Source organism: Salinisphaera orenii subsp. orenii MK-B5 (assembly GCF_003788635.1).
Lineage (GTDB): Bacteria > Pseudomonadota > Gammaproteobacteria > Nevskiales > Salinisphaeraceae > Salinisphaera > Salinisphaera orenii.
The window spans coordinates 229,253-336,919 of record NZ_AYKH01000012.1 but is presented as its reverse complement, the minus strand read 5'-3'; the positions used below and the strand labels follow the sequence as shown (position 1 = coordinate 336,919).

The window sequence follows — 107,667 nt, the reverse complement described above, 5'->3', positions numbered from 1 at the left end:
GGGCACGCTGGCGGCGATCCGACGCGGCTGGCTCGCGGATGCGGCCATCGTCACCGAGCCGACCTGCCGCAACGGCTCGCCCGAGCTCATCGTGGCCCACGCCGGGGCGATGTCCTGCGTGCTCGAGATCACCGGCCTGTCGGCCCACGCCAGCAAGCGGTTGATGGGCGAGAACGCCCTCGATCACTACCTGGCCGTGCACGCGGTGCTGAGAGAGGGCGAGCGGCGGCTCAATGCCGAAGAGCGGCATCCACTGATGCAGGATCTGAGGCTGCCATATGCGACCAGTGTGGGCACCATTCACGGGGGGACGTGGTCCTCCAGCGTGATGGACCGGCTGGAGGTCGAGGTCCGTATCGGCGTGGCGCTGTCCGAGACCACCGCCGAGGCCAAGGCCCGCTTCGAGCGCACCCTGAGCGAGGGCCTGGCGAGCGATCCTTGGCTGAGCGCGCATCCGCCGCAGGTGCGCTGGCGGGCGGCGGGGTTCGGTTCCGCCGAGACTCGGGGCGATCACCCGCTGGTGGATGCCCTGTGCGCGGCCGGCGAAGCCGTGTTCGGCGCGCAGCCCGCGGTCTCGGCCGCACCCTACGGCTGCGACATGTCGGCCTGGGTGCGTATCGGCGGCGTGCCGACGGTGGTCTATGGCCCCGGCGACATCGAGCAGGCCCACGCGCCCAACGAGTGGGTGTCGCTGGCAACCACCGAAGGGGTCGCGCGCACGCTCGTCCAGGCGACCGCCAGCCTGCTCGCCATGGAGCCGGCCGCCCTGCGCCGTCTGTAACGCGTCGCGACCCGGTACGCCGCGCGCTACTCGGCGAGCGGCGCCAGTTCGAAGTCGAGGATCTCCACCGCCTGTTCGTAGCGGCGCTGCAGCTGGCGCGGCGAACTGGCGCCGATCCACAGCAGCGCCAGGGTGTAGCTGTAGCTGTCCTGATCCATCATCGCGGACAGTCGTTGGCCGGGTTCGGCCATGATCCGGACGACGGTATCGGGCATGAGCCGCTCGATCTCGGCCAGTTGCTCGGCCCCCGGCACGCCGGTGACGACGGCGTCCTGGTACGCTCGAATGAAGAACTTGCCGGCGCAGCTGTATTCGCCGTCGCGATGTGGCAGTCGCGGGCGGGCGCCCAGCGACAGATCGGTGGCGATCTCGTGGTGGGAGGCGCCGTCGACCTTGCGGAACAGCTCGGCGTGCGATTCCGAAATGCGCGGATTGACCTCGAGCAGCCAGATGCGATCGGTGTTGGCATCCCAGAAGAACTCGACGTTGAACGGCGCGTTGTCGTAGCCGATATGCGCCATGAAGGTCTCGATGATGCGCGTCATGCGCTTGCGCACCGCCGCGGGCAGCCGCGAGGGATACTGGTAGCTGGCGAACGAGGAGCCGTTGGGCTCGCGCAGTGAATCCACCGTGCCGTAGACGCGCAGCTTGCCCTTGTGGACATAGCCTTCCTGGGTACACATGCGGCCGCCGATGATCGATTCGGCGATACAGCTGCCCCCGCCGATGCCCGCGACCTCCGGCGGCATCTGCACGCGCGACAGCAGCCGGTCGAAGGGCGCTTCGAAACGGCCGATATGGGCCCGGATCTCGGCGATCGCCTCGGACCAGTCCCGCTCGTTGCGGATCATGAACCCCAGGTACGACGAGAACGACTTGATCGGCTTGACCCAGAACGGAAACTCGAGCCCGAGTGTCGACAGGGCGTCGTTGTCGAACGGATCGAAGGCCGCGAACTGCGGAATATGCTCGGCGATGCACTGCTGCTGCTCGATCCGGCTCCAGTACTTGTGCTCGCACTTGAGCACGGCCTCCAGCGAGGCGGACGGCAGGCCGTATTCGCTGCACAGGATCGGCACCGTGGTGCTCACCGGAAAGTCGATGTAATGGATCAGGCCGTCCACGCGGCCGGGGTAGCGTTCGAGTTCGGCCCGCGCCTTGGTGAGAATGGCGTCGATGTCGTAGTGATCCTGTTCGAGCACGTCCGACGCATCGAGCAGTTTGAGGAAATTGTAGTTCTCGGCGTTGCGGATCGAGCGCAGGCGTCCGAGATTGAAGTCGTTCAGGTTGACCACGAAGACGTTCTTCTTGCGCAGGGCGGGTCGCGCGTCGGCGGCCACCGGGAAGCCGCCCTGGTCGTCCAGCCGCTCGCCGCCGATCAGCGGCGGGGTCACCGTGCAGATCAGACGCAGGTCCGTATGCGCGTGCAGGCGGATCCGGTCGAGCGCCTCCAGGCCGTAGACGGTGCCGGGCGTGATCGGATGACGGCGCCCTTGAACCAGGTCCTCGAGTTCGCCTTCGCCCTCGATGCAGTAGGCCGATTCCAGATGATTCGGATAATCGATCAGCGTGTGGCTGCCGGCGCGCATCAGCGTGTCGTGAAGGGAATAATCGCGGCCGTCGCGGGCCAGCACCAGCCGTCGGCTGGCCCAGTCACCGGTGTCGACGGTGGCTTCCGATTGCGTTATCTCGTCGAGATGTCGAACGAACATCAGTCATCACTCCAGTCGAAACGCGCCTTGCGGCGAATGGGGTAGGGCGGGTACGAGCCCGCATCGGGGTCGCGCGGGACCGGGCTACAGCCGTCTTCCGCGCCGGGAACGCGCTGGCGAAGGACGATCGAGAGTCGGGGGCGCGCATCAGCACCGTATCGGTAGCCCGTGGCAGGACCTGGAGACCAAACGTTGCGGTCGGCCGAAACGGCAACGACGCCACCTTAGTCCTAAAATCACGGGCCGGGAAGTGGAGCCGCCGGCCGAGTGGGGCGAGCGGGCGGAACCGCCCGGTACCGGCACGATCGAGCCGGATGCGGCCGTCACAGGCCCGGATGCCCGGGCCGGGCCGCAATCGCGCGTGCGGCGGGCGGCCTGCTAAGATTCCGCGCCTGACGGCGCAGGCCCTGTCGGATACGGGTCGAGATCATCGCCGCGGTTTGCCACGGGCCTCGCGCCGGGCCGTGGTGCGGACACGTCGCCGCCGCGCCGCCTGCCGGAACACATACAACGCCAGAGCATCGAGTAGCTTCTTGTCCTCGGAATCCTCCAGTACGCCGCGTCGCGGCCAGCTCTACGTCATTTCGGCGCCCTCCGGTGCCGGCAAGACGAGCCTGACCCATGCGCTGATCGATCGACTGGCGCCGCGCGGGCGCACGGTGCGGTTCTCGGTGTCCTACACCACCCGGGCCGCGCGCGCCGGCGAGATCGACGGCGTGGATTATCACTTCGTCAGTATGGACGTCTTCCAGCGCATGATCGCGGCGGGGGCCTTCCTCGAGTACGCGCAGGTCTTCGACCGCTACTACGGCACCGGCGCCGCCGAGACCGAGCGCTGGCTGGCGGCGGGCCATGACGTGGTGCTGGACATCGACTGGCAGGGGGCGCGTCAGGTGCGTGAGCGCGCGCCCGAGGCGGTGACCATCTTCATCGAGCCGCCGTCCCGGGCCGAGCTCGAGCGCCGGCTGCGCGATCGGGCCTCCGACGACGACGCCGCGATCGCCCGCCGTCTGGCGGAGGCCGACGACGAGATGGCACGGGCGCACGAATACGACCATCGCGTAGTCAACGATCACTTCGATGCCGCGCTCGCGGCCCTGGAGCGGATCTTCGCCCCGGCGGCCTGACCCGCTGGGGTAGGCGCGGCGCGTCATAGGCGCTATACTGCACGGTTTACACCCGCGCGCGAGAACACTCATGGCCCGAGTCACCGTCGAAGATTGCCTGGAGCATGTGAACAACAAGTTCGAGCTCGCCAGCATCGCGTCCAAGCGCGCTCGCCAGCTTGCCCGCGGCGCGAACGCGTATCTGCCGTGGGAGGACGACAAGCCGACGGTCCTGGCGCTGCGCGAGATCGCGGCCGGCGAAATCACCATCGCCATTCTCGACGAGCCCGATCTGCCGCCGGTCTCGGCCAGCATGGAGACCCAGCAGCCGCCGGGTCCGAGCCCGGAAGAGCTCGAGGCCGAGGGCGAGACCCGGCTGCGCGCCGAGGAAGCGGCGGAAAGGGCCGATCGGGCCGACAAGGCCGAGGCCCAGGACAAGCCCGACGCCGAGGAATAGCGCCGCGGCCGAGGACGCTCCGGCGTCTCGCGATCGAAAGGGCCGCTGGGAACAGCGGCCCTTTTTCGTTGGCGGCTCGCCCGGCCGGTGCCGATGGTCGCCACGCCGGCGCAATCGCAGTAATCTGGAGGCATGGAGATCACCAGCGGCCTGACGCGCATACAGAGCAAGATCCGGACCTCGCGCATCTCGCGTGAGTTCGGCATCGATGCGCTCGCGGAATATCTCGAGCGCTACCTGTCGGAGCCCACCATCGCTAAGGTGCGGGCGGCCTACGAGTTCGGCGAGCGCCAGCACCGCGGCCAGTTCCGCAAGACCGGCGAGCCCTACATCTATCATCCGCTCGCGGTCGCGCGCATTCTCGCCGAGATGCGCATGGACGCGACCACGCTGATCGCCGCGATCCTGCACGACGTGATCGAGGACACCGACGCCGCGCGCGACGAGGTGTCGCAGCGTTTCGGCGCCGAGGTCGCGCATCTGGTCGACGGCGTGTCCAAGCTCGACCGGGCGCAGTTCCACAGCCGCGAGCAGGCTACCGCCGAGAGTTTCCGCAAGCTCATGCTGGCAATGACGCACGATCTGCGCGTCATCCTCGTCAAGCTGGCCGATCGGCTGCACAACATGCGCACGCTCGCCGGCATGGCGCCGCGCAAACGGGCTCAGATCGCGCGCGAGACGCTCGACATCTATGCGCCGATCGCGCGGCGGCTGGGGATCAACAGCATGCGCGAGGAGCTCGAGGAGCTGGGCTTCGCCAACCTCTATCCGCGCCGCTACGACGTGCTGCGGCGGGCCAGCCGATCGGTGACCGGCGACCGGCGCAGCCTCCTGCGCGAGATCGAGGAGACGCTGTCGCGGGCGCTGGCGGCCGAGGGCATCGGCGCCAACGTGAAGGGCCGGCGCAAGAATCTCTACAGCATCTATCGCAAGATGCGCGAGAAGCACCGGCGTTTCCTCGATGTGTTCGACCTGTATGGCGTGCGCGTGATCGTCGACGCGGTGGACGAGTGCTACCGGGCGCTGGGCATCATCCACCACCAGTACCGCCCGATCACCGAACAGTTCAACGACTTCATCGCCAACCCCAAGCTCAACGGCTATCAGTCGCTGCACACCACCGTGATGGCGCGGGGCGGAATCAAGTTCGAGGTCCAGATCCGCACCCGAGAGATGGACCAGATCGCCGAATCCGGCATCGCCGCGCACTGGCAGTACAAGCTCGGCGACCGGGCCGGCAAGCTGGGTACCCTCGACGCCGAGGAATGGCTCGGGCATCTGGCCGAGATGCACGCCGGCGAGCACGATTCGCTCACGTTCGTCGACAATCTGCGCATGGACCTGTTTCCCGACGAGGTCTATGTCTTCACCCCGCAGGGCCGCATCATCCGGCTGGCCAAGGGCGCGACCTGCGTCGACTTCGCCTATGCCGTGCACACCGAGCTGGGCGACCGCTGCGTGGCGGCCCGCGTCGACGGCAATCTCGCGCCGCTGAACAGCCAGCTCGAATCCGGACAGACGGTCGAGGTCATCACCGCCAAGCACGCCCGTCCGAACGCGGCCTGGCTGCATTTCCTCAAGACCGCCAAGGCGCGCAACGGGGTGCGCAACTTCCTCAAGAATCAGCGCGAGGACAAGGCCCAGCGCCTGGGCGAGCGGCTGCTGGACAAGGCGCTCGCCGATCTCGGCCTGTCCCTGCGCCGGTTATCGCGGTCCGACATCGACCGCGGGCTGGCGGAGATGGAAGAGCCCAGCCTGCCGGCGCTGTACACCGCGATCGGCCTCGGGCGCCGGCTGGCGCCGCTGGTCGCACGGCACTTTCTCGCCAGCGATGCGCCGATCGCGAAGAACCGGCGCGCCAAACCGCTGGCGGTCGAGGGCACCGAGGGGCTGGTGGTCGAGTTCGCCAAGTGCTGCCATCCGGTGCCCGGCGACGCCATCCATGGTCAGGCGAGCGTGGGCCGGGGCCTGGTGGTTCACCGCTTCGGCTGTGCCTACTCGGCTCGCAAGGGCGCCTCGGCGGATCGCGTCGAGCTGACCTGGGCGGACAACGTCAGCGGCGAGTACGACGTCGAACTGCGGGTGACCGCGAGCAACAAGCGCGGCCTGCTCGCCAACCTCACGGCCAAGTTCGCCGACGCCGACTGCAACATCGAACACATCGAGTTCCCCGAGTCCAGCGGCGCCCTCATCACCATCCGTTTTCTGATCGATGTGCGCGATCGACACCATCTGGCCGGCATCATCCGGCGGGTGCGTCGTATCCCGGCAGTGGAGAAGGTCGAGCGTTTCTAAGGCCTGTGAACACCCGATGCGAGCTCGTGCTTGTCCCTTCTGGTCGCACATGAACGATCGACCATGGGTCCGGCGGCGTTGCCCGTCCCGCCGCCCACGATGTCTGATCTCCAATGCGGCGCTCGCATGAAGCGTTAACAGGCCCTGGGCACGTTGCCCGCCCGCCGTGCCGGCTGCAGGGTGCCGGCCGGCGGCCGGCTGTGGGACAATCGAGTACCGCTTTTTTCGACGCCGACGCGATCATGATTCAGCCGATCACCCATCAGATCATCGACACCAAGAGCGCCCCGAGCGCGATCGGGCCGTATTCACAGGCCGTCAAGGCCGGCGATGCGGTCTATATTTCGGGCCAGATCCCGCTCGACCCGGCCAGCGGCGATCTGGTCGACGGCGACATCGACGCCCAGATCGAGCGTGTGTTCGACAATCTGGAGGCGGTGGCCGAGGCCGCGGGCGGATCGCTTGCCCACGTGGTCAAGTTCACGATCTATCTCACCGACATCGACGATTTCCCCCGGGTCAATGCGCTGATGGAGCGCAAGCTGCAAAAGCCCTATCCGGCGCGGGCCGCGGTCGGGGTGGCGGCCCTGCCCAAGGGGGCGCGCGTGGAGGCCGATGCCATCCTCGCGCTCGGCTGAGGCGCCGGCCTCGACCCGCCGTCGGGTAACGCGCGCCGACGACCCCTGCCGGCGCCTGGACGGCGTCGGCCCCAAGCTCGCCGAGCGGCTCGCGGCGCTCGGCATCGAGTGCGTCGGCGACGTGCTGCTGCATCGACCGCTGCGCTACGAGGACCGTAGCGTCGTCACGCCGGTCGCGGCGCTGGTCATGAATCGTGCCGCGCTGGCGGTCGTGCGCGTGGACGCCGCCGAGATCCGGCACGGGCGTCGGCGCAGCCTGCTGGTCAGCTGCAGCGACGGCGACGCGCGCCTGTGGCTGCGATTCTTCCATTTCGCGCCCGCCCAGCAGGCCCGCTTCGCGCCGGGCGTCTGGGTCCGGGTGTTCGGCGAGCCGCGCGCCGGGGTCTACGGCGTGGAGATGGTGCATCCCGAATATCAGATCGTGGCCGATGCGGCCGCGGGCCATGCCATCGAGCCCGAGCTGCGGCCCATCTACCCCACGGCCTCGGGCGTGTCCCAGAAGCGTCTGTTCGACATGACCGGGCAGGCGCTGGCGCTGCTGGATACGCCGGGTTTCTGGCCCGAGGCGCTGCCCGCGGATCTGGTCACGGGGTTCGATGTCCGCGAATCCGCCGCTGCGCTGCGTCGCATCCATCGTCCGGGGCCGGCGGATGATACCGCGGCGCTGGTCGCGGGCAGTCATCCGGCGGTAGCGCGCCTGGCCTTCGAGGAGCTGCTGGGCCATCAGCTGGGCCTGCGCTCGCGTCGGCGCCGGGTCAAGGCCGAGAACGCGCCGCCACTCGGTGACGCCGGCCGCGGGCTCGCGCCGTTGTTCGCCCAGCTCGGCTTCGAGCCCACCGCCGCCCAGCGCCGGGTGATCGGCGAGATGCTCGCCGACATGGCGCTGCGGCATCCGATGCTGCGGCTGATCCAGGGCGATGTCGGCTCGGGCAAGACCGTGGTCGCGGCGGCGGCGGTGCTGACCGCGGTGGAGAACGGCTGGCAGGCGGCGTTCATGGCGCCGACCGAGCTGCTGGCCGAGCAGCACGCGGCGAGTCTGGCGCGCTGGCTGGAGCCGCTCGGCGTCCCGGTCTGGCTGGTCACCGGCAAGCGACGGCGCGACGATGCTCTGGTGGCGACCATCGACGCCGGCACGCCCGGGGTGGCGGTCGGCACCCACGCGCTGTTTCAGGAGGCGCTGACCTTCGGCCGGCTGGGACTGTGCGTGGTCGACGAACAGCACCGCTTCGGGGTGAATCAGCGCCTGGCCCTGCGCAACAAGGCCGATCGCGGCGGGCTGACCGCGCATCAGCTGATCATGACCGCGACCCCCATTCCGCGCACGCTCGCCATGAGCGCCTATGCCGATCTGGACACCTCGGTGATCGACGAGCTGCCGCCCGGGCGCACGCCCGTGGTGACGGTCGCCGTGCCCAACACCCGCCGCGACGAAGTGATTGAGCGCATCGGCCGGGCCGTGGCGGCGGGGCGACAGGTCTACTGGGTGTGCACGCTCATCGAGACCAGCGAGAAGCTCGAGGCCCAGGCCGCCGAGGCCGCGGCGGAGGCGCTGTCGACGTCGCTCGACGGCGTCCGGGTCACGCTCGCCCACGGCCGCATGAAGGCCGAGGCCAAGGCCCGCGCGATGAGCGCCTTCAAGGAGGGCCGCATCGATGTGCTGGTCGCGACCACGGTGATCGAGGTCGGCGTGGACGTGCCCAACGCCTCGCTGATGATCATCGAGAACGCCGAGCGCCTGGGCCTGGCACAGCTGCACCAGCTGCGCGGCCGGGTGGGGCGCGGCTCGGTCGACAGCCACTGCGTGCTGCTCTACCAGCCGCCGCTGTCGGAAACCGCCCGCCGCCGGCTGTCGGCCCTGCGCGAGACCACCGACGGCTTCGCAATCGCGCGCGCCGACCTGGAACTGCGCGGCCCGGGCGAGGTGCTGGGCACGCGTCAGACCGGCGCCGCCGCATTCCGGGTGGCCGACCTCTTGCGCGATGCCGCACTGGCCGAGCGGGCGCTCGCGGTCGCCGACGACGTGCTCGTCTATCATCCGCGCGAGGCCGAGCGGCTGATCGAACGCTGGGCCGGTGCGCGCGACGGCTACGCGCGCGTCTGAACACCGTCACGGGAGCCGCCGCATGCGCCTGATCACGCGTCTGCGCCATCTGATCCAGTTCAAAATCGAGCAGTTCATCCTGCGCGGCGTGGTCTCCCGGCTCATGGTGATCGCGCTGGCCATGGCCCTGATCGCCCTCGGCGCCGGTCTGCTCGTCTACGGCGCCGGTCCGGATGCCGCCTACGACGATCCGGGGGCGGCGGTGTGGTGGGCCTTCCTGCGGCTGACCGATTCCGGCTATCTCGGCGACGACCAGAGCACGCTGCTGCGCAGCGTGTCCACGGTGCTGACGGTGCTGGGCGTGGTGCTGTTCGTGGGCGCGCTCATCGCGACCATGACCCAGTGGCTCAACGACACCATCGAGACGCTGGAGGCCGGTTACACGCCGATCGCCCAGAACAATCACCTGCTCATCCTCGGCTGGAACAACCGCACCGCGCGGATGGTCGAGCAGGTGCTCGCCTCGGAGGGTCGGGTGGCGCGCTTTCTCAGTCGGCACGGCGGCCGGCGCCTGCATATCGTGATTCTGGCCGAGCGCGTCTCCCAGGCCATGGTGCAGGAGCTCAAGGACCGGCTCGGCGCCCGCTACGATCCGCGTCGCATCACGCTGCGCTCGGGTACGCCCCTGCGCGCGGACCACCTCAAGCGGGTCGATTTCGGCCACGCGGCGGCCGTGCTGCTCCCGGGACGGGAGTTCGAGCGCGAGGGTGCGGCGCCCGACGAAGCCACCATCAAGACGCTGATGAGCGCGGCGACCGCCGATGCCGAGACGCTGCCGCTCATGGTCACGGAGATCCTGGACGCCAGCCATCTCGAGACGGCGGGACGAGCCTATCCGGGGCCCGCCGAGTTCATCGGTACCGCCCTGATCGTCAGCCGCCTGCTGGCGCAGAACGCCCGCCACCCCGGCCTGTCCTGGGTCTATAACGAGTTTCTCGACGGCGTCGGCAGCCAGATTTTCGTGCGCGAGTGTCCGAGCCTGGCCGGCGAGCGGCTGGTGGACGTCGCGGCCTGCTTCGAGCGGGCGGTGCTGCTGGGCGCGGCGCGCGACGGGCATCTGGTACCGCTGCACGCGCGTGACGACGATCGCGTGGAGGCCGACGACCGGCTGGCATTCATTGCCGCGAGTTTCGAGGACTGTCGGCCCACCGCGGCGGTGCAGGCGCTGGCGACGCCGGATCCGGTGGCGCGTTCGGCGCGCGCGGCGCGGCGCGCGGGCCACCGGCGGGTGCTGGTGCTGGGCTGGAACCGCAAGGTGCCGGCGCTGCTGGCCGAGTTCGACGCCTACCGGCGGGAGACGGTGGCCCTCGATGTCTTCTCGCAGCTGGCGATCGATGTCCGCAACCGCGAGCTCGAACGCGCGGGCGCGGTGTTCGCGCATGCGGCGGTGCGCCAGCTCGAGGGTGACCTGACGGCCTATCACGACATGGGCCGCCTGGCGCCGGCCGACTACGACACCATCATCCTCGTGGCCAGCGATTGGCTCGGCTCGGCCGAGGCCGCCGATGCGCGCGTGCTCATGGCGTATCTCGTGCTCTCGCGGCTGCTCGAAAGCGCCGACCGGCCGCCGCGGATCCTGGTCGAGACGCTGTCCGCCGACAATGCCGGTCTGTTCGACGCGCCCCACGTCGAATGCCTGATCTCGCCGGATCTGCAGTCGAGCATGCTCACCCAGATCGCGCTGCGTCGCGAGCTGCACTGGGTGATGGAGGAGGTGTTCGGCGCCGGCGGTGCGGAGATCGCCTTTCGCGACGCGCAGGCGCTGGGCGTGGCCGAACGCGGCGTCGGCTTCGCCGCGCTGCAGGCCCAGCGCGCGGCCGAGGACGAGATCCTGCTCGGGGTGATGCGCCGGGCGGGCGGCGCGCCGCGGCTGGAGCTCAACCCCGCCGACAAGCAGGCGGATCTCGAACTGGCGGCCGGCGACGAACTCGTCGTGCTGGCGGTGCCGTCCGCGCCCGCCGCCTGAAGGCCGGGCAATCGGTTGCGCCGGCAATGCGTCTCGCCTCGCACGCCGGTGGCACCCGGGCCGCCGCAGCGGCTCCGCTCAGGCGCGCGCCACGCAGTAGAGCGTGATCCGCTGCGCGCCCGCCCGCCGCAGCGCGTCGGCGAGCGCCGCGGCGGTCCGCGTGGTGGTGACCACATCGTCGACGATGGCCACGTGCGCGGCCGGCGACGGCCCGCGACAGGCGAAGGCGCCGCGCACGTTGGCGGCGCGGCTGCCGGCCGGCAGTTCACGCTGGGGCGGTGTGTCGCGAACGCGTGCCGCGGCGCGCGGGGTCACCGGTCGGTCGAGCGCCTGCGCCAGCCGTTCCGCGATCAGCGTGGCCTGGTTGAAGCCCCGACGGCGCAGACCGGCCGGGTGCAGTGGCACCGGCACGAGCGCGTCGGGCCGTTCGGATTCCGGCGTGGCCCCCGCAATCCGTGTGCCCAGCAGATCGCCGAGCACGCGCGCATGGGCGAGCGCGCCGTTGAATTTGAGCCGGGCGATCAGCCAGCGCGCCGGCTCGTCGTAGTGGAATGCGGCCACGGCGTGCTCGAAGCGGGGCGTCGGCCGACAGTGACGACAGTGCGTGGTCTGCGCATCGCCGGGCAGCGGCAGGGCGCAGCCGGCACAGGCGCGATCCAGCCAGGGCAGCTCGGCCCGACAGCCGCTGCAGATCGCGGGATCCAGCGGTGCCGGGGCGCGACAGAGTACGCAGCGCGGGCCGACGATCGCCGACTGGACGATTTTGCACCAGCGGTCAATTTTCATTTCTGTTCTGATTTGACAGCCGCTCGGCGCTCGCCAAAGCTGTACGGACATTTCACTGCCGATCCTGCCATGTCCGAGACCGCCGCCGCGCACGCGCCGCGCCACGACTGGAGCCACGAGGAAGTCGTCGCCCTGTTCGCGCTGCCCTTCACCGATCTCATCTTCCGCGCCCAGCAGGCGCACCGCGCGCATTTCGATGCCAACGCCGTGCAGCTGTCGACGCTGATGTCGATCAAGACCGGCGCCTGCCCCGAGGACTGCGCCTACTGCCCGCAGAGCGTGCGCTTCGATACCGGCCTGGAGCGCGAAGCGCTGCTGCCGCTGGAACAGGTGCGCGATGCGGCCCGGCGCGCGAAGGGCGCGGGCGCGACCCGTTTCTGCATGGGCGCGGCCTGGCGCAGCCCGAAGGATCGCGATCTGGCGAAGGTCATCGACATGGTGCAGGCGGTCAAGGACGAGGGTCTGGAGACCTGCGTGACCCTGGGCATGCTCAAGGCCCGCCAGGCCGAGCAGCTCAAGGAGGCCGGGCTGGACTACTACAACCACAACCTCGACACCTCGCCGGAATATTACGAGGACATCATCAGCACGCGCACCTACGCCGATCGTCTGGACACGCTCGAACACGTGCGCGAGGCCGGCCTGAAGGTCTGCTGCGGCGGCATCGTCGGCATGGGTGAGGCGCCGGCCGACCGCGCCGAACTGCTGCGCCAGCTGGCCAATCTGCCCGAGCATCCGCAGAGCGTGCCGATCAACAATCTGGTGCAGGTCGAGGGCACGCCGCTGCACGGCGTCGATCCGATCGACGAACTGGATTTCGTGCGCACGATCGCGGTCGCCAAGATCATGATGCCGGCGTCCTATGTACGCCTGTCTGCCGGCCGCGAGGAAATGTCGGAGGCGACCCAGACGCTATGCTTTCTGGCCGGCGCGAACTCGATCTTCTACGGCGATCAGCTGCTGACCACGAGCAACCCCGAGCATCTCAAGGATCTGGCGCTGCTCGACAAGCTCGGCATGGCGCCCGAAGCCTCGCCCAAGTACAGCGATATCGGCCCCACCGAGGCGCCGAGCGCCGACCACGCGCCACAGGCCGAGCGGGCCGCGGCGCGGGCGGCCGAAGCCGGCTGAACACGACGTGAGGCTGGCCGAGCATTGCCGCGAGCGCCTGGCCGAGATCCGCGCCGCCGACCGTTTTCGCCGGCGACGCGTGATCGAGGGTGCCCACGGCCCCGAGGTCGTGGCCGACGGGCGCCGCTGTATCAATTTCTGCAGCAACGACTATCTCGGCCTGGCCGCCGATCCGACGCTGTCGCGTCGGCTGGCCGCGGCCGCGGACGAACTCGGTACCGGCAGCGCGGCCTCGCAGCTGGTCACCGGCCACAACGCCGAGCACGCCGCGCTCGAAGCCGAGCTGGCCGACTGGGTCGGGCGCGAGCGCGCGCTCGTATTCGCCACGGGCTATGCCGCCAATGTCGGCGTGATCAGCGCGCTGATGGGCAAGCGCGATCACATCGTGGCCGATGCGCTCAATCACGCGTCGCTGATCGACGGCGCGCGGCTGTCGGGCGCGGCCAAGCAGGTTTACACCCATGCCAACGCCGGCGCGGCGGACACGGCCCTGCAGGCCTGCGAGGGCGGCCATAGGCTGCTGGTGACCGACAGCGTGTTCTCCATGGACGGCGATACCGCGCCCCTTGCCGCGCTCGCCGACAGCGCGCAGGCGCGCGACGCCTGGCTTGCGGTCGACGATGCGCACGGCCTCGGTGTCTTCGGCCCGGGCGGCGCCGGGCGCGTCGCCGAGGCGGGACTGGGCAGCGACCGCGTGCCGCTGCTGCTGGCCACGCTCGGCAAGTCGGTCGGCGCGGCCGGGGCCTTCGTGGCCGGCGACGACGACGTGATTGAGGCGATCCTGCAGAGCGCGCGTTCGCTGATATTCTCCACCGCGCCGCCGCCGGCCCTGGCCGCGGCGGCGCGCGCCGGTGTGGCGAGCGCGCGCGCCGGCGACGATCGCCGTCGGCATCTGCACGGGCTGATCGCGCGTTTTCGCCGCGGCGCGGCCGAGCTCGACCTGCCGCTTGAGACGTCGGACAGCCCCATTCAGCCGCTGGTGCTGGGCGCCGAGGCGCGAGCGCTGACGCTCAGCGATGCGCTGCTCGCCCGCGGTTATCTGGTCGGGGCGATTCGTCCGCCGACGGTCGCGCCGGGCACGTCGCGCTTGCGCGTCACGCTCACGGCCGGCCACAGTGCGGCCCAGGTGGACGGGCTGCTGGCGGCGCTGTCCGATGCGATTCACGACGGGGCGGCCCGCCGCCGCTGTCCCGCACGAGAGAGTGCATGACGCTGAACATCCGCAGTCAGGGGCACGGCCCCGATGTGGTCTTCCTGCACGGCTGGGGTCTGTCCGGGCGGATCTGGCAGCCGCTGGCCGACCGCCTGTCCGACGTGATGCGCTGCCATCTGGTCGATCTGCCCGGCCACGGCGACAGCCCCGGCGGTTACGCCGGGCTCAATAACTGGGCGGATGCCGTCGCCTCGGGAATCGAACGGCCGGCGGTGGTGGTGGGCTGGTCGCTCGGCGGCCTCGTGGCGCTGGCCATGGCGCGGCGTTGTCCCGATCGGGTGCGCGCGCTCGCGCCGGTAGCGTCGTTGCCGCGCATGGTGCGCGAGCCGGACTGGTCCTGGGGCATGAAGACGAGCGCGATCGAAGCCACTCGCCGCGGTCTGAGCGAGGACTTCTCCACAACGCTCAGCGAGTTTCTGATGCAGCAGGTGCTGGGCGAGCCCGGTGCGGCCCGCGCCGTGCGCAGCCTGCGCAACGATCTCATCGATCGGCCGCCGCAGCGCAGCGCGCTGGAGCGCGGACTCGATATTCTCTTCGAGGCGGATTTCCGCGAAACGCTGTCCGCCATCGATTGCCCGGCGTTGTGGATCGCCGGGGCGCGCGACCGTCTGGCGCATCCGGACGGCGTGGCCTGGGCGGCCGCGCAGATGCCCCGGGGCGAGTGCTGGCGAGTCGAGCGGGCCGCGCATGCACCGTTCGTCTCCCACGAGAAGCGCTTCGCCGAACGCCTGCTGGCGTTCGTCCGGGCCAGCGAGCCGGTGGCGTGAGCGCGCGGATGGCTCGGGGTCGAGACATTGACGCGTCCGGGCGGGGCGTTCGCCGCGCCGATCGCGCGCGGCTGCGCCATTCGCGTCGCGGCCCGCGCGCCGGGCCGGCGACATGACCGCGCGCACGCTGTTCGTCACCGGTACGGATACCGAGGTCGGCAAGACCCGTATCAGCACGGCGCTGCTTCGCGGACTGCGCGGCGCCGGGCAGAGTGCGGTCGGCTACAAGCCTGTCGCCAGCGGCTGCGTGGCCGGCGCCGAGGGGCTGCGCAACGAGGACGCCCTCGCGCTGCAGGCCGCGGGGACGCCGGGCTGGGGCTACGATGCGATCAATCCCTATGCCTTCGGGCCCGCGATCGCGCCCCACATCGCGGCCGCCGACGCCGGCACGACCGTGGACAGGGCGGTGCTCGACGCCGGCCACGACGCGCTGGCCGCCGCCAGCGACTGGGTGGTCGTGGAAGGCGCGGGCGGCTGGTACGTGCCGTTGTCGGATACTCTGGACTTCGCCGACTGGGTCGCCGCGCGCGGCTGGCCGGTGCTGCTGGTCGTCGGCATGCGGCTGGGCTGCGTCAATCACGCGCTGCTGTCCGCGCACGCGATCGCCGCCCGCACGGGCCTGGTTGGCTGGATCGCCAACACACTGCCGCCCGAGCAGCCGCGCCTGGCGGCCAATCTGGCCTGCCTCGAAGCGCGCATGCCGGCGCCTCTGGTGGCGCGGGTGGGCATGGATCCGGCGCCCGACTTCACGCTGAATCCGGCGCTCTGGTTTGCGCGTACATACCCGTAGGGGTATAAAACCCGAAGTTTGCCAGCGGTATAGCGCTTCGCATAAACTCTCGGCCGGAGGATACGGCGGGATGTCGACCGGACTGCACAGCGAACATTCCGTACGACGTCTGGTGATCGCACCGAACGGTTCGATGACCGTGGCTCAGGCGCAATGGTTCTTTCTGGGCATGTGCGTCGTGTCGTTCGGCGTGGCCGGCGTGATGACCGTCTGGGGGCTGTGGCTGATATGGCCGTTCGCCGGACTCGAGATGGCGGCGCTGGGCGCGGGGCTCTATGCGAGTCTGCGGGACAACGGGTATCGCGAAGTGATTTCGGTCTATCCGGATCGCATCGAGGTCGAGGCCGGACGGAACGAACCACAGCGGCGATGGGAGTTTCCGCGACTGCTCACGCAGGTGCGGCTTTCGCCCGGTGTGAATCGAAACAGCCCGAGCCGTCTGCTGCTCACGCGGCACGGCCACGGCTGTGAACTGGGGCGCTGCCTGACCGACGAGGAGCGCGCCGAGGTCGCCGAGCGGCTCAAGTCGTGGGTCACCGCGACCGAGCTGCCGTAGGCCGGACTGGGCGGATATACAGAGAGTGATTATGAAGAAGATCAGCATGCTGTCTCGTTGGGGTCTGGGGGCGCTCGGTGCGCTGGCCATGGCGCCGGCCCACGCCGAATGGACGCTCAACATGGGCCGCGGCGTGACCGATCTGACCGATGACGTCTTCGGTCTGCACATGTTGATCTTCTGGATCTGCGTGGTCATCGGCATCGGCGTTTTCGGCGCGATGCTGTATTCGGTGATCATGCACCGCAAGGCGCGCGGCTTCGAGGCTGCGCACTTCCACGAATCCACGGTCGTCGAGATCGCGTGGACGGTGGTGCCGTTCATCATCCTGATCGCGGTTGCCATTCCCGCTGCCGGCACGCTGCTGCAGATCGAGGACAGCAGCGATCCGGACATGACCATTCGCGTGACCGGCTACCAGTGGCTCTGGGAGTACGACTACGTCGATGAGGACGTGAGCTTCTTCAGCCGGATCGATCGCGAGAGCGATCGTGCACGCCAGCTCGGTTCCGGGATCGACCCGGCGAGCGTCGAGCATTATCTGCGCAACGTCGACAATCCGATGGTCGTGCCGGTCGATACCCGGGTCCGGCTGCTGCTGACGTCCGGCGACGTGATCCACTCCTGGTGGGTGCCCGAGCTCGGCGGCAAGAAGGACGCGATTCCGGGCTACATCAATGACATGTGGTTCAAGGCCAACGAGACCGGCACCTATCGCGGCCAGTGCGCGGAGCTCTGCGGACGCGGTCACGCGTTCATGCCGATCGTGGTGAAGGTGGTGTCCCAGTCCGAGTACGACGACTGGGTCGCGGAGCAGGGCGGCGACGCCGAATCGGAAGGCGAGCTCGCCACCGGCCAGCCCTCGTCGGGCGAGGTCAGCGCCGACGAGGCTACTTCGAGCGAGGAAAGTCCAACCGCCGGCAACGCCACCGAAGGCCGCACCGAGGACGGGCGCGAGGATCAGCCGGAAGAGGCCGAGGAGAGCATCGTCGGCTCGGGTGAAGAGGATGAAGGCAGCGAGCCGGCCACCGGCGACGAGCCGTCCTCGGAGGACACCGGTTCCGGCGACGGGTCGAGCGGCGCTTCGGGCGGCGGCTCGAGCGAGGTCTCGGAGGACGAACTGATGAGCGAAGGCGAGACGGTGTACGCCAATCTCTGTGCGGCCTGTCATCAGCCGGACGGCAGCGGCATGCCCTCGGCCGGCTTCCCGGCCCTCAAGGACGGCGCGATCACCACCGGCCCGGTCGAAGCGCACGTGGCGCAGGTTCTCAACGGCAAGGGCGCGATGCCGCCGTACAGGGGCTCGCTCAGCGATCGCGAGATCGCGGCAGTCGTGACATACGAGCGCAATTCGTTCGGCAACAGTACGGGCGACGTCATCCAGCCGTCCCAGGTTGCCGAGCAGCGATAGCACAGGCCCCGCACGCGGCGGCCCAGGAGATACGCGATGAGCACTGTCAATCCGACCGATACCCATCATCACGACGACCATCACCACGGTCCGGTCACGCTGGCCGACGGTGTGTGGCCGTGGATGAAGCGCTGGATCGGCACGACGAACCACAAGGATCTGGGTACGCTCTACCTGATCTTCTCGTTCACGATGCTGTTCATCGGCGGGCTGATGTCGCTGGTGATCCGAGCCGAGCTGTTCGCGCCGGGCATCCAGTTCGTCGATCCGGCCTTCTACAACGAGATGATCACCCTGCATGCGCTGGTGATGATCTTCGGCGGGGTGATGCCGGCGTTCGTCGGTCTGGCCAACTGGATGGTGCCGATGATGATCGGCTGCTCCGATCTGGCGCTGCCCCGTGTCAATAACTGGGGTTTCTGGATCCTGCCGTTCGCCTTCACTATGCTGCTGGGCACGCTGTTCCTGTCGGGCGGCGGGCCGGCTTCGGGCTGGACGATGTATCCGCCACTGGTCATGCAGACGGGTAACGCGCTGCCGCTGATGGTGTTTGCGCTCCATCTGGCCGGTATCTCGTCGATCACCGGCGCGATCAATATCGTGGTCACCATTCTGAACATGCGTGCGCCGGACATGCCGCTGCTCAAGATGCCGCTGTTCGTCTGGACGTGGTTGATCACCGCCTATCTGCTGATCGCGGTCATGCCGGTACTCGCCGGTGCGGTCACCATGATCCTGACCGACCACTTCTTCGGTACCACGTTCTTCGACGCGGCCGGTGGCGGTGACCCGGTGCTGTTCCAGCATATCTTCTGGTTCTTCGGGCATCCCGAGGTATACATCATGATTCTGCCGGCCTTCGGCATCGTCTCCACGATCATTCCGGCGTTCGCGCGCAAGCCGCTGTTCGGGCATGACTCGATGGTCTATGCCGTGGCCTCGATCGCGTTCCTGTCGTTCATCGTGTGGGCGCACCACATGTTCACGGTGGGCATGCCGGTGTCGGCGGAACTGTTCTTCATGTTCGCGACCATGCTGATCGCGGTGCCCACGGGCGTGAAGGTGTTCAACTGGGTGGCCACGATGTGGCGCGGCTCGATGACGTTCGAAACGCCGATGCTGTTCGCGCTCGGTTTCGTGGTGCTGTTCACGATTGGCGGTTTCTCGGGCCTGATGCTCGCGCTCACGCCGGTGGACTTCCAGTATCACGACTCCTACTTCGTGGTCGCGCATTTCCACTATGTGCTGGTGCCGGGCGCGATCTTCTCGATCATTGCTGCCATCTACTACTGGATTCCCAAGTGGACCGGCGTGATGTACAACGAAAAGCTCGGCCAGTTCCATTTCTGGTGGAGTGCGGTGTGGATCAACGTGCTGTTCTTCCCGCAGCATTTCCTGGGGCTGGCGGGCATGCCGCGCCGTATCCCGGACTACGCGGTCCAGTTCACGGACTTCAACATGGTCTCGTCGGTCGGGGCGTTCATGTTCTTCATCGGGCAGTTCGTGTTCATCTACAACATGATCATGTGCATGCGCGGTTCGGGCACGAAGGCCACGGGCCGGGTCTGGGAAGGCGCGCGCGGTCTCGAGTGGACGGTCGCCTCGCCGGCGCCGTATCACACCTTCGAGACGCCGCCGAAGATCGATCCGCGCGAGATGGCGTGACCGGCGCGACGGGGTTGTATGTCGCCTAAGCGGAAGAACGTGTGGCTGGCCATCGTGCTCGGTGGCATCGCAGTGGGCGTCTATGTCGCCTTCTTCTTCGAGATGGCGGCGCGATAGACAGCGGCGGGGGCGCTCGTCGGGCATGATGGCCTGACGTGGCGCCGGACGGCCGACAGGGATCGAATGGAACCGCCCGCGCGGCGGCTTCGAGGCAGCAGGACAAGCAAGGACAATGTGCTATGGCGACTGAGACCAGCGAACATCACAAGTACTACGTGCCGGAGCCGTCGCCGTGGCCGTTCATGCTCACGGTCTCGCTGTTCTTCATGCTCGGCTCGGGCGCGTTCTGGCTGAACGGCAGCACCACGGTGGCGCCGTACTTCGCCGCGCTCGGGCTCGCGATGACGCTGGTCATGGTCTTCATCTGGTTCCGCGATGTCGTCAACGAGAACCTCGGCGGCGTCTACGGCCATCAGGAAGACATGACGTATCGCTGGGCCATGGGCTGGTTCATCTTCTCCGAGGTGATGTTCTTCGGCGCCTTCTTCGGCGCGCTGTTCTACACCCGCATGATCGCGCTGCCGTGGCTCAACGGCGAGGGCGAAAAGTTCTTCACCAATCTCTATCTCTGGCCGGAGTTCGAAGGGGCCTGGCCGTCGAACGGCCCGGGTAACGTGGGCGGTGATTTCGAGACGGTCAACGCCTGGCATCTGCCCCTGCTGAACACCGTGCTGCTGCTGACCTCCTCGGTGACCGTGACCTGGGCGCACTGGGGTCTCAAGGAGGACAGCCGCTGGAAGCTGTGCACGGGGCTTGCGGCGACGGTGCTTCTGGGCGCGGTATTCCTGTATTACCAGGGTCTGGAGTACGTCGAGGCTTACCAGCATCTGGGGCTGACGCTGGGCTCGGGGATCTACGGCTCGACCTTTTTCCTGCTCACCGGCTTCCACGGCATGCACGTCACGCTCGGCACGCTGATGCTGTTCATCATCCTGCTGCGCTGTCTGAAGGGCCACTTCAGTTCCCACGACCACTTCGGATTCGAAGCGGTCGCGTGGTACTGGCACTTCGTGGACGTGGTCTGGCTCGGGCTGTTCATCTTCGTCTACATACTCTGACGCGGACCGAGCGTCGGCGCTCGGTCGTCGATCGGCCCGCCCGCCCGGTGGCGGGCCGGGCACTGATCACTGCCCGAGATTGTGCGGCTGGACGATGCCGGCGTAGTAGCCGAGCACGAGCAGTCCGATCAGCACGAACGACAGGATGATCCGCCAAGTCAATGCCTTGACCACGCGTCGCTCGTCGCCCGTGTCGCGTACAAGGAACACGAGCCCGGAGCCCAGGGCGATAACGATGGCGAGCATGAAGGCGACGACGATGATCTTGATCATATGCGAGTAGGGCGGTATCGGTTCGCACCCCCGTGGTGGGGTGTGCTGGTGCTGATCCTCGTCGCGGGTGCCCTGTGCGGTCTAGGTGTCTGGCAGATCGATCGCGGCGAGACGAAACAGGCGATGCTAGCGCAACGCGCTGCAGCGAGCCAATCGGCGCCGACGCCGCTGGCCCGCGAACTGGGTGACGACGCCTCGGCGCGCGCCGCCCATGGCCAACACTATACGTTGACGGGCCGCGTGGATGCGTCGCATCAGTTGCTGTTCGACAATCAGGTCTTCGAGGGGCGTGTGGGCTATCGTGTCTGGACCCCGGTGGTGCTGGAGGACGGGCGGCGGGTGCTGGTCGATCGCGGCTGGGTGCCGCTCGGGCCGGGCGGCCGGAGTCAGCCGCCGGATCCTGAGGCGCCAACCGGCACGGTCACCTTCAGCGGGCGCTGGCGCGACCTGCCCGAAGCGGGCATGCGGCTGGGCGACGGCGGCGCCTGTGAACAGCGCGGCTGGCCTCGTGTGCTCAATTACCCAACGATCGCGCAGGTGCGTTGTCAATATGACGGGCCGGTAGCCGCGGGTCTGCTGCTCATGGCCGAGGATGCGCCCGGCGGTTTCGCGCGCGACTGGGACAGTCAGCTCTCCCGCATGCCGCCGGTGCGTCACTACGGTTATGCGACCCAGTGGTTCGCCATGGCCCTGGCCGTTCTCGCGATCTTCGTGATCGTCAACCTCAAGCGAGTCCGATGAAGTCACAAAACATCGCACGCCTCAAACTCATCGGCGTGTTCATGATCTTCCTGCTGCCGCTGGCGACCGCCTATCTGCTCTACTACGGGTTGTCCTACGGCGGCCCCGGTACCAACGACGGCAACCTCATCGACCCGGCCGAGCCGCTGCCGGAGCTGACGCTGCACGCAGCGGACGGCGAGTCGATGCCGAGCCTGCGGCTGCTGGAGCAGGACTGGACGATCCTTCAGGTGGCACCGGACGGCTGCGGGGACGCCTGCCGCCGGAGCCTCGAAGAGACGCGTCAGATCCGGGCGCTCCTGCATCGCCGTTCGACGCGCGTGCAGCGCGTGCTGCTGGTCGGCGACTCGCCGATGCCCGAATTCGAGGAGCAGCCCGATCTGGAGGTCTACCGCAGCGAGGATGCCGGGGCGTGGATGCAGCTGTTTGAGGCGGCCGACGCGGGCGCTGCAGGAACGGTATACCTGGTCGATCCGCTCGGCAACTGGATGCTCTATTATCCGCCGGACGGTAACGGCGCGGCGCTGTTCGACGACATCAAGCACCTGCTCAAACTCTCCCATATCGGTTAGGTTGCTCGATGTCGCGTTTCCAGCTGAATCTGCTCACCCTGTGTCTAGCCTTCGTGGTCATCACGCTGGGCGCCTTCGTGCGGCTCTCGGACGCGGGCCTGGGCTGTCCGGACTGGCCCGGCTGCTACGGGCATCTGGACGTGCCCACTGAGGCCGCCGATGTCGCCGCCGCCAATGCGCGCTTTTCCGAGCGGCCCGTCGAGGCGCCCAAGGCCTGGAAGGAGATGATCCACCGTTATGCCGCCGGGGCGCTGGGCCTTCTGATCCTGCTCATGGCGCTGGCCGCACTCCGGCGCAGCGGTGATCCGCACCAGCAGCGCGTGCTGCCCTGGGTGCTGCTCGTGCTCGTGATATTCCAGGCCCTGCTTGGCATGTGGACGGTCACGCTGCTGCTCAAGCCGTTGATCGTGACCGCCCACCTGCTCGGCGGCATGGCCACGTTCGCGCTGCTGGGCTGGTGCCTGTTCCGCGCCGGCCCGCTGTTCGCCGGCTGGGCGGCGACGGCGCGACGCGGGCTGCGCGTGGCGGCCGCGGCGGCGCTGGTGCTGCTCGTCGGGCAGATATTCCTCGGCGCCTGGACGTCGACCAACTACGCCGCGCTCGCCTGTCCGGATTTTCCGACCTGTCAGACCTACTGGTGGCCGCCGACGGATTTCTCCACGGCGTTCACGCTCTGGCACGGGCTGGGTATCAACTACGAATACGGCATTCTGGAGAGCACGCCGCGGGCGACGATCCACTGGACGCATCGCCTCGGTGCGATCGTGATCGCGATCGTGATGCTCGCGCTCGCCGCCGGGCTCTGGCGGGCGGGCCGCGTGGACGGGCGCTGGCGCGGGCTCGCCGGCACGCTGGCGGCCGCACTCGCGCTCCAGGTCGCGCTCGGCATCTCGGTGGTCGAGTTCCACCTGCCGCTGTCGGTGGCGGTCGCCCACAACGGCGGGGCGGCCCTGTTACTATTGACGCTCGTGGCCATCAATCACGCCGTGTGGAGCGCGCGTCGTCATGTCTAGCTCGTGGAGCGCCGTTGCCGATCGCCAGACGCTGTCACAGCGGCTGACGGACTACTACGAGCTGTGCAAGCCGCGGGTGGTGCTGCTGATCGTGTTCACCGCGATGGTGGGCATGTTTCTCGCCACGCCGGGCATGGTGCCGCTGGACGCCTTCCTGTTCGGCACGCTCGGAATCGGCCTGATGGCGGCCTCCGCCGCGGCCGTCAATCAGATGCTGGACCGCAAGGCCGACGGCCGCATGGCCCGGACCCGAGGCCGGCCCCTGGTCACCGGCAACCTCGACATGGCGCAGTCGGCCCGCTTTGCCGCGGCCATCGGTGCCCTGGGCATGGCCACGCTTCTGTTTCTGGTCAACCCGTTGACGGCGTGGCTGACGCTGGTGACGCTGATCGGTTACGCCGGTATCTACACCGTCTACCTCAAGCGCGCCACCCCGCAGAACATCGTCATCGGCGGGGCTGCGGGGGCCGCGCCGCCGGTGCTGGGCTGGGCGGCGGTGACCGGCAGCGTGCATCCGCATGCGCTCATTCTGTTCCTGATCATCTTCATCTGGACGCCGCCGCATTTCTGGGCGTTGGCGATCGAGCGGCACCGGGAATACGCCGAGGTGGACATCCCGATGCTGCCGGTCACGCACGGGCTGGAATACACGCGAACGCAGGTGCTGCTCTATACCGTGCTGCTGTTCCTGGTGTCACTGTTGCCGTTCGCCACCGGCATGAGCGGGCCGCTGTATCTGCTCAGTGCCGTGCTGCTGTCCGGCTGGTTCCTGGTGTACGCCGTTCGGCTGAAATACGTGCCGAAACCGGGCCTGGCGATGCGCACCTTCGGCTATTCGATCCTCTATCTGATGGCGATCTTCACCGCGCTGCTGGTGGACCACTACGTGCCGGCGGTGTTCGGCATCTGAGGCGGCCCACCGGTCTCGATCAGGCGATCGAAGGCCTGCAGCTGGGCCACGATCGCCGGGGCGCCCGATACCTCCGCCAGGGCCTCACGGCCCATGACCGCGATACCGCTCGCGGCAGGGAGGGCGCGGTCGTTCTCGATGATCAGCCGCATTCGCGGCAGGAACACGAACTGGAGCCATTCGCTGAACATCAGCGTGTCGGCGCAGAAGGGGGTTCGGCTGGCCATGGCGGCCGGTGTCGGTGCCCGCTCGTGCCATAGGTCCGCCGCGCGCAGGGCATGTTCCAGTGCAAGGAGGATGTCGGCTGCCGCATGCAGCGGCCCGCGGTCGGCGTTCATCGCGTTCGTCCTGTAATCAGAACGGCCACCACCAGTGGCCGGGGTGTTCGAGTGCCTCGCGGCAGCCGTCGAGCTGGCTCGCGTAGCGCCCGGCGCGGGCATCGACGCGGCCGGCCGTACGTTGGAGCCAGGGTTTGGCCCTGTAGCTGCCGCGCCGGTAGCCGGCCTGGCCCTCGTGATAGGCCAGGTACTGATCGTAGGCGTCCCATTTCGAGATGCCGGCACGGGCATGGCTTTGATCGATGTACCAGCCGACGAAATCGGTCGCATCCGAGAAGTCGTCGCGGTCCGCCCAGCTGTTGCCGGTATCGCGCTTGTACCAGTCCCAGGTGCTGTCGAGCGCCTGGCTGTAGCCGTAGGCCGAGGAAATATGTGTCCACGGGATGAACCAGAACAGGCGTTTACGCGGCGGCCGGGCATCGCCGACAAAGCGCGATTCCTGATGGATGATCGCCATCTGTACGTGGATCGGCGCGCCCCAGCGGTCGAAGGCGTCGCGCGCGTCGTCGTACCAGCCGCTCTTTTCTTGGAAGATGTCGCAGACGTTGGCGGTCGCGCGCGGCGGGGCGGTCACGCAGCCGGCCATCGTCAGGACCAGCAGCAGGACGACGAGGGAGACGGACAGACGCTGCATGAGATTAGGGTAGCAGAGTGCGAATGCCGCGTATGCGGTTATAATATCGCCCGCTCGCCGCCGCGTCGTGCCGTTCATGTCTCGGCCATATATCGCGTGACGTTATAAGAAAAGAAAGAAATAGACGTTTTCACGCTGGTTGGCGGCCGATACCCTGCGCCTCTACCGTTCCTGGCGCCCGACCAGACCCGAGCCCGGATTGTCGATGAAATCTGCCCCCATACAAGAACATACGAGTCCGCTGAATGCGCAGCAGGCGCAGCAGCTCACGGAACTGATCGGCACGCTCACGCCGATGCAGGTGACGTGGATCAGCGGTTATCTCGCCGGCATCAACGCGCACAGCGCCACCGGCGAGGTCGCGCCGCCGGCCCAGAGTGCGGCCGCCCCCGCGGCGCAGGCCGAGGCCAGCGAACCGCTCACGATCCTGTATGGCTCGCAGACCGGCAACGCCGAGGACGTGGCCGAACAGCTGCGCGAGCGCGCCGAGGCGGCGGGGCTGAACGCCACCGTCCACGACATGCTCGACTACAAGCCCAAGGATCTGAAAAAAGAACAGAACCTGATTGTGTGCGTGTCCACGCACGGCGAGGGCGATCCGCCGGACAACGCCGAGGAGCTGCACGAATTCCTGTTCGGCAAGAAGGCGCCGAAACTCGACGGGCTGCGGTTTTCCGTGCTCGCCTTCGGCGATACCAGCTACGACAATTTCTGCCAGACGGGCAAGGACTTCGACGCGCAGCTGGAAAAGCTCGGCGGCAAGCGCATGGCCGAGCGTGTGGATCTGGACGTCGATTTCGACGACGCCGCCGAAGCCTGGATCGACGATATCGTCAAGACCTTCGGTGACGCGCTTGGCGGCACCGGCGGCGGCGAGCAGCCGCATCCGACCGTGACCGCCATGCCCGGCGCCGAGGCCGCGCCGAGTGCCGCGAACTATTCGCGCAAGAACCCGTATCCGGCCGAGGTGCTGGAGAACATCGTTCTCAACGGCCGCGGCTCGGACAAGGAAGTCCACCACATCGAGCTGGATACCGAGGACTCCGGGCTGGTCTGGGAGCCGGGCGATTCGCTGGGCATCATTCCGGAAAACGATCCGGCGGTGGTCGAAGAGCTGATCGCCGCGCTGAATCTCGCGCCTGAGGAGACGGTGACCGGGGTCGACGGCGAGGTCAGTCTCGAACATGCGCTCACGCATCAGTACGAGATCACGACGCTGACCCGTCCGTTCATCGAGAAATACGCCGAGCAGGCGCGCAGCGAAGCGCTGGACGCCCTGCTGGCCGAGGATCAGCGCGACGCGCTCGCCGAATACATGGACGGCCGATTCATCGTCGATCTGGTCGAGGACTATCCGATCGAGGGGCTGGCCGGCGCCGATTTCGTGCGTCTGCTGCGCAAGCTGCCGCCGCGGCTGTATTCGATCGCCTCCAGCTACGCCGCCAATCCGGACGAGCTGCATCTGACCGTGGCCGCGGTGCGCTACGAGGCGCACGGCCGCCCGCGCAGCGGCGTGGCCTCGATCCAGCTCGCCGATCGCAGCGAGGACATCAAGCTGCCGGTCTATATCGACAGCAACAAGAACTTCAAGCTGCCCGCGGACGACGCCGCGCCCATCATCATGATCGGACCCGGAACCGGCGTGGCGCCGTTCCGTGCGTTTCTCGAGGAGCGCGAGGAGCGCGGGGCCAGCGGCGACAACTGGCTGTTCTTCGGCGCCCAGCATTTTCTGACCGATTTCTACTACCAGACCGACTGGCTGCGCTGGCGCCGCGAGGGCCTGCTGACGCGCATGGACGTCGCGTTCTCGCGCGATCAGGCGGAAAAGACGTACGTGCAGGACAAGATCCGGGCGGCCGGCGAGCAGATGTTCGCCTGGATCGAACGCGGCGCCACCGTCTATGTCTGCGGTGATGCCAACGCCATGGCCAGCGACGTCCACGATGCGCTCATCGATCTGATCGGCGAGCACGGCGATCTGGACGCCGAGGGCGCGGCGGGCTATCTCAAGCAGTTGCAGAAGGAAAAGCGTTATCAGCGCGACGTCTATTGAAGCCGGCGCGTAGCAGGTCCATCTTGCAGACAGGCGCCCGCGCGACATCCGATTCGAGTATTCAGCCATGAGCGACGACAAGCAACTGTCCCCGGTCGAGCACATCAAGCTCGCCAGCAACTATCTGCGCGGCACGATCGCCGACGGACTGGCGGACGAGCTGACCGGCTCGATCGCCGAGGACGACACCCAGCTGACCAAGTTCCACGGCTTCTATCAGCAGGACGACCGCGACCTCAGATCGGAGCGCAAGACCTCCAAGCTGGAGCCGCACTACCAGTTCATGCTGCGTCTGCGGCTGCCGGCCGGCGTGGTCACCGGCGAACAGTGGTTGGCCATCGACGAGCTCGCCCACAAGTACGCCAACGGCACCCTGCGGCTGACCACCCGCCAGACCTTCCAGTACCACGGCGTGCTCAAGAAGCATCTGCGGCCTCTCCTGCAGGCGGCCTATCAGGTCGGTGTCGACGCCCGCGGGGCGTGCGGCGACGTCAATCGTAACGTCATGGCCGGGGCCCACCCCGAGCTGTCGGCGGTGCATCGCGAGGTGCACGACTGGTCGCAGCGCATCTCCGAGCATCTGGCCTGGAAATCGCGCGCCTACGAGGAGATCTTCCTGGAGCAGCCGGCGGCGGGCGAGGATCACGAGCCCATCTACGGCACCTCCTATCTGCCGCGCAAGTTCAAGATCGCGATCGCGGTGCCGCCGGAGAACGATGTCGACGTCTTCGCCAACGACATCGGCCTGATCGCCATCGTCGATAACGGCGAACTGGTGGGCTTCAACGTCGCCATCGGCGGCGGCATGGGCTCGACCCACGGCGAGCCGGCGACCTATCCGCGGTTGGGCAGCGTCATCGGCTTCGCCACGCCCGAGGCGACGCTCGCGGTGGTCGAGGAACTGGTCAAGATCCAGCGCGATCACGGCGACCGCGAGAACCGCAAGCACGCGCGCTTCAAGTACACCATCGATGACCACGGCATCGACTGGATCCACGAACAGCTCGATACCCGCGCCGGGATCCGGCTCGAACCGGCGCGCGAGTATCGTTTCGACCGCAACGGTGATCCGCTCGGCTGGCGCCGGTCCGACGACGGCCGCTGGCATCTGACGCTGTTCATCGAAAACGGTCGGATCGCCGACTTCGACGATGCCGGCTTCCATCGCGGCCAGTATCCCGGCCCGTCGGGCTACAAGCTGATGACCGGCCTGCGTGAACTGGCCAAGATCCACAAGGGCCACATTCGGCTGACCGGCAATCACAACGTGATCATTGCCGACGTCGACGAGGCCGACAAGCCGGCGATCGAGGAACTCGTCGCCCACTATGGTCTGGACGACGGCAGCCGTTATTCGACCCTGCGCCATTCCGCCATGGCCTGCGTCGCCTTTCCGACCTGCGGCCTGGCGATGGCCGAATCGGAGCGCTATCTGCCGAGTCTGATCACCAAGTTCGAGGCCGTCATGGCCGACGCCGGCCTGAGCGACGACTCGATCGTGGTGCGCATGACCGGCTGCCCCAACGGTTGTGCGCGGCCGTTTCTCGGCGAGATCGGCTTTGTCGGCAAGGCGCCGGGCAAGTACAACCTGTATCTGGGCGCGGCCCACGACGGGTCGCGCCTGAACAAGCTCTATCGCGAGAACATCGGCGAGGACGAGATCCTGGCGGAACTGACGCCGATCATCGAGCGCTACGCGGAAGAGCGTGACGACGGTGAGTCCTTCGGCGATTTCGTCGTTCGTACGGGTATCATTGCCGAAACCACCGAAGGGCGCTTCTTCCATGACAACGTCGGCTCTCCCGAACCGGCCTAGCCGCCGGCCGCTGTTCGCCGTCGCGCGGCCGCTGCTGGTCGCGCTGGCGCTGTGCGTTGGCGGGTTCGCGACGGCACAGGAGCGGCCCGCCTCGGGGTCCGCTTCGCCGGACGCGTCCCGCGAAGCGCTCATCCGTGAGCTGATCGAGCTCACCGACGCCGAGCAGGTGGAAGGCGTGTTCTCGCGCCAGTTCATCGATCGCGTCGCCAACGCCGTCGCGCTGGTGCAGCCGCAGCTGGACCCGCGGACCATGCGGGTGATCCGGGAGGAGTCGGCCGCGGTCGTGCGCGATCGCATCGAATCCGGCGACGCCCTGTATTCCGTGCTTTACCCGGTCTATTCCAGGCACTTCAACATCGTCGAACTGTCGCGGCTGCTGGAGTTCTACCAGTCGCCGCTCGGCCAGAAGCTGGTGCGCGTGTCGCCGCAGCTGCTGACCGAGTCGCTCTCGCTGGGGCGCGAATGGGGCCTGTCGCTCGTGCCCGAGATCATCGATCGGGTGCAGTCGCGCCTGGACGAGACCGGAAGCGACTGACACCTCGCGTTAACGGGTGCCCCGGCAGCCCGCGGCGCCGGGCCCGAGATCCGGATGAAGCGCGGGGCTGGGCGTTGTCGATAAAAGGGTAGCGGTCAGCCGCCGTCAGCCGTCAGCCCGGGGCCGATCGGTCTCGTCGCGGTCCTCGGGCCGGCTCTCCCATTGGCCCACGCCCATGAAGATCAGCCGCAGCTGTTTCTCGGCGCGGAGCATGAGCGCGGTGTCCTCCGGGTGGTTCGCCGCCACCTCGAGGATGCGTTCCGAAAGCGCGATCACGGTATTGACCACCAGATCCGAGAGCATGCGCAGATCGGTCTCGGCGATGTGCGAGAACTCGTCGAAACGCGCGAAGATCGCCGCGAGCGCGTGGGTGAGCACCCGGATCTCGTCGTGGATCGCCGCCCGCATCGGCGCGGTGCCGGAGAAGCGTTCCTTGACCACGAACTGGAACAGCAGGCGGTTGTCGCGCACGTGATGGGCGAAGAGTTCGACCGAATGGCGGGTCAGCCCCTTGAGCGGCAGCGCGCTGAGGTCCGCGTCCTGGAGCAGTCGGCGAAGCTCGCGGAACGTCTCTTCGACCAGGGTCAGGCCGAGCGCGTCCAGATCCTCGAAATGACGATAGAACGCGGTCGGCACGACGCCGGCCTGCCGCGCGATGCGGCGCAGCGATATCGCCGAGAAGTTGGCTTCGGTCGAGACCAGCTCGAGTGCGGCCTGCATCAGCGCCTCGCGCGCTTCACCGCGGCGGGGGGCGGTGCGACGCGCCGCGCCGGCTGGCGTATTGTCGGCGGATCGGGTCATCGTGTCCGGTCGTGCGGCCATCGGTTCAACGCGGGATCAGCCGGCGACCATAGCCGCTGCGGGCGCTGTTGCAAACAGGCGCCCGCAGCGGCGGCCGGCAACGGGGCATGATTCTTTGTGAACAAGTGTTGACTTAATGGTGCGCCGCACCTAAAGTGTACACCTGTTCACGTGCCGGAGGAAGCCGTCATGAAACCCGTGGTGAAGAAACTGCTCGGCAGCCCGCTGGTCGGCGCGCTCGCCAGCCCGCTCTCGGTGGACGACTATCTGGCCCTGATCGATCGCCGGCTGTCACTGCGCGAGCCGCGCGGCCGGGTCAGCGCCGTCGCGCGCCAGACGCCCGACAGCGTCACCCTGACCATCGAGCCCAACGACAACTGGACGGGTCATCGGCCCGGCCAGCACCTCTTGCTCGGCGTGGATCTGGACGGCGTCCGTCACAGCCGTTGCTTTTCCATCGTCAGCGCGCCCGGCGATCCGCTGATCGAGGTCACGGTCAAGCGTAACGGCGACGGTCGCGTGAGCAACTTTCTGGTCGATCACGCCGAGCGCGGTCAGCTGATCTATCTGAGCCCGGCCGAGGGCGATTTCTGTCCCGGCCCGTCGGTGCCGGAACGTGCGCTGCTCATCAGCGCTGGTAGCGGCATCACGCCGGTGATGGGGGTGCTGCGCGACTGGCTCGCGCGGGATCGCGTGCAGGATGTCGTGTTTGTCCACTACGCGCGTTCGCGGACCGACATGATCTACGCCGCCGAACTGGCGGCGCTGGACGCGCGTCATCCGGGGCTGCGCGTGGAAACGGTCTACACCGCCGGAGGCGGCGGCCGCATCGACGCCGCCGCCCTGGACGGTCGGGTGCCCGACCTCGCCGAGCGTGAGACCTGGCTGTGCGGGCCGGCGGGCTTCATGGACGCGGCCGAGCCGCTCATCCGGGCGCGCTCGAACCGGCCGTTGCACCGCGAGCAGTTCGCCGCCACCCGGCGCGAGGCCGCCCACGGCGAAGGCGCCGTACAGTTCGTCAAATCCGATATCGCCGCCTCGGGCGAAAACGGCTCGCTGCTCGAGGTCGCCGAGGGCGCCGGCCTCAAGCCGGCCTACGGCTGCCGCATGGGCATCTGCCACGCCTGCAAGTGCCGGGTGAGCGAGGGCACGGTGCGCGATCTGCGTACCAACCGCGTACGCGACGTGCGCGATACCGACCTACAGCTTTGTATCCACGCCGCCGCCGGCGACGTGGCCGTCGAACTCTAGAACGCGCCTCACGCGCGCTCGAACCGCCATTCACGACAGGACGCCACCGCGTCCGGGAGTCAAGAACCATGGGTAAGCCGACACATCTGAGCGAAGCCGACATCGCCGAATTCGGGCGCGAGCTCGATGCCGTGCGCGACGAGGTCATGAACGATCTCGGCGAGCGCGATGCCCGCTATATCCACAATATCCTCGCCACCCAGCGCTACAGCGAAGTGGTCGGGCGGGCGATGCTGATGGCCGGCTTCCTGCCGCCGGCGTGGCTCGGCGGCGTGGGCCTGCTGTCGCTGTCCAAGATCCTCGAGAACATGGAGATCGGGCACAACGTCATGCACGGCCAGTGGGACTGGATGAACGATCCGGCCCTGGATTCGGGTACCTACGAGTGGGACAACACCTGCCCGTCGGATCAGTGGAAGCATTCGCACAACTACGTGCACCACACCTTCACCAACATCGTCGATCTCGACCGCGATCTGGGCTATTCGGTGCTGCGCATGAGCGAGGACCAGGCCTGGGAGCCGCGTTTTCTCGTGCAGCCCGGTATCGCCCTCACGCTGGCGGCGTTTTTCCAGTGGGGCGTGGCCCTGCACGATCTGGAATGGGAGCGCATCGGCAAGGACAAGAGCTGGAGCGAGGTCGGCGTGCAGGCGCGCGGCATCTGGGGCAAGGTGCGCAATCAGCTGTTCAAGGATTACGTGGCCTTCCCGCTGCTCGCGGGCCCGATGGCCCCCTTCGTGATCTCGGGCAACTTCGCGGCCAACTTCAACCGCAACATCTGGTCGTTCATGATCATCTTCTGCGGCCATTTCACCGACGAGGTGGAGATGTTCGACGTCGAGGAGACGCGCGACGAGGCCCGTGGCCAATGGTATCTGCGCCAGCTGCTCGGCTCGTCCAATCTCGACGGCTCGGTGCCGTTCCATATTCTCAGCGGCCACCTGAGCTATCAGATCGAGCATCATCTGTTCCCCGACATGCCCTCGCACCGCTATCGCGAGATCGCACCGCGGGTGCAGGCGATCTGCGAGCGCTACGGTCTGAACTACAACACCGGCCCGCTCAGCAAGCAGTTCGGCGGCGTGGTCAAGCGCATCCTGCGCATGTCGTTGCCGCATCGGCGCAAAGGCAATACGCTTGCCGATGAGTCATCCGTGGATGCGCCCGTCTATGCTGAAGCTGCTTGAAACCGTCAAGGATTCGGCCGAGTCGACCTTCGATTCGGCCGCGTCGCGGGTCGAGAACGTCCATCGCCTGATCGGCGATTATGTCGGCGGCCAGGCCGGCCGCCTGCGGGGCCGCTCCGCCGGTGGCGCCGCGGACCGCGCCGCGTCGGCGGATCCCGCGCGACCGACGATCTATGACGTCGTGCGGGGTGTGAACCGCGAACTCGGCGAGTTCGGCACCGATGTCTTCGAGATCATCGACGATGCCCGCGCGCGCCGGCGAGCCGAAAAGCGCGGCGATGACGAGAGCCGCTGACTCGCCGTGCGCCCCCCGTGCGGGGTAGAATCTGGCCGCTGTCAGGCAGCGCAACCAAAGCGAAGGGCGACATGCGGTTGACGAGGCATCAGGGGCTGGCCGCGCCGCGCCCTGCAGGCGTGGGGCGTGCGGTCGCGTTCGTGCTGTGCTGGCTGCTCTGCATGGTCGTGGCCCACGCCCAGCAGCCGACGGATGCCGATGTCGACATCGACCAACGGCTCGGCCAGCTCCAGGATCGCATCAGCGCGTTGAAGGCGCGCGACGACGTCGACTCGGCGCTGCGCGATGAAGCGCTGGAGACCTACCAGCAGGCCGTGTCCGCGCTCGAGGCGGCCCAGAGCGATCGCCGTCAGACCGAAGCGCTGCGCAAGAAGGCGGCCGAAGCACCGGCCGAGATCCGACGCATCAACGAACAGATGCGAGCGATCGAGGCCGCGCCCAGCCGGGACGCACTGGAGGAGGTCGCCACCTCGAAGCTGTCGACACGGGCCGACGAGCTCGATACCCGGCTCGGCGAGACGCAGGCCCGCCTGTCCGATCTGCGCGATCAGCTGACCCGTCTCGCCCAGCGCCCGGACGCCGCGCGCCGGGAGCTGGCCGAGGCACGCAATGCGCTGCAATCCCTGGATACGTCGGTCGCATCGTCGTCGAGCGACGAGCCCGGCGCCAGCGCGCTCAACGAGGCCGAGCGCAGCCAGCTGTCCGCCCGGCGCGAAGCCCTGACCGCCGAGATCGAGCGCCTCCAGCAGGAGCTGTCCGGCCTGGATGCCCGCGAACGCCTGGTCGAGGCACAGCGCACACTGGCCGAAGCGCGGCTGTCCCGCGACACGCAGGCGCTCGCCACGCTCCAGCTGGCGCTGGCGCAGCGTCAGAACGACACCGCCAAAACGCTGCGCGAGCAGAGCCAGGACACGCTCACCGAGCTTCGCGGCGCCGCCCGGCCGCTCGCCGACGCGGCCCAGCGCAATCTGGAACTGTCACGGGAGCTGGCCGAAGTCACCGCCGACAGCGAGCGTCTGGCCTCACGCCAGGTGGAACGCCGCAGCGATGTCGAGGATCTCGAGCGGCGCCTGAATCTGGTCCAGCGTCAGCTCGAGATCGGCGGCACGTCGGTGGCCCTCGGCGATGTCCTGCGCTCGCAGAAGCGGGACCTGAGCTCGCCCGAATTCGCGGCGGTGCCCGGTACGGGAAGTCGGGCGCCTGATATCGCCTCGGCCGAACTCCAGCGCTTTCAGCTCCAGCAGGCGCGGGTGGAGCTCGATGATCTCGCCTCGCGCGCGGATGCGCTGGTCGACGGACCGGATGCGCTCAACGACAGCCAGCGCCGGTCACTGATCAACCTCCTGGAACAGCGCCGCGATGTGCTCGATCTCCTGGTCGACGCGGAGGGCCGCTACATCGACATCGGGCGGGATCTGCGCTCGCTCGGGGAACAGTACGAGGAAACGCTGGGCGCCTTCGAGCGACTGCTCGACGAGCGTCTGTTCTGGCTGCCGTCGTTCGACCGCGTGGGTCTGGACTGGCCGGCCGCGGTCGCCCGCGATCTGCCCTGGGTGTTTGATCCCGACGGCTGGAACAGCGCGGTGGCGGCCTTCGTCTCGGGCGCGAGCAACGAGCCGCTCGCGGCGCTGCTCGCCGCGCTCATCGTCGCCGCCATGCTCAGTGTGCAGCGGACGCTGCGCGCACGGCTCAAACGGCTCGCAGAACCGGTCGGCAACGTGCGGCGCGATACCTTCTGGGTGACGCTGCGCACCACGCTGATCACGCTGCTGCTGTCGCTGCCGGCCGCGCTGCTGCTGGTCGCCACGGGCTTGTTCATCCGTCAGGGCAGCGATCCGGCACCCTATGCGCTGGCCGTGGCCTACAGCGCGATCCAGCTCGGCGTGCTGGTACTGTTCATCGAGCCCTTCGCCCAGGTGTGCCGGGCCAACGGCCTGGCCGAGCGGCATTTTCTCTGGGACGAGGCGGCTCGCCGCGGTCTGCATCGGAATCTGCGCTGGCTGCTGGCCGTCCTGGTGTTGCCGACCCTGGTGCTGGCGCTCACCGAGTCGATCAACGAGGACGGCAGGCGCGAGACGCTCGGGCTGGCCGCGTTCGTGTTCAGCTCGCTGATGATCGCGGCGTTCTCCTGGCGGCTGCTGCATCCCACCCGTGGGGCGATCTCCAACCTGGCCGACAGCAGCGACGACCACTGGCGGCTGGGCTATCTGTGGCTGCCGCTGGCGGTGGGGGTGCCGCTGCTGCTGTCGGGAATGGCGCTCTGGGGCTATTACTACACGGCGCTGCAGTTGCAGACCCGTTTCTTCTATTCGGCGGCGCTGCTGTCGGGCTGTCTCATCCTCTACAGCCTGATCGTGCGCTGGCTGACCGTGGCCGAGCGCCGGCTGGCACTCACCCGCGCCCTGCGCAAGCGCGAGGAGGCGCGCGAGGCCCGCGCCGCGCGCGAAGCCGCGGCCGCGGCCGGCGAGGGCGCGCCGGAGAATCTGGACACGCTCGAGATCGATCTGCTCCAGATCAGCGAACAGACGCGCGGACTCATCAAGGTGGTGATCACGCTGATCATCGGTGGCGGCCTGTGGCTGATCTGGTCGGATACGCTGCCGGCGCTGCAGCTGCTGGATAACGTCACGCTCTGGCAGTACAGCACCGAGATCGAAGGCCAGAACCAGCTCATGAACGTCACCCTCGGCGCTCTGATGCTGGCGCTCGCGGTGGGGGTGATCACCGCGCTCGCGGGGCGCAACCTGCCGGGGTTCCTCGAGATCACGATCCTGCGCCGGTTCTCGATGGACGCCGGCAGCCGCTATGCGATGGCCACGCTGTTCCAGTACGCCATCGTTATCGTCGGCCTGCTGGTGGCGGTCAGCCTGATCGGGCTGCGTTGGTCGTCGATCCAGTGGCTCGTCGCCGCCGTCGGCGTCGGTCTGGGTTTCGGGCTGCAGGAGATCTTCGCCAACTTCGTCTCCGGCATCGTGATCCTGTTCGAGCGTCCGGTGCGGGTCGGTGACACGGTCACGGTCGGCACGCTCACCGGCACGGTTTCGCGCATCCGCATCCGTGCGACCACGGTCACCGACTGGGACAACAAGGAAGTGGTCATCCCCAACAAGACCTTCATCACCGAGACCGTGATCAACTGGACGCTCACCGACGACATCACGCGGCTGATCCTGCGCGTGCAGCTGCCGCTGGATACGGACACCGAACTCGTCGAACGTCTGATCTCCGAGGCCATCGAGGCCGAGCCGGTGGCTCTGGAGGAGCCGGCACCCTCGGTCTTTCTCGTGGGTTATGACGACGGCACGATGACCTACGAGGCGCGGGTGTTCTATCACGACCTCTACAATCTGCTGCCGCTCCAGCATGCGCTCTACAAGCGGATTCACGCGGCCTTCGCCGACAACCGCGTGACCGTGTCCTTCCCGCAGCGGGATCTGCACCTGCGTTCGATGGATTCGTCCTTCGAGCGCTTCGGCCGCGAGGCCGGGCCCGGCGGGGCTCGCACGGGCCGGGACGACGACGCTCCGGCACCCGCCGACGGGCGTTAGATCACGCGGTTCGGCATCCGATCCCCCGTTTCCCGAACGTGCGGCGGGCGCGGGCAGGGCCCGCAGCACGAGACGGCGTGAGCCGGCCCGCGGGTCCCACGCGCCGGACGCACGCCCGGCAGGCAGGCGCCTTCCGAGCCCGGCGCGACGGGTTGGGCCATGGCGCGGGCCGATAGGCAGAGGCCGTCGCCGCGGAGACGTCGCGCGTGCCGGCCTAGGCGTTTTCCTCCGGGTGAAAGATCTGGGTCGGCAGCGCTTGTGGAAAATAGGCGAACAGCCAGGTTTCGGTCAGCAGCCGGTCGCTGTGGGCGAGCACGCAGCGCAGCTCGACCGGTTCGTCCGCCGGCGGCAGCGCGCCGCTCCAGTCGAAGAACGCGCGCCAGCGCGGCGTGCCGGCGACACGACGGGCATAGGGATTGACGATATCGCCGTGACTGGCGCTGGCCCGGACATCGAGGGCCGTATCGTCGGCGAGTCGAGGCAGCGCGCCGCCTTCGAAATCGATCACGAACTTGCGAGCCAGCACCGACTGGTCGTCGTAGCTGCCCGGGTCGCCGGCCCGGCCGGTTCGGGTCGCCACCACCTGCGCGCGTCCGGACGCGGGCGCTGAGCGGTCCCGCCAGTCGAGCCGATAATCGAAGCGCCAGCGGGCGTCCGCGTGGTCGCTGCCCTCGGGCACCCAGAAGGCGTTGATGTTGTCGTACACCTCCTCGGCGGTGGGCAGTTCGAGCAGCCCGACATGCCCCGGGCCCCAGTCGCCGCGGGGGGTCACCCACAGGCTCGGGCGGCGTTCGTAATGGACCGCTGCGTCCTGATAGTGGTCGAAGTCCCGGTCGCGCTGGAGCAGGCCGAAGGCGCGCGGATCGGTGTCGCCGAAGGCGCTGTAGTGGGTCCGCGGCGGATTGTCCAGTGCCCGCCAGAGGTGTTCGCCGCGCCCGGTGATCATGGCGAGACCGTCGCTGTCGTGCAGTTCCGGACGCCAGTCGGTGCCGCGCCGGGCGTTGGTCTCGCTGAACCAGAACATGCTCGTCATCGGGGCGATGCCCAGCCGCCGGATGCCGTGGCGCTGAAACAGATGCGATTCGACCTCAATCACCGCGCCGCGCTCGCCGATTTCGAAACGATAGGCGCCGGTCAGATCCTCTCCCTCGAGCAGGGCGCACACGGTGAGCGTCGTATCCTCCGGGGCCGGGCGCAGGAGCCAGTAGGCGGTGAAGTGCGGAAAGGATTCCTCGGCGCCGTAGCCGGTGTCGACCGCGACGCCGCGGGCGGACAGGCCGTACTGGTCGAGCGCGCCGGAGCTGCGGAAATAGCTCGCGCCCTTGAAAGCGCACCATTCGCGGCGGTCGCCGGTCGCATCGCGCACGCGAAAACCGGCGAAGCCGAGATCGGCCGGCAGCCGCTGTTCCAGCTCGGGATCGTCGTAGCGGAACAGCGACGGCCGATAGTCGAGCCGGCGTGCGCGGCCGTCGGTGTCGACGACGTGCAGCGTTACCGGCACCCGTGCGCTCTGGTCGAGTTGGAAGAACTCCACCGTCACCGGCAGGTCCGCGCCGTGCCACAGCGAGTGCTCGCGGTCGGCATGGATCCCCATGAAGGTGTCGTAGCCGAGCTCATCGAGCAGTGCGGCGTGCCGCGACTCGGGTGAATCGTAGGGTCGATCCGCGAGTCCACGCGCGTGTGCGATCAGATGCTCGAAGGTAAAGCGACGATCATCGGGCGGGGCCGCATGCAACGGCCAGTGCCAGCCGCCCAGCGCCGAGGCGCCGGCAAGTGTCGCGGTCGACACCAGCAGACGCCGCCGCGTCGTGTCGGGAGGCATGGCCGCCGCCGAGCGGGGGCGTCGGGTCGCCTCAGGCAGCGACCATGGCGCCGCGCAGCTTCTTGATCGCCGCGACCTCGAGCTGACGAATGCGCTCGGCGGAGACACCGTAGCGGTCGCCGAGCTCCTGCAGCCCGATCTTGCCGTCCTCGCGCAGCCAGCGCGATTCGAGGATGTCGCGGCTGCGCTCGTCCAGCCCGGTCATCGCCTGCGACAGGTTGGCGTGCTGGTAGGTTTCCCAGTCGCCGTTCTCGACGTCGGCGGCCGGGTCGTAGCCGTCCTCGGCGGCGAGGTAGTCCTCCGGCGCGTAGCTGTCCTCGTCGTTGGCCGAGGGCAGGGCGTTGTAGGAGGTGTCGCCCCCGGACAGCCGGCGCTCCATCTGCAGCACCGTCTCCGGCTTGACGCCGAGATCGGTGGCGACCGCGTTGACTTCCTTGTCGTTCATCCAGCCCAGGCGCTTCTTGGAGCTGCGCAGGTTGAAGAACAGCTTGCGCTGCGCCTTGGTCGTGGCGACCTTGACGATGCGCCAGTTGCGCAGGATGAATTCATGGATCTCGGCGCGGATCCAGTGGACCGCGAAAGAGATCAGGCGCACGCCCACACTGGGATCGAAGCGCTTGACCGCCTTCATCAGGCCGATGTTGCCTTCCTGGATCAGGTCGGCGAGCGGCAGGCCGTAACCGGAGTAGCCGCGCGCGACGTGCACCACGAAACGCAGGTTGGACAGGATCAGCTTCTGGGCGGCCTGAATGTCGCCTTCGTCGCGCAGCTTGCGTGCGAGCTGCTGCTCATCGTCCTGCTCGAGCACCGGAATGCTCGAGACCGCCTGGAGATAGGACTCGATGCTGCCGGACGCGAGCGTGGGCAGGTTCATGCGGGCCGGGGACAGGGAGATATCGTTAGCCATGTGCAAAGCCTCCTTCGGACTTTTGCCTATGGCGTCATTCTATCAAATAACGCCGGAGTGGGGCTGCAGTCCAATAGTAATATCCCAAAGACAGGCGGCGCGACGTTTGGTTCCCGCTATCGTGGTTCGATGTCCGCGAGTCGCCGGTTCACGGTCAGCGCGCAGCCGCACCAGCCCAGCGCGATGCCGGTCGCCAGCAGGGCGAACCCGCCGCTCCAGCCGAGGCCGACCAGATCGAGCGCGCCGTCGTAGGAGCGCGTCAGCGTGCCGAGCGGCCCGGCCAGCGCCACGAAGCATCCGCCGAGCAGGATCAGCGCCACCACCGCCCCGGACAGGCCGTACCAGACGCCGCTGTAGAGGAACGGCCTGCGGATGAAGGCGTCGGAGGCGCCCAGCAGTTTCATGACCTCGATCTCCTCGCGCCGGTTCTCGATGTCCAGCCGGATGGTGTTGCCGACGATGAACACCACCGCTGCCGACAGCAGCAGCCCGATCACCCAGGCCGCGCGCTCGATCAGCGAGAGGATGGCGAACAGACGCTCCAGCCAGGCCTGGTCCAGCTCGGCCCGGGCCACGCCGGTCTCGCCGCGCAGCGTGTCGACGAGCTCGCCCACCGCGGCCCGGGTCATGTCCGCGTCGGGCGTGACCACGACCACCGCGGGCAGGGGGTTGGACGGCAGCGCGTCGAGCGCGTCGCCGAAGCCCGAGGCCTCGCGAAACGTCTCGAGGCCCTCTTCGGCGGAGACGTATTCGGCACCGTCGATCGTATCGCGGGCATCGAGCCGGCGCGCGAGCGTGCGCCCGCGCTCCACGCTCACGTCGTCGTCGAGATACAGCGAGGCCTGGACCGTGCCCTGCCAGCTGGTCGAGAGCGTGTCGAGATTCTTGACCAGCACGTACAGTCCGGTCGGCAGGGCGAGCGTGATGCCGATCACGAACACGGTGAGCAGGCTCGCGACCCAGCGCCGGTGCATGCGCCCCAGCGCCTCGATGAGACAGCGGGCGTGCGCGCCCAGCCAGCCCTGGGCCGGCGCGGCCAGGGTGGGTATGCGCTGGCGCTGGGACGGCCGGCGTCCGTCGCGGCCGCGGCGCTGTTCGGCCATGCCTAGCCGGCCTCCAGATGGCCGTGATCGAGCGCGATCCGGCGATGGCCCATGCGCTGGACCAGATCGATGGCGTGCGTGGCGATCATGATGCTCGTGCCGGTCTCGTTGAGGCGGGTGAACAGCCGCATGATGTCGGCCGACAGCGCCGGGTCGAGATTGCCCGTGGGCTCGTCGGCCAGCAGCAGATAGGGGCGATCGACCACCGCGCGGGCGATGCCCACCCGCTGCTGCTCGCCGCCGGACAGGGTCACCGGGAACTTGCGTTCGTGTGACAGCAGACCGACGGTGTCGAGAGCGGCGCGCACGCGGCGGGCGATGTCGGCGTGGCCCAGGCCGCGGATCACCAGCGGCAGGGCGACGTTGTCGAACACGGTGCGGTCGAACAGCAGATTGTAGCTCTGGAAGATCAGCCCCAGCCGCTGGCGGTAGCGCGGAATCTGGCGCCGCCGGACCGTGGCCAGATCGGTGCCGTTGATGACCACCTGGCCCCGGGTCGGCCGTTCGATCAGGCCGATGAGTTTCATCAGCGTCGACTTGCCGGCGCCGGAATGGCCGGTGAGAAACGCCATCTCGCCGCGCGCGAGGCGCAGCGACACGCCGTCGAGCGCCATCTTGCCGCCGGGATAGCGCTTGACGACGTGATTGAAGGCGACGATATCGGTCATGCGCGGGCCGGTGTGCGCGTCAGCGCTGGAACAGGGCGTCCATGAACGCTTCCGATTCGAACACGCCGAGATCCTCGACCGCCTCGCCGACGCCGATGAAGCGCAGTGGCAGCCCGAGTTTCTGGGCGATCGCGAAGACGATGCCGCCGGCCGCCGAGCCGTCGAGCTTGGTCACCGTGATACCGGTCACGCCGACCGCCTCGTTGAAGGCCACGGCCTGCTGCAGGGCGTTGCCGCCGGTGGTGGCGTCGACCACGAGCATGACCTCGTGCGGCGCGCTCTCGTCCTGCTTGCCCAGCACGCGCTTGATCTTCTTGAGCTCGTCCATCAGGTGGCCCTGGGTGTGCAGGCGCCCGGCGGTATCGGCGATGAGAATATCCGTGCCGCGCGCCTTGGCGCGCGAGAACGCGTCGTAGACCACCGAGGCCGAATCCGCGCCGCTGCCCTGGGCGACCACGGGCACGCTGTTGCGCTCGCCCCACTGCTGGAGCTGTTCGACCGCCGCGGCCCGGAAGGTGTCGCCGGCGGCCAGCATCACCGACTGGCCCGAGTCCTGGAACTTCTTCGCTAGCTTGCCGATGGTCGTGGTCTTGCCGACGCCGTTGACGCCGACCATGAGGATCACGAAGGGCTCGCTCTGCTCGGGGATCTCCAGCGGGGCCTCGCAGGGCGCGAGTATGTCGCCTAGATGCTCGCGCAGCGCCCGGCCGAGATCCTTGCCCGAGCGCAGCTGGCCGCCGTCGAACATCGTCTGCAGACGGCCCATGACCTGGCCGGTGGCGTCCACGCCCACGTCCGAGAGCAGCAGCTTGGTCTCGAGTTCGTCGAGCGCATCCTGATCCACGGTCTCGCCGGGGAGCAGGTTGCGCAGGTCGTAGGTCAGCCAGGAGTCGCCCTTGTTGAGGCTGGCCCGCATCCGGGTGAAGAACCCCGGTTGCTTGAGCTTGCTCTTCTTCTTGGGCTTGGAGGGGGCGAATGCCATAGGCGTAACGGCGCGTCCGCGCGAACGATGAACGATCTGGAGGGGCCGGCGCCGCGCAGCGGTCGGCCGGCTAGTCCGGCGCTACTTTAGCATCGACGCCGGGCACCGGGGACCAGAGCAGCAGCTGTGTGGTGCCGCCGATGCCCGCGACCCGGCGATGTCCGATGCCGGCCGCCGCGAGCGTGCGTTCGAGATCGGCCAGCGCCCGCGCGTGGCTGCGCTGATCCGCCGCCGTGGCGATCAGACTCAGGCGGCGTTCCACGCGCTGGTGATCGACCATCCCGACCCAGATCGGCCGATGCCGGTCGGCGGTGAAGGCGCCGCTGCGCCAGAGCCGCAGCACGCTGCGCCGACTCGTCTCGTCTGCGGGCATGGCGTGCACGAGAGTGATGCCGGCGCGGCGCCCGTCGTGGATGCGCGGGAGTACCGCCAGCGTTTCGATGTCGACGTCCGGTGCGAGCCAGCGCAGCGGCTGGCCAGCGTCCAGGCCCGGCGGCGGATGCCAGCCGGCCCGCGCGAGCGTCGCGATCAGCGCGTGGGCGTCGCCGACGGCCTGGACGTTGAGCGGCGCGCTCGGTCGCCCGGCGATGTCGCGGATGCGCGCATCCAGCACACGGTGGCCGTCATCGGCCCAGTCGGCGAGCGGCCTGGCCGGCTGCGCGCCGGCGGCCTCCGGCAGAGGCCGCTGAGGCAGCAGCGTCAGCAGCGCGGCGATCACCAGACAGCCCGCCAGAACCATGAATACCGGCCGGCCGCGTACCGGTCGCGGCCGCTGGCGCCGATAGCAGAGCATGAGCAGGTTCAGCCAGACGAAGGCGACCGGCAGGCCGATGAGCAGATCGCTCGCCCAGTCCAGACCGAGATACAGCCGCGCGAGCGCGATCAGCACGACGCCGGCGATCGTGACCGCGTAATAGTAGGGCCGGGCGCCGGCCGGCTGGCGCGAGGCCAGCACCATGCCGGCCAGCCCGTACACGGTGGCGCACAGGATCAGATCCTGGCCGCCGCCGGCCAGAAACAGCGGATCGGGGGCGCGGCCGTGCAGCAGCGCGCCGGGGCCCGGAATCGCCAGCCACCAGCGCAGCAGCACCGTCGCCAGGGCCGAAAAGCCGATCGCCGCCGCCCAGTGTCCGGCCGCGCGCCAGTTGCCCATCAGCGCCAGCAGGGCGCCGATGACCGCCGCGAACGGCAGATAGATCAGCGGCGAGCCGATCTCGGCGAGCACGCGTGCGATCCCGTCGGAGATCGGCGTGTGCAGGCTCTGGGTGACGTAGAAGGCCAGCGCGTCGAAGCGGCCGGGATAGACCGGCTGCGGCCAGCCCCAGACCGCGCAGTAGAGCAACGCGGTCGCGGCCATGACCAGGGCCGCGAGAATCGCCAGCGCCGGCAGTTCGGGCTGACGCGGGTCCGCGAGCGCGCGGCCGAGGATGCCCAGCCGTCGATGGCGACCGCTCCAGGCGAGCAGGCGTTCGGCATAACGTCGGGTCAGCACCCGGCCGGCTGCGAGCGTGAAGCGGGCGGCGGCCACCGCCAGCCATACGATGCTCGCGACCACCACCAGCAGCACCGCCAGTCGGGTCGCGACCTGGGCGGCGAGCTCCAGCGAGGCGCCGAAGACCACGCCGGGCAGGATGTAGCAGGGCGCCCAGACCAGCGTGGCGATCACGTCCATGATCGCGAATCGTGTGACCGACAGCCCGGCTGCACCCGCCACGGTGGGCACGATCGGGCGCAGCGCACCGATGAGCCGGCCCAGCACGATCGCCTTGCCGCCGTGCGTGGCCAGAAACGACTGGCCCCGGGCCACCAGTGTCGGCGCCCGGGCGAAGCCGGGCAGCGCCTGCAGGCGGCCGCGGTAGCGGCGGCCGAGCGCGTAGCTCGCACCGTCGCCGACCAGCGTGCCCAGCATCGCGGCGGCGAAGGTGGCCGCCAGTGGCAGGGCGTCGGCGCCGATGAGCGCGCCGAAGGCGAACATGAACAGCGCGCCGGGGATCAGCAGCCCGAACAGGAACAGCGATTCCCCGAGCGCGACCGCGAACACGAGCGCGAGCGCCGCCAGCGGGTGGGCCTGGACCCACCCCAGCAGTGCCTCGAGCAGGCCGTGACCCACGCGCGCGGTGGGCGATCAGCCGCGGGCGACGGCGGCGAACGCGGCGTCCGCCGCGTTCAGCGTCTCCTCGATGGCCTCCTCGTCGTGGGCGCGGGAGATGAAGGCCGCCTCGAACGGCGACGGCGCGAGATAGACCCCGTGGTCGAGCATGGCGTGGAAGAATCGCCGGAAGGCGGCGCCGTCGCAGGCCGCGACCTCGTCGAAGCGGGTCACCCGCGACGCGTCGGTGAAGAACAGCCCGAACATCGCGCCGGCCCGCTGTACGGTCAGCGGCACGCCGTGGCGGCGGGCGCGCGCCTCGAGGCCCGAGACGAGCGCGTCCAGCCGGGGCTCGATCGCGGCGTGCACCGCGCCGCCGCGAATCTGGCTCAGCGTGGCGATGCCGGCGGCCATGCCCAGCGGATGGCCGGACAGCGTGCCGGCCTGGTAGACCGGCCCGGTCGGGGCCAGCGTCTCCATCACCCGGCGCGAGGCGCCGACCGCACCGACCGGCATGCCGCCGCCCACGATCTTGCCGAGCGCGGTCACGTCGGGGGTCACGCCGAAGTGGGCCTGGGCGCAGGCCGGGTGCACCCGGAAGCCCGTCATCACCTCATCGAAGACCAACAGCGCCCCGTGGTCGTCGCAGAGCGCGCGCAGGCCCTCGAGAAAGCCCTCGACCGGCGGCACGCAGTTCATGTTGCCCGCCACCGGTTCGACCATGACGGCCGCGATCTCGTCGCCGTGGGCGGCGAAGGCCTCGGCCACCGAGTCCAGGTCGTTGTAGGTCGCCACCAGTGTGTCGTCGACCACCGACTGCGGCACGCCCGGGGAGCCCGGAATGCCGAGGGTGAGGGCGCCCGAGCCGGCGTTGACCAGCAGGGCGTCGACGTGGCCGTGGTAGTTGCCCGCGAACTTGAGGATCTTGTTGCGGCCGGTATGGCCCCGCGCTAGCCGGATGGCGGTCATCGCCGCCTCGGTGCCGGAGTTGACCATGCGCACCGACTCGATCGAGTCGACCATGTCGCAGATCAGCTCGGCGAGTTCGACCTCCAGCCCGGTGGGCGCGCCGAAGGACAGGCCCTTGGCCGCTTGCTTCTGGACCGCCTCGATCACCGCCGGGTCGGCGTGGCCGAGGATCATGGGCCCGAACGAACCGACGTAGTCGACATAGGCGTTGCCGTCGACGTCGTGGATGCGCGCGCCGCTGGCACGATCGATGAAGGCCGGGGCGCCGCCGCCGACCCCGTCGAAGGTGCGCGCCGGCGAGTTGACGCCGCCGGGGGTGAAGCGCCGTGCGCGCTCGAACAGGGCCGCCGAGCGCGGGCCGGGACGGGCTGCGGGTTCGCTCATGATCGAGACTCCTGAAGCAGATGAATATCCGAAGATCGTCGGGCCGCGGCCACGGCGGCGGCCAGCTCGCGCGTGGCCGCGGCGCTGTCGGCGGCCGCGAACAGGGCGCCGGCGACGGCGACGAGATCCGCGCCGGCCGCGATCAGACGTGGCGCATTGTGGGCGTCGATGCCGCCGATGGCGACCACCGGCACGCCGAGCGCGCGCGCAGCGCCGAGCACGGCCGGATCGGCCGGCGGCGCGTCGGGCTTGGTCCGCGATGCGAAGAAACGGCCGAAGCTGACATAGCTCGCGCCTTCGGCGACGCCCCGCCGCGCGCGCTCGAGCTCGCCCGAGCAGCTCACGCCGATGATCGCCTCCGGGCCGAGGCCCGCGCGGGCGGCGGCGATGCTGCCGTCGCTCTGGCCGAGATGAACGCCGTCGGCACCGCAGGCCGCGGCCAGCCGCCAGTCGTCGTTGATGATCAGGCGCGCGTCGTGCGCGCGCGTACGCGCGGCCAGGGCGGCGATCAGCGCCTTGTCCGGTGCCTGTGGCCGCTTGTCGCGATACTGCAGCCACCGGGCGCCGTGGGCGAGCACGGCGTCGACCCGATCGAGCGCGTCGTCGGCCAGGGTGGTGCGGTCGTAGATGGCATAGACACCGTGCGGCGCGCTCATGGCAGGGGTCGGCGATCCGGTATCCGCTGGCCGCGGCCGGCGGCGAAGCCGTGTTCGATCGCACGCCAGGTGTAGTCCTGGGCCTGGGCGAGCGCGCGCTCGGTGGCGTCACCGCAGGCCAGGCGCGCCGCGATCGCGCTGGCGAGCGTGCAGCCCGAGCCGTGAAAGACGCCCGGCACGCGCGGCCACTCGTAGGTGTGGGCCAGGCGCCCGGCGACGAATCCGCGGTTGACCACAGCCGCGCCGTCTTCGTCGCCGCCGGTGATCAGCGCATGGCCGCCGGGGCGCGACAGGCGCTCGCCGCAGCGCGCCAGCTCGGATTCGCCGTCGCAGAGCAGCCGTGCCTCGGCGGCGTTGGGGGTGATCACCGTGGCATGGGCGAACAGCTGATCGCGCAACGCCTGGCCGACCGCATCGCCGGCGAGTGTGCCGCCGCCGGCCGCGCGCAGCACCGGATCGACCACCAGCGGAATGTCGGGACGCGCCTGCACGAGTTCGGCGATGGCCGCGACCTGCGCGACGTCCGCAACCACCCCGATCTTGATCGCGCCGAACGACATGTCGGCGATCGCGGTATCCAGACAGCGGCGGAAGAAACCGATCTCGACCGGCGACACGCCGTACACGTTGGTGGTGTCCTGACAGGTCAGTAGCGTGACCACGGTGGCGGCGTGGGCACCATTGGCGGCCGCGGATTCGATGTCGGCCTGGATGCCGGCACCGCCGCTCGGGTCGTGACCTGCGATGACCAGGATATTGGGGCGCGTCATGGCCGCGAGTCTAACACCGGGCGGCCGTTTTCCGGACGTTATGCACAATGCACGTCCGGGCGATGGCGATCGGTCGCGGATTTTTTCCGGTTCTCGATATCGCACCCTCGATTATTGGATAAACTTCTGATTTTAAATCGGTGTGTCGGACTGGTTACAAAATCGCCGGTTTGCGCAAATCCCTGATCACATGCCCGATGACGCGCTTCGTTCGACGCGTTTCCACAGAGTTATCCACAGGTTTTGTGAATTCTCTTCGTTTAGCGTTTGCGCTCAAGCGGTTAGCGCGTATAGCTCAACGAGTGTCTTTAGCGGCCCAGCGGTTATGCACAATGTCAACGGGGTTGTCGCTGAACAGAGGCTTTGTTAAGCACACGACTGCCTTTTTTTGTCATCTCGTAGGATTCTGAAAATAAACAATTAATGGTTGGAAGGCGGGACGTCCCGAGATATTTAGGCCGAACTGACGCTGGGCGTCACGAGCGGACGCACAAACTATCCCCGGATTTATCCACAGGCGTCCGCGACCGCGACCCGGTGGACGCGGGTGCACCAGCGGCCGTGGTCGTCCAGCTCGATACAGCGATAGCCGGGCCCGCGCTTCGGATCGAGACCGAAATCCGTCGCTCCCGGCAGGAACTGGCGCATGGTCGAGGGTGTGACGAGGCAATCGAAACCGCCGCAATCGATACGCGCGTCCTGATGGGCGTGCCCACAGACCACGGCCCGAACCTGCGGCTGCGCGGCCAGGCAAGTCCGCAGGGCCGCGCCGTCGTCCAGGCCGATGGCGTCGACCCAGGCACTGCCGACCGCAGCCGGCGGGTGATGAACGAACACGAGCGTCGGGCGGTGGGGGCAGGCGCCGAGCGTCTGCGCCAGTGCTTCGATCCGTCGTTCGCCGAGGTGCCCGGACGCGGTGCCCGGCTGGTGACTGTCCAGGGCGACCAACCGCCAGTCGCCGATATCCAGCACGCCGTGCACGGTGGCCGCGGCGAGATGTCGCTGCATGCGCGCCGGGTCGTCATGGTTGCCGGCCATCGCCAGCACCGGTCGGCCGAGTGCGCGCAGGCGTGCGTCGAGACGCTGATAGCCGGCCACGCTCTCGTCGTCGACCAGATCGCCGCCCAGGACAAGGGCGGCGCAGTTCGGGTAACGGCGGAGGGCGTCGGCCAGCACCGCGCCGAAGCTCGTCTCGACCTGCCAGCCGTGCAGCCGCGCGTGCGCTGCCGCCAGCAGATGGGGATCGGTCAGGTGCAGAATCTCGAGCGCGGCCATGGCGATTTCGTGCCGACGGAGGACGGCGGTATGCTGCCACGGTTCGGCCGACGCAGCCCTGGTTTCGGCCCCCGAGAGCGAGGTGTGTCATGTACGACGCGGAGCTGGTCACCTATCTTCGCCATATCAGCAGTCGCGAGACCGCGGTCATGGCCGACAACCGGCGTGTGACCGCCAGCCGCGACGACGCCGGCCTGCAGATCGATCCCGAGCAGGGGCAGCTGATCGCGCTGCTGCTGCGGCTGATGGGCGCCCGTCGCGGCATCGAGATCGGCGTGTTCGCGGGCTACTCGAGCCTCTGGATCGCCGAGGCGCTGCCGCCCGACGGCTGTCTGATCGCCTGTGACAGCGACGCCGAGATCACCCAGCGCGCCCGAGCGGACTGGGCGCGGGCGGGCGTGGCCGACCGTATCGACCTGCGTATCGGCCCGGCGATGGCCACGCTCGACGCCGAGATCGCCGCGGGCATGGCCGGCCGCCACGACTTCGTGTTCATCGATGCCGACAAGACCGGCTATCTGGACTATTACGAGCGCGCGCTGGCGCTGCTCGCCCCGGGCGGGCTGGTGATCGCCGACAACACGCTCTGGCACGGCCGGGTGATCGATCCCGACGACGCGAGCGCGGACACCGAGGCCATTCGCGCGTTCAACCGGCGGCTGCGCGACGACGAGCGCGTGGATCTCAGCCTCGTGCCGATCGGTGACGGCCTGACCCTGGCGCGCAAGCGATGAGCACGCGCATCGGCGACGACAGCGCGGCCGAGCGCAACAAGCAGCCGATCTTCGACGCGCTGGCGCCGTGGCTGGTCGATGCGCGCCGGGTGCTCGAAGTGGGCGCGGGCGATGGCACGCATGCCTTCGAGGCGATCCACCGCCTGCCGCAGGTCATCTGGCAGACGAGCGAGGCCCCGGCGCATCATCGGCGGCTGGTCGCGGCGCTGGTCGAAGCCGACATGACGCGGCTGCCGGCGCCGCTGGCGCTCGATGTCCGGGGGGCGTGGCCGGCCGCGCGCTTCGACGCGGTGTTCGGCGCCAACGTCGCCCACATCATGGATTGGGACGCCGTCGGCGCGCTGTTCGCCGGCGCCGGGGCGTGTCTGAACGCGGCCGGGCTGCTGTGTCTCTATGGGCCGTTCATCGAGCCCGAGGCGGCCCTGACCGAGAGCAATGCCCGTTTCGACGCGGCCCTGCGCGCCCGCGACCCCGCCATGGGGCTGCGGCGCCTGGACGATTTGGACGCGCTGGCGGGGCGGCACGGGCTCGACCCGGCCGACGTCCGGCCGATGCCGGCGAACAATCGGCTGGTGATCTGGCGTCGTCGTTCGCGCTAGTTCACCCGGTGGTCGGTGTCGCCCGCCCGGAATGCCCGCACGTTGGCCGCGATCTGGTTCAGCAGGCGCTGGCGCGCGCCGCGGCTGGCCCAGGCGCTGTGCGGCGTGACCACCAGGTTCGGGATGCTCGGATCGAGCAGGGGATGATCCGCCGGCGGCGGTTCTTGGTCGAGGACATCCAGCGCCGCGCCCGCGATCCGGCCTTCGCGCAGGGCCGCGATCAGCGCGCTGGCGTCCACGATCCCGCCGCGGGCGGTGTTGATCAGGAACGCGTTGGATTTCATCCGCGCCAGTGCCGCGGCGTCGATCAGATGCTCGGTCTCGGGGGTCAGCGGGCAGTGCAGGCTGATGAAATCGGCGCGCGTGAGCACGTCGTCGAAGGCGACGCGACCGGGGCGAACGTCGTCGGCACCCGGCCGTTCGGATACGAGCACGGTCATGCCGAAGGCTTCGGCCAGCCGGGCCACGGCGCCGCCGAGTTCGCCGTGGCCGACGATGCCGAGCGTCTGGCCGTCGAGTTCCTCGATGGGATAGTCGAGGAAGCAGAAGAATTCGCTCTGGGCCCAGGCGCCGCGCTTCACTGCGGCATCGTAGGCGGCCCAGCGGGTGGCGTGGCCGAGCATCAGGGCGAGCACGTGCTGGGAAACCGCGGGGGTGCCGTAGCCCGAGACGTTGAGTACCGGGATCCCGTGATCGGCGGCGGCCTGCAGATCGACGTTGTTGACGCCCGTCGCGGCCACGCAGATGAGCTTGAGGGCGTCCGCAGCGGCGATGGTTCCGGCATCCAGCACCACCTTGTTGGTGACGGCGACGTCCACGCCGCGCAGGCGCTCGCCGACCTCCGCGGGCTCGGTGTTGTGATGCCAGGTCCAGTCGTCGAGCGTATCGGTCAGAGCCGTCCAGTCCAGGGCGTCGCCCATGGAGCCGGCATCGAGAAAGCAGCCGCGCATCATTTCTCCCGCAATGGCGATATAATGCGCAAGGTTAACCGAGCGCCCGCAGTGCCGATACCGTGGGTGAACCTTTCGGCTGCTGCGGCGTCCGAATGACGAGGGGGACGCGAAGGGGTTACATCGCCAGTCATTCGTGTATCCTGCAGATATCTGTGGAACAACGGGATCCGTTTTCGAAACTCAACCGAACCCGAGTGGATGACACCCATGACTCGCAGCACGCCGGCGCAGGACAAACCGCAAAGCCATCACCTGCCGACCACCTGTCCCTCCGTTCAGGCGCTCGAATTCGAGCTCGCCTTCCTGGTGCGTCGGCTCGAGGCCGCACGTCGCCGCTTCGATTTCGGCCTCGAGCGGGCCCATTATCTTCTGTTGATCCTGCTCGAGCGGGAGGACCGCCAGTCGGTGGGCACGCTCGCCGCCCAGGTCAATCTCGACGCCTCGACGGTCACGCGTCAGGTCGCGGCCATGAAGCAGGCCGGTTTCGTCGACAAGCTGGACAATCCGGACGACCGCCGCGGTGGTTTCGTCACCATCACCGAGGCGGGCCGAGAGGCCGCGAACCGCACCCGCCAGCGTCGGCTCGATCGCGTGGAGAGCGCGTTTCGTGACTGGAGCGAGGCCGATCGCCGCGAGTTCGCGCGGCTCACGGCGAAGTACAACGACGCCATGCGGGACATGTTCAACGAGCTCTGAAGCGGCTGTCCCCACGAAAAAGGCCGACGATGAATCGTCGGCCTGACGGGTACTCCACCCGATGCGCGCTGCGTCCGGCGGTTGTCAGCCGTTGGCCGCGCTCGCGGTGTCCTGGGTGGGCAGCCCCAGTTCGCGCCAGAGCCAGCAGGTCGGGTCGGCCTTGTTGAGGCTGTAGAAATGCAGACCGGGCGCGCCGCCGGCGAGTAGACGTTCGCACAGGCGCGCGACCAGATCCTGGCCGAAGGCCTGCACCGATTCCAGATCGTCGCCGTAGGATTCCATCTTCTGACGGATCCAGCGCGGAATGTCGGCGCCGCACATGGCCGAAAAGCGCGAGACCTGCTCGAAGTTGGTGATCGGCATGATGCCCGGCACGATCGGGATGTCGACGCCCTTGGCTGCGGCTTCGTCGCAGAAGTTGAAGTAGGCGTCGGCGTTGTAGAAATACTGGGTCATCGCCGAATCGGCGCCGGCCTTGACCTTGCGCACGAAGTTGTCGACGTCGGCGGCCGGCGAGGGCGCCTGCGGATGATATTCCGGATAGCAGCCGACTTCGATGTGAAAGTCGTCGCCGTGGCGCTCGCGGATGAACTCGACCAGTTCGTTGGCGTAGGCGAATTCGCCGGCGGGCCGGTCCATGCCCTCGGGCAGGTCACCGCGCAGGGCGACGATGCGATCCACCCCCGCCGCCTTGTAGTTGTCGAGGAACTCGCCGATGCTCTCGCGCGTGCCCTCGACGCAGGACAGATGGGGGGCCGCCGGGATACCGGTGGTCTCCATGCAGCGCTTGACCGTCTTGAGGGTGCCCGAGCGCGTGGTGCCGCCGGCGCCGAAGGTCACCGAGAAGAAGGCCGGGCCGAGTTCGGCGAGCCGGGCCCGGGCGTCGTCGAGCCGGGCCTCGCCCTTCGGGCCCTTGGGCGGAAAGAATTCGATGCTGTAGGAACTCTGGGATGCGTTCGTCATAAGCGTGTACCGAAGCGTTGAACCGAGTGAACGCGAAGACAGTGCATAAAAGCCGGCCCGCACGTGGCGGGCCGGTTTCGCGTGCCGAATGTCGGCCGAAAGCGGCCGGCTGCCCGCCTTAGTAGCGGTAGTGATCCGGCTTGTAGGGGCCTTCGACGGGCACGCCGAGGTAGTCCGCCTGGGTCTGCGACATCTTCGTGAGCTTGGCGTTGACGCGTTCCAGATGGAGCGCGGCGACCTTCTCGTCCAGATGCTTGGGCAGTACGTAGACCTCGTTGTTGTAGCGGTCCCTGTGGTTCCAGAGCTCGATCTGGGCCAGCACCTGGTTGGTGAAGGAGTTGGACATCACGTAGCTCGGATGGCCCGTGGCACAGCCCAGGTTCACCAAGCGACCCTCGGCCAGCAGGATGATCTTCTTGCCGTCGGGGAAGGTGATGTGATCGACCTGCGGCTTGATCTCCTCCCACTCGTACTGCTCGAGCGCGGCCACGTCGATCTCGTTGTCGAAGTGCCCGATGTTGCAGACGATCGCCTCGTTCTTCATGCGCTTGAGGTGATCGTGGTTGATCACGTGGTAGTTGCCGGTGGCGGTCACGAAGATGTCCGCCTGCTCGACCACGCCCGGGTCTTCCAGATCCACCACGCGCAGGCCTTCCATGGCCGCCTGCAGCGCGTTGATCGGGTCGATCTCGGTGACGCAGACCGTGGCACCCAGGCCGCGCAGCGACTGCACGCTGCCCTTGCCGACGTCGCCGTAGCCGCAGACGATGGCGACCTTGCCGGCGACCATGACGTCGGTGGCGCGCTTGATGCCGTCGACCAGCGATTCACGACAGCCGTAGAGGTTGTCGAACTTCGACTTGGTGACCGAGTCGTTGACGTTGATCGCCGGGAAGGTCAGGCCGCCTTCCTTGGCCATGTGGTACAGGCGATGCACGCCGGTGGTCGTCTCCTCGGAGACGCCGGTGATGGCCTTGCCCAGCTTGGTGTAGAAGTCCGGCTGTTCGGACAGCCGCTGCTTCATCACCTTGAACAGCGCCTTCTCCTCGTTCGAGCCCGGGTTGTCGAGCAGCGAGGGATCCTCGGTCGCCTTCACGCCGAAGGTCGCCAGCGTGGTGGCGTCGCCGCCGTCGTCGAGGATCAGGTTCGGCAGGCCGCCGTCGTGCCAGTCCATGATGGCGTGGATGTACTCCCAGTACTCTTCCTGGGTCTCGCCCTTGTAGGCGTAGACCGGAATGCCGCGCTCGGCGATGGCCGCGGCGGCGTGGTCCTGCGTGGAGAACACGTTGCAGGACGCCCAGCGAATGTCCGCGCCCAGGGCGGCCAGCGTCTCGATCAGCACGGCGGTCTGGATCGTCATGTGCAGGGCGCCGGCGATGCGCGCGCCCTTGAGCGGCTGCGAGTCGCCGAATTCCTCGCGCAGAGCGACGAGCCCCGGCATTTCGGTCTCGGCAATCTCGATCTCGCGCCGGCCCCAGGCCGCGAGCGAGATATCGGCAACGACGTAATCCTGACCCATCTTTTCGGCAGGTGCACTCATGTTGGTCTGTCTCCTGGTGAAATCGGAAAGCGGCCGCGGTGCGCGACGGGCCGACAGGCCCGCCGGCTACCGGCGGCTGGGATAGGGCGGCGCTTCAGGCCGCCTGCAGGCCGGCGTCCTTGGCCAGCGCCTCGGCCTTGTCGGTGCGCTCCCAGGGCAGGTCGACGTCCTCGCGACCGAAGTGCCCGTAGGCGGCGGTCGGGTAGTAGATCGCACGCTGCAGCTCGAGCATCGTCAGGATGCCGTAGGGGCGCAGATCGAAGTGATCGCGGATGAGCTTGGTGAGCTTCTCGTCGTCGACCTTGCCGGTACCGAAGGTCTCGACCCAGATCGAGGTCGGCTCGGCCACGCCGATGGCGTACGACAGCGCGACTTCGCACTTCGAGGCCAGGCCCGCGGCGACCACGTTCTTGGCGACGTAGCGCGCGGCGTAGGCCGCGGAACGGTCGACCTTGGACGGGTCCTTGCCGGAGAAGGCACCGCCGCCGTGACGGGCCATGCCGCCATAGGTGTCGACGATGATCTTGCGGCCGGTCAGACCGGCATCGCCCAGCGGGCCGCCGACTTCGAACTTGCCGGTCGGGTTGATGTGGACCGTCGGGTTGTCGGTCAGCCAGTCGCCGATCACCGGCTTGATGATCTCTTCCTGAACGGCGTCCTTGAGGTCCGCCTGGCTGATCTCGGGATCGTGCTGGGTCGACAGCACGACGGCGTTGATCGCGGCCGGCTTGCCGTTCTCGTACTCGAAGGTCACCTGGGATTTGGCGTCCGGGCGCAGCCAGTCCAGCTTGCCGGACTTCATCAGCTCGGCCTGCTTGCGCACCAGCCGGTGGGCATAGGTGATCGGGGCGGGCATGAGCACGTCCGTCTCGTCACAGGCGTAGCCGAACATCAGGCCCTGGTCGCCGGCGCCCTGTTCCTTGGGGTCGCCGCGGTCGACGCCCTGGTTGATGTCCGCCGACTGCTCGCCGAGGACATTCATGACCGCACAGGTGTCGGCGTCAAACCCCATGTCCGAGTCCGTGTAGCCGATGTCGCGCACGGTATCGCGCACGATCTTCTCGACCGGTACGTTGACCTTCTTGCTCTCGTCGGTCTTGATCTCGCCGAAGACCATGACGAAGCCGGTCTTGCAGGCTGTCTCGCAGGCGACCTTGGCGGTCGGGTCCTGCTCGAGGTAGGCGTCGAGAATCGCATCCGACACCTGGTCGGACAGTTTGTCGGGATGACCGCCGGTGACGGATTCCGACGTGAACAAGTAGCGACTCATTGGCAATATCTCCCTATCCGGATGAACGGATGGCAGTATACGTAAGACGCGCCGGACTTGCATGTCCGGGGTCGAACCCGGTCGCGTTCTGCCGTCGCCGATGACGGCGGCAGGCCCGATGGCTACTGCGATTGCGCGGTCTCGGCGGGGCGGGCCATCGCGCGCCAGAGCATCTTGAAAAGCACCCTCGTCTGCGCCTTGAGCGGCGTTCCCCGGTGCGCAGCGAGTGCATCCGGATGAGTCGGACGAGCGCGCCGCAGAACTAGTCCAGCAGGACTCCTCGATGACCCGATCATTGAGCACGCCCCGTTCGCGGCCCTCCGCGAGAATTTGCGGGAACAGGCCGATGAGCCGTCGCCGGTCGTCGGTGACGCTGTGTCAGATGTCGTCGGGATATAACGAGGCCAGGCTCATGCTCGCGACCTGCGCGAACTAGTGGAGTACGACTCGGCCCCCTTTGCAGGCGATCCTTCATAGATCTCGATGCCGACCAGGTCATCGTTCATGCGAGTGGCGAGTCGATGGGCCCGGTCCAGCACGCAGGCGTCGAGCCGCCCGCGCTTGTCGCCGTAATGCCGATAGATCGTCTTTAGTGAGGAGCGGGCCTCGCATTCGATTTAATCCAAGCGCACCCGACGCGACGGTCGCTGCGCGAACAACGTGGCGCCGCGCCTTCGATGCGCCGGCAAGAGTGTGCGGCGCGCGCCGGAATTCCGGCCCTGTTGAACCTGCCACGGCGTGTATTCCGGATTGCGTTCAAGTCAAAAAGTATTATTTTCTTTTTATTGACATTGAGCACTGATAAGAAATAGCGTCAACAGCCACGTAGCGGCGTGGCCCGAGAAGGTCAGGCGTAATACGGATTACATATTGTTTTGTGAGATCGAGAGGTCGATCGCCATGACCCAGGCAGGTGCCGCTTCACACCCCGCTCCGAATCCGCTGTCCGGCCCGCACGGGCGGATCGCCATCGTGGCCGGGGTGCGCACGCCGTTCGCGCGTATCGCCACCGCGTTTCGTGATGCCGATGCCGTCGACCTGGGGGCGATGGCCGCCGCGGAGGTGCTGGCCCGGACCGGGCTCGCCGCGGCCGATGTCGAGCAGGCGATCTTCGGCATGACGATCATGAAGCCGGAGGCGCCGTTCATCGCCCGCGAGATCGTGCTGGCCTCGGGCATGGACCCGCGCACCGACGCCTATTCGATCACTCGAGCCTGTGCGACGAGTTTCCAGACCGCGGCCAGCGGCGCCGAAGCGATCGCGCTCGGCCACGCGGACGTCGTGATGACGGGCGGCACGGATTCGACCTCGGATATCGCGGTCCCGTTGTCCAAGCGCCTGTCGGACGCGCTGCGCGATGCCTCGCAGGCCAGGTCCCACACCGACCGGCTGCGCATCCTCTCGCGGTTGCGGCCGAGGGACCTGCTGCCGCGCACGCCCTCAATCACCGAATACTCGACCGGCAAGACGATGGGCGAGTCGGCGGAGCAGATGGCCAAGACCTGGGGCGTGACCCGCGCCGAGCAGGACGATATCGCCCACGCCTCGCATGTGAACGCCGCCGCCGCGCTCTCGGACGGCCGTATGGACGCACAGCGCATGACCGCGTTCGTGAACGCGAACGGCAAGACCGTGCCCGTCAACGACGACAATCTGGTGCGAACGAACAGCGAGCGCGCCGGCTACGATAAGCTCAGGCCCGTCTTCGACAAGCGCAACGGTAGCGTGACCGCCGCCAACGCCAGCCCGCTGACCGACGGCGCGGCGGCGATGCTGCTGATGAGCGAGGCGCGCGCCAAGGCGCTGGGCTATGAGCCGCTGGCCTATATCCGCAGCTACGCCTTTGCGGCCAAGACGCCCGAGCGCGACCTGCTGATGGGCCCGGTGATGGCCGCCCCGGTGGCGCTCGAGCGTGCCGGTCTCGCGCTGTCCGACCTCACGCTCATCGACATGCACGAGGCCTTCGCCGCCCAGGTCGAGGCCAACATCCGCGGCATGGAATCGAAGACCTATCTGCCCGAGACCACCGGCCACAGGCCGCTGGACACGATCGAGCGCGACATCCTCAACGTGAACGGCGGCTCTATCGCCTTCGGACATCCCTTCGGTGCCACCGGGGCCCGCATCCTCATTCAGACCGCGCACGAGCTCGAGCGCCGCGGCGGCGGACTGGCGATGACCACCGCCTGTGCGGCCGGCGGCATCGGCGCCGCGATGATCCTCGAGCGTGACTGAAGCGCCTTCCCCTTCGAATCCACTGCAGGCCGAGCCATGAGCAACGCAAGCGCTGAAAAGACGTCTCCCTCGTCGGCAGCCGCCCCGCGCACGTCCGGCGCACCCACCCACACGTCGGCCGACGCCGACCTGTTCGCCGTGGAGCGCCGCGACGATGGCATCGCCGTCGTGCGATTCGCCGTGCCGGGGGCGACCCAGAACACCCTCAGGGCCGACTTCGCGCCGGCCTTCGAGACGCTGCTCGAATCGCTCGAGCACGACACCGAGGTCATCGGCGTGGTGCTGGTTTCCGCCAGGCCGGGCTCTTTCATGGCCGGCGCCGATATCGACATGCTCGATGCGCAGAAGAGCGCGGCCGATGTCGAGGCGCTCTCGAAGCAGGGCCAGGCGGGCTTTCGCCGGCTCTCGAAGCTGCACGTGCCGGTGGTGGCCGCGATCGAGGGGGCCTGTCTCGGCGGCGGTCTGGAGTTGGCTCTGGCCTGCGACGTGCGCATCGCCGCGGATACGGCGGCGACCACGCTCGGGCTGCCCGAGGTGATGCTCGGCCTGCTGCCGGCGGCCGGCGGCACCCAGCGCCTGCCGCGCCTGGTCGGCATCCAGGCGGCGCTGGATCTCATGCTCACCGGTCGCAAGCTGCGCCCGGCCCAGGCGAAGGCGTGCGGCATCGTGGACACGGTGGTCGCGCCCGAGGCGCTGCGCGACGAGGCGATCCGCCAGGCGCGCTTCGCCGGCAAACGCTCGCTCACCGGCAGCGCGTCGCTGTTCGGGCGGGCACGCGCGCGCATCGGCGCCGGCGTGAACGGCCTGACCCACGCCGCGCTGGAGGACACGACGCTCGGCCGCCGTCTGCTGTTCGCTCAGGCGCGCAAACGCACGCGCTCGAAAACGCGCGGCAATTACCCGGCGCCGGAGCGCATCATCGACGTGGTCGCGACCGGTTTCGCCCGCGGTGTACAGGCCGGCTTCGACGCCGAGGCGAAGGCGTTCGGCGAGCTGGCGATGACGCCGGAGTCGCAGTCGCTGCGCCATGTCTACCACGCGACCGAAGCCCTCAAGAGGACGACGTTCGTGGCCCGCAACGTCAAGGCCCGCGCCGTGCGCCGCGTCGGCGTCCTCGGTGCGGGGCTGATGGGCGCGGGCATCGCGACCGTGACCATCGACAAGGCCGGCTTGCCGGTACGCCTCAAGGACGTCAGCGATGACGGTCTCGCCCGCGGGCTCGATCACGTCCAGCAGTTCTATGCCCGGCGTGTGGCCAAGAAGGCGATGACACGGGCGCAGGCGGATCGCTGCCTGCACCAGGTCACGGGCACGACCGACTACAGCGGCATCGGCGCCTGCGAACTCGTCGTCGAAGCGGTCTTCGAGGATCTCGATCTCAAGCGGGCCATGCTCGCCGACGTCGAGGCCGCGGCGGACGCATGCGCGAATACCGACTGCATCTTCGCGACCAACACGTCCTCTTTGCCGATCGCCGAGATCGCCGCGCAGGCGAAGCGCCCCGAGAACGTGATCGGGCTGCACTACTTCTCGCCGGTCGAGAAGATGCCCTTGCTCGAGATCATCGCCACCGAACAGACGTCGAAGAAGACGATCGCCACCGCGGTGGCCTTCGGCAAGGCCCAGGGCAAGACCGTGATCGTGGTCGGCGACGGCCCCGGTTTCTATACCACGCGCGTGCTCTCGCCGTATCTCAACGAGGCCGCGCGCCTGCTGTCGGAGGGCGCCGGTGTGCGCCAGATCGACCAGGCGCTGACCGACCACGGTTTTCCCGTGGGGCCGATGACGTTGCGCGACGAAGTGGGCGTGGACGTGGGCGTGAAGGTCGGCCCGATCCTGGAGGCCGCCTTCGGCGAGCGCATGAGCGCACCCGACGCCTCGCAGAGGATGATCGAGGCCGGTCATCTGGGACGCAAGTCCGGCAAGGGCTTCTACGACTACACCGCGAAGACGAAGAAAGGCGAGAAGCGGCCCGCCAATGCCGATCTCGAACGGCTGCTCGCACAGCAGCGCGATGGCGGGCGCGCGCCGGATGCGGCCGAGATCGTCGAGCGCTGCACGCTGGCCTTCGCCAACGAGGCCGCGCATTGCCTGTCCGAGCGCGTCATCCGTGAGCCCATGCACGGCGATATCGGCGCCGTCTTCGGGCTGGGCTTTCTGCCGTTCACCGGCGGGCCGTTTCGTTATATCGACGCCGTGGGCGTTGCGCGTTTCGTCGACCGGCTGCATGCGCTGGTCGAGCGCCACGGCCCTCGCTTCGAACCGGCGCCGATCCTCAAGACGATGGCGAGCGCGCGCTCGGCGTCGCACGGCCGATTCTATTCCTGAGCCGCTCATCGCCGGCAACCGCCGGCGGCGGCCCGACGCCCAGCCCGGAGGCTCGTCATGTTCACCGCGCTCATGCACTGGATGCAGGCCAACGATGTCCTGCCGCGCATTTCCGATACCGAACGCCAGGCCCTTGAGGCCGGCAATGTCTGGGTCGACGGTCAGTTCTTTTCGGGCAAACCTGATTTCGCCGCGATGCTCGATGCGCGCTACGGCCGCCTCTCCGCCGAGGAGCAGGCGTTCATGGACGGGCCGGTCGAAGAACTGCTCTCGCGCGCCGACTGCAACGAGATCGCACTCACGCGGCGCGTGCCGGACCACATCATCGAATTCATGGCCGAGGCCGGATTCTTCGGGCTGATCATCCCCAGGGCCTACGGCGGCAAGGAATTCTCCACGCTCGCGCGCTCGGCGATCATGGCCAAGGTCACGCCGCATTCGGGCATCCTGTCCGCCTATGTGGTGATTCCGAACACCCTCGGCGCGGCCGAGTTGCTGGTCGAATACGGCACCGAGGCACAGCAGGATCACTACCTGCCGCGCCTGGCCCGGGGTGAATACCTGCCGTGCTTCGGCCTGACCGAGCCCACCGCCGGCTCGGACGCGGCGTCGCTCACCGCCGACGCCGAGGCGTTTCGCGATGCCGACGACGAGATCAGGCTGCGGCTGAATTTCCGCAAGCGCTATATCACGCTCGGGCCGGTGGCCAATCTCATCTCGCTGGCCTGTCGGCTGCGCGACCCGGACAATCTGCTCGGCCAGGGCGAAGCGCCGGGCATCACCGTGGTGCTGATCCACGGCGGCACGCCGGGGCTCATCCAGGGCGATCGCCACGAGCCGATCGGCGAGGCGTTCCCGAACGGCCCGCTGATGGGCGAAGACGTGGTCGTGTCGGCCGACAACATCCTCGGTGGGCGCGACCAGGCCGGCGGCGGCTGGCGCATGCTCATGGAAAGCCTGGCCGGCGGGCGCATGGTCTCGTTGCCGGCGACCGCGGTGGGCGGCATTCGTACCGTGGCCGCGGCCACCGGCGCCTATTCGATGGTGCGCCAGCAGTTCGGCCTGCCGATCGGGCGCATGGAAGGCGTGGCCACGCCGATCGGCCGTCTCAACGCGCTCGCCTATATGACCGAGGGCGCGCGCGTGTTCGGCTGCACGGCGGTGGATGACGGCATCAACCCGCCAGTGGTGTCGGGGGTGATGAAGGCTTACACCACGGAACTGGCGCGCCAGTCCGCCACCGATGCCATGGATGTGTTCTCGGGCGCCGGCGTGATGCAGGGGCCGAACAACATCATCGGCCGCGGCTATTGCAGCGCGCCGGTGGCGATCACCGTGGAGGGTGCGAACATCATGACGCGCACGCTCATGGTTTTCGGCCAGGGCGCGATCCGCTGCCATCCGCATGCGCTCGACGTAGTCCATGCGGTTGAAAACGACGACGCCCGCGCGTTCTCGAAAGGCATGCGGGGCTGGATCGGGCATTTCCTCGCCAATCTGGGCCGCACGGTCGGACACGGGCTGACGCGCGGCGCCTTCGTGCGGGTGCCCGATGTGGACGCGGCCACGAAACGCTATTACAGGAAACTCGGATGGGCGGCGTCGCGTTTTGCCCTGTTCACGGATCTGGCGCTGTTCTTCGTCGGCGGCCGGCTCAAGATGCGCGGCAACCTGACCGGCCGCTATGCCGATGCGCTGGCGTGGATGCTGATGGGCTTTTCGACGCTGCGCCGCTTCGAGGCCGAGGGCCGGCCGCGCGAGGATCGCGTGCTCGTTGATTACGCGCTGCGCTTGAGCCTGGCGAAGGTGCAGGAGGCTTTCGAGGGCATCTACGAGAACTTCGACGGCCCGCTCGGCAAGCTGCTGCGCGGTGTATTCCTGCCAATTCTGCGGGTCAACCGGCTGGCGCGTCTGCCGGACGACCGCATGGCGATGGCCGCCGCCGCGGTGTCGCAGCGTATCGATGCCCAGAGCGCGCGGCTTAACGCCGATATCTTCATGCCCGAGAACCCCGATTCGGGCGTGGGCCGGCTATTCGACGCCTTTCATCGCGTGGCCGACACGGCGCCGATCGTCGAGCGCATCAAGGCCGAACAGAAAGCGGGCGAGCTGCCGGCGGGCGAACCCGACGCGCTGGCACAGGCCGCACGCGAAGCCGGCGTGATCGAGGCCGACGAGGCTGAGCGCCTGAGCGCGGCGCGTGGGGCACGCCTGGCCGCGATCGAGGTCGATGTCTTCAGCGAGTCGGACTTCTTCGCCCGTGCGGTCGCGCCGTCCGAGGCCAGCCGTCGAGACGCGGCTTGATCGACGCGAAAGGGCCATGGGGTTCGGCCGCGGGTTTCGTAGACTCGTGCGGCTCGATCCTCAAAGCGGGTTGCGCGGCTACGATCGTAGCGGATGAGGTTTGGCCTAGTCGGCCGATCGGTGTTCGAACGTCCGGTGGGCCAGACCGCAGGCCGGCAAGCGCGCGGCGTATGGAAAATGGCTGCCTCAATCGGCGTGGCCGAGTAGTCATCAGGGCACTCATTTCTTAGATTTCGGAACAGGCCATGACGAACTCTCTGCTCAAAGGCGTGCGCGTGCTCGATCTCACGCGTCTGCTGCCCGGCCCGCACGCCACCCAGCTGCTCGCCCAGATGGGCGCCGAGGTGATCAAGATCGAGGACCCCGACGGCGGCGATTACGCCCGCAGCCTGTCGCCGGCGCTGTTCGAACAGGTCAATCGCGGCAAGGCGTCGGTGACGCTCGATCTGCGCGTGGCCGAAGACCTGGCCGCGTTCAAGGTGCTCGTCGCGGACGCCGATGTGGTGATCGAATCCTTTCGCCCCGGCGTGATGGAGCGCCTGGGCTGCGGTTACGACACGCTCAAGGCGATCAACCCGCGGCTCGTCTATGCCGCGCTGACCGGCTACGGCCAGACCGGGCCGCTCGCCGACGCCGCCGGCCACGATCTCAACTATCTGGCGCTGGCCGGCGTGCTCGACCAGAACGGCACGGCCGGCGGCGCGCCGGCGATCTCGAACGTACAGATCGCGGATCTGGCCGGCGGTGCGCTCACCTGTGCGGTGGGCGTGCTGGCAGCGGTGATCGGCGCGCGCGCGAGCGGGCAGGGCGCCTTCGTGGATGCGGCCATGCTCGACGGCTCGCTGGCGCTGCAGCCGGTGGCCATGGCCACGCTCAACGGTCTCGGCGTGACCCAGCCGCGCGGCGCCGATATGCTCACCGGCGCGCTGCCGAACTACCGGGTCTACAAATGCCGCGACGGGCGTTATCTGGCGGTCGGCGCGCTGGAGCCGAAGTTCTTCGGCCGGCTGCTCGCCCGGGTGGCGCCGCCGGGGTTTGGCGGCGGCCGGCGCGGGGCATCGACAGGAGGGGGAGGATCCAGTCGGCAGGCCACAGCCGGGCGCCTCGGCGGTTGGCGAGCCCGCATGCGTGACGCCCTGGCCGATCCTCGGCGTGCCCGTATTGCCACGCGGCCGTTGCACTGGGGGCTTGCGGCCTTGTTTCGCACCCGCCCGCGGGACGCGTGGGTGGCGCTGCTGGCGGATGCGGATGCCTGTACCACGCCGGTGCTCACTCTGGACGAGGCGCTGGCTCAGGCGCACGTCCGTGCGCGCGGCCTCGTCGAGGATGGTGCGGTCGGATGCCCGCTGCGTTTCGACGGGGGCGCCCGCGCCGCGCTCGGTGCGCCCCCGGCTCTGGGAGCGGACAACGCGCACTGGCTGGGTCGCCGCTGAAGGCGGGGTTGGGCCCGTTCCGGCGAGCGGCTAGACTGCATGCGATCCAACCAGACAAGGAACCGACCATGTCGCTGACCGACTCAACCATGATGCCGCTGGGCACGCCGGCGCCCGATTTCGCCCTGCCGGACACGGTTTCCGGCCAGACCACGACGTTTGCCGATGTCGCCGGTGAGAACGGCACCGTGGTGCTGTTCATCTGCAACCACTGTCCCTACGTGATCCACATCATCGACGAGATCGTGAAGGTGGCCGAGCGCTACCAGCCGCAGGGCATCGGTTTCGTCGCCATCTCCTCGAACGACGTCAGCGAGCGTCCCGAGGACGGGCCGGAGCACATGGCCCGCTTCGCCGACGAGAAGGGCTTCATCTTTCCCTATCTCTACGACGAGAGCCAGGCCGTGGCCAAGGCCTACGACGCGGTCTGCACGCCGGACCTGTTCGTCTTCGACGCCGACGGCCGGTGCGCCTACCGTGGGCAGTTCGACGAATCCCGGCCCAAGAGCGGCACCCCGGTCACCGGGGCCGATCTGCGCGCCTCGCTCGATGCGCTGCTCGACGGCGACATGATCCCGGCCGACGTGCAGGTGCCCAGCCAGGGCTGCAGCATCAAGTGGAAAGCCGCCTGACGGAAAGGCTCGCGGGTGGCCTGACTCAGGCGGCCCGCGATTTCGGCATCAGTCGGGACAGGATCGACCAGTAGCGTTCCGGCGCGGCGCGGGCGACGGCTGCGAGTGCCACGGCGTCGGCGCCGATCAGGCAGCGGCCGCGCCGGCGGGCCAGATCCTTGAGAATCTTGGCCGCCGCCTGGTCCGGCGTGGTGCGGGCGATGCGATCGAAAAAACCCGTCGCCCGATCATGGTCCGTGCCGCCGTCCGGCCCGACGTAGAAGCGGGCGGTGCGGGCGATGTTCGTCCGGATGCCGCCCGGATGCACGCACATCACATGGATATTGCTGCCAGCCATCTCGTGGCGCAGCGCCTCGGTGAAGCCGCGCACCGCGAACTTGCTGGCATTGTAGGTGCCCTGGGTGGGCACGCTGATGATGCCGAACACGCTGGAGACGTTGATGAGGGCGGCGCTGTCGCGCTCGCGCAGCAGTGGCAGGAAGGCCTTGGTACCGTGGACCACGCCCCAGAAATTGATGCCCATGATCCACTCGAAGTCGTCGTAGCGACTGTCCTCGATGGTCTGGGCATGGGCGACGCCGGCGTTGTTGATCACGACATCGACGCCGCCGAAGCGCGTGGCCACCTGGTCGCGAAACACTTCGACGGCGCCGCGATCGGCCACGTCCACGTGGGCGGTGAGCACCTCGGCTCCGTCACAGGCGGCGGCTGTCTCGGCCAGGCCGGTGTCGTTGACGTCGCACAGCGCCAGCCGCGCCCCGCGCCGCGCGCCCTCGAGCGCGAGGCTGCGCCCGATGCCGGAACCGGCGCCGGTGATGACGACGATGCGTGACTTGAGTGTCTTCATGGGTCCGTCCTCGAATGCCGGTGTGGCCGCAGTGGCGGGGAATGCTCGACGCGCGAAAGTGACAACGTATAGTTTCAAATTACTTTTGACAATATTTCATGTCAACATGAGGCCATGAGCAGTAGCCGCGATTCGAGCACCGGTGGGCGCGCCTACGCCGGCCGTACGCTGGACGAGCGTCGACGCCGGCGTCGTGCGCAGTTCGTGGACGCCGGCATCGCCGTGTTCGGGCGCGAGGGCTATCGCGCGGCGACGGTCAAGGCGCTGTGTCGTGAGGCCGGTCTGACCGAGCGCTATTTCTACGAGTCCTTCGGTAGCAGCGAAGCCCTGTTCGCCGAGGTCTACAAGACGCTCGTCGGCCGGCTGCAGGATGACGTCGTCGCCGCCATCGATGCCGCCCCGCGCGAGCCGGAGGCCGCCGCCCGCGCGGGCCTTCGGGTGTTCTTCGAGACGATGCAGGCCGAGCCGGGCACGGCCCGGATCCTGCTGATCGAGATCTTCGGCATCAGTGGCGAGATCGATCGCCTCTACCGGGCGACCACGCACAACTTCACCCGCATGCTGCAGGAGCTGGTCAGCACCATCTTTCCACTGCAGCACGGCCGCGACACCGATACCGGCATCATCTACACCGGACTGGTGGGCTCGACCATCCATATCGCCATGTACTGGACGCTCAACGATTATCACGATCCGCTCGAGGTGGTCGTGGAGTCGAGCCTGGCCCTGTACGTGGCGGTGGCGCGCCGGTTCGCCGGCGAGACGCCCTGACGGCCGCTCCGGGCGGCGGTCGATCGCGACCGCCGCGGCGGAGACGCGCGTCAGTGATGGGTGGCGTAGGCGGCCTCGGCGTCGTCGACCAGTTCGTCCAGTTCGGCCAGCAGATGAGCGTTGTTCTGCTGCCACGGATGGAAGCTGTACTGGAAGTAGGACAGCCACTCAGGAATCATGCGCCGGATGAAACCGGGTTTGCCCAGCATGAAGTTGGCGAGCTTGAGATGGCCGCGCCAGCCCTGTTTGCGGCAGTTCTCGTCGGCCCGGCTCATCTGCCAGTAGAAGCTCATCAACACCGGCCAGAATATGGCCGTGGCCAGCGTCATCGCCAGGGTGCGTTCGGCCCAGTTCCGCGGCCCTCGGCCGATGCATTTCTCGTAGACGTCGTAGGCGACGGCCTTGTGCTCGACTTCCTCGAGTGCATGCCAGCGCCACATGCGTTCGAAGTCCTCCTGCGAGCCGTGCATCATCTCCGGGTAGCGCAGCAGCATATCGCCCATGAGAGCCGTGTAGTGCTCGAGGGCAATCGTGGCGGCCAGCGGCATGGACTTCGGCGTGTTCTGCTTGATCCAGTCGAGCAGGCGCCAAGTGAAGGCGTCGAGCTTGTGGGCCGGCAGGCCGGCGTTTTCCATCAGCTCGTTGTACTCGATGTGCTCGCGCGAATGCATCGCCTCCTGGCCGATGAAGGCGGTCGCGGCCTTCTTGAGATCCGGATCGGGAATCTCGTCGCGATAGCTGCGGATCGCGTCGATGAACATGCGCTCGCCGGCGGGGAACAGCAGCGACAGGGCGTTCATGAACTGAGTGACGTTCGGGCCTTCCTTGTGCCAGTCGCAGATACGCTCGCCCGGCGGCACGAAGTGCAGATCGCGCCGCTCGGGCATCACGTTCACGCTGTCGCTGTGCGGAATCTCGCGCTCGGCGTGGGGGGTCTTCTTGGCGACATCGGATGCGTTCTTGCTCATGTCATCCTCCTGGGGTGGATTCGGGGTCGCGGAGATTTCGTGGATAGACCGTCCTTCGGCTCAGGCGGCCTTGTGTTCGGCGTAGGCGGCTTCGGCGTCGTCGACGAGTTCGTCGATCTCGGCCAGCAGATCCGCGTTGTTCTGCTGCCACGGATGGAAGCTGTATCTGAAGTAGGCGAGATACTCGGGCAGCAGCCTGCGCAGATAGCCGGGTTTGCCGAGCATGAAATTCGCCAGATGCAGGTGCCCGCGCCAGCCGGCCTCGCGACAGGCCGGGTCGGCGGCGGCCAGGCGGCGATAGAACATCATCACGTGCGGCCAGAACGTGGCCGTGGTCGTGAGCATGATCGCGCTGCGCATGGCGTAGGCTTTGGGCCCGCGGCCGACGCATTTTTCGTAGACATCAAACGCCACGGCCTTGTGTTCGACTTCCTCGAGCGCGTGCCAGCGCCACATGCGCTCGTAGTCTTCCTGCGAACCGGCCATCTGTTCGGGATGGCGCAGCAGGGTGTCGCCCATGAGCGCGGTGAAATGCTCGAGCGCGATGGTCATCAGCAGCGGCGTGACCTTGCTGCTGTGCTTCTTCACGTACTCGGTATGCGCCCAGACCTGGGCATCCAGCTCGCTGGCCGGCAGGCCGGCCGCGTCCATGAGCTGGTTGTATTCGATATGCTCGCGCGAATGCATCGCTTCCTGGCCGATGAACGCGGTGGCCGCCTTGCGCAGGTCGGGGTCCGGAATCTCGTCGCGATAGGCGCGTACGGCGTCGATGAACATGCGCTCGCCGGCCGGAAAGAACAGCGAGAGCGCGTTCATGAACTGGGTCACGTTCGGCCCGGCCTGGTGCCAGTCGCAGATACGATCGCCCGGCGGCAGAAACGCAGGTCGCGCCGCTCGGGCATGACCGGGCCGCTGTAGCCGTCGGCATGCGGGGCCGGCTCGATGGTCGCGTCATCCATGGGATGCCTCCTGGTTTCGATGGGCGGGGGGGGGCCGCGTAGGGCCCGTCTGCGGGGCCGGTTCCGAGGGCGCGGCGATATGGCCTCGAGCGAACGCACGGCAATGATCGGCGACGGTGTCCGGATGGGTCTGGATCGCCCAGTGCGCGGCGTCGATGCGCACGACCTCGAGGTCGGCCACCCAGCGCCCGAGATCGTCTACAAAACCTGGCCCGACAAAGGCGTCGCGTTGCGGTACGACGATCTGCACCGGGCAGCGCGCGCGGCGATCGCGCGGGCGCATGAGTCGGGGCAGCATGTTGGCGCGATAGAGCTTTGCGCCGTGGGCGCCGTCGCGTGCCAGGGTGGCGCTCGTGGGCAGGCGCTCGCCCTCCAGCGCGGCGAGCGTGTGCGGCCAGCGCGCGCCGAGCGGCCCGTGCCACGCCAGTTGCGGCAGCAGCGGAACGTGCAGGGCCGCGATGTACCACGACTTGCGGAGTTGGCGCTGCAGCCCCGACGGATCCGACCGCCGCTGCGCGCGCAGCCAGTGGCTGGCGTGATCGAGGCAGGGACCGGAAATCGAGGTGAAACCGGCGAGCCGACCTGCGAACGCCGGGGCGGTGACGACCTCCCAGCTCTGGATCGAGCCCCAGTCGTGGCCGACGAGGTGGACCGGCGCGTCGGGGCTGGCCCAGTCGATCACGGCGATCAGGTCGGCGGCCAGGCGTGACAGTCGATAGGCGCGGGTGGGGCGCGGCCGCGCCGAGGCCCCGGCGCCGCGCACGTCGAAGCTGACGCAGTGGAAGTCCTCGGCGAGGCGGTCGATCACGCGGTTCCAGACCGCGTGGGTGTCCGGATAGCCGTGCACGAACACCAGCGTGGGGCGGTCGGGCTCGCCGCGCGCGAACACGGCGAGGTCGACGCCGTTGCTCCGGACGGTGGCGCGACGCGTGTTCCGTTCGCTGTTCGAGCGGCTGAGCGTATTCGGCATTTCTTCGTTTGATGTAATCGTTACATCAAACGATGTCACAAATGACGCGGTGCCGCAACTTACTCGGCGCTATTCTTCCAAGTCGCTGAAATCAGGGTATTACAAACTGACGACGTCCGGGGCGTGCAGCCATCTCGCACGCGTCCGTGCCAAGCGCTGGCCTGCCGCAAGGCGAGGTGTCGTGCGGTAACGCTGTGCAACCCTGCCGTAACGCTGGACTGCACCTTGTCGCTCTCATGGACGCTGGTCCCGAAGGCTCGGGGCGGCCCTGCAATAACCGTGGGCGACCGGCGGCTTTGCAAGCCTGGGTCGTGGCACGCCCAGAGCCGGCGGCTTGCGTCCTCGCGGATACGATTGGCGGCCTTGAACGCGGCGTGCGAGCGAAACGGGGCCTAGCTGTGACCTCTCAGTAGATTGTTCATCCGAGCCGCGTGCCCTGAAGCTGATGGGTGCTCAAATCCGTCAGACGTAAGGAGCGACCCGGATGAACACGCACAAGAATGCGCGACTCACCGTTCACAGTCGACAGGTGTTGGTTCGTCGTGTGATCGAGCACGGGCTGCGGCCCATCGACGTGGCCCAGGCCATGGCCGTGAGTCCGCGCACGGTCTACAAGTGGCTGGATCGCTATCGGCGCGAAGGCGGGGCCGGCTTGTCCGATCGAAGTTGTCGGCCCCATCGATGCCCGCACCAGATCTCAACCGCGCAGCGAGCGCGCATCATTCGACTGCGCCGACAACGGCTGATGTAACGCGCGATCGTGCGCCAGACCGGCGTGCCCCGCGCGACGGTTGCCCGCGTGCTTCAACGCGCCGGCTTGAATCGGTTGTCGGCGCTTGAGCCCTCGCGAGCGGCTCGCCGCTACGAACACGTCGCACCGGGTGATCTGCTGCACCTGGATATCAAGAAAGTGAATCGTTTTGCGCGGCCCGGCCATCGCGTGACCGGCGACCGGCGCGGTAAGTCGCGTGGCGCGGGCTGGGACTATGTCCATATGGCCATCGATGATCACAGTCGGGTGGCCCACGCGACGATCTGGCCGGACGAAACCGGCGCTAGCGCCGTCCGGGCGTTGATCGCCGCGCTGCGTTACTACCGGCGCCTGGGCGTCCGGTTCAAAGCGGTGCTGACCGACAACGGCGCCTGTTATCGATCCCGTCGATTTGCCAAGACCTGCCGCCAACTCGGGCTCAAACACAAGCGCACGCGGCCGTACCGGCCGCGGACCAACGGCAAGGCCGAGCGCTGGATCCAGACGGCACTACATGAATGGGCGTATGCACATGTGTATCAGAACGCCGACGAGCGCGCGGCCTTTCTGCCGTACTGGCTCCACGACTACAACTGGCATCGACCCCATACCAGCCTGAACCATCAACCACCGATCAGCCGATTGCGGCTATCCGTGAACAATGTGGTGGGTTTACACACCTAGCGCGGGTCGTGTCGGTGTTCCATCAGCAGCGCCAGACGATCCCCGAGGTGCTGATCGGCGGCCTTGGCCATGGCGCGGGCGACCTCGGGCAGCACGGCCATCTCCACCAGCGGACGGAAACGCCAGATCAGATCGGCCAGGGCGGGCATGTCGTTGGCCGGCGGTAGCTGGCCCTCGCCGTAGCGGTCGAACACGTGCTTGGCGACCAGTCTGACCATCTCGTCGGCTGCCTGCTCGACGTTGCTGCGCAGATAGGCGACCACTTCCAGCATGTCCTCCAGCGGTATGCCCGCGGCGACGAGTTCCGCGCCGGCATGCAGCATGCGCGGGCTCGGCACGCGGTAGCGCATGCCTTCGGGACGGATGATGTCGAGTTCGACCGCCCGTCTCAGGGCGCTGCGCGAGAAGTTGCCGCTGAACTTGCGCAGCAGCTCGGCCATGGTGACGTAGTCCGGGACTTCGTCCGACCAGGGACTGGCCACGGCCGTCTCCAGGCCCAGCAGATGGCCGATGTCGTTGCCGCGCTCCCAGCTCTCGATCAACTCCCCGATGTTGGCCAGGGTGTAGCCGCGTTCGAGCAGCCGATTGATGATGCGCAGGCGCGAGAAATGGGCGTCGTTGTAGATGCCCTTGCGGCCCCGGCGCTCCGGTGGCGGCAGTAGGCCGCGATCCTGGTAGGCGCGGATATTGCGCACGGTGGTGCCGGTCTCGCGGGCGAGCGCGTCGATGGAGAATTCCTGGGGCGCCGGCGTGTCGGCGGTTTCGGACGGCGTGGGTGCAGAACTCATGAGGAAAGAATAGCCCGCCGGGTCAACGACGTCATCCGCGGCGGGCCCTCACGCACAGCATGCCGCGTGGGCCGACCGCCATGCGGCGATCTCCTCGATGGTGAGCACGGGCATGCCGCTTGCGCGGGCGTATCGGTCGATGTCGGCGTTGCCGGCCATCGTGCCGTCGTCGTTCATCAGTTCGCAGAGCACGGCGGCGGGTTTCAGCCCGGCGAGCACGGCGAGGTCGACCGACCCTTCGGTATGGCCGCGGCGCTCGAGCACGCCGCCGTCGCGGGCACGCAGCGGGAACACATGCCCGGGGCTGACGATGCGGCGGCGACCCTCGAGCGAGTCCAGTGCGGCGCGGATGGTGGTCACGCGATCCGCGGCGGATACGCCGGTGGTCACGCCGTCGGCGGCCTCGATCGAGACGGTGAAGCCGGTGCGATGGCGGGCACGGTTGTCGCGCACCATCGGCGCCAGGCCGAGCTCGTCCACGTAGGCGCCGGCCAGGCAGAGACACACGATGCCGCTGCCGTTGCGGATCATGCGGACCATGCTGTCGTGTTGCAGGGTTTCCGCGGGCGCGACGATGTCGGCCTCGTTCTCGCGGTCGGCGTCGTCGAGCAGCAGCACGGGCCGGCCGTCGCGGAACGCGGCCACGGCAGCGGCGAGTCGGGGATGATCCTGGGGGTCGATCGATGGCATGAAACGTCCTCGGGCGAAAGAGTCAACGTTTCAGGGCAGGCCGTGCCGCGTGTGCGTCGCGCAGGCGCGCAGGTCTTCTTTCATCCGGACTGTGACCGTCGGCTCTGGCATCGCACCAGATCTGCTGACCCTCGAGGGAACCTCGAAGCGCTCGCGGGCTCGTCGAACAACGACATACCGCCGGTGGGGAATCGCACCCCGCCCTGAAGACGAGCGCGATTATAGCCGATGGCCGGGTCGAGCGACAGGCGGCTGCTAGCATGCCGCCTGGACATGCAGGGGGAATGTGATGCCGATCGAGAGCAAGCTGCCGGGTGTGGGCACCACCATATTCAGCGTCATGACCGAGCTGGCGCGAACCCACGAGGCCGTGAATCTGGGGCAGGGGTTTCCCGACTTCCCGCCGCCGGCCCGGCTGACGGAGGCGCTGGCGCGGGCGGTCGCCGACGGCCATAACCAGTACCCGCCCGGCATCGGCGTGGCGGCGCTGCGCGAACAGATCGCGGCCCAGACCGCGGCACGCGACGGGCGCGCGGCCGACCCGGCGACCGAGATCACGGTGACCTCCGGCGCGACCGAGGCGATCTTCGCAGCCATCGCCGCCGTGGTTCGCGCCGGCGACGAGGTGATCGTGCTCGATCCGGCCTACGACTGCTACGGCCCCGCGATCGCGCTCCAGAACGCGCGGGCGGTGCACGTGCCGCTGTCACCGCCGTCGTTCGCGATCGACTGGCAGCGATTGGCCGACGCGATCACACCGCGTACCCGGATGCTGATCGTCAATACGCCGCACAACCCGACCGGCGCGGTATTGTCCGCGGCGGACCTCGAGGCGCTCGCCGGGTTGCTGCGCGATACCGAGATCGTGCTGCTGTCGGACGAGGTCTATGAGCACATGGTCTTCGACGGCGCGATCCACCAGAGCGTGTCGCGGCACTCGGAACTGGTCGAGCGCAGCTTCGTGATCGGCTCCTTCGGCAAGACCTATCACTGCACCGGCTGGAAGATCGGCTACTGCGTGGCCCCGCCGGCGCTCACGGCCGAATTGCGTCGAATCCACCAGTACCTGACGTTCGCGAGTTTCGCCCCCGCCCAGCACGCCCTCGCCGAGATGCTGGCGTTCGAGCCCGAGCATCACCGCGGGCTGGCCGTGTTCTACCAGGCCCGGCGCGATCGCTTCCGCGAGCTGCTGGCCGCCACGCCGCTGCGGCTGCTGGACGTGCCCGGCGGCTATTTCCAGCTCGTGGACTATCGGGACGTGCGCGATGTCGACGATGCCTGCTTCTGTCAATGGCTCGTGCGTGAGGCGGGCGTCGTTGGCGTGCCGCTGTCGCCGTTCTATGAATCGCCGCCGGACGATCGGCTGCTGCGGCTGTGTTTCGCCAAGCGCGACGCGACGCTCGAGGCCGCTGCGGCCCGGCTGGCGCGGCTGCCGGCCAACGGTTGACGCCTCCGGCCGGCGGCGGTGCCGACACGGCCGCCTGACGCGACGCACCGGCGGTTCCGGCGGCCCGCGGATGACGAATGGAGGTGCCGGGGCGGGGTTGGTGCCGACCAATCGAAACCGCCGCGGCCCGCGCCGACCTTGCTTTGCCGCCCTCGGATGCCGCACGCCGGACGTCTCGGCAACACCGGTTCGCGGAACTTGGATGACGGGTTCCCGAACGGGGACGCTGCGGCCGGTCGTCCGGGATCCGTCGGTTAGCCGTGTCGCAGCTCGGCCCGGCCTGCAAAGGGCCGGGCCGAACCGCGTCGATCCTAGTCGTCCGACGAGTCCACGGTGCCGAGCTGGTCGCCGCTGCGCGTGAGCGTGCCGTTCGTGCCGTTGGGGAAAAAGCCGCCCATGCCGGCTTCCTCGGGCGTGAGGTAGACGATGTTGTGGACCTGCTGCGGTGTGCGACTGAAGGCCAGACCGTTGCCGTCGGTGGGCACGATGTTCGTCGCGTTGTAGTCGTTGCCGTTGAGCGAGACGGTGGTGGTGGAGATGCCCTGGTCGATGTCGTCATCGCCGTCGAGGCTGTCGCGTGCGCCGGAGATCATGTTGATCACGTCCTCGACGGTCACGTTGCCCGCCACGGTCTCATCCATGCGGGCGGTGAGTACTGTGCGCACCAGCCCGGCGTGGTAGGCCTCGACGCCGAGCAGGCCTGCGGCGGCGGTGAGGAAATCGCGGTTGCGGATGAACTGCGCGCCGCCCTTGTAGGCGCTGACGCCGACGTCCTCGAAGATGAACGCGCCGATGAGGAAATTCAGCGGATTGGCGAACGGATCGAATTCGATGCCGAGCGCGGCCATGCCCGCGGCGTTGAAGGCGTCGGTGAAGTTGATGCGGGGCCGTGCGACCGCGCCGCCGCCGAGCGCACCGCGCAGGAACTGCACGTGATCGCGTTCGTCGGCCGCGATCTCGGCGGCATAGCGGCCGATCAGCGGTTCGCCGCTGAAATCGACCTGGCGGCCGCCCACGACATCGCCCGGCGTGCCGTTGCCGTCGATGCTGTCGTCGCCCAGACCCATGCCGGTGACCGCCCGCAGATAGAACTCCGCTTCGAGGTACTCGAGGTTCAGCGCGAAGTTCAGCACCGCCTGATCGCCGGGCCCGTCGATGACGACCGCGTCGTCCTCCTGGCCGATGGCGACGCCGTCGTGATCGTCGCTGCAGGCGGCCAGCAGCGAACTGCCGACCAGTCCGGCCGAGAACATGCCGGTGTTGGCCAGGAATCGGCGACGCGATGAACTGATCGGCCGCCCGGTCCGGGCGCTGATGATGTGTTTCGTGGCCTGGTCTGTCTCGTCGGTCATGACGACCCCCTCCGGATCTCGTGAGTGACGAGCCGCCGCCTGCCGCAGCGTTATCGAGTCGCGTCAGGCGTCGTGCACGTCGGGATATGCCAGTTGTCTGTCGGTGCTCTTGGTGTCCGCCGCTGCCCGGCTACCGCAGCCTGTGGTGTCAGGGGTGGGTAATCCGGATATCGGCTCGAATCGACGCTAGCACGAGCGCAAGGCGACCCACACGCGTTCGAACGCAGGCTTTTCAAGGCATCGATAACCCCGGTTATTCATTCCTCGGTTCATACAATGGGAAAAATATCCCAAATATTTGATAACGATTACTTTTATTTTTCGTTCGGCATTCGTTTGTCTTATCGTTTCGAGTGCATCGAAAACAAATTTAAATACATGATTCCGCAGGGTGTGGCGCGAGCGATGGCCGATCCGCGCCGGCGGCGATGCGCTCGAAACCCAATGGCCGCTCGGGTCGCGGACCGATCATTCATATTGCCGGGGGGCGCCCTTTGGTAGACAATGGCCGGCCTTTGTCAAGCTGCGCCGGAGGATAGCGATGCCCGCCCGTCGTGATCTCGCCAATGCCATCCGTATCCTGGCCATGGACGCCGTCCAGCAGGCCAACTCCGGCCATCCGGGCATGCCCATGGGCATGGCCGATATCGCCGAAGTGTTGTTCAACGACCATCTGCGGATGAATCCGGGCAACCCGGACTGGGTCGACCGCGATCGCTTCCTGCTGTCCAACGGCCACGGGTCGATGCTGCAGTACGCGGCGCTTCATCTGACCGGCTACGAGTTGTCACTGGACGACATCAAGCGCTTCCGCCAGCTCCATTCGAAGACGCCGGGGCATCCCGAGAATTTCATGACGCCCGGCGTGGAGACGACCACCGGGCCGCTCGGCCAGGGGCTGGCCAACGCCGTCGGTATGGCGCTCGCCGAGGCCGCGCTGGCGAGTCGTTTCAACAAGGGCGATGCGACGCTGGTCGATCACCACACCTGGTGTTTCGCGGGTGACGGCTGCTTGATGGAGGGCATATCGCACGAAGCCTGCTCGCTGGCCGGCACGCTCGGCCTGGGCAAGCTGATCGTGTTCTATGACGACAACGGCATCTCCATCGACGGCGAGACACGCGGCTGGTTCACCGAGGACGTGCCGGCCCGCTTCGAGGCCTATGGCTGGCAGGTGGTGCGCAAGGTCGACGGCCACGATCCGGAGGAGATCAACACCGCGATCGAGACGGCCAAGAAGGAGACGACGCGGCCGACGCTGATCTGCTGCCGCACGGTCATCGGCTGGGGCGCGCCCAGCATGCAGGGCACGGCCGGCGTGCACGGCGCGGCGCTGGGCGACGACGAGATCGCCGCCGCGCGCGCCGAGCTGGGCTGGTCCGACGAGACCCGCTTCGCGATCCCGGACGAGATCTACTCCGCCTGGGACAAGCGCCAGGCCGGCGCCGATGCCGAGCGCGACTGGCTGGCCACACACAAGACCTATGCCGAGAAATACCCCGAGGACGCGGCCGAGTTCTCGCGTCGGATGGCCGGTCAGATGCCGCGCAACTGGTCGGCGCTGTGCCGCGAGTTCATCGAACACACCCAGTCCGGCGGCAAGCGCACCGCCACCCGCAAGTCGTCGAAGGCCACCATCGGCGCCTATGCGGCCGGGCTGCCCGAACTGTTCGGCGGCTCGGCCGACCTGTCCGGCTCCAACGGCACGGATTTCGACGGCCACAAGCCGATCGCGGCGGGGGATTTCAGTGGCAACTATCTGTACTACGGCGTGCGCGAGTTCGCCATGACCGCCATCACCAACGGCATGAGCCTGCACGGCGGTTTCACGCCCTTCGGCGGTACGTTCCTGACCTTTTCCGACTACGCCCGCAACGCCGTGCGCATGGCCGCGCTCATGCGCTCGCGCAACATTCTGGTCTATACGCACGATTCCATCGGCCTCGGCGAGGACGGTCCGACGCACCAGGCCGTCGAGCATGTGGCCAGCCTGCGGCTGATCCCGAATCTGCACGTCTGGCGCCCGGGTGACGACGTCGAGGTCGCCGTGGCCTGGCAGGCCGCGATCGAGCGCGCCAACGGCCCCACCGCGCTCGCGCTCTCGCGCCAGGATGTCGATCACCAGGACCGCGATGCCGACCAGCTGGCCGCGATCGCACGCGGCGGCTATGTGCTGCGCGAGCCGGCCGACGCGGCCGAGGCACTGGTCATCGCCACCGGCTCGGAGCTCGAACTCGCGGTCACGGCGGCCCGGACGCTCGAGGGCGAGGGCATCGCCGTTCGCGTGGTGTCCATGCCGTGCCTGGAGCTGTTCAACGCCCAGAGCGCGGCGTATCGCGCCTCGGTGCTGCCGGCGGAGGTCACCGCGCGGGTGGCCGTCGAGGCCGGCGTGTCCGATCCCTGGTATCGGCTCGTGGGCGCCAACGGGCGCGTGATCGGCGTGGACGATTTCGGTGCCTCGGCCCCCGGGGACGAGGTCTACAGACACTTCGGCCTGACCGCGGATGCGGTGGCCGAAGCGCTTCGCGAGCAGGTCCGGGGCTAGCGCCCGGGCCATTCTTTAATCCTGTTCCAGTCCAGAGGTGAATATGGCAGTCAAAGTCGGGATCAACGGTTACGGTCGCATCGGGCGCAACGTGCTGCGTGCGCTTTATGAAGGCGCGCACCAGAACGACATGGAGATCGTGGCGATCAACGATCTCGGGGATGCGAGCACCAACGCCCATCTGACCCAGTACGACACCGCGCACGGCCGCTTTCCGGGCGAAGTCTCGGTCGAGGGCGATGACCTCGTGATCGACGGCCACCGGATCAAGGTGCTGGCCGAGCGCAATCCGGCCGATCTGCCCTGGGGCGATCTCGGCGTGGACATCGTGCTCGAGTGCACCGGCCTGTTCGCCAGCGAGGAGAAGGCCAGCGCCCATCTGAAGGGCGGCGCGAAGAAGGTGCTGATCTCGGCGCCGGCCGGCGACATCAAGACCATCGTCTACGGCGTCAACCACGCGTCGATCGACGCGAACGACAAGGTCATCTCCAACGCCTCCTGCACGACCAATTGCCTGGCGCCGCTGGTCAAGCCGCTGCACGACGCCTTCGGGCTCGAGTATGGGCTGATGAACACGATCCACTCGTACACCAACGACCAAGTGCTGTCGGACGTCTATCACAAGGATCTGCGTCGGGCCCGCAGTGCGACTCAGAACATGATCCCGACCCAGACCGGCGCGGCCAAGGCGGTGGGCCTGGTGCTGCCCGAGCTCAACGGCAAGCTCGACGGCTTCGCCGTGCGCGTGCCCACGATCAACGTCTCGTTCGTGGACCTGACCGCCCAGGTGTCGAAGGAGACCTCGGTCGACGAGGTCAACGCCGTGTTGAAGCAGGCCGCCGAAGGGCCGCTCAAGGGCGTGCTCGCCTACAGCGAGGCGGAGCTCGTCTCCCAGGACTTCAACCACACCACGGTGTCCTCGACGGTGGATGCGCCGCTGACCAAGGTCGCCGGCGGCAAGCTGATCAAGGTCTGCTCGTGGTACGACAACGAGTGGGGCTTTTCCAATCGCATGCTCGACACCGCGCTGGCGCTGGCCAAGGCCGGCTAGAACGGACGTACAACAACAATGACCGAGGAAAGCGACATGGCTGCGATGCTGAAGATGGAAGACGTGGATCTTCGCGGCAAGCGGGTGCTGATCCGGCAGGATCTCAACGTCCCGTTTGTGGGCGGCGAGGTCAGTTCCGCCGGCCGTCTCAAGGCGTCCGTACCCACGCTCAAGGCCGCGCTGGCCGCGGGCGCGCGGGTCATGGTCATGTCGCACCTCGGGCGTCCGAAGGAGGGCGAGCCGGACAGCGAGCACAGCCTCGCACCGGTGGCGGAGTATCTCTCCGAGCTGCTGCGCCAGGAGGTGCGTCTGGTCGGTGACTGGCTCGACGGCGTGGACGTCGGCGAGGGCGAGATCGTCATGTGCGAGAACGTCCGCTTCAACGTCGGCGAGAAGGCCAACGACGAGACCCTGTCGCGACGGATGGCGGCACTCTGCGATGTCTTCGTGATGGACGCGTTCGGCACGGCGCACCGGGCCCAGGCCTCGACCGAGGGCGTGGCCCGCTACGCCCCGGTGGCCTGTGCCGGGCCGCTGCTCGCGGCCGAAGTGGAGTCGCTGCGGGCCGCGATGCTCGATCCGAAGCGCCCGCTGGTGGTGATCGTCGGCGGCTCCAAGGTATCGAGCAAGCTCGAGCTGCTGGAGAGCCTGGCCAATGTCGCCGATCAGCTGATCGTGGGCGGCGGCATCGCCAACACCTTCCTGGCCGCCGAAGGCTACGACGTCGGTGCGTCGCTGCACGAACCCGATCTCGTGGGCGCGGCGCGCCTGATCAATCGCGAGATCCAGTCGCGGGGTGGCAACATCCCGCTGCCGGTGGACGTGGTGGCCGCGACCGAGCTTTCCCCGGAGGCGCATCCGGAGGTGCGCCCGGTCGGCGAACTCGAGTCCGACGAGATGATTCTCGATGTCGGGCCGAAGACCCGGGATGCCTTCGCCGATATCCTGGTCAACGCCGCAACCATCGTCTGGAACGGGCCGGTCGGGGTGTTCGAGATCGATCAGTTCGGTGGCGGCACCCACGTGCTGGCCCGGGCGATCGCCCGCAGTTCGGCCTTTTCGATCGCCGGCGGCGGCGATACGCTGGCCGCGATCGAGAAATACCGGATCGAGGATCAGGTATCCTATATCTCGACCGGCGGCGGCGCGTTCCTCGAGTTTCTCGAGGGCAAGACGCTGCCGGCCATCGCCGTTCTCGAGGAGCGGGCCCGCGAGTTCACCGGCTGAGACGACGTCTTCGGCGCGTCGGTGCCGGTGGGACGGTCGGGCCCGCATGTTTTTCGACAATCGTCAGGCCTATGACTACGCAATTCACCGGTACCGAGCGCTACGTCGCCACGGATGATCTCAAGCTCGCCGTCAACGCCGCGGCCACGCTGGCCCGTCCGCTGCTGATCAAGGGGGAGCCGGGTACCGGCAAGACCCTGCTCGCCGAGGAAGTGGCGGCCGCGCTCGACAAGCCCTTCTACCAGTGGCACATCAAGTCGACGACCAAGGCGCAGCAGGGCCTGTACGAGTATGACGCGGTCTCGCGCCTGCGCGATTCGCAGCTCGGTGACGAGAAGGTCCACGACATCGCCAACTACATCGTGCCCGGGCCGCTGTGGGAATGCTTCACCTGCGACACCCAGCCGGTGCTGCTGATCGACGAGATCGACAAGGCCGATATCGAGTTCCCCAACGATCTGCTGCGCGAGATCGACCGCATGGCCTTCGACGTCTACGAGACGCACCAGACGATCGAAGCCACCCATCGGCCGATCATCATCATCACTTCGAACAACGAGAAGGAACTGCCGGACGCCTTCCTGCGCCGCTGTTTCTTCCACTTCATCGCGTTTCCGGACAAGGACACGATGCGCGAGATCGTCGACGTGCACTTTCCGGACATCAAGAAGAATCTGCTCGCCGACGCCCTGGACCTGTTCTTCGACGTGCGCGAGGTGCCCGGCATCAAGAAGAAGCCCTCGACCTCCGAGCTGCTGGACTGGCTCAAGCTGCTGCTGGCCGAGGATATCCCGGCCGAGGCGCTGCACAGCCGGAATGCCAAGGACGCCCTGCCGCCGCTGCACGGCGCGCTGCTCAAGAACGAGCAGGACGTGCACCTTTTCGAGCGGCTCGCGTTCATGACCCGGCGCGGCTAGTCGGCCGCGTCATCGCTTCTCCGTCTGCCGCACGGCGTCCGCCATGCTGATCGAATTCTTCTACGAACTGCGCGAGGCCGGCCTCAAGCCGTCGGTCACCGAATACATGACCCTGCTCGAGGCGCTGGAGCAGCACGTCGGCGGCATGAGCGTGGAGAACTTCTACTATCTCTCGCGCGCGACGCTGATCAAGGACGAGACCAAGTTCGACCGTTTCGACCAGGTCTTCGGCCATTACTTCGACGGTATCCAGGCTGCCACCGAGGACCTGACCACCGATATCCCGGACGAATGGCTCGAGAAGATGAAGCAGCTCGAGCTCTCCGACGAGCAGAAGGCCCAGATCGAAGCCATGGGCGGCTGGGACAAGCTCATGGAAACGCTCAGGAAGCGCCTCGAAGAGCAGGGCGAGCGTCACGAAGGCGGCAGCAAGTGGATCGGCACGGCGGGTACGTCGCCGTTCGGTGCCTATGGCTTCAACCCCGAAGGCATCCGCATCGGTCAGGACGGCTCGCGCCATCGGCGTGCGGTCAAGGTCTGGGACAAGCGCGAATTCGCGAACCTGGACGGCAGTCAGGAGATCGGCACCCGCAACATCAAGATGGCGCTGCGCAAGCTGCGTCGCTTCGCCCGCGAAGGGGCGGACGAAGAGCTCGATATGGACCGCACCATCCGGGCGACGGCCAAGAACGCGGGCCATCTCGATCTGCACATGCGGCCGGAGCGCCACAACGCCGTCAAGCTGTTGATCTTCTTCGACGTCGGCGGATCGATGGACGATCACGTGGCGACCTGCGAGAGCCTGTTCTCGGCCGCGCGCGCCGAGTTCAAGCATCTGGAATACTTCTACTTCCACAACTTCCCCTACGAGGGCATGTGGCGCGACAACCGGCGTCGCCGCAGCGAGGTCTTTCCGACCTGGGACATCTGTCACACCTATCCCGACGACTACAAGGCGATCTTCGTGGGTGACGCGACCATGAGTCCCTACGAGATCGCCTACCCCGGCGGCTCGGTGGAGCACTGGAACGCCGAAGCCGGCGCCGTCTGGCTCGATCGGCTGCTGCAGAGTTTTCCGGACGCGGTGTGGTTGAACCCGGAGCCCGAGCAGCGCTGGGACTACACCCCCTCGATCCAGATGACGCGCGAGCTCATGGCCGATCGCATGTATCCAATGACGCTCGACGGCCTCGACGCGGCGATCGCGCAGCTGGCCGACTGAATCGCGCCGGGGGTTTTTTCGCGACCGGGCTGGTAGGATTTCGTCCGCGCTGGCTTCACGCCGATTTCGAGGTCCATGGCTGACAATTCCGCTATGTCCGCGGGCGCGGGACGGCCGTCGTGGGCCGGGCGCGCGAATGCCGCGCGGCTCGTTCGCGGCGCGTTGACCGCGCTCGGCTGCAGCCTGCTGACGATGCTGGCGATCAATGGCTGGGTGGTCGGCGCGACGCGTGATCGTCTGATCGACGACATCGGCCGGCTGGCTACGCACGATGTGGGCGTGGTGCTGGGCACCAGCCCCTACACCCGCTCCGGCAACCGCAACCTGCTTTTCCGGCACCGCATGCTGGCCGCCGCGGAGCTTTACGCGGCCGGCAAGGTGCGGCACCTGCTGGTCTCGGGTGCCAATCCCGACCGGACCTACAACGAGCCGCGCAAGATGTACCAGGCGCTGCGGCGTCTCGGCGTGCCGGACGCGGCGATCACGCTCGACTTCGCCGGATTTCGTACGCTGGATTCAATACTGCGTGCGAATCGCATCTTCGGGCTCGATCGGTTCGTGGTGATTTCGCAGCGTTTCCATGCCTACCGGGCGCTGTTCATAGCCCGTCACCAGGGTCTCGACGCCGTGGCCTACATTCGGCCGGAGGAGGACCGACGCCAGCCGCTGCGCACCGAGGCGCGCGAATACCTGGCACGGGTCAAGGCGGTCGCGGATCTGTTCGTGCTGTTCACGCGACCCCGTTTCTACGGTGTACCGAGGCCCATTCATCTCGATCGTCCCGAGCGGGTGCCCGCGAAGCCGTGGTTGCCGCCCTGGCTCGCGGCACGGCAACGCCCCGTGGCCAGGGTGCCGCTTCGCGCCACGGTGCCGATCACCTTCGATCGGTTGTGATCCCGGACGACCTCCGATCGGGCCCCTGAGCGCCGATCATCGGCTGCTGCGTCGGCATCGCCGTCATTCGGGCCCGCATGGCAGCGCGTTAGCGCCGCGCCTGCGCATTGCTACTGGCCCGGGTGGACGGGCGCCGGTCGATCCGAAACGTCAGGCACGCGTCGTGGCGACCGGGGCGGATCGTTTTCCGGAATCATGCGTGCCTCTCCGAATGCGCCGCGGGCATGGCCCAGGCGAGCAACAGGGCACGGATGCGCGCCGATTCTCCAGGAGTCGTGCGGTTCAATCCGCGGCCAGGTCGGAGCATGGTGTGATCACGGTCGTATCGAACAGGCCGAAGAGTACGCTGTCCACGATCGCATCCCAGTCGCGGTCGACCTCGTAGAGTCCCGGATGACGCAGCGTGCATTCATAATTGCCGCACATGAACGCCATCAGCACGTCGGTGGCGGCGTCGACGGTCAGCCCGGAGCGCAGCTGGCCGAGACGCTCTACCTCACGGCAGAGCGACAGCAGCACCTCGCGCGATTCCTCGAACATCGCCGAGAGCAGGGCCTCGGCCGGATGGCCCTGGGCGGTGATCTCGCAGCGATGCAGAATGATGTGGCAGACGCGCCGATGCTTCTGATCGCCGGCGAGCCGATGGAGGCCGTGCAGCAGCATCTCCCGGAGCAGCCGCAGCGGCTCGTCGCCGGGGATGTGCTGGCTCAGACATTGACGCAGGTCCCGCAGCGGCAGCGCCGTGCGCGAGATCATCGCCTGCAGCAGGGCGCTCTTGTCCGAAAAATGCCAGTAAATGGCACCGCGCGTGACCGCGGCGCGCTTGGCGATGCGCTCGAGCGAGGTCTGCGACACGCCGCGCGCCTCCATCTCGACTTCGGCGGCGTCGAGAATGCGTTCGCGCGTCTGCGCCGATTCGCTCTTGGTCTTGCGTGCCATGGCTCCGTCATCCGCGGCTGTTAATGCACACAGGATAGCGCAGAACCCTCTTACATACATACGCGAATGTATGTATCATGCCGTGCTATCGTCACCAGCTCCTGCGGATCGGGGTCTCTTTATCATGCACGATTTTCTGTCGATGCCTGCGGGGCGGGCACGGTTCCTGCGTCTTGCCGGGGCCGCCATGGTTGCTCTGGGCCTTGCGGCCTGCGGCGGTGAGGAGTCGCAGGCCCAGCAGGGCGGCGGCCAGCAACAGCGGCCGCCGATACCCGTGGACGTGATGAGCGTCGACCCGCACCGCGTCAGCGTATTCTCCGAATACCCCGGCCGCGTCGAGGGGCAGCGTACGGTCCAGGTGTTGGCCCGCGTCGAGGGCGTGCTGCTGGAGCGGCACTACACGGAGGGGCAGATCGTCGAGAAGGGTGACCTGCTCTACAACATCGATCCCAAGCCGTTCCAGGCGACCGTGAATCAGCGCAAGGCCGAACTCGGCAGCGCCCGGGCGAGCCTGAACCAGGCCCAGCGCCAGTGGTCGCGCACGCGCCAGCTGTACGAGGCGGATGCGATCAGCGAAGCGGAGCGCGATCAGGCACTCTCCGAGCTCGAGACTGCGCGCGCTGCGGTCGATCAGGCCCAGGCCAATCTGGACAGCGCCGAGATCGATCTCGGCTACACCACGGTGAACGCGCCGCTGACCGGTGTGACCAGCCTGCGCGAGATCGACGAGGGCGCGCTGGTCTCCAACGGTACGCGCCTGACCACGATCACGCAGCTCGACCCCGTCAAGGTGCTGTTCGCGCTGCCCGAGAATGATGCCATTGCACGGGGCAAAGCGCTCTCGGCAATGGGTGACGAGACCACCAACGACAAGACCCGGGAGGCCACGATCATCCTGCCCGATGGTTCGGAGTTCCCGGTCAAGGGCGTCGTCGACTTCACGCAGAGCACCATCAATCCGGACACCGGCACGGTGCAGCTGCGCGCTACGGTGGACAACCCCGACAACGGTCTCATGCCCGGACGCTACGTGCGCGCCCGCATTCGCCTGGAAACGCGCGAGAACGGCATCGTGGTGCCCGAACAGGCCGTGTCCGACGGCAATCAGGGCACTCAGGTCTATGTCGTCGCCGACGGCAAGGCGAAGGCCGTGGACGTCGATCTCGGGCCGACGGTCGAGGAAGGCCGGCTCATCAACGACGGGCTGTCCGCGGGGGATCGGGTTATCACGTCCGGGCTCGGCCAGGTCACTCCGGATGCGCCGGTCAAGGTCAAGTCTGACGGCTCGGGCGGCAGCGAAGAGGGCACGCGGGGCGGTGGCGGCGGTTCAGGCATGGGCCGCGCCGGCTCGGAAGACGATGACGGCGGGCTGGCGGCGGCCGACCTGCCGGCGCTGCGTCTGACCCCGCGTGAGCCGCTGACCGCGGTCGTGCATGACGATACCTATGCCGTGAACGGCCAGCGGAACCGCTAACCATGATCTCGCGTTTCTTCATTCACCGGCCGGTCTTCTCGACCGTCCTGTCGATCATCATCACACTGGCGGGCCTGCTGGCCATGCAGGGGCTGCCGATCTCGCAGTATCCGGATGTCGTGCCACCCGAAGTAGTGGTGCAGGCGAACTATCCCGGCGCCAGCGCCGAGGACATCGCCGAGACCGTGGCGGCGCCGCTCGAACAGGAGATCAACGGCGTCCAGGACATGCTCTACATGACCTCGACGTCCTCGGACGCGGGCACGCTTCAGATTTCGGTGACGTTCGCTATCGGCACCGATCCCGATCAGAACACCATCAACGTCAACAATCGCGTCCAGGCGGCCACCTCGCAGCTGCCGCAGACGGTGCGCGATACCGGTGTGCAGGTGAACAAGCGTTCGAGCAACATCCTGACCGTGCTCACGCTGTTTTCGCCGAATCAGAGCTACGACACCACTTACATCAGCAACTACGCGCTGATCAACGTCATTGACCAGCTCAAGCGCGTCGAGGGTGTAGGTGATGCGCGTCTGTTCGGCAGCCAGGACTACTCGATGCGGATCTGGCTGGATCCGAACAAGATGGCCCGCTATGAGCTCACACCGACCGACGTGCAGTCGGCGCTGCGTGAGCAGAACTCGCAGTTCGCGGCCGGCAGCTTCGGCAGCATGCCCAATCCGAACGAGATCGAGTTCACCTACACCGCGAGCACGGAAGGTCGTTTCTCCACGCCGGAGCAGTTCGAGCAGATCATCCTGCGCAGCCAGGAAAACGGCCAGATTCTGCGTCTCGAGGACGTCGCGCGCGTCGAGCTCGGCGCGCAGAGCTACGGCACGAGCGGCTCGTTCTCGGGGAACCCGGCGGTACCGTTCGCCGTCTATCTCTCACCCGGAGCGAACTCACTGGCCACCGTCGAGCGTATCCGTACGCGGATGGAAGAGCTCGGGGCCAATCTGCCCGACGGACTCGAGTACGAGATCCCGTTCGACACCACGAAGTTTGTCGACGCCTCGATCAAGGACGTGGAGCACACCTTCATCGAGGCGATCATCCTCGTCGTGCTGGTGGTGTTCCTGTTCCTGCAGAACTGGCGGGCCACGCTGATACCGCTGCTGGCGATACCGGTGTCGGTGATCGGCACCTTCGCGGGTATGTTCGCCCTCGGTTTCTCGATCAACCTGCTGACGCTGTTCGGACTCATTCTCGCCATCGGCATCGTGGTCGACGACGCGATCATCGTGATTGAGAACGTCGAACGCATCATGACCGAGGAGGGCAAGCCGCCCAAGGAGGCCGCCCTCAAGGCCATGGAGGAGGTCAGCGGCCCCGTCATCGCCGTGGTGCTGGTGCTGTCCGCGGTGTTCGTGCCGGTGGGCTTTCTCGGCGGCCTGTCCGGTCAGATGTATCGGCAGTTCGCGATCACCATCGCCGTGTCCGTGGGCATCTCCGGTCTGGTCGCCCTGACGCTGACGCCGGCGTTGTGTGCGGTCTTCCTCAAGCCGCGCGAGAAGCAGCCGAACTGGTTCTTCCGCAAGTTCAACGCCATGTTCGACAAGGCGACCGGCGCCTATCTCTGGGGCGTGGATCTGCTCCTGCGCCGGGTGGTGCTGGGCCTGATACTGTTCGTCGGCGTGCTCGCCGCGACCTGGTTCGTCTCCCAGCAGGTTCCGGGTGGCTTGGTGCCTCAAGAAGATCAGGGCTATATCTTCACCACCTACAAGCTGCCGCCGGCGGCCTCGCTGCAGCGCACCGAGGAAGTCCGGGCCGACGTCATCGAAAAGAGCATGGAAGCCATGCCCGCAGTGGCGGACGTGGTCGGCGTGGCCGGTTACGATTTCCTGGCCAGCGCACGGCGGACCTACGCCGGCATCGCCTTTCTGACGCTCAAGGACTGGGATGAACGAACCGGCGAGGGCCAGGACTCCTTCTCGCTCGTCCAGCGGGAGATGGCGATCGGCGCGCAGATCCCCGAGGCGCAGATCATCGCCTTCAATCCGCCGCCCATCATCGGCCTGTCGACGACAGGGGGCTTCGAGGGCTATCTGCAGAGCCTGACCGGCGCGGATTTCAACGAGATCCGGGAGGCGGCCGGCAAGGTCGTGGCCGAGGCCAACCAGCGGCCGGAGCTGTCTCAGGTGCGTACGACCCTGACCACCGACGTGCCGCGCTATCGTCTCGACGTGGACCGCGAGAAGGCCAAGTCGCTGGGCGTACCGATCGATCAGCTGTTCGCCACGTTGCAGGCGACGTTCGGCTCGCTGTATGTCAATCAGTTCACGTATCTGGGTCGCAACTGGCAGGTCAACATCCAGTCGGATGCCGACTATCGCGAGAAGCCGGAGGATCTGGCCGACGTGTTCGTGCGTTCGGAGAGCACCGGCGAGATGATTCCGGTCAGTTCGCTGGTGAGCACCGAGCGCACGCTGGCGGCCGACGTGGTCCAGCGGTTCAATATCTTCCCGGCGGCCAAGATCATGGGCTCGCCCGCGCCCGGCTTCAGTTCGGGGCAGGCGAATCAGGCGATTCAACAGGTCGTGGCCGATGTGCTTGACAGCAGCGACTACCAGTTGAGTTTCACCGGCACGGCCTATCAGGAAGAGACGGCCGCGGGCTCGGGCGGCATTGCGGTGCTGTTCGGCATGCTCATGGTCTTCCTGATTCTGGCGGCGCAGTATGAGAAATGGACGCTGCCGCTCGCGGTCATCACGGCGGTGCCGTTCGCCGCGCTCGGCGCGTTCGTGGCCGTTTGGCTGCGCGGCGTCGAGAACAACCTCTATTTCTCGGTGGGTCTGCTCGTGCTGATTGGCCTGTCGGCGAAGAATGCGATTCTGATCGTGGAGTTTGCGGTCATCGGCCGCGAACAGGGCAAGACCCCCGCGGCCGCGGCGTATGAGGCGGCGAAGCTGCGTTTCCGGCCGATCGTGATGACGTCGCTGGCGTTCACTCTGGGCTGTGTGCCGCTGGCGCTGGCTTCGGGTGCGTCGGCCAACAGCCGCGTCGCCATCGGCACCGCGGTGATCGGCGGTATGCTGGCGGCGACGTTCTTCGCCATCCTCTTCGTGCCGTTGTTCTACGATCTCGTCGAGCGCGGTTCCAGTAAAGTCAGTCGCTTGCTGGGCGGCAAGAAAAGCCATGAGCACCAAAACGATGCGTAAGTTCGCGCTGTTGATCGCGGTGGCGGGCCTGTCGGCCTGCACCGTCGGACCGGACTATGAGCGTCCGGATCTCGAACTGCCGGAGTCGGCGCTCGACGCCACCCTGCTCGGCGACGCCCAGGAGGACGCGATGGCGTACTGGTGGACGCGCTACCGCGACCCGGTGCTCAACGAGCTCATCGACAAGGCGCTGGACGACAATCTCGACATCGCACTGCAGGCGTCGCGGCTGCGTGAGGCGCGGGCCCAGCTCGGGCTGGCCGAGGCCGACCTGTTCCCGACTATCGAGGGCCAGGCCCAGGCCGCCCGCGAAAAGGCCAGTCTGGCCACGTCGGGTGGGGGTGGCTCGTCGGCGAGCGGGTCGAGTGGCGGTTCAGGATCCGCCTCGGCCGGCGGCCGGCGCTACGACTACTACTCAGTGGCCGCCACGCTCAGCTACGAGCTCGACGTCTTCGGCGGGCTGCGCCGTGCCAGCGAATCGGCCCGCGCACAGCTGCTGTCTTCGGCCTACACCAAGGACTCGATCCGTCTCGGCGTGGTCAGCGACGTTGCGACGAACTATATGTCGCTGCGCGCGCTGGAGCGCCAGATCCGCGTGACCCGCGAGACCATCCAGACGCGTGAGCGCGGTCTGGAGCTCGATCAGCAGCGCTACGATCTGGGCGCCATCGACAAGCTGACCCTGCTGCAGACACGCTCGCTTCTGGAAAGCGCGCGCGCTCAGCTGGCGCCGCTGCAGCGACAGGCCAGCGAACTGCGTTCGTCGCTGGCCATCCTCACCGGCCAGTCGCCACGCGAGATCATGCAGGATGCCGATATCGAACCGGGCAGCTTCGAGGATGTTCACCTGCCGGACGAGCTGCCGGTGGTCATGCCGTCGCTGCTGGTCGAGCGCCGGCCGGACGTGCGCGCGGCCGAAGCCTCGCTGATCGCGGCCAACGCCAACGTGGGCGTGGCCAAGGCCCGCTTCTTCCCGACCTTCAACCTGTCGGCAATGATCGGTACCGAAGCGCTGGATATCGACAATCTCTTCGAGCCGATCGCCGAGACCCAGAGTGTGTCCGGCGCCATCACCGCGCCGATCCTCGACTTCGGCCGGCGCCAGGCCAACTACGATACTGCGCTGGCCCAGCGCCAACAGGCCGAGATCCAGTACCGCCAGACGCTGCGCCAGGCATTCGCCGAGACCCGCGATGCCCTGGTCGCGATCAATCTGACCAACGAGAGGCTCGAGGCGGTTCAGCGTCAGGTCGCGGCCTATCGCGAGACGCTGGAGCTGGCCCAGATCCGCTATGACGTCGGGCGCACGGCCTATTTCGACGTGCTCGACGCCCAGCGTCAGCTGTTCTCCAGCCAGCTCGACCTGGCCGAGGCGATCCGCGATCGCTTCACCGCCACCGCCAATCTTTTCAAGGCGCTCGGCGGCGGCTGGACCGAGAACAGCGACTCGCTGACTGCCGGCATGGAAGCGACGCGGGATGTCTACGCACCGGACCCCGAATCGGAGTACGGGGATCAGACGACGTCCGAAGCCGTGTCAGAATAACGGCGACCTCTCGAGACTTCGTGGGAACGCGTGCCGCTAGCCGCTGCTGACGACAGCGCGCTCTATCGTATCGAGCGCGAATCCGATACGTCGGTGCTCCGCCTGTCCGGCGACTGGGGCCGGGCGCATCGGCTGCCGACATCCGAGGCGCTGGCGGCGGCGCTGACTCGGGACGGCGCCGTGCGCGTGGTCATCGACGGCGGCGAGCTGACCCGCGCCCATCCGCGGGTCGCGGCGGTGGTCCATGCGCTCCAGCAGCGCCTGGACCGGCGCGACGTCGACAGCCGGACCCGGGCGTTGCCCGAGAGCATCCGCTCCCTGATGACGCTCGCACGCCCGGCACCGCAGACGGCTTCGGTGGGGCGTGGGCCACGCTGGATCACGCGTCTGGGCGCGCGCGGGCGCGGCCAGTTCGACGCCGTGCTGCTGGTCGCCCGGCTGGTGGGCAACGCCGCGGCCGCAACCCCGCGACTCGCGCTCGGTCGGGCCCAGGCGCGCTGGCCGGATTTCGTCGCGCTCGTGCGCGAGACCGGGGCGGCATCGCTGCCCGTGGTCACGGTCGTCAATCTGCTCATCGGCGCGGTGCTGGGCTTCGTCGGCGCCGTGCAGCTCAACGCCTTCGGCGCCGGGCTGTACCTCGCCGATCTCGTGGGCATCGCGGTCGCGCGCGAGATGGCCGCGATCATGACGGCCTTCATCATGGCCGGGCGGGTCGGGGCGACCTTCGCCGCGCATCTGGCGACGATGGAGGCCAACGAGGAGATCGATGCCCTGCGCATGATCGGCGTCGCCCCGTTCGAGTATCTGGTGCTGCCGCGGCTGGCCGCGCTCACGCTGATGATGCCGCTGCTGTTTCTATATGCGGCGACGCTGGGCATCGTCGGCGGTATGATCGTCGGCGATCTCGTGCTCAACACCTCGCCGATGAGTTTTCTGGGGCGTCTGGAGGACGCGGTCGCCGCGCGCCATTTCGTGATCGGCTTCGTCAAGGCGGTTTGTTTCGGCGTGCTCATCGCGCTGGCCAGCTGCCACATGGGCATGCGCGCGGGCCGCAACGCGGCCGAGGTCGGGCGCGCGGCGACCCGTACGGTGGTGGTGTCGATCATCGGCATCATCGTGATCGACGCGATCTTCGCGTTGTGCACGAATGCGCTGGGCGTCTGAGCATGGCCCGCCTGAGCGATACCAACGCCCCCGATCGTGGCATCGTCGTGCGCGATCTGCGCATGCACTTCGGCGAGACCCTGGTGCAGCGGGACCTGTCGTTTCACGTCGCACGGGCCAGCATCTTCGTCATCATGGGCGTGTCCGGCTGCGGCAAGAGCACGCTGCTGCGGCACATGATCGATCTGCAGCAGTCGGCACAGGGCGACATCAGCTTCGACGGCCAGCGTCTGTGGACGCGCGATGCTGCTGAACGCGCCGCACTGCAGCGCCGGATCGGCGTGCTGTTTCAGAGCACCGCGCTCTGGAGTTCGATGACCGTGGGCGACAACGTGGCCCTGCCGATGCAGCTGCATACGCGCCTCGGGGCGGCGGAGATCCGCGATCAGGTGGCCTTCAAGCTGGCGCTCGTGGGTCTCGCCGGCCAGGAGTCGCGCATGCCGAGCGAGTTGTCCGGCGGCATGAAGAAGCGGGCGGGCATCGCCCGTGCGATCGCGCTCGACCCGGATTATCTGTTCCTGGACGAGCCGAGCGCAGGGCTGGACCCGATGACCTCGCAGCGACTCGATACGCTGATCATGCGGCTGCGCGACGCGCTGTCGCTGTCCGTGGTGGCCGTGACCCACGAGCTGCCGAGTATCTTCACCATCGCCGACGACAGCATCTACCTGGACGACGAGCAGCGCACCGCCATCGCCCACGGCGACCCGCGTGAGCTCGCCGAACGGGCCGAGCATGCGCGCGTGCGCGCGTTTCTCAACCGCGAGCCGCTCGCCGAGCGCGACGACGAGGAGCCGATTCATGGCAACTAACCGCAGCTACACCATCATCGGCCTGTTCCTGCTGGGGGCGGTCGTGCTCGCCGTGGTGGCCGTTCTGGTCTTCGGCGGTACCCGCATCCTGTCGAACAACCGCCAGGCGATCATCTTCTTCGATCAGTCCGTGCTCGGCCTGAGCCAGGGCTCGAAGGTGCTGTTCCGCGGCGTTCAGGTGGGCACGGTCAAGAACGTGCAGCTGCGGCTGGACTCCGAGGCCGGCCGGGCCCGGATCGGTGTCACCGTCGAGATCAACGGCAACAATACGGTGATGATGGACGGCGCGCCGAGCGGCGACGACGTGACCACCGAGGAGCTCGTCGAACGCGGCCTGCGCGCCCAGCTGGTGGTGTGGAGCTATGTGACGTCGCAGCTGGCGGTCAATCTGGATTTTCAGCCCGGCACCGAGGCCAAGCGGGTGGCGTCGAACGACGCGCTGGACCTGCCCGAGATCCCCGCCGTACCCTCCGAGATCGAGCAGCTCAAGGATACGGTCAGTGGCCTGCCCTGGAAGGATACGCTGGAAACGGTCAACCAGACGATGGAGGCGACCATCCGCCTGGCCGACGATATGGACGCGCTCATCACCACGCTGGGGCCGAATCTTGAACGCACGACCGCGACCGCGCGTGAAACCATGGAGAGCGCGCGCCGCGTCATGGAGAACAGCAACAGCCAGATCGAGCAGACGCTGGCCAGCGTGCGCGAATTGTCCGAGAATCTGAACCAACAGATCGATTCGCGCGACGCGCAGTTCGATCGGCTGCTGGAAAACGCCGAGCAGACCAGTCGTAACCTGAACCAGCTGTCGCGCAATCTGGAAGGCCTGACGGACCCGCGCTCGGATACCCGGATGGATCTGCAGAGCACGCTTCGCGACCTGTCGGCCGGCGCGTCTTCGCTGCGGCGTTTCGCCGAAACCCTGGAGCGCGATCCGAACGCCTTGCTCTTTGGAGGAGATCGCTAGTGAAATCTTTCGTCCGCCACGGCGTGACCGCAGTCTGTCTCATGGCCCTGGGCGCCTGCGCCAGCGTGCCGCCCGTCCAGCACGTGCTGCTGTCGCCGCCCCGGGACGAGCGTGCGGCCACCCGGGCCAGCGACTGGGACGTGCGCCGCGTGCGCGTGCCGGAGTATTTGGACAACTACGACATCCAGGTGCGCAGCGACGCCTATGTGCTCACGCGCCTGCCGGATGCCAAGTGGGCCGAGCGCCTGCCGGTGGCGATGACGCGTCTGCTGCAGCAGACCATCGACGAGAAGCTCGTGAACAAGCGGGATCAGCCCTACCAGGTGGATGTCGACGTGGACATGTTCGAGCCGCAGGCCGCCGGCGAGGAGGTCGTGCTTTCGGCGCGCTGGGAGGTCACCGATACCGACAGCGGGACGGTGGTGGCGCGCGACAACACGCGGCTCACACAGCCGATCGGCGGCTCCGAACGCAAGCCGGCGGTGATCGGCCGCGCCATGTCCGAGGCGGTGCGCGAGCTCGCCTTCCGGATCGTGGCTCAAGCCGGCTGAGAACGGCGAGCGCGGACCCGCGCGACGCGCTCCTTTGGCGCACGCTCCATGAAAAAGGCCGCCCGCGGGCGGCCCCTTGTCGTCTGCGAGCGCCTCCGGGGACCGGTATTAGAACCGCATCCCGAAGGACAGCTGGTAGAGCACGGCCTTGAACTCGTTGGTCGAGCTCACCGTCCCGACGTCGATCGGGCCGACCGTGTCGCTGAGCGTGGGCGAGTTGATCACGACGTCGTTGAGCTTGGCCTCGACTTCGGCGCAGCCGACGTACTTCACGTCCGCGGTCAGGAACATGTTCTTGGGCAGGCTGAAGTCCACGCCCAGCTGCCCCACGCAGGCCACGGGCTTGCTCAGGTTGAGCGTGGGCTCGTTGCCGTAGGCGTTGAGTACCGAGTTGTTCACATCGGTGTCGTAGGTGTAGAGATACATCGCGCCGGCGCCGATGTAGGGCTGGATCAGCGTGTCGACCCAGGGGCGATAGACGAGGGTCAGGTTCGGCGGCAGTGCCTTGAAGCTGCCGATCTTGCGGCCGAGTGGCGGCACGCCGGTGGGGATGCCGCTCTGGGTCGTCGGTGCCAGCGATTCGTCGACCGCGTTCTTGGACACTTCGAAATCGAGCTTGAGCGGGGGCGCCAGCGTGACCTCCATGGCCAGGTGCTTGCCGGTCTTGGGCACGAACAGGCCGATCGTGCCGCCCAGCGTGGTGTTGTCGCCGGCACTCGAGCCGGTGTGATCGAGACGGCTCGAGCCCTCGCCGAAGGCCTGGGCCGCCAGGCCCTGAGCGTTCTCGACCTTCAGCCGGGAACTGTCGCCGTAGTACTGGAAGTGCAGCACGCCGACGCGAAAGTAGGCGTTGTGCTTCACGTAGTCGATGGCCCCGCCGATCAGCCCCTGTTCGGGCTCGGCCTCGAGCCGGTCCATGCCGGAGCCGCTGTAGCCGTCGTCCCGCATCTGCCCCTGTGCACCCGCGATGCCGGCGAACAGCAGGCTCGCGCCGCCGATGAGCGCCATGGCCGTCTTTGCCCCCGGCCAGCGGCGTTCGGACGTGGTGTCCTGATTCATCTCCCTTCTCCTTGCTGGTTCTGTTGTTGCGATGATCGCGCCCCGGCGGTGGCCGGGGCGCATCGACCGTGGCTTAGCGGTTGGGGAACTCGCGCCCGCCGTGGACCGGAGCCCCGGTGAGCTGGAAGTTCAGATCACCCGGGTCGACCGTGGCGTTCGCCGGTAGCAGGTCGAGCGCCGTGGCCGACAGGCTGAAGCGGTTCACGTTGCGCAGGGCGATCGCGAGGCGACCGTTCTGTTCGAACGTGACCGGGCCCACCAGGCGCGTCCGGATCTGCTGCTGCGGCAGGCTCACGCCCTGTCCGTCGGGCGCGTTGGCCGTCAGGGTCAGCGAGGCGGTGAAGCACGGCTCGTAGTGGTAGGGCTGGCCGTCGATCGAACCTTCACACTCCTCGACGATGTAGCCGGTCTGGGGCACCTCGCCGTCGGCGTCGGCATCGTTCGGGAAACGCAGCAGCACCCGGCCGGTCTGGAGCGGCTCGTCCTGTCCGGCGAGTCCGCCGAGCAGGGTGCCGAGCAGATCGTCGACGAGGCCGTCCACCAGCCCCGGCAGCGCGCCGACCGGCGTCTCCGAGTTGATCAGTCCGGCGAGCGTGTTGCCCAGCGGTGCGGTCACCTCATTACGCTGCAGGGCGCCGATGAGCTCGATCACGGCCATGTCGTCGGCACTGCCGCCCTGACCGTCGCCGATCACCGGAATCAGCACATCCGTGACACCGCCGACGAGCTGGTTGAGACCGCCGGTCAGCTGATCGAGCGGCCCGCCGGCATCGTCCATGTCGTTGATGTCGCCCACGGTGGTGCCCTCGGGCATGTTGCCGAGCAGATCACCCAGCGCTGCGGTGAGCTCGTCCACACGCAGGACCTGGGTAAGGATGCCGCCGAGGGCGTCGGCGCTGATGTTGATGCTCGTCAGCGCGTTGATGCCGCCCGGCTGCAGCGAGACCGGAATGCAGCTACCCGGCGTGCCGCCGACGGCGTCCGTGTCGACATCCTCGCAGTCGCCGGTGCTCTCGCGGATCGCGATCGGCCGGGTCAGGGACAGGTAGGAGGCGAAGCTGCCGTCGTCCTGCTCGCCGGGGATCTGGATCTCGGTACCAAGCAGCTCGGTGGTCAGCTCGACGCGCGTGCGATTGCCCGGCTGGGCGTTCTCGCCGTCGTCGAAGCGGCCGTTGCCGTTGGTGTCGGCGTAGGGGAAGGTCGCCTGGGTGGCGAAGTAGTCCTCGGTCGCCGCCGTCGCGGTGAACGGCATGACGATGTCCGGTCCCCCCTCGGCGTCGGCCGCGGCGGGTGTCGAACCGGTGCCGTTGAGCGGGTCGGTATTCAGCGCCCGGCCGTCCGCATCGACGATCCGGTTGCTGCAGGCGGAAGCGCCGTCGCCGCCGCAGACCACCACCCAGTAGCGGGCGCCCGGCTCGAAGTCGCGGGTCGGGCGGAAGGTGAAGCCGCGTGTGAGGTCGTCGCCGCGATTGGCGAGTGCGATCTCGCCCTCGACCGCAGCCACGCACTGGCCGCTGTCGTCCATGCGCTGCACGGCCACGGTCGCATCGGCGTCGGTGTTGCCGGAACCGTTCACGAGGCAGCCGTCGGCGAGGACGATGGAATCGCTCTCGACCAGCTTCGAGAAGAAGCCCTCGATCGCCACGTTAGCCGGGTTGTCGAAGACCGGGAAATCCTCGGAAGCGGCATCGCCGCCATCTTCGTCGTTGCCCGGGTTGTCGCCGACACAGTGGCCGGCGCTGTCGCCGCCGGACATGAAGTCCCCGCCCTCGAGCGCGCAGGGGATGCCCGGCGTGAGGGTGCCCAGAAGCGGCGCCGTGGGCTCGGTCTCGATCAGCGGCTCGGTGCGGAAGTCGATGCTCTGGCTCGGACCGGCCGGGTTCTGGAAGCTGACCGGGTTGCCCGCCAGGTCGGTGAGCTGGTCACCGTTGTTGAGCATGATCCGGTACTCGGTGTCCGCCGACAGGAGCGCTTCGGGATCGACGACCACGCTGAAGCCTTCCACGCGGTAGGTCGCGTCGACGTCGCCGGAGGGGCCGGTGAGCACGATACTCGAGGGGCTGACGCTGGCGGGATCGATCGGCGAGCTGAAGGTCACCGCCGGGCTCGACTCGACCTGGAAGGTGTTGGCGAGAGCGTCGCTGCGGCCACCCTGCTGGGCCTCGGCCCCGAGCAGTTCGCGGCAGGCGGGTTCGGGCAGCGCGGTGGGCGGTGCCCCCCGATCGGCGTAGACGGCGTCGTAAAGCGGGGAACCGAACGTGTACAGACAGGCGCTGGGGGACACCGCGGTCACCGTCGGCGGGACCTCGTCGGCCGGCACGTCGATCTGATCGTCGTCGTCGGCCGGCAACAGCAGCGTCAGCTCGAAGTCGACGGTCGCGTTGTCGGAGCGATTGACGTTGATCGGGAAGCTGCCGAGAGTGCTGATCTCGAGATCGCCGTTATCGCGCGGAATCGCCAGGCCGGCGGCCTGGATGTTGAGCACGGACTGGTTGAACACGCCGTTGGCGAGTTGCTGGACCACGAGATTCTCCTGGTCCATCGCCGTGATCAGCGTGCCGATGCCGAGGTCGAAGCGCAGCCGCACGGCCGTCGGGGTTTCGATGTTGCGGTAGTCGTTGCCGCTGAGATAGACGCTGACATCGTTGATGAAGTTGACGTCGATGGGGCCGCTGGGGTCGATCGGCGTGGCGATCTCGCCGCCGAGTTCGAGGGTCAGGCCCTTGAGCTGGAAGCGCTGCCCCGCGCGGATGACCGCCGGGAACACGTCGCCGAAGCCGGACAGGCCGGGTTCGGCCAGGGTGGTCTCGATGCCGGTGCGGATCAGGCCGGCACGGCTGTCGACATCGTCCGGCGAGAGCACCGGCTGGTCGTTGGAGCCGATCAGCTGGGAGCCGATCTCGACGTTGTTGGTCGCGAGGCCGTTGAGGTTGTTGTCCGGCAGCTCGTCGATGTCGGTACCGGTGGTGTCGCGCTCGATCGTGAGCGTCTGGTCGAGCGAGTCGCCGACGCTCAGCACGGTGCGCTCGACGCTGTCGGCCTCTAGCGACTTGCCGAAGCGGGAGGTGATGTCCGAGCTCCAGGCGATCGTGTAGTCGCCGGGCTCCAGATCCTCGCTCGGATCGAAGACGATATAGCGGCCCAGGGCGGTCACGCGGGCATCGTCGATGTCCTCGTCGTCGGGGCCGGTTACGGTGAAGCTGTCACCATCGACGGTCGCCGGATCCAGCGGCTCGTTGAAGATCACGCGGATCGCGTTGAATTCGGTGAAAAGCGACTGATCGCCCGTTTCGGGGTTCGTGTCGCCGGGGGTGACGCTCGTGACCCGGAAATCGCCGGGTGCCGGCCGTCCCTCGGCCGGACGGGTGGTGAACCGGAACAGGGTCTGGCCGTCCTCGAACGAGGTGCCGCTGTCGGCGATGGTGCTGCTGGCCACCACCGCGTAGTCGGTGTCCGGTCGCAGATCGGGCCCGCCCTGGAGACAGAAGTCGTCACGGCCGTCCTCGAGTTCGACGTCCGAGCCCAGCGCCAGGCAGAGAATGCCGGCCTGGTCGGCCTCGTCATCGTCGTCGGCGCGCACCGTGAGCGGCTGTGTGACGGTGTCGCCGTCGTCGTCCTCGTACCGCAGCACGAGCGCGTCCGCGGGCACATCGCCCACGTCGCCGGCGAACTTGACCACCATCTGCGTATCGAGCAGCACATCCTGCTGGCCGTCGAACGGGTAGCTGAAGGCGAGCCCGGTCGGGGTGACGTCCTCACGCGGGTTCGGATCACCGTTGTCGCCGCCGCTGCCGCTCGAACAGGCCGGCAGCACGAGGCCCGCGGCGGACATGAGGACGATCGCACCGACACGCGTGGGCCAGGACGAGTGCGCCCGACGGCGCGGCTGCGCGGCGTCCGGGTTCAATTCGCTCGTGGCCTGCGCGCCGGCGCGCGAGGCACAGGAATACGTCGATATCACGGCTCTGTCTCCCTTGGTGCAGCGCGTGTCCGAAGTCGACACGCAGTCTTTTTAGAATCCCCGAGCCGAAGATAAACGACCCTGCGCCGAAGTGCCAGTCATCCAGCCGAAAAGCATGAATTGATTGTGTTTTATCGAGTCGTGGTCAAGCTTCGCAGGGGTCCGTGGAGCCTCGAAACGCTTGTCTCGACGGTCTTCGGGCGCGGCGGCGCGGCTGCCGTGCCCGTGGTCGACGGCGGCCGCGCGCCGGCGGCGAGGCCCGCCGATTGCGCGCTGCATTGCAAAAAAAAGCGCCGACGGGCGACCGCGGGCAGTGCGGGTCAGCCCGTGCCGAACGCCTCGGCTCGCTCCCGGGCGGCGACCGACTGCATCTCGGCGGGATCGAAGTCATCGACGTGGATCACGGCCATCTGCAGCGCGTACAGATCGCGCATGCGCCGGGCCTCGTCGGCGTCGAACAGGCCGCGACCCGCGGCCGCCTCGATGCGCTCGGCGGGATGATCCGCGCGGATCTCGCCGTTCTTGGCGGCCCGGTCGAGGCGCGCCTGAAGGTCGGCGGCGTCGAGCGTGGCCTGCATCGCCGCCTCGAACAGCGACAGCCCGCGCCTGTGCGTCTGGTCGGCGTAGCAGCGCGGCGTCAGGCGCTCGCGCTGGGGGCCGGGCGTCTGCAGCATGTCGGCGAGCTGCCGTCCGAGGGCGTCGGACGGACCCTGCGCGCGGCGGCCGATCGGAAAGATCAGCGCTCGCGCCAGCCAGGCGGCGGGCCGGTTCGGCAGATGCCGGATCACCCCGGCCAGAGCCGCCTCGATCGCGGCGAAGGCGTCCTCGCAGACCCAGCGGACCAGCGGCAGGTCCTCGGCGTGGGCGCCGTCCTCGACGAAACGCTTGAGCGTGGCGCTGGCGATGTACAGATATGACAGCACGTCGCCGAGCCGGGCCGACAGCGATTCGCGGAACTTGAGCGAACCGCCGAGGGTGGCCATGGCGAGGTCGGCCACCAGCGCCAGATTGGCCGAGTAGCGGTTCAGGGCCCGGTAGTGGGGCGCCAGTTCGCGAACCCGACCGGCCCCACTCGTCCGGCCGCCGGTCACGCCCATGACCAGCGAGCGGGCGGCCGCCGAGAGATCGTGACCGATGTGGGCGTAGAGCAGCGCGTCGAAAGCGTCGAGCGCGGCTTCGCGATCCGGATCGTTCGCCGCCTCGATCTCGTCGAGCACGTAGGGATGGCAGCGGATGGCCCCCTGGCCGAAGATCATCATGCTGCGGGTGAGGATGTTGGCGCCTTCCACTGTGATGTTGACCGGTGCGGCCTGGAAGCGGCGCGCGACCGGATTCGACGGCCCGAGCATGACCGCCTTGCCCGCGTGTACGTCCATGGCGTCCTTGGCGACCTGCTGCGCCATGGTGGTGACGTGGTACTTCGCGATGCCGGAGGCGACCGACGGCTTCTCGCCCAGGTCGACCGCGTTGGCGGTGAAGCGGCGCACCGATTCGCAGGCGTAGGTTCGGCCGGCGATGCGGGCCAGCGCCTCCTGTACGCCCTCGAACCGGCCGATGGAGATGTTGAACTGGCGCCGGACCACGGCGTAGGCGCCGGTGAGCCGCGCGCTGGCGATCGCGTCGCCGGTCGAGCCCGAGGGCAGGGAGATCGAGCGGCCCACCGAGAGGCACTCCATCAGCATGCGCCAGCCCTGACCGATCATCGCCCGGCCGCCGATGATGCAGTCCAGCGGGACGAACACATCCGTGCCCCAGGTGGGGCCGTTCTGGAACGGTGCGCTGGCGGGAAAATGCCGGCGCCCGGTGTGTACGCCGGCGGTGTCGGTGGGCACCAGCGCGCAGGTCACGCCGAGATCGACGTCGTCGCCGAGCAGGCCGTCCGGATCGTACATCCTGATGGCGAGGCCGAGCACCGTGGCCACGGGCGCCAGGGTGATGTAGCGCTTGTCCCAGGTCAGGCGCATGCCGAGCACGGGCTCGCCGTTCCACTCGCCGTGGCAGACGACGCCGCGGTCCGGGATGGCGCCTGCGTCCGAGCCGGCGTGCGGGCTGGTCAGGCCGAAGCAGGGAATCTCGTCGCCGGAGGCCAGCCGCGGCAGGTAGTGATCCTTCTGCGCCTCGGTGCCGTAGTGCATGAGCAGTTCGGCCGGGCCGAGCGAATTGGGCACCGCCACGATCGGGCCCACGGTGCCGCCGGCGGGGCCGCTGCCGAGCTTGGCCAGCACGCAGGAGTGGGCGTAGGCGGAAAAGCCGAGCCCGCCGTAGCGCTCGGGGATGATCATGGCCCAGAAACGCTCGGCCTTGATGAACCGCCAGGCTTCGGGCGATAGATCGGCGTCCTCGTGGGTGATGCGCCACTCGTCGCACAGATCGAGCAGCTGCTGGACCGGGCCGTCGAGAAACGCTTGCTCTTTCGCGGACAGCTCGGCCTCCGGCAGGCGCTCGAGCCGTCGCCAATCCGGCGCGCCGGAGAACATCTCGCCCTCCCACCAGACGGTACCGGCCTCGAGCGCGGTGCGTTCGGTGGCCGACAGCGTCGGCAGCACGCGGGCGAACAGATCGAGCGCCGGCCGCGTGATCCAGCGCCGGCGGATCGCGGCCACATTCAGGGGCACAGCGATCGCGGCGAACAGCAGCCACAGGAACAGGCCCGGACCCAGGCCGGTGCTGGTCAGCGTGCACACCAGCAGCAGGGCGGCGATCACACCGGTGGCCGTGCCCAGACGCACGCGATGCCAGGCCAGCGCGAGGAAGGCGGCGAGGAAGACGACGAACCAGAACAGCGCGGCCATGGCGGCTCCGCGGCCGCAAGCACGGCCGGGTGAGGGTGATACCGCCACCATAGGCAAGCGGCTTTTGCCCCGCAATCGCGGTGGTCGTCCGGTCAGGCCCGGCGCGTCTCGCCGAAAAAGTCCCGGATGAGGGCCGCGACGCGCTCGGGTGCTTCCAGGTGCAGCATGTGTCCGCAGCCCGGCATCACGCGATGGGTCAGGTCGGTGAAACAGGCGCGCCGACGGGCCATGTCCGCCTCGGCCACGAGTGCTCTCGCCGGTGAGTCCTCGGCATCTATACAGAGCACGGCTGCGCGGACCTCGCGCCAGATCGCCATGGCGTCGTCGATGCGGAACGGTTGCGGAAAGGGCGCCCGATGCCATGGGTCGAAACGCCACTGCCGTCCGCCGTCGACGGGGCGGGTCCACTGCGCGGCGAGCATGTGCCGCGTATCGCCGTCGAGCTCGGGATAGCGGCGCCCGATGCGCTCGGATACCGTCGCCAGATCGGGGTGCACTGCGTGGCTCGGCGGCGCGCGGTGGGCGTCGAGCCAGCGCCGGTAGCGCCGGGGCGCCCGGCTGCTGTCGGCGTCGGGCACGTTGAGGCTGTCGAGGGTGACGAGATGCGCCACACGCTCCGGCCGCAGCCCGGCGTAGAAGCTGGCCACCTGGCCGCCCATGCTGTGACCGACCAGCGTGATCGGCGCGGCCAGCCCGGGCAGGGCATCGAGCAGCGCCTCGAGGTCGGCCAGGTATTCGGGAAACCAGTAGCAGCGTCCGGCGTGGCCGGTGTCGCCGTGGCCGCGCCAGTCCGGCGCGATGAACCGGTAACGCCCCGGTGCCTCGGCATCGATGGCCGCGGTCAGCGAGGCAAAGCTGGCGCCGGTATCGGCGAATCCGTGCAGCAGCACCATCGGCTCGCCCGCCCGGGGGCCCGACTCGCGCACGGCGTGCGCCAGGCCGTCGAGGGTGAAGTGATTGGGCGGGTCGAGCAGGCTCACGGGAGTTCGGCCGCGGCCTGGCGGTTCACCCGCCCCTCGCGCCAGTAGAAGACCGCGAGCGTGGCGAGGATCACCGCGATCGCCGCGAGTGTCGTGCCGGTCGGCGCCTCGGCCAGGACCAGCCAGGCCCAGAGCGTGCCGAACACGGTTTCCAGCAGCATCAGCAGGCTGACTTCGGGCGCCGGCAGATAGCGCGGTCCGCGCCCGATGAGGCCGAACGCCACGGGTAGTATCACGGCCAGGCCGGCGGTCGCGGCGTAGCTCTGGGTGGACAGGTCGGTCAGCTGGGCGGGCAGCGCTGTGGCGAGCACGATGAACAGCCCGCCGAGCGCCAGTCCCGGCAGCGTGTCGCCCTCGCCGATGGCCCGCATGAACACGAACGTGGCGCCGAACACCGCGGCGGTGGCGATGCCGAGCGCACGCCCGAACAGGCTGCCGGCGCCGCCGAAGGCGATCATCATCAGGCCGAGGGCGATCACACCGGCCGCGATCCAGGTGCGCGGCGGCGCGCGCTCGCCCAAAAACAGCACGCTGAAGACCGCGGCGAATATCGACGCCGTGGCCAGGGCGCCGAGGGTGTCCGACACGGAGGCGAACTTGATCGCACTGACGAACAGTATGTTGCTCAGCGCGAACAGTAGCCCCAGACCCCAGCCGTTCCGGTGCATCAGCGCCGATGCGAGCGCCGCGGGCCGGCGCCGGTCGCGCCACAGCAGGAAGGCGAACAGTCCGCCGGCCATGGCCAGGCCGCGCCAGAACAGCGTGGTGGGCACGTCCGCGTCGAGCAGACGAATGAGCACCGAGTCGGGGCTGAGCGCGAGCACGCCGGCGCCGGTCAGCAGCATGCCGTAGACACGCGGCGTCATGCCGCCGCGCTTTCGTGGTCGGCGACCAGGCAGTGGATGAAGGCGAGTTTCTCGTGCGTGGGCCCGCTGATGACGAACGGGTAGGCGTCCGGCAGTCCCATGCTGCGATTGACCGCGTTCATGCCGATGGCGAGCTGGGTCCAGCCGTGCATGAGCGCGTCGAAGTCATCGGCGGCATGCCGCCAGGGCGGTGGCGTAACCAGGCTGAATTCGACGGCGGTCTCGAGCGTGTCGCGCATGTGCAGATAATGGGCCCAGGTTTCGGCCCAGTCCTCCCAGGGATGGGCCGACGCGTACGGCGTGATGAAGCGCGCCTGCCAGTCGCCCGGTGCGCCGTCGCGGTAATAGCGCTTCAGCGCCGCGGCGTAGTCGGCGCGGTCGTCGCCGAAGAGTGTACGGCATGCCGCCAGCGGGCCGCCATCGGCGACCAGTCGGCTCCAATAGTAGTGGCCGATCTCGTGCCGGAAATGGCCCAGCAGGGTTCGGTAGTGCTCGCCCATCTGCTCGCGCATGCGGGCCCGGGCCACGTCGTCGGCCTCGGCGATGTTGATGGTGATCACACCGTTGGCATGGCCGGTGTTGACCGGCGCCTGGCCTGCGATCGGGCGGGTGAACTCGGTGGTCGAGTCGCGGTCGGCGAGAAAATCGAAGGCCAGACCCGCCTCCGGATCCTGTCGCCGATCCACGATCGGCAGGCCGAGTTGCATGAGATTGAACAGCAGATGGCGCTTGGCGCTCTCGAGTTTGCCCCAGAGTTCGGCGTGACGTGGCTGGTCCAGATCCGGCAGCGTCCGGGTCAGCCGGCAGGACTGGCACTGTGCGTGGGGCGTGGCTTCGGGGATCAGCCAGTTGCAGATGGCGTGGCGCGTCGCGTTGTCGCACAGGCGATAGACCGCGCCCTGAATGCGGCCGGCGCCGGGGACCTGCCAGAGGCCTCCGCCCAGCGGTTCCAGTGCCGTCATGCGGCCGGCGCCCGGGGCGAAGCCGACCCGGCGATCGCACTGCAGGCAGCGGGTATTGCGGAAGAACAGGGTGTTGCCGCACTGGCAGTAGAAGTCGCGCATCGGTGAAGGTTCGGCCGTGTGGCTCTCGAGCGGGGCGGGCTCAGGGTCTGAAGTAACGGGCGCCGATCGCATCGTTCAGGCGATTGAGCTCGATCTGCATCCGGTCGAGGAATTCGCTCAGGCGATGGCCGGTGAGGGCGCTGATCTCGGCCTGTTCGAGCACCGCCAGGGCGCTGTCGAGCTGGCGCGTGCAGGGTTCGGGTTCGGGCAGGCGCGCGAGCCGCTGGCCGGCATGCGCCAGGCAGTAGCGCAGCGAGCGGGGAAAGGCGGTGTCGGTGAGCAGAAAGCGCACGACGCCCGCGCCGGTGACCCGCGTGCGCACGTGGCGGCGGTACATCTGAAAGGCGCTCAGCGACTTGAGTACGCTGATCCACTGCACCGTCTGGTAGGGCGGCAGGTCGGCGACATCGTCGGCGAGCAGGTCGGAGGCGCGCACGTCGAGGATGCGGGTGGTCATGTCGGCGCGTTCGATCGCCATGCCCAGCTGGAGCATGTCGTAGGCGGCGTCGCGGCTCATGCCCGACTCCAGCAGCCCGGCCACCATCCGGCCGCTCCGCACCACCCGCTCCATCACCCGGCTGCGTGCCAGCCGACGTTCGATGTGCTGGCCCTCGTCGGCCATGTACAGATGCAGGCCGTTGACCTCCTCCCAGACCTCGCGCGGTATCCGGTCGCGCGTGTGGCGCAGGTTCTCCCGGGCGTGGGCCAGCGAGCTGGCGATCGAGCCCGGGTGGTCGCGGTCGCTGGACAGAAAGCGCATCACGCTTTCCTCGGTCGCATCGGGATAGTGGCGGGCGAACAGGGCCTCCGCGCCGACGATCTCGACCAGTGCCCGCCAGTCGAACTCGGTCTGGCGCGGCAGGTCCAGCAGCAGGAGGGTGGTCGCGTTGATCAGGCGCGCGCCGGATTCGGCCCGCTCGAGATAGCGGCCCGCCCAGAACAGGTTCTGTGCCAGTCTCGAGAGCATCTCAGGCGTCCCCGTCCTGCACGATCCAGGTGTCCTTGCTGCCGCCGCCCTGGGAGCTGTTGACCACCAGCGAGCCTTCGCGCAGCGCCACCCGGGTCAGCCCGCCCATGGTCACGAACGCGTCCTCGTCCGGGCGCGAGACGATGAACGGCCGCAGGTCGACATGCCGCGGCGCCGCCCGGCCGTCCACCAGCGTCGGCGCGGTGGACAGGGCGAGCGTCGGCTGGGCCATGTAATTGCGCGGATTGGCGCGAATCAAGTCGGCGAAGCGCTCGCGCTCGGCGGGCGTGGCGCGCGGGCCGATGAGCATGCCGTAGCCGCCCGATTCGTTCGCCGGTTTGACCACCAGTGTGTCCAGATTCGCGAGTACGTACTCGCGCTGTTCCGGGTCCATGCACAGCCAGGAGGGCACGTTCGGCAGCTTCGGCTCCTCGCCCAGATAGTAGCGGATGATCTCGGGCACGAAGGCGTAGACGACCTTGTCGTCGGCCACGCCGGCGCCGGGGGCGTTGGCCAGGGCCACCTTGCCCGCGCGCTAGGCCCGCATCAGGCCCGGCGTGCCGAGCATCGAGTCCGATCGGAACACGTCCGGGTCGAGAAAGAGGTCGTCGACCCGGCGGTAGATCACGTCGACCCGCTGCGGGCCATAGATGGTGCGGGCGTAGACACAGTCGTCGCGATCGACGTACAGATCGGTGCCCTGCACCAGTTCCGCGCCCATCTGGCCCGCCAGCCAGACGTGCTCGAAGAACGCCGAATTGTAGACGCCGGGGCTCAGCAGGGCGACGTTCGGGGTGATGCCGGTCCGGGGCGAGAGCGCGTTGAGCGCATCCAGCAGCTCGCTGGGATAGTCGTCGACCGGCAGGATGCGATGGCGTTCGAACAGTTCCGGGAACACGCGCTTCGAGACCAGGCGGTTCTCGACCATATAGGACACGCCCGAAGGCACGCGGAGATTGTCTTCGAGTACGTGGAACTCGCCGTTGCCGTCGCGAACCAGGTCGGAGCCGCAGATATGCGCCCAGATGTCGCCCGGCGGACGCATGCCCACGCATTCGGGGCGGAAGTTCACGGATTGATCCAGGACCGCCCGCGGCAGCACGCCGTCGGCGATGATCCGCTGGTCGCCGTAGAGATCGGCGATGAACCGGTTGAGCGCGCTCACCCGCTGGCGCAGGCCGTCGCTGACCCGGCGCCACTCGTGCTCCGCGATGGTGCGGGGGAGCACGTCGAACGGCCAGGCTCGATCGATCATGCCCGCATCGGAATAGACCGTGAAGGTGATGCCGGTGGACTTGATCGCCAGATCGGCAGCGGCCCGGCGATTGGCGAGCTCCTCGGGGCCGAAGGCCTCGAGTTGTCCGGTCAGCTCGCGCGCGCCATCGCGCGGCGCGCCGTGCGCGTCGAACAGCTCGTCGAAGAAACCCGGACTGCGATAGCCCGCCCAGAAGTCGGTCATGATCGATAGCGCTCGAGTGGGTGTGGCTACTGTACACCGCGGTGATGCAATTCGCGGGCCGAAAGCGCGGCCCGAACGCGGCATCGGTAGTCGTCCGACGCGCTGAAAATCGCCTGACAGCGGCTTTCGGCGTGGTAGACTCGCGGATTGTTTCCAATACGATCCGAGCATGGCGGACACCTCCACCGCAGCGGGCGCCGGTGTTGTATTCAAGGGCCGGATGATGACCCTCACGGTGCTCGAGATCCGTGACACGGACATCGAGCGCATCGCCGAGCAGATCGCCCGGCAACTCGAGCGCACGCCCGATTTCTTCGCACGCATGCCCGTGCTGCTGTCGCTGCCCGGCGAACTGCCCGAGCTCGCGCGGGTGCGCGATGCCGCCCGCGATGCCGGTTTGCTCGTCGTGGGCGTGCTCGATCCCAGTGACGCTGCCGCGAAGGCCGCGACGCGCGCGGGTCTCGGGGTACTGAATTCGCCCGCGCGCGCGGCCGCCGAGCGCGACACCACGGCCACGGACGCGCCCGAGCCGGCGCGCACCGGCGAACCCGAGGCCGCGCCGGCCCCGTCGAGCGAGCGCGAGGCCGGCTCGCGCACGCCGACGCGCCTGGTCACGCGGCCGGTGCGCTCCGGCCAGCAGATCTACGCCCGCGGCGGCGATCTGGTGGTCGCGACCTCGGTCAGCGAGGGCGCGGAGGTGCTCGCCGACGGCCATATCCACATCTACGGGGCGCTGCGCGGCCGCGCGCTGGCCGGAGCCACCGGCGACACCGACGCCCGCATCTTCTGCCGCCGGTTCGAACCGGACCTGGTGGCCATCGCCGGCTGCTACAAAGTGGCCGACGCCATAGACGAGGGGGTGCGTTCCAGGGCCGTGCAGGTCAGTCTGGACGACGACAACTTGACGATCGAATTGCAGGAGTAACGAGTGGCAAAAATCATCGTAGTCACGTCCGGCAAGGGCGGGGTCGGCAAGACGACGACCGCGGCGTCCTTTGCGACCGGCCTGGCCATGCGTGGGAACAAGACCATCGTCATCGACTTCGACGTGGGTCTGCGCAACCTCGACCTGATCATGGGCTGTGAGCGCCGGGTCGTGTTCGACTTCATCAACGTGATCCAGGGCGAGGCCAATCTCAAGCAGGCCATGATCCGCGACAAGCGGGTCGAGAATCTCTACATCCTCGCCGCCTCCCAGACGCGCGACAAGGACGCGCTGGCGCTGGAGGGCGTGGAGCGCACGCTCAACAAGCTCGCCGAGGACTTCGACTACATCGTCTGCGATTCGCCGGCCGGCATCGAGACCGGCGCGATCATGGCGATGTATTTCGCCGACGAGGCGCTGGTGGTGACCAACCCCGAGGTCTCCTCGGTGCGCGACTCGGATCGCGTGCTGGGTATGCTCTCCTCCAAGACTAAGCGCGCCAAGGAAGGTGCCGATCCGGTCAAGGAGCATCTGGTGGTCACCCGCTACGCGGCCAACCGCGTCGGCAAGGGCGAGATGCTGTCGCTGTCGGACATCAACGATATTCTCGGCATCCCGCTGCTGGGCGTCATCCCCGAGTCCGAGACCGTGCTCAACGCCTCCAACTCCGGCATGCCGGTCGCCCTAGAGAACAACGCCGATGCCGGGCACGCCTACCTCGACATGGTGGCGCGTTTCCTCGGCGAGAACCGTCCGATGCGTTTCACCGAGGCCAAGAAGGGTTTTCTCGATCGTCTGATGGGGAGGTAGACCATGGGTTGGCTCGATGTATTCCGGTCCGAGAAGAAAGGGTCGGCACAGCACGCGAAGGAGCGGCTCCAGCTCGTGGTCGCCCATCGCCGGAGCGGGCATGACGATCAGCCGGCCTACTTTCCGCAGCTGCAGCAGGATCTGCTGGCCGTGCTGCGCAAGTACGTTCAGGTCGGCGACGACGCCGTACAGATGGAGATCGAGCGCGAGGGCGATCTCGAGGTGCTCGAGCTCAACATCACGCTGCCCGACTCCAAACACTGAGCTGACGCGTATGTAAAAATGCGGATTTTCAGCCGAAGGAGCCGCCGTGGC

General features: G+C 68.0%; 89 protein-coding genes, 2 pseudogenes and 1 riboswitch (1 of these 92 running past the window's edge). Of the genes and pseudogenes, 54 read left to right on the top strand and 37 right to left on the bottom strand.

The genetic code is table 11. The features are described from left to right. Positions 1-781: M20/M25/M40 family metallo-hydrolase (locus tag SAOR_RS08400; protein WP_123631015.1), on the top strand; the 781-nt coding region annotated here is incomplete at its 5' end. A gap of 26 nt (positions 782-807) precedes the next feature. Here the strand turns inward: SAOR_RS08400 and SAOR_RS08395 are convergent. Then, complete coding sequence (locus tag SAOR_RS08395) at positions 808-2,493, bottom strand: ectoine synthase (protein WP_123631014.1); 1,686 nt, start codon at positions 2,491-2,493, stop codon at positions 808-810. 533 nt (positions 2,494-3,026) lie between these two features. On the opposite strand from SAOR_RS08395, the gene gmk reads away from it, so the two are divergent. The 6 genes from gmk (at position 3,027) to SAOR_RS08365 (ending at position 11,056) form a co-directional block, all read left to right on the top strand. After that, a complete protein-coding gene (gmk, locus tag SAOR_RS08390) occupies positions 3,027-3,620 on the top strand; it encodes a guanylate kinase (RefSeq protein WP_245965425.1) in 594 nt (197 codons plus the stop codon). A gap of 70 nt (positions 3,621-3,690) precedes the next feature. Then, the gene (gene rpoZ / locus SAOR_RS17310; protein ID WP_221179926.1) at positions 3,691-4,056 is read left to right on the top strand and encodes a DNA-directed RNA polymerase subunit omega; all 366 of its coding nucleotides are present in this window, start codon (positions 3,691-3,693) and stop codon (positions 4,054-4,056) included. Positions 4,057-4,188: 132 nt separating this feature from the next. Then, positions 4,189-6,351, top strand: coding sequence for a RelA/SpoT family protein (locus SAOR_RS08380; protein WP_123631013.1), 2,163 nt, complete (start codon positions 4,189-4,191; stop codon positions 6,349-6,351). Positions 6,352-6,593: 242 nt separating this feature from the next. Further along, entirely contained in the window at positions 6,594-6,989 is a 396-nt protein-coding gene (locus SAOR_RS08375; protein ID WP_416235846.1) for a RidA family protein, read from the top strand. Further along, positions 6,967-9,090 (top strand): ATP-dependent DNA helicase RecG, encoded by a 2,124-nt coding sequence (gene recG / locus SAOR_RS08370; RefSeq protein ID WP_123631012.1) that lies wholly within the window; start codon positions 6,967-6,969, stop codon positions 9,088-9,090. Before SAOR_RS08375 ends, recG begins: the two co-directional genes overlap by 23 nt. Before the next feature lie 22 nt (positions 9,091-9,112). Beyond that, positions 9,113-11,056, top strand: a complete 1,944-nt coding sequence (locus SAOR_RS08365; protein ID WP_123631011.1) for a CASTOR/POLLUX-related putative ion channel — start codon at positions 9,113-9,115, stop codon at positions 11,054-11,056. A gap of 78 nt (positions 11,057-11,134) precedes the next feature. Here SAOR_RS08365 and SAOR_RS08360 read toward each other — a convergent pair whose 3' ends face one another. Then, a complete protein-coding gene (locus SAOR_RS08360) occupies positions 11,135-11,842 on the bottom strand; it encodes a ComF family protein (RefSeq protein ID WP_123631010.1) in 708 nt (235 codons plus the stop codon). Between the two features lie 69 nt (positions 11,843-11,911). Here SAOR_RS08360 and bioB point away from each other — a divergent pair, with 69 nt between their 5' ends. The 8 genes from bioB to SAOR_RS08320 all read left to right on the top strand — a co-directional run bounded on the left by bioB (position 11,912) and on the right by SAOR_RS08320 (position 20,493). Next, positions 11,912-12,973 carry a biotin synthase BioB gene (bioB, locus tag SAOR_RS08355; protein ID WP_123631009.1) on the top strand — a complete coding sequence of 354 codons (1,062 nt, stop codon included), beginning with the start codon at positions 11,912-11,914 and terminating at the stop codon, positions 12,971-12,973. 7 nt (positions 12,974-12,980) lie between these two features. Continuing rightward, positions 12,981-14,183, top strand: a complete 1,203-nt coding sequence (gene bioF / locus SAOR_RS08350) for an 8-amino-7-oxononanoate synthase (protein ID WP_245965424.1) — start codon at positions 12,981-12,983, stop codon at positions 14,181-14,183. Next, a complete protein-coding gene (gene bioH, locus SAOR_RS08345; protein ID WP_123631008.1) occupies positions 14,180-14,953 on the top strand; it encodes a pimeloyl-ACP methyl ester esterase BioH in 774 nt (257 codons plus the stop codon). Before bioF ends, bioH begins: the two co-directional genes overlap by 4 nt. A 112-nt stretch (positions 14,954-15,065) precedes the next feature. Then, positions 15,066-15,743, top strand: a complete 678-nt coding sequence (bioD, locus tag SAOR_RS08340; protein ID WP_123631007.1) for a dethiobiotin synthase — start codon at positions 15,066-15,068, stop codon at positions 15,741-15,743. A gap of 70 nt (positions 15,744-15,813) precedes the next feature. Next, complete coding sequence (locus SAOR_RS08335; protein WP_123631006.1) at positions 15,814-16,299, top strand: DUF2244 domain-containing protein; 486 nt, start codon at positions 15,814-15,816, stop codon at positions 16,297-16,299. Between the two features lie 46 nt (positions 16,300-16,345). Continuing rightward, positions 16,346-17,710 carry a cytochrome c oxidase subunit II gene (gene coxB, locus SAOR_RS08330; protein WP_123631005.1) on the top strand — a complete coding sequence of 455 codons (1,365 nt, stop codon included), beginning with the start codon at positions 16,346-16,348 and terminating at the stop codon, positions 17,708-17,710. A 36-nt stretch (positions 17,711-17,746) separates the two neighbouring features. Next, a complete protein-coding gene (gene ctaD, locus SAOR_RS08325; RefSeq protein WP_123631004.1) occupies positions 17,747-19,375 on the top strand; it encodes a cytochrome c oxidase subunit I in 1,629 nt (542 codons plus the stop codon). Between the two features lie 239 nt (positions 19,376-19,614). Further along, positions 19,615-20,493 carry a cytochrome c oxidase subunit 3 gene (locus SAOR_RS08320; RefSeq protein WP_123631003.1) on the top strand — a complete coding sequence of 293 codons (879 nt, stop codon included), beginning with the start codon at positions 19,615-19,617 and terminating at the stop codon, positions 20,491-20,493. 66 nt (positions 20,494-20,559) lie between these two features. Here the strand turns inward: SAOR_RS08320 and SAOR_RS08315 are convergent, their stop codons facing one another. Further along, positions 20,560-20,766 (bottom strand): twin transmembrane helix small protein, encoded by a 207-nt coding sequence (locus tag SAOR_RS08315; protein WP_123590940.1) that lies wholly within the window; start codon positions 20,764-20,766, stop codon positions 20,560-20,562. Here SAOR_RS08315 and SAOR_RS08310 point away from each other — a divergent pair, their 5' ends adjacent. The 4 genes from SAOR_RS08310 to cyoE are packed head-to-tail and all read left to right on the top strand — an operon-like array spanning position 20,767 to position 24,002. After that, complete coding sequence (locus tag SAOR_RS08310) at positions 20,767-21,507, top strand: SURF1 family protein (protein ID WP_123631002.1); 741 nt, start codon at positions 20,767-20,769, stop codon at positions 21,505-21,507. It abuts the gene before it with no gap. Then, positions 21,504-22,079, top strand: coding sequence for a hypothetical protein (locus SAOR_RS08305; protein ID WP_123631001.1), 576 nt, complete (start codon positions 21,504-21,506; stop codon positions 22,077-22,079). Before SAOR_RS08310 ends, SAOR_RS08305 begins: the two co-directional genes overlap by 4 nt. Before the next feature lie 8 nt (positions 22,080-22,087). Further along, positions 22,088-23,092 carry a COX15/CtaA family protein gene (locus SAOR_RS08300; protein ID WP_123631000.1) on the top strand — a complete coding sequence of 335 codons (1,005 nt, stop codon included), beginning with the start codon at positions 22,088-22,090 and terminating at the stop codon, positions 23,090-23,092. Further along, a complete protein-coding gene (gene cyoE / locus SAOR_RS08295; RefSeq protein ID WP_123630999.1) occupies positions 23,085-24,002 on the top strand; it encodes a heme o synthase in 918 nt (305 codons plus the stop codon). Before SAOR_RS08300 ends, cyoE begins: the two co-directional genes overlap by 8 nt. On the opposite strand, the gene SAOR_RS08290 is transcribed toward cyoE, so the two are convergent. Together SAOR_RS08290 and SAOR_RS08285 are read right to left on the bottom strand one after the other, a co-directional pair. After that, the gene (locus SAOR_RS08290) at positions 23,975-24,340 is read right to left on the bottom strand and encodes a YqcC family protein (RefSeq protein WP_123630998.1); all 366 of its coding nucleotides are present in this window, start codon (positions 24,338-24,340) and stop codon (positions 23,975-23,977) included. The genes cyoE and SAOR_RS08290 overlap by 28 nt on opposite strands. A gap of 16 nt (positions 24,341-24,356) precedes the next feature. After that, entirely contained in the window at positions 24,357-24,974 is a 618-nt protein-coding gene (locus tag SAOR_RS08285; RefSeq protein WP_123630997.1) for a transglycosylase SLT domain-containing protein, read from the bottom strand. A 205-nt stretch (positions 24,975-25,179) separates the two neighbouring features. Between SAOR_RS08285 and SAOR_RS08280 the strand changes: the two genes are divergently transcribed. The 3 genes from SAOR_RS08280 (at position 25,180) to SAOR_RS08270 (ending at position 29,378) form a co-directional block, all read left to right on the top strand. Next, positions 25,180-27,027, top strand: a complete 1,848-nt coding sequence (locus tag SAOR_RS08280) for an assimilatory sulfite reductase (NADPH) flavoprotein subunit (protein ID WP_123630996.1) — start codon at positions 25,180-25,182, stop codon at positions 27,025-27,027. Positions 27,028-27,094: 67 nt separating this feature from the next. Next, positions 27,095-28,843: an assimilatory sulfite reductase (NADPH) hemoprotein subunit gene (cysI, locus tag SAOR_RS08275; protein ID WP_123630995.1), complete on the top strand. Its 1,749-nt coding sequence runs from the start codon at positions 27,095-27,097 to the stop codon at positions 28,841-28,843. Further along, positions 28,812-29,378 carry a DUF2059 domain-containing protein gene (locus tag SAOR_RS08270; protein ID WP_123630994.1) on the top strand — a complete coding sequence of 189 codons (567 nt, stop codon included), beginning with the start codon at positions 28,812-28,814 and terminating at the stop codon, positions 29,376-29,378. The genes cysI and SAOR_RS08270 overlap by 32 nt, the downstream gene beginning before the upstream one ends. 105 nt (positions 29,379-29,483) lie before the next feature. Here the strand turns inward: SAOR_RS08270 and SAOR_RS08265 are convergent, their stop codons facing one another. Beyond that, the gene (locus tag SAOR_RS08265; protein ID WP_123630993.1) at positions 29,484-30,179 is read right to left on the bottom strand and encodes a TetR family transcriptional regulator; all 696 of its coding nucleotides are present in this window, start codon (positions 30,177-30,179) and stop codon (positions 29,484-29,486) included. 189 nt (positions 30,180-30,368) lie between these two features. On the opposite strand from SAOR_RS08265, the gene SAOR_RS08260 reads away from it, so the two are divergent. The 4 genes from SAOR_RS08260 (at position 30,369) to SAOR_RS08245 (ending at position 36,460) form a co-directional block, all read left to right on the top strand. Further along, a complete protein-coding gene (locus tag SAOR_RS08260) occupies positions 30,369-31,430 on the top strand; it encodes a ferredoxin reductase (protein ID WP_123630992.1) in 1,062 nt (353 codons plus the stop codon). A gap of 68 nt (positions 31,431-31,498) precedes the next feature. Continuing rightward, positions 31,499-32,617, top strand: a complete 1,119-nt coding sequence (locus SAOR_RS08255; protein WP_123630991.1) for a fatty acid desaturase family protein — start codon at positions 31,499-31,501, stop codon at positions 32,615-32,617. Beyond that, positions 32,601-32,912: a hypothetical protein gene (locus SAOR_RS08250; protein WP_123630990.1), complete on the top strand. Its 312-nt coding sequence runs from the start codon at positions 32,601-32,603 to the stop codon at positions 32,910-32,912. Before SAOR_RS08255 ends, SAOR_RS08250 begins: the two co-directional genes overlap by 17 nt. A 71-nt stretch (positions 32,913-32,983) precedes the next feature. Beyond that, complete coding sequence (locus SAOR_RS08245) at positions 32,984-36,460, top strand: mechanosensitive ion channel domain-containing protein (protein ID WP_123630989.1); 3,477 nt, start codon at positions 32,984-32,986, stop codon at positions 36,458-36,460. 214 nt (positions 36,461-36,674) lie between these two features. Here the strand turns inward: SAOR_RS08245 and SAOR_RS08240 are convergent, their stop codons facing one another. The 10 genes from SAOR_RS08240 to SAOR_RS08195 form a co-directional block, all read right to left on the bottom strand. Next, entirely contained in the window at positions 36,675-38,282 is a 1,608-nt protein-coding gene (locus SAOR_RS08240; protein ID WP_123630988.1) for an OpgD/OpgG family glucan biosynthesis protein, read from the bottom strand. Between the two features lie 31 nt (positions 38,283-38,313). Beyond that, complete coding sequence (gene rpoH / locus SAOR_RS08235; protein WP_245965423.1) at positions 38,314-39,189, bottom strand: RNA polymerase sigma factor RpoH; 876 nt, start codon at positions 39,187-39,189, stop codon at positions 38,314-38,316. 116 nt (positions 39,190-39,305) lie between these two features. Further along, positions 39,306-40,292: a permease-like cell division protein FtsX gene (ftsX, locus tag SAOR_RS08230; protein ID WP_123630987.1), complete on the bottom strand. Its 987-nt coding sequence runs from the start codon at positions 40,290-40,292 to the stop codon at positions 39,306-39,308. Positions 40,293-40,294: 2 nt separating this feature from the next. Continuing rightward, complete coding sequence (gene ftsE / locus SAOR_RS08225) at positions 40,295-40,960, bottom strand: cell division ATP-binding protein FtsE (RefSeq protein WP_123590998.1); 666 nt, start codon at positions 40,958-40,960, stop codon at positions 40,295-40,297. 19 nt (positions 40,961-40,979) lie between these two features. After that, positions 40,980-41,942 (bottom strand): signal recognition particle-docking protein FtsY, encoded by a 963-nt coding sequence (gene ftsY / locus SAOR_RS08220; RefSeq protein WP_123630986.1) that lies wholly within the window; start codon positions 41,940-41,942, stop codon positions 40,980-40,982. A gap of 70 nt (positions 41,943-42,012) precedes the next feature. Next, complete coding sequence (locus SAOR_RS08215) at positions 42,013-44,052, bottom strand: VTT domain-containing protein (protein ID WP_123630985.1); 2,040 nt, start codon at positions 44,050-44,052, stop codon at positions 42,013-42,015. Positions 44,053-44,067: 15 nt separating this feature from the next. Continuing rightward, positions 44,068-45,384 carry a glutamate-1-semialdehyde 2,1-aminomutase gene (gene hemL, locus SAOR_RS08210; protein ID WP_123590958.1) on the bottom strand — a complete coding sequence of 439 codons (1,317 nt, stop codon included), beginning with the start codon at positions 45,382-45,384 and terminating at the stop codon, positions 44,068-44,070. Further along, positions 45,381-46,040 (bottom strand): thiamine phosphate synthase, encoded by a 660-nt coding sequence (gene thiE, locus SAOR_RS08205; RefSeq protein WP_123630984.1) that lies wholly within the window; start codon positions 46,038-46,040, stop codon positions 45,381-45,383. The genes hemL and thiE overlap by 4 nt, the downstream gene beginning before the upstream one ends. Further along, on the bottom strand, positions 46,037-46,810 hold the full coding sequence (gene thiD / locus SAOR_RS08200) for a bifunctional hydroxymethylpyrimidine kinase/phosphomethylpyrimidine kinase (RefSeq protein ID WP_123630983.1): 774 nt from the start codon (positions 46,808-46,810) through the stop codon (positions 46,037-46,039). Before thiD ends, thiE begins: the two co-directional genes overlap by 4 nt. 507 nt (positions 46,811-47,317) lie before the next feature. Next, on the bottom strand, positions 47,318-48,085 hold the full coding sequence (locus SAOR_RS08195; protein ID WP_123590961.1) for a metallophosphoesterase: 768 nt from the start codon (positions 48,083-48,085) through the stop codon (positions 47,318-47,320). A gap of 89 nt (positions 48,086-48,174) precedes the next feature. Between SAOR_RS08195 and SAOR_RS08190 the strand changes: the two genes are divergently transcribed. Both SAOR_RS08190 and SAOR_RS08185 read left to right on the top strand, forming a co-directional pair. Then, positions 48,175-48,819, top strand: coding sequence for an O-methyltransferase (locus SAOR_RS08190; RefSeq protein WP_123630982.1), 645 nt, complete (start codon positions 48,175-48,177; stop codon positions 48,817-48,819). After that, positions 48,816-49,418: a DUF938 domain-containing protein gene (locus SAOR_RS08185; RefSeq protein WP_123630981.1), complete on the top strand. Its 603-nt coding sequence runs from the start codon at positions 48,816-48,818 to the stop codon at positions 49,416-49,418. The genes SAOR_RS08190 and SAOR_RS08185 overlap by 4 nt, the downstream gene beginning before the upstream one ends. Here SAOR_RS08185 and SAOR_RS08180 read toward each other — a convergent pair. After that, positions 49,415-50,368: a 2-hydroxyacid dehydrogenase gene (locus SAOR_RS08180; RefSeq protein WP_123630980.1), complete on the bottom strand. Its 954-nt coding sequence runs from the start codon at positions 50,366-50,368 to the stop codon at positions 49,415-49,417. The genes SAOR_RS08185 and SAOR_RS08180 overlap by 4 nt on opposite strands. Before the next feature lie 210 nt (positions 50,369-50,578). On the opposite strand from SAOR_RS08180, the gene SAOR_RS08175 reads away from it, so the two are divergent. After that, positions 50,579-51,067 (top strand): MarR family winged helix-turn-helix transcriptional regulator, encoded by a 489-nt coding sequence (locus SAOR_RS08175; RefSeq protein ID WP_185015600.1) that lies wholly within the window; start codon positions 50,579-50,581, stop codon positions 51,065-51,067. An 84-nt stretch (positions 51,068-51,151) separates the two neighbouring features. Here the strand turns inward: SAOR_RS08175 and metF are convergent, their stop codons facing one another. The 3 genes from metF to metK all read right to left on the bottom strand — a co-directional run bounded on the left by metF (position 51,152) and on the right by metK (position 54,840). Beyond that, entirely contained in the window at positions 51,152-52,030 is an 879-nt protein-coding gene (gene metF / locus SAOR_RS08170) for a methylenetetrahydrofolate reductase [NAD(P)H] (RefSeq protein WP_123630978.1), read from the bottom strand. A 118-nt stretch (positions 52,031-52,148) separates the two neighbouring features. Continuing rightward, positions 52,149-53,570: an adenosylhomocysteinase gene (gene ahcY, locus SAOR_RS08165; protein ID WP_123590966.1), complete on the bottom strand. Its 1,422-nt coding sequence runs from the start codon at positions 53,568-53,570 to the stop codon at positions 52,149-52,151. 94 nt (positions 53,571-53,664) lie between these two features. Beyond that, positions 53,665-54,840 (bottom strand): methionine adenosyltransferase, encoded by a 1,176-nt coding sequence (gene metK / locus SAOR_RS08160; RefSeq protein WP_123590967.1) that lies wholly within the window; start codon positions 54,838-54,840, stop codon positions 53,665-53,667. 900 nt (positions 54,841-55,740) lie between these two features. Between metK and fadI the strand changes: the two genes are divergently transcribed. From fadI to SAOR_RS08135, 5 genes are all read left to right on the top strand, one after another. Further along, positions 55,741-57,075: an acetyl-CoA C-acyltransferase FadI gene (gene fadI, locus SAOR_RS08155; RefSeq protein ID WP_123630977.1), complete on the top strand. Its 1,335-nt coding sequence runs from the start codon at positions 55,741-55,743 to the stop codon at positions 57,073-57,075. 36 nt (positions 57,076-57,111) lie between these two features. Further along, complete coding sequence (gene fadJ / locus SAOR_RS08150; protein WP_123630976.1) at positions 57,112-59,403, top strand: fatty acid oxidation complex subunit alpha FadJ; 2,292 nt, start codon at positions 57,112-57,114, stop codon at positions 59,401-59,403. 57 nt (positions 59,404-59,460) lie between these two features. Further along, positions 59,461-61,707 (top strand): acyl-CoA dehydrogenase, encoded by a 2,247-nt coding sequence (locus SAOR_RS08145; protein WP_123630975.1) that lies wholly within the window; start codon positions 59,461-59,463, stop codon positions 61,705-61,707. 245 nt (positions 61,708-61,952) lie between these two features. After that, on the top strand, positions 61,953-63,140 hold the full coding sequence (locus tag SAOR_RS08140; RefSeq protein ID WP_123630974.1) for a CaiB/BaiF CoA transferase family protein: 1,188 nt from the start codon (positions 61,953-61,955) through the stop codon (positions 63,138-63,140). Between the two features lie 68 nt (positions 63,141-63,208). Beyond that, the gene (locus SAOR_RS08135) at positions 63,209-63,772 is read left to right on the top strand and encodes a thioredoxin family protein (protein WP_123630973.1); all 564 of its coding nucleotides are present in this window, start codon (positions 63,209-63,211) and stop codon (positions 63,770-63,772) included. Between the two features lie 25 nt (positions 63,773-63,797). Here the strand turns inward: SAOR_RS08135 and SAOR_RS08130 are convergent, their stop codons facing one another. Further along, a complete protein-coding gene (locus SAOR_RS08130) occupies positions 63,798-64,619 on the bottom strand; it encodes an SDR family NAD(P)-dependent oxidoreductase (RefSeq protein WP_123630972.1) in 822 nt (273 codons plus the stop codon). Positions 64,620-64,733: 114 nt separating this feature from the next. On the opposite strand from SAOR_RS08130, the gene SAOR_RS08125 reads away from it, so the two are divergent. Continuing rightward, positions 64,734-65,390: a TetR/AcrR family transcriptional regulator gene (locus SAOR_RS08125; protein WP_123630971.1), complete on the top strand. Its 657-nt coding sequence runs from the start codon at positions 64,734-64,736 to the stop codon at positions 65,388-65,390. A 50-nt stretch (positions 65,391-65,440) separates the two neighbouring features. On the opposite strand, the gene SAOR_RS08120 is transcribed toward SAOR_RS08125, so the two are convergent. From SAOR_RS08120 to SAOR_RS08110, 4 genes are read right to left on the bottom strand one after another with little or no spacing between them, the layout of a single operon-like run. Continuing rightward, positions 65,441-66,358: a metal-dependent hydrolase gene (locus tag SAOR_RS08120; RefSeq protein ID WP_123630970.1), complete on the bottom strand. Its 918-nt coding sequence runs from the start codon at positions 66,356-66,358 to the stop codon at positions 65,441-65,443. Between the two features lie 60 nt (positions 66,359-66,418). Then, on the bottom strand, positions 66,419-67,186 hold the full coding sequence (locus tag SAOR_RS08115; protein WP_245965422.1) for a metal-dependent hydrolase: 768 nt from the start codon (positions 67,184-67,186) through the stop codon (positions 66,419-66,421). Next, on the bottom strand, positions 67,183-67,317 hold the full coding sequence (locus tag SAOR_RS17200) for a hypothetical protein (RefSeq protein WP_281273427.1): 135 nt from the start codon (positions 67,315-67,317) through the stop codon (positions 67,183-67,185). The genes SAOR_RS08115 and SAOR_RS17200 overlap by 4 nt, the downstream gene beginning before the upstream one ends. Next, entirely contained in the window at positions 67,310-68,287 is a 978-nt protein-coding gene (locus SAOR_RS08110) for an alpha/beta fold hydrolase (protein ID WP_123630969.1), read from the bottom strand. The genes SAOR_RS17200 and SAOR_RS08110 overlap by 8 nt, the downstream gene beginning before the upstream one ends. 484 nt (positions 68,288-68,771) lie before the next feature. On the opposite strand from SAOR_RS08110, the pseudogene SAOR_RS08105 reads away from it, so the two are divergent. Beyond that, positions 68,772-69,722 (top strand): annotated as a pseudogene (locus SAOR_RS08105) (IS481 family transposase). Here SAOR_RS08105 and SAOR_RS08100 read toward each other — a convergent pair. Both SAOR_RS08100 and ribB read right to left on the bottom strand, forming a co-directional pair. Further along, positions 69,719-70,510, bottom strand: a complete 792-nt coding sequence (locus tag SAOR_RS08100) for a MerR family transcriptional regulator (protein WP_123630968.1) — start codon at positions 70,508-70,510, stop codon at positions 69,719-69,721. The pseudogene SAOR_RS08105 and the gene SAOR_RS08100 sit on opposite strands and share 4 nt — an antisense overlap. Positions 70,511-70,558: 48 nt before the next feature. Then, positions 70,559-71,200: a 3,4-dihydroxy-2-butanone-4-phosphate synthase gene (ribB, locus tag SAOR_RS08095; protein ID WP_123630967.1), complete on the bottom strand. Its 642-nt coding sequence runs from the start codon at positions 71,198-71,200 to the stop codon at positions 70,559-70,561. 68 nt (positions 71,201-71,268) lie between these two features. Beyond that, a riboswitch (FMN riboswitch) is annotated at positions 71,269-71,415 on the bottom strand. A gap of 74 nt (positions 71,416-71,489) precedes the next feature. On the opposite strand from ribB, the gene SAOR_RS08090 reads away from it, so the two are divergent. Next, positions 71,490-72,647, top strand: a complete 1,158-nt coding sequence (locus SAOR_RS08090) for a methionine aminotransferase (protein ID WP_123630966.1) — start codon at positions 71,490-71,492, stop codon at positions 72,645-72,647. A 311-nt stretch (positions 72,648-72,958) separates the two neighbouring features. Here the strand turns inward: SAOR_RS08090 and SAOR_RS08085 are convergent, their stop codons facing one another. Next, a complete protein-coding gene (locus SAOR_RS08085) occupies positions 72,959-73,999 on the bottom strand; it encodes a ferritin-like domain-containing protein (protein WP_221179925.1) in 1,041 nt (346 codons plus the stop codon). 541 nt (positions 74,000-74,540) lie between these two features. Here SAOR_RS08085 and tkt point away from each other — a divergent pair. The 6 genes from tkt to SAOR_RS08055 all read left to right on the top strand — a co-directional run bounded on the left by tkt (position 74,541) and on the right by SAOR_RS08055 (position 81,855). Further along, complete coding sequence (tkt, locus tag SAOR_RS08080; RefSeq protein WP_123630965.1) at positions 74,541-76,544, top strand: transketolase; 2,004 nt, start codon at positions 74,541-74,543, stop codon at positions 76,542-76,544. A gap of 43 nt (positions 76,545-76,587) precedes the next feature. Further along, positions 76,588-77,595 carry a type I glyceraldehyde-3-phosphate dehydrogenase gene (gene gap, locus SAOR_RS08075; protein WP_123630964.1) on the top strand — a complete coding sequence of 336 codons (1,008 nt, stop codon included), beginning with the start codon at positions 76,588-76,590 and terminating at the stop codon, positions 77,593-77,595. A 36-nt stretch (positions 77,596-77,631) separates the two neighbouring features. Beyond that, positions 77,632-78,822: a phosphoglycerate kinase gene (locus tag SAOR_RS08070; protein ID WP_123630963.1), complete on the top strand. Its 1,191-nt coding sequence runs from the start codon at positions 77,632-77,634 to the stop codon at positions 78,820-78,822. 71 nt (positions 78,823-78,893) lie between these two features. Then, complete coding sequence (locus SAOR_RS08065) at positions 78,894-79,739, top strand: AAA family ATPase (protein ID WP_123630962.1); 846 nt, start codon at positions 78,894-78,896, stop codon at positions 79,737-79,739. Between the two features lie 43 nt (positions 79,740-79,782). After that, positions 79,783-80,961 carry a vWA domain-containing protein gene (locus tag SAOR_RS08060; RefSeq protein WP_123630961.1) on the top strand — a complete coding sequence of 393 codons (1,179 nt, stop codon included), beginning with the start codon at positions 79,783-79,785 and terminating at the stop codon, positions 80,959-80,961. Between the two features lie 75 nt (positions 80,962-81,036). Next, the gene (locus SAOR_RS08055; protein WP_123630960.1) at positions 81,037-81,855 is read left to right on the top strand and encodes a SanA/YdcF family protein; all 819 of its coding nucleotides are present in this window, start codon (positions 81,037-81,039) and stop codon (positions 81,853-81,855) included. Positions 81,856-82,137: 282 nt separating this feature from the next. Here the strand turns inward: SAOR_RS08055 and SAOR_RS08050 are convergent, their stop codons facing one another. Then, positions 82,138-82,794: a TetR family transcriptional regulator gene (locus SAOR_RS08050; protein WP_185015599.1), complete on the bottom strand. Its 657-nt coding sequence runs from the start codon at positions 82,792-82,794 to the stop codon at positions 82,138-82,140. Positions 82,795-82,918: 124 nt separating this feature from the next. Between SAOR_RS08050 and SAOR_RS08045 the strand changes: the two genes are divergently transcribed. From SAOR_RS08045 to SAOR_RS08015, 7 genes are read left to right on the top strand one after another with little or no spacing between them, the layout of a single operon-like run. Next, on the top strand, positions 82,919-84,268 hold the full coding sequence (locus tag SAOR_RS08045) for an efflux RND transporter periplasmic adaptor subunit (RefSeq protein ID WP_185015598.1): 1,350 nt from the start codon (positions 82,919-82,921) through the stop codon (positions 84,266-84,268). Positions 84,269-84,270: 2 nt separating this feature from the next. Continuing rightward, on the top strand, positions 84,271-87,426 hold the full coding sequence (locus SAOR_RS08040) for an efflux RND transporter permease subunit (RefSeq protein WP_123630957.1): 3,156 nt from the start codon (positions 84,271-84,273) through the stop codon (positions 87,424-87,426). Further along, positions 87,404-88,972: an efflux transporter outer membrane subunit gene (locus SAOR_RS08035; RefSeq protein ID WP_123590983.1), complete on the top strand. Its 1,569-nt coding sequence runs from the start codon at positions 87,404-87,406 to the stop codon at positions 88,970-88,972. The genes SAOR_RS08040 and SAOR_RS08035 overlap by 23 nt, the downstream gene beginning before the upstream one ends. 30 nt (positions 88,973-89,002) lie before the next feature. Continuing rightward, entirely contained in the window at positions 89,003-90,136 is a 1,134-nt protein-coding gene (locus tag SAOR_RS08030) for an ABC transporter permease (RefSeq protein WP_123590984.1), read from the top strand. Positions 90,137-90,138: 2 nt separating this feature from the next. After that, on the top strand, positions 90,139-90,948 hold the full coding sequence (locus tag SAOR_RS08025; RefSeq protein WP_123630956.1) for an ABC transporter ATP-binding protein: 810 nt from the start codon (positions 90,139-90,141) through the stop codon (positions 90,946-90,948). Beyond that, positions 90,938-91,918: an MlaD family protein gene (locus tag SAOR_RS08020; RefSeq protein ID WP_184947549.1), complete on the top strand. Its 981-nt coding sequence runs from the start codon at positions 90,938-90,940 to the stop codon at positions 91,916-91,918. Before SAOR_RS08025 ends, SAOR_RS08020 begins: the two co-directional genes overlap by 11 nt. Then, complete coding sequence (locus tag SAOR_RS08015) at positions 91,918-92,469, top strand: PqiC family protein (protein ID WP_123630954.1); 552 nt, start codon at positions 91,918-91,920, stop codon at positions 92,467-92,469. The genes SAOR_RS08020 and SAOR_RS08015 overlap by 1 nt, the downstream gene beginning before the upstream one ends. Positions 92,470-92,577: 108 nt before the next feature. On the opposite strand, the gene SAOR_RS08010 is transcribed toward SAOR_RS08015, so the two are convergent. The 8 genes and pseudogenes from SAOR_RS08010 to SAOR_RS17080 all read right to left on the bottom strand — a co-directional run bounded on the left by SAOR_RS08010 (position 92,578) and on the right by SAOR_RS17080 (position 105,617). Further along, positions 92,578-93,528: an OmpW/AlkL family protein gene (locus tag SAOR_RS08010; protein ID WP_185015597.1), complete on the bottom strand. Its 951-nt coding sequence runs from the start codon at positions 93,526-93,528 to the stop codon at positions 92,578-92,580. Positions 93,529-93,601: 73 nt separating this feature from the next. Further along, a complete protein-coding gene (locus tag SAOR_RS08005; protein WP_123630952.1) occupies positions 93,602-97,489 on the bottom strand; it encodes an Ig-like domain-containing domain in 3,888 nt (1,295 codons plus the stop codon). A gap of 320 nt (positions 97,490-97,809) precedes the next feature. Continuing rightward, a complete protein-coding gene (locus SAOR_RS08000; protein WP_123630951.1) occupies positions 97,810-100,281 on the bottom strand; it encodes an acyl-CoA dehydrogenase in 2,472 nt (823 codons plus the stop codon). A gap of 92 nt (positions 100,282-100,373) precedes the next feature. Continuing rightward, complete coding sequence (locus tag SAOR_RS07995; RefSeq protein ID WP_123630950.1) at positions 100,374-101,261, bottom strand: alpha/beta fold hydrolase; 888 nt, start codon at positions 101,259-101,261, stop codon at positions 100,374-100,376. After that, positions 101,258-102,127, bottom strand: coding sequence for a DMT family transporter (locus tag SAOR_RS07990; protein ID WP_123630949.1), 870 nt, complete (start codon positions 102,125-102,127; stop codon positions 101,258-101,260). Before SAOR_RS07990 ends, SAOR_RS07995 begins: the two co-directional genes overlap by 4 nt. After that, the gene (locus SAOR_RS07985; RefSeq protein ID WP_123630948.1) at positions 102,124-103,191 is read right to left on the bottom strand and encodes a zinc-binding metallopeptidase family protein; all 1,068 of its coding nucleotides are present in this window, start codon (positions 103,189-103,191) and stop codon (positions 102,124-102,126) included. Before SAOR_RS07985 ends, SAOR_RS07990 begins: the two co-directional genes overlap by 4 nt. Positions 103,192-103,231: 40 nt before the next feature. After that, positions 103,232-104,158, bottom strand: a complete 927-nt coding sequence (locus SAOR_RS07980; RefSeq protein ID WP_123589762.1) for an alpha-E domain-containing protein — start codon at positions 104,156-104,158, stop codon at positions 103,232-103,234. 1 nt (position 104,159) lies between these two features. Then, positions 104,160-105,617: pseudogene (locus tag SAOR_RS17080) on the bottom strand (circularly permuted type 2 ATP-grasp protein). Between the two features lie 169 nt (positions 105,618-105,786). Here SAOR_RS17080 and minC point away from each other — a divergent pair. The 4 genes in view from minC to SAOR_RS07955 are tightly spaced (at most 46 nt apart) and all read left to right on the top strand, a layout consistent with a single transcriptional unit that may run on beyond the window. Further along, a complete protein-coding gene (gene minC, locus SAOR_RS07970) occupies positions 105,787-106,542 on the top strand; it encodes a septum site-determining protein MinC (protein WP_123630947.1) in 756 nt (251 codons plus the stop codon). 3 nt (positions 106,543-106,545) lie between these two features. Next, positions 106,546-107,352 (top strand): septum site-determining protein MinD, encoded by an 807-nt coding sequence (minD, locus tag SAOR_RS07965; RefSeq protein ID WP_123589759.1) that lies wholly within the window; start codon positions 106,546-106,548, stop codon positions 107,350-107,352. Positions 107,353-107,355: 3 nt separating this feature from the next. After that, positions 107,356-107,616: a cell division topological specificity factor MinE gene (gene minE / locus SAOR_RS07960; RefSeq protein WP_123589758.1), complete on the top strand. Its 261-nt coding sequence runs from the start codon at positions 107,356-107,358 to the stop codon at positions 107,614-107,616. 46 nt (positions 107,617-107,662) lie between these two features. After that, positions 107,663-107,667, top strand: the beginning of a protein-coding gene (locus tag SAOR_RS07955; RefSeq protein ID WP_123589757.1) for a GMC family oxidoreductase. Its footprint extends 1,624 nt past the window's final position; 5 of the gene's 1,629 nt are visible here — the first part of the coding sequence; the start codon lies at positions 107,663-107,665; the stop codon falls past the right edge of the window.

Coding starts and splice junctions, on each gene's coding strand:
- SAOR_RS08395 (WP_123631014.1), bottom strand. CDS start 2,493: ATGTTCGTTCGACATCTCGACGAGATAACGCAATCGGAAGCCACCGTC.
- rpoZ (WP_221179926.1), top strand. CDS start 3,691: ATGGCCCGAGTCACCGTCGAAGATTGCCTGGAGCATGTGAACAACAAG.
- SAOR_RS08380 (WP_123631013.1), top strand. CDS start 4,189: ATGGAGATCACCAGCGGCCTGACGCGCATACAGAGCAAGATCCGGACC.
- SAOR_RS08375 (WP_416235846.1), top strand. CDS start 6,594: ATGATTCAGCCGATCACCCATCAGATCATCGACACCAAGAGCGCCCCG.
- recG (WP_123631012.1), top strand. CDS start 6,967: ATGCCATCCTCGCGCTCGGCTGAGGCGCCGGCCTCGACCCGCCGTCGG.
- SAOR_RS08365 (WP_123631011.1), top strand. CDS start 9,113: ATGCGCCTGATCACGCGTCTGCGCCATCTGATCCAGTTCAAAATCGAG.
- SAOR_RS08360 (WP_123631010.1), bottom strand. CDS start 11,842: ATGAAAATTGACCGCTGGTGCAAAATCGTCCAGTCGGCGATCGTCGGC.
- bioB (WP_123631009.1), top strand. CDS start 11,912: ATGTCCGAGACCGCCGCCGCGCACGCGCCGCGCCACGACTGGAGCCAC.
- bioH (WP_123631008.1), top strand. CDS start 14,180: ATGACGCTGAACATCCGCAGTCAGGGGCACGGCCCCGATGTGGTCTTC.
- bioD (WP_123631007.1), top strand. CDS start 15,066: ATGACCGCGCGCACGCTGTTCGTCACCGGTACGGATACCGAGGTCGGC.
- SAOR_RS08335 (WP_123631006.1), top strand. CDS start 15,814: ATGTCGACCGGACTGCACAGCGAACATTCCGTACGACGTCTGGTGATC.
- coxB (WP_123631005.1), top strand. CDS start 16,346: ATGCTGTCTCGTTGGGGTCTGGGGGCGCTCGGTGCGCTGGCCATGGCG.
- ctaD (WP_123631004.1), top strand. CDS start 17,747: ATGAGCACTGTCAATCCGACCGATACCCATCATCACGACGACCATCAC.
- SAOR_RS08320 (WP_123631003.1), top strand. CDS start 19,615: ATGGCGACTGAGACCAGCGAACATCACAAGTACTACGTGCCGGAGCCG.
- SAOR_RS08315 (WP_123590940.1), bottom strand. CDS start 20,766: ATGATCAAGATCATCGTCGTCGCCTTCATGCTCGCCATCGTTATCGCC.
- SAOR_RS08310 (WP_123631002.1), top strand. CDS start 20,767: ATGCGAGTAGGGCGGTATCGGTTCGCACCCCCGTGGTGGGGTGTGCTG.
- SAOR_RS08305 (WP_123631001.1), top strand. CDS start 21,504: ATGAAGTCACAAAACATCGCACGCCTCAAACTCATCGGCGTGTTCATG.
- SAOR_RS08300 (WP_123631000.1), top strand. CDS start 22,088: ATGTCGCGTTTCCAGCTGAATCTGCTCACCCTGTGTCTAGCCTTCGTG.
- cyoE (WP_123630999.1), top strand. CDS start 23,085: ATGTCTAGCTCGTGGAGCGCCGTTGCCGATCGCCAGACGCTGTCACAG.
- SAOR_RS08290 (WP_123630998.1), bottom strand. CDS start 24,340: ATGAACGCCGACCGCGGGCCGCTGCATGCGGCAGCCGACATCCTCCTT.
- SAOR_RS08285 (WP_123630997.1), bottom strand. CDS start 24,974: ATGCAGCGTCTGTCCGTCTCCCTCGTCGTCCTGCTGCTGGTCCTGACG.
- SAOR_RS08280 (WP_123630996.1), top strand. CDS start 25,180: ATGAAATCTGCCCCCATACAAGAACATACGAGTCCGCTGAATGCGCAG.
- cysI (WP_123630995.1), top strand. CDS start 27,095: ATGAGCGACGACAAGCAACTGTCCCCGGTCGAGCACATCAAGCTCGCC.
- SAOR_RS08270 (WP_123630994.1), top strand. CDS start 28,812: ATGACAACGTCGGCTCTCCCGAACCGGCCTAGCCGCCGGCCGCTGTTC.
- SAOR_RS08265 (WP_123630993.1), bottom strand. CDS start 30,179: ATGACCCGATCCGCCGACAATACGCCAGCCGGCGCGGCGCGTCGCACC.
- SAOR_RS08260 (WP_123630992.1), top strand. CDS start 30,369: ATGAAACCCGTGGTGAAGAAACTGCTCGGCAGCCCGCTGGTCGGCGCG.
- SAOR_RS08255 (WP_123630991.1), top strand. CDS start 31,499: ATGGGTAAGCCGACACATCTGAGCGAAGCCGACATCGCCGAATTCGGG.
- SAOR_RS08250 (WP_123630990.1), top strand. CDS start 32,601: ATGCTGAAGCTGCTTGAAACCGTCAAGGATTCGGCCGAGTCGACCTTC.
- SAOR_RS08245 (WP_123630989.1), top strand. CDS start 32,984: ATGCGGTTGACGAGGCATCAGGGGCTGGCCGCGCCGCGCCCTGCAGGC.
- SAOR_RS08240 (WP_123630988.1), bottom strand. CDS start 38,282: ATGCCTCCCGACACGACGCGGCGGCGTCTGCTGGTGTCGACCGCGACA.
- rpoH (WP_245965423.1), bottom strand. CDS start 39,189: ATGGCTAACGATATCTCCCTGTCCCCGGCCCGCATGAACCTGCCCACG.
- ftsX (WP_123630987.1), bottom strand. CDS start 40,292: ATGGCCGAACAGCGCCGCGGCCGCGACGGACGCCGGCCGTCCCAGCGC.
- ftsE (WP_123590998.1), bottom strand. CDS start 40,960: ATGACCGATATCGTCGCCTTCAATCACGTCGTCAAGCGCTATCCCGGC.
- ftsY (WP_123630986.1), bottom strand. CDS start 41,942: ATGGCATTCGCCCCCTCCAAGCCCAAGAAGAAGAGCAAGCTCAAGCAA.
- hemL (WP_123590958.1), bottom strand. CDS start 45,384: ATGAGCGAACCCGCAGCCCGTCCCGGCCCGCGCTCGGCGGCCCTGTTC.
- thiE (WP_123630984.1), bottom strand. CDS start 46,040: ATGAGCGCGCCGCACGGTGTCTATGCCATCTACGACCGCACCACCCTG.
- thiD (WP_123630983.1), bottom strand. CDS start 46,810: ATGACGCGCCCCAATATCCTGGTCATCGCAGGTCACGACCCGAGCGGC.
- SAOR_RS08195 (WP_123590961.1), bottom strand. CDS start 48,085: ATGGCCGCGCTCGAGATTCTGCACCTGACCGATCCCCATCTGCTGGCG.
- SAOR_RS08190 (WP_123630982.1), top strand. CDS start 48,175: ATGTACGACGCGGAGCTGGTCACCTATCTTCGCCATATCAGCAGTCGC.
- SAOR_RS08185 (WP_123630981.1), top strand. CDS start 48,816: ATGAGCACGCGCATCGGCGACGACAGCGCGGCCGAGCGCAACAAGCAG.
- SAOR_RS08180 (WP_123630980.1), bottom strand. CDS start 50,368: ATGCGCGGCTGCTTTCTCGATGCCGGCTCCATGGGCGACGCCCTGGAC.
- SAOR_RS08175 (WP_185015600.1), top strand. CDS start 50,579: ATGACTCGCAGCACGCCGGCGCAGGACAAACCGCAAAGCCATCACCTG.
- metF (WP_123630978.1), bottom strand. CDS start 52,030: ATGACGAACGCATCCCAGAGTTCCTACAGCATCGAATTCTTTCCGCCC.
- ahcY (WP_123590966.1), bottom strand. CDS start 53,570: ATGAGTGCACCTGCCGAAAAGATGGGTCAGGATTACGTCGTTGCCGAT.
- metK (WP_123590967.1), bottom strand. CDS start 54,840: ATGAGTCGCTACTTGTTCACGTCGGAATCCGTCACCGGCGGTCATCCC.
- fadI (WP_123630977.1), top strand. CDS start 55,741: ATGACCCAGGCAGGTGCCGCTTCACACCCCGCTCCGAATCCGCTGTCC.
- fadJ (WP_123630976.1), top strand. CDS start 57,112: ATGAGCAACGCAAGCGCTGAAAAGACGTCTCCCTCGTCGGCAGCCGCC.
- SAOR_RS08145 (WP_123630975.1), top strand. CDS start 59,461: ATGTTCACCGCGCTCATGCACTGGATGCAGGCCAACGATGTCCTGCCG.
- SAOR_RS08140 (WP_123630974.1), top strand. CDS start 61,953: ATGACGAACTCTCTGCTCAAAGGCGTGCGCGTGCTCGATCTCACGCGT.
- SAOR_RS08135 (WP_123630973.1), top strand. CDS start 63,209: ATGTCGCTGACCGACTCAACCATGATGCCGCTGGGCACGCCGGCGCCC.
- SAOR_RS08130 (WP_123630972.1), bottom strand. CDS start 64,619: ATGAAGACACTCAAGTCACGCATCGTCGTCATCACCGGCGCCGGTTCC.
- SAOR_RS08125 (WP_123630971.1), top strand. CDS start 64,734: ATGAGCAGTAGCCGCGATTCGAGCACCGGTGGGCGCGCCTACGCCGGC.
- SAOR_RS08120 (WP_123630970.1), bottom strand. CDS start 66,358: ATGAGCAAGAACGCATCCGATGTCGCCAAGAAGACCCCCCACGCCGAG.
- SAOR_RS17200 (WP_281273427.1), bottom strand. CDS start 67,317: ATGGATGACGCGACCATCGAGCCGGCCCCGCATGCCGACGGCTACAGC.
- SAOR_RS08110 (WP_123630969.1), bottom strand. CDS start 68,287: ATGCCGAATACGCTCAGCCGCTCGAACAGCGAACGGAACACGCGTCGC.
- SAOR_RS08100 (WP_123630968.1), bottom strand. CDS start 70,510: ATGAGTTCTGCACCCACGCCGTCCGAAACCGCCGACACGCCGGCGCCC.
- ribB (WP_123630967.1), bottom strand. CDS start 71,200: ATGCCATCGATCGACCCCCAGGATCATCCCCGACTCGCCGCTGCCGTG.
- SAOR_RS08090 (WP_123630966.1), top strand. CDS start 71,490: ATGCCGATCGAGAGCAAGCTGCCGGGTGTGGGCACCACCATATTCAGC.
- SAOR_RS08085 (WP_221179925.1), bottom strand. CDS start 73,999: ATGACCGACGAGACAGACCAGGCCACGAAACACATCATCAGCGCCCGG.
- tkt (WP_123630965.1), top strand. CDS start 74,541: ATGCCCGCCCGTCGTGATCTCGCCAATGCCATCCGTATCCTGGCCATG.
- gap (WP_123630964.1), top strand. CDS start 76,588: ATGGCAGTCAAAGTCGGGATCAACGGTTACGGTCGCATCGGGCGCAAC.
- SAOR_RS08070 (WP_123630963.1), top strand. CDS start 77,632: ATGGCTGCGATGCTGAAGATGGAAGACGTGGATCTTCGCGGCAAGCGG.
- SAOR_RS08065 (WP_123630962.1), top strand. CDS start 78,894: ATGACTACGCAATTCACCGGTACCGAGCGCTACGTCGCCACGGATGAT.
- SAOR_RS08060 (WP_123630961.1), top strand. CDS start 79,783: ATGCTGATCGAATTCTTCTACGAACTGCGCGAGGCCGGCCTCAAGCCG.
- SAOR_RS08055 (WP_123630960.1), top strand. CDS start 81,037: ATGGCTGACAATTCCGCTATGTCCGCGGGCGCGGGACGGCCGTCGTGG.
- SAOR_RS08050 (WP_185015599.1), bottom strand. CDS start 82,794: ATGGCACGCAAGACCAAGAGCGAATCGGCGCAGACGCGCGAACGCATT.
- SAOR_RS08045 (WP_185015598.1), top strand. CDS start 82,919: ATGCACGATTTTCTGTCGATGCCTGCGGGGCGGGCACGGTTCCTGCGT.
- SAOR_RS08040 (WP_123630957.1), top strand. CDS start 84,271: ATGATCTCGCGTTTCTTCATTCACCGGCCGGTCTTCTCGACCGTCCTG.
- SAOR_RS08035 (WP_123590983.1), top strand. CDS start 87,404: ATGAGCACCAAAACGATGCGTAAGTTCGCGCTGTTGATCGCGGTGGCG.
- SAOR_RS08025 (WP_123630956.1), top strand. CDS start 90,139: ATGGCCCGCCTGAGCGATACCAACGCCCCCGATCGTGGCATCGTCGTG.
- SAOR_RS08020 (WP_184947549.1), top strand. CDS start 90,938: ATGGCAACTAACCGCAGCTACACCATCATCGGCCTGTTCCTGCTGGGG.
- SAOR_RS08010 (WP_185015597.1), bottom strand. CDS start 93,528: ATGAATCAGGACACCACGTCCGAACGCCGCTGGCCGGGGGCAAAGACG.
- SAOR_RS08000 (WP_123630951.1), bottom strand. CDS start 100,281: ATGGCCGCGCTGTTCTGGTTCGTCGTCTTCCTCGCCGCCTTCCTCGCG.
- SAOR_RS07990 (WP_123630949.1), bottom strand. CDS start 102,127: ATGACGCCGCGTGTCTACGGCATGCTGCTGACCGGCGCCGGCGTGCTC.
- SAOR_RS07985 (WP_123630948.1), bottom strand. CDS start 103,191: ATGCGCGACTTCTACTGCCAGTGCGGCAACACCCTGTTCTTCCGCAAT.
- SAOR_RS07980 (WP_123589762.1), bottom strand. CDS start 104,158: ATGCTCTCGAGACTGGCACAGAACCTGTTCTGGGCGGGCCGCTATCTC.
- minC (WP_123630947.1), top strand. CDS start 105,787: ATGGCGGACACCTCCACCGCAGCGGGCGCCGGTGTTGTATTCAAGGGC.
- minE (WP_123589758.1), top strand. CDS start 107,356: ATGGGTTGGCTCGATGTATTCCGGTCCGAGAAGAAAGGGTCGGCACAG.